At 71.5% G+C, this 111793-nt stretch carries 116 protein-coding genes, 4 tRNA genes and 2 pseudogenes (1 of these 122 cut by a window edge); 24 read left to right on the top strand and 98 right to left on the bottom strand.

The window, feature by feature from the left end:
- A protein-coding gene (locus ABD335_RS19655; RefSeq protein ID WP_344325046.1) for an LAETG motif-containing sortase-dependent surface protein crosses the window boundary here: on the top strand, positions 1–33 show its 3' portion. Its footprint begins 957 nt before the window's first position; only the last 33 of its 990 coding nucleotides appear in the window; its start codon lies off the left edge, out of view; it ends in the stop codon at positions 31–33.
- Positions 34–117: 84 nt separating this feature from the next.
- On the opposite strand, the gene ABD335_RS19650 is transcribed toward ABD335_RS19655, so the two are convergent.
- The 5 genes from ABD335_RS19650 to ABD335_RS19630 all read right to left on the bottom strand — a co-directional run bounded on the left by ABD335_RS19650 (position 118) and on the right by ABD335_RS19630 (position 10265).
- A complete protein-coding gene (locus tag ABD335_RS19650) occupies positions 118–1959 on the bottom strand; it encodes a GMC family oxidoreductase N-terminal domain-containing protein (protein WP_344325043.1) in 1842 nt (613 codons plus the stop codon).
- Between the two features lie 107 nt (positions 1960–2066).
- A complete protein-coding gene (locus tag ABD335_RS19645; RefSeq protein ID WP_344325040.1) occupies positions 2067–3704 on the bottom strand; it encodes a succinic semialdehyde dehydrogenase in 1638 nt (545 codons plus the stop codon).
- Between the two features lie 132 nt (positions 3705–3836).
- Complete coding sequence (locus ABD335_RS19640) at positions 3837–6134, bottom strand: serine/threonine protein kinase (protein WP_344325037.1); 2298 nt, start codon at positions 6132–6134, stop codon at positions 3837–3839.
- Between the two features lie 141 nt (positions 6135–6275).
- Positions 6276–8372: a serine/threonine-protein kinase gene (locus ABD335_RS19635; protein ID WP_344325034.1), complete on the bottom strand. Its 2097-nt coding sequence runs from the start codon at positions 8370–8372 to the stop codon at positions 6276–6278.
- Between the two features lie 186 nt (positions 8373–8558).
- Positions 8559–10265: a glycerol-3-phosphate dehydrogenase/oxidase gene (locus tag ABD335_RS19630; RefSeq protein ID WP_344325031.1), complete on the bottom strand. Its 1707-nt coding sequence runs from the start codon at positions 10263–10265 to the stop codon at positions 8559–8561.
- A 190-nt stretch (positions 10266–10455) separates the two neighbouring features.
- Between ABD335_RS19630 and ABD335_RS19625 the strand changes: the two genes are divergently transcribed.
- Positions 10456–11718 (top strand): nucleotide sugar dehydrogenase, encoded by a 1263-nt coding sequence (locus tag ABD335_RS19625; protein ID WP_344325028.1) that lies wholly within the window; start codon positions 10456–10458, stop codon positions 11716–11718.
- 93 nt (positions 11719–11811) lie between these two features.
- On the opposite strand, the gene ABD335_RS19620 is transcribed toward ABD335_RS19625, so the two are convergent.
- The 5 genes from ABD335_RS19620 to ABD335_RS19600 form a co-directional block, all read right to left on the bottom strand.
- Entirely contained in the window at positions 11812–12921 is a 1110-nt protein-coding gene (locus tag ABD335_RS19620) for a GuaB3 family IMP dehydrogenase-related protein (RefSeq protein ID WP_344325025.1), read from the bottom strand.
- Between the two features lie 68 nt (positions 12922–12989).
- On the bottom strand, positions 12990–13256 hold the full coding sequence (locus tag ABD335_RS19615) for a hypothetical protein (protein ID WP_344325022.1): 267 nt from the start codon (positions 13254–13256) through the stop codon (positions 12990–12992).
- A gap of 43 nt (positions 13257–13299) precedes the next feature.
- Complete coding sequence (gene guaB, locus ABD335_RS19610; RefSeq protein WP_344325019.1) at positions 13300–14802, bottom strand: IMP dehydrogenase; 1503 nt, start codon at positions 14800–14802, stop codon at positions 13300–13302.
- A gap of 113 nt (positions 14803–14915) precedes the next feature.
- Positions 14916–15512: a sigma-70 family RNA polymerase sigma factor gene (locus tag ABD335_RS19605; protein ID WP_344325016.1), complete on the bottom strand. Its 597-nt coding sequence runs from the start codon at positions 15510–15512 to the stop codon at positions 14916–14918.
- A 350-nt stretch (positions 15513–15862) separates the two neighbouring features.
- The gene (locus ABD335_RS19600) at positions 15863–16474 is read right to left on the bottom strand and encodes a response regulator transcription factor (protein WP_003948568.1); all 612 of its coding nucleotides are present in this window, start codon (positions 16472–16474) and stop codon (positions 15863–15865) included.
- Between the two features lie 388 nt (positions 16475–16862).
- Between ABD335_RS19600 and ABD335_RS19595 the strand changes: the two genes are divergently transcribed.
- A complete protein-coding gene (locus ABD335_RS19595; protein WP_324916624.1) occupies positions 16863–17168 on the top strand; it encodes a WhiB family transcriptional regulator in 306 nt (101 codons plus the stop codon).
- Between the two features lie 147 nt (positions 17169–17315).
- Here ABD335_RS19595 and ABD335_RS19590 read toward each other — a convergent pair.
- Positions 17316–17744 (bottom strand): annotated as a pseudogene (locus ABD335_RS19590) (LysR substrate-binding domain-containing protein); the annotation flags it as partial.
- Between the two features lie 163 nt (positions 17745–17907).
- Between ABD335_RS19590 and ABD335_RS19585 the strand changes: the two are divergent.
- Positions 17908–18603, top strand: a complete 696-nt coding sequence (locus ABD335_RS19585) for an MOSC domain-containing protein (RefSeq protein ID WP_344325010.1) — start codon at positions 17908–17910, stop codon at positions 18601–18603.
- A 38-nt stretch (positions 18604–18641) separates the two neighbouring features.
- Positions 18642–19412, top strand: coding sequence for an SDR family NAD(P)-dependent oxidoreductase (locus ABD335_RS19580; RefSeq protein ID WP_344325008.1), 771 nt, complete (start codon positions 18642–18644; stop codon positions 19410–19412).
- Between the two features lie 134 nt (positions 19413–19546).
- On the opposite strand, the gene groL is transcribed toward ABD335_RS19580, so the two are convergent.
- Positions 19547–21178: a chaperonin GroEL gene (gene groL / locus ABD335_RS19575; protein WP_344325005.1), complete on the bottom strand. Its 1632-nt coding sequence runs from the start codon at positions 21176–21178 to the stop codon at positions 19547–19549.
- A 105-nt stretch (positions 21179–21283) separates the two neighbouring features.
- Entirely contained in the window at positions 21284–21595 is a 312-nt protein-coding gene (groES, locus tag ABD335_RS19570; RefSeq protein WP_031510287.1) for a co-chaperone GroES, read from the bottom strand.
- Positions 21596–22045: 450 nt separating this feature from the next.
- Between groES and ABD335_RS19565 the strand changes: the two genes are divergently transcribed.
- Together ABD335_RS19565 and ABD335_RS19560 are read left to right on the top strand one after the other, a co-directional pair.
- Positions 22046–23239 carry a class I SAM-dependent methyltransferase gene (locus ABD335_RS19565; RefSeq protein ID WP_344325000.1) on the top strand — a complete coding sequence of 398 codons (1194 nt, stop codon included), beginning with the start codon at positions 22046–22048 and terminating at the stop codon, positions 23237–23239.
- 150 nt (positions 23240–23389) lie between these two features.
- Positions 23390–24145, top strand: coding sequence for a class I SAM-dependent methyltransferase (locus ABD335_RS19560; protein WP_344324997.1), 756 nt, complete (start codon positions 23390–23392; stop codon positions 24143–24145).
- 135 nt (positions 24146–24280) lie between these two features.
- Here ABD335_RS19560 and ABD335_RS19555 read toward each other — a convergent pair whose 3' ends face one another.
- Complete coding sequence (locus tag ABD335_RS19555) at positions 24281–24541, bottom strand: hypothetical protein (protein ID WP_344324994.1); 261 nt, start codon at positions 24539–24541, stop codon at positions 24281–24283.
- Positions 24542–24837: 296 nt separating this feature from the next.
- On the opposite strand from ABD335_RS19555, the gene ABD335_RS19550 reads away from it, so the two are divergent.
- The 3 genes from ABD335_RS19550 (at position 24838) to ABD335_RS19540 (ending at position 28148) form a co-directional block, all read left to right on the top strand.
- Positions 24838–26076 carry a GAF domain-containing protein gene (locus ABD335_RS19550; RefSeq protein WP_344324991.1) on the top strand — a complete coding sequence of 413 codons (1239 nt, stop codon included), beginning with the start codon at positions 24838–24840 and terminating at the stop codon, positions 26074–26076.
- A gap of 150 nt (positions 26077–26226) precedes the next feature.
- On the top strand, positions 26227–27744 hold the full coding sequence (gene adh / locus ABD335_RS19545; RefSeq protein ID WP_344324988.1) for an aldehyde dehydrogenase: 1518 nt from the start codon (positions 26227–26229) through the stop codon (positions 27742–27744).
- Entirely contained in the window at positions 27744–28148 is a 405-nt protein-coding gene (locus tag ABD335_RS19540) for a DUF779 domain-containing protein (RefSeq protein WP_344324985.1), read from the top strand. The genes adh and ABD335_RS19540 overlap by 1 nt, the downstream gene beginning before the upstream one ends.
- Positions 28149–28193: 45 nt before the next feature.
- On the opposite strand, the gene tsaD is transcribed toward ABD335_RS19540, so the two are convergent.
- From tsaD to tsaB, 3 genes are read right to left on the bottom strand one after another with little or no spacing between them, the layout of a single operon-like run.
- Entirely contained in the window at positions 28194–29306 is a 1113-nt protein-coding gene (gene tsaD, locus ABD335_RS19535; RefSeq protein ID WP_344324982.1) for a tRNA (adenosine(37)-N6)-threonylcarbamoyltransferase complex transferase subunit TsaD, read from the bottom strand.
- Positions 29299–29871, bottom strand: coding sequence for a ribosomal protein S18-alanine N-acetyltransferase (rimI, locus tag ABD335_RS19530; protein ID WP_425583689.1), 573 nt, complete (start codon positions 29869–29871; stop codon positions 29299–29301). Before rimI ends, tsaD begins: the two co-directional genes overlap by 8 nt.
- Positions 29872–29927: 56 nt before the next feature.
- Complete coding sequence (tsaB, locus tag ABD335_RS19525) at positions 29928–30602, bottom strand: tRNA (adenosine(37)-N6)-threonylcarbamoyltransferase complex dimerization subunit type 1 TsaB (protein ID WP_344324979.1); 675 nt, start codon at positions 30600–30602, stop codon at positions 29928–29930.
- A gap of 106 nt (positions 30603–30708) precedes the next feature.
- Here tsaB and ABD335_RS19520 point away from each other — a divergent pair, with 106 nt between their 5' ends.
- The 3 genes from ABD335_RS19520 (at position 30709) to ABD335_RS19510 (ending at position 32889) form a co-directional block, all read left to right on the top strand.
- Entirely contained in the window at positions 30709–31278 is a 570-nt protein-coding gene (locus ABD335_RS19520) for a hypothetical protein (RefSeq protein WP_344324976.1), read from the top strand.
- A gap of 168 nt (positions 31279–31446) precedes the next feature.
- Positions 31447–32241 carry an SDR family NAD(P)-dependent oxidoreductase gene (locus ABD335_RS19515; RefSeq protein ID WP_344324973.1) on the top strand — a complete coding sequence of 265 codons (795 nt, stop codon included), beginning with the start codon at positions 31447–31449 and terminating at the stop codon, positions 32239–32241.
- A gap of 123 nt (positions 32242–32364) precedes the next feature.
- Entirely contained in the window at positions 32365–32889 is a 525-nt protein-coding gene (locus ABD335_RS19510) for a DUF6328 family protein (protein ID WP_425583679.1), read from the top strand.
- A 76-nt stretch (positions 32890–32965) separates the two neighbouring features.
- Here the strand turns inward: ABD335_RS19510 and ABD335_RS19505 are convergent, their stop codons facing one another.
- The 8 genes from ABD335_RS19505 to ABD335_RS19470 form a co-directional block, all read right to left on the bottom strand.
- Entirely contained in the window at positions 32966–33160 is a 195-nt protein-coding gene (locus ABD335_RS19505; protein ID WP_344324971.1) for a hypothetical protein, read from the bottom strand.
- A gap of 139 nt (positions 33161–33299) precedes the next feature.
- Positions 33300–33872: a tRNA (adenosine(37)-N6)-threonylcarbamoyltransferase complex ATPase subunit type 1 TsaE gene (gene tsaE / locus ABD335_RS19500; RefSeq protein WP_344324968.1), complete on the bottom strand. Its 573-nt coding sequence runs from the start codon at positions 33870–33872 to the stop codon at positions 33300–33302.
- Positions 33787–34989 carry an alpha/beta fold hydrolase gene (locus ABD335_RS19495; protein ID WP_344324965.1) on the bottom strand — a complete coding sequence of 401 codons (1203 nt, stop codon included), beginning with the start codon at positions 34987–34989 and terminating at the stop codon, positions 33787–33789. Before ABD335_RS19495 ends, tsaE begins: the two co-directional genes overlap by 86 nt.
- Before the next feature lie 7 nt (positions 34990–34996).
- On the bottom strand, positions 34997–36169 hold the full coding sequence (alr, locus tag ABD335_RS19490) for an alanine racemase (protein ID WP_344324962.1): 1173 nt from the start codon (positions 36167–36169) through the stop codon (positions 34997–34999).
- A gap of 12 nt (positions 36170–36181) precedes the next feature.
- Positions 36182–37738, bottom strand: a complete 1557-nt coding sequence (locus ABD335_RS19485; RefSeq protein WP_344324959.1) for an NAD(P)H-hydrate dehydratase — start codon at positions 37736–37738, stop codon at positions 36182–36184.
- Between the two features lie 28 nt (positions 37739–37766).
- Positions 37767–38135, bottom strand: coding sequence for a holo-ACP synthase (locus ABD335_RS19480; protein ID WP_344324956.1), 369 nt, complete (start codon positions 38133–38135; stop codon positions 37767–37769).
- A gap of 30 nt (positions 38136–38165) precedes the next feature.
- Positions 38166–40013 carry a glutamine--fructose-6-phosphate transaminase (isomerizing) gene (gene glmS / locus ABD335_RS19475; protein WP_344324953.1) on the bottom strand — a complete coding sequence of 616 codons (1848 nt, stop codon included), beginning with the start codon at positions 40011–40013 and terminating at the stop codon, positions 38166–38168.
- A 35-nt stretch (positions 40014–40048) separates the two neighbouring features.
- Positions 40049–40288, bottom strand: a complete 240-nt coding sequence (locus ABD335_RS19470; protein ID WP_344324951.1) for a hypothetical protein — start codon at positions 40286–40288, stop codon at positions 40049–40051.
- Between the two features lie 158 nt (positions 40289–40446).
- On the opposite strand from ABD335_RS19470, the gene coaA reads away from it, so the two are divergent.
- Positions 40447–41466, top strand: a complete 1020-nt coding sequence (gene coaA / locus ABD335_RS19465; protein ID WP_344324948.1) for a type I pantothenate kinase — start codon at positions 40447–40449, stop codon at positions 41464–41466.
- 163 nt (positions 41467–41629) lie between these two features.
- Here the strand turns inward: coaA and glmM are convergent, their stop codons facing one another.
- From glmM to ABD335_RS19445, 4 genes are all read right to left on the bottom strand, one after another.
- A complete protein-coding gene (glmM, locus tag ABD335_RS19460; RefSeq protein WP_344324945.1) occupies positions 41630–42988 on the bottom strand; it encodes a phosphoglucosamine mutase in 1359 nt (452 codons plus the stop codon).
- Positions 42989–43237: 249 nt separating this feature from the next.
- Entirely contained in the window at positions 43238–43750 is a 513-nt protein-coding gene (gene rpsI, locus ABD335_RS19455) for a 30S ribosomal protein S9 (RefSeq protein ID WP_344324942.1), read from the bottom strand.
- 37 nt (positions 43751–43787) lie between these two features.
- Positions 43788–44231 carry a 50S ribosomal protein L13 gene (gene rplM, locus ABD335_RS19450; protein WP_344324939.1) on the bottom strand — a complete coding sequence of 148 codons (444 nt, stop codon included), beginning with the start codon at positions 44229–44231 and terminating at the stop codon, positions 43788–43790.
- A gap of 279 nt (positions 44232–44510) precedes the next feature.
- Positions 44511–46130 carry an ABC-F family ATP-binding cassette domain-containing protein gene (locus ABD335_RS19445; RefSeq protein WP_344324936.1) on the bottom strand — a complete coding sequence of 540 codons (1620 nt, stop codon included), beginning with the start codon at positions 46128–46130 and terminating at the stop codon, positions 44511–44513.
- Positions 46131–46184: 54 nt separating this feature from the next.
- Here ABD335_RS19445 and ABD335_RS19440 point away from each other — a divergent pair, with 54 nt between their 5' ends.
- Entirely contained in the window at positions 46185–47051 is an 867-nt protein-coding gene (locus ABD335_RS19440; protein WP_344324933.1) for a hypothetical protein, read from the top strand.
- A 353-nt stretch (positions 47052–47404) separates the two neighbouring features.
- Here the strand turns inward: ABD335_RS19440 and ABD335_RS19435 are convergent, their stop codons facing one another.
- From ABD335_RS19435 to rpsJ, 33 genes are all read right to left on the bottom strand, one after another.
- Complete coding sequence (locus ABD335_RS19435; RefSeq protein WP_425583678.1) at positions 47405–48346, bottom strand: D-alanyl-D-alanine carboxypeptidase family protein; 942 nt, start codon at positions 48344–48346, stop codon at positions 47405–47407.
- Positions 48347–48428: 82 nt separating this feature from the next.
- Positions 48429–49286: a tRNA pseudouridine(38-40) synthase TruA gene (gene truA / locus ABD335_RS19430; RefSeq protein ID WP_344324927.1), complete on the bottom strand. Its 858-nt coding sequence runs from the start codon at positions 49284–49286 to the stop codon at positions 48429–48431.
- 90 nt (positions 49287–49376) lie between these two features.
- Positions 49377–49952 carry a 50S ribosomal protein L17 gene (rplQ, locus tag ABD335_RS19425; RefSeq protein ID WP_344324924.1) on the bottom strand — a complete coding sequence of 192 codons (576 nt, stop codon included), beginning with the start codon at positions 49950–49952 and terminating at the stop codon, positions 49377–49379.
- Between the two features lie 185 nt (positions 49953–50137).
- The gene (locus tag ABD335_RS19420) at positions 50138–51160 is read right to left on the bottom strand and encodes a DNA-directed RNA polymerase subunit alpha (RefSeq protein WP_344324921.1); all 1023 of its coding nucleotides are present in this window, start codon (positions 51158–51160) and stop codon (positions 50138–50140) included.
- 126 nt (positions 51161–51286) lie between these two features.
- Positions 51287–51913: a 30S ribosomal protein S4 gene (rpsD, locus tag ABD335_RS19415; protein ID WP_324916516.1), complete on the bottom strand. Its 627-nt coding sequence runs from the start codon at positions 51911–51913 to the stop codon at positions 51287–51289.
- Positions 51914–51941: 28 nt separating this feature from the next.
- Positions 51942–52346, bottom strand: a complete 405-nt coding sequence (gene rpsK / locus ABD335_RS19410) for a 30S ribosomal protein S11 (RefSeq protein ID WP_004571845.1) — start codon at positions 52344–52346, stop codon at positions 51942–51944.
- Positions 52347–52413: 67 nt separating this feature from the next.
- Entirely contained in the window at positions 52414–52794 is a 381-nt protein-coding gene (gene rpsM / locus ABD335_RS19405; protein ID WP_344324918.1) for a 30S ribosomal protein S13, read from the bottom strand.
- Positions 52795–52996: 202 nt separating this feature from the next.
- Positions 52997–53110: a 50S ribosomal protein L36 gene (gene rpmJ / locus ABD335_RS19400; protein ID WP_009740505.1), complete on the bottom strand. Its 114-nt coding sequence runs from the start codon at positions 53108–53110 to the stop codon at positions 52997–52999.
- A gap of 59 nt (positions 53111–53169) precedes the next feature.
- Complete coding sequence (infA, locus tag ABD335_RS19395; protein ID WP_003948620.1) at positions 53170–53391, bottom strand: translation initiation factor IF-1; 222 nt, start codon at positions 53389–53391, stop codon at positions 53170–53172.
- 223 nt (positions 53392–53614) lie between these two features.
- Entirely contained in the window at positions 53615–54451 is an 837-nt protein-coding gene (gene map / locus ABD335_RS19390; protein WP_344324915.1) for a type I methionyl aminopeptidase, read from the bottom strand.
- A gap of 129 nt (positions 54452–54580) precedes the next feature.
- The gene (locus ABD335_RS19385) at positions 54581–55234 is read right to left on the bottom strand and encodes an adenylate kinase (protein WP_344324912.1); all 654 of its coding nucleotides are present in this window, start codon (positions 55232–55234) and stop codon (positions 54581–54583) included.
- Positions 55234–56556, bottom strand: coding sequence for a preprotein translocase subunit SecY (gene secY / locus ABD335_RS19380; RefSeq protein WP_344324909.1), 1323 nt, complete (start codon positions 56554–56556; stop codon positions 55234–55236). Before secY ends, ABD335_RS19385 begins: the two co-directional genes overlap by 1 nt.
- A gap of 197 nt (positions 56557–56753) precedes the next feature.
- Positions 56754–57209 carry a 50S ribosomal protein L15 gene (gene rplO, locus ABD335_RS19375; protein ID WP_344324906.1) on the bottom strand — a complete coding sequence of 152 codons (456 nt, stop codon included), beginning with the start codon at positions 57207–57209 and terminating at the stop codon, positions 56754–56756.
- Between the two features lies 1 nt (position 57210).
- Positions 57211–57393, bottom strand: a complete 183-nt coding sequence (rpmD, locus tag ABD335_RS19370; RefSeq protein ID WP_344324903.1) for a 50S ribosomal protein L30 — start codon at positions 57391–57393, stop codon at positions 57211–57213.
- Entirely contained in the window at positions 57393–57998 is a 606-nt protein-coding gene (gene rpsE / locus ABD335_RS19365; protein WP_093660621.1) for a 30S ribosomal protein S5, read from the bottom strand. Before rpsE ends, rpmD begins: the two co-directional genes overlap by 1 nt.
- Positions 57999–58042: 44 nt before the next feature.
- Positions 58043–58426 carry a 50S ribosomal protein L18 gene (gene rplR / locus ABD335_RS19360; RefSeq protein WP_324916492.1) on the bottom strand — a complete coding sequence of 128 codons (384 nt, stop codon included), beginning with the start codon at positions 58424–58426 and terminating at the stop codon, positions 58043–58045.
- A 3-nt stretch (positions 58427–58429) separates the two neighbouring features.
- Positions 58430–58969, bottom strand: a complete 540-nt coding sequence (gene rplF / locus ABD335_RS19355; RefSeq protein WP_324916488.1) for a 50S ribosomal protein L6 — start codon at positions 58967–58969, stop codon at positions 58430–58432.
- A gap of 24 nt (positions 58970–58993) precedes the next feature.
- Complete coding sequence (rpsH, locus tag ABD335_RS19350; protein ID WP_324916486.1) at positions 58994–59392, bottom strand: 30S ribosomal protein S8; 399 nt, start codon at positions 59390–59392, stop codon at positions 58994–58996.
- A gap of 264 nt (positions 59393–59656) precedes the next feature.
- Positions 59657–59842 (bottom strand): type Z 30S ribosomal protein S14, encoded by a 186-nt coding sequence (locus ABD335_RS19345; RefSeq protein ID WP_014144326.1) that lies wholly within the window; start codon positions 59840–59842, stop codon positions 59657–59659.
- A 3-nt stretch (positions 59843–59845) separates the two neighbouring features.
- Positions 59846–60409: a 50S ribosomal protein L5 gene (gene rplE / locus ABD335_RS19340; RefSeq protein WP_344324890.1), complete on the bottom strand. Its 564-nt coding sequence runs from the start codon at positions 60407–60409 to the stop codon at positions 59846–59848.
- A complete protein-coding gene (gene rplX, locus ABD335_RS19335) occupies positions 60409–60732 on the bottom strand; it encodes a 50S ribosomal protein L24 (protein ID WP_344324887.1) in 324 nt (107 codons plus the stop codon). Before rplX ends, rplE begins: the two co-directional genes overlap by 1 nt.
- 3 nt (positions 60733–60735) lie before the next feature.
- Positions 60736–61104 carry a 50S ribosomal protein L14 gene (rplN, locus tag ABD335_RS19330; protein WP_055718836.1) on the bottom strand — a complete coding sequence of 123 codons (369 nt, stop codon included), beginning with the start codon at positions 61102–61104 and terminating at the stop codon, positions 60736–60738.
- A 100-nt stretch (positions 61105–61204) separates the two neighbouring features.
- On the bottom strand, positions 61205–61495 hold the full coding sequence (gene rpsQ, locus ABD335_RS19325; protein WP_324916471.1) for a 30S ribosomal protein S17: 291 nt from the start codon (positions 61493–61495) through the stop codon (positions 61205–61207).
- On the bottom strand, positions 61495–61719 hold the full coding sequence (gene rpmC / locus ABD335_RS19320) for a 50S ribosomal protein L29 (RefSeq protein WP_031510591.1): 225 nt from the start codon (positions 61717–61719) through the stop codon (positions 61495–61497). The genes rpsQ and rpmC overlap by 1 nt, the downstream gene beginning before the upstream one ends.
- The gene (rplP, locus tag ABD335_RS19315) at positions 61719–62138 is read right to left on the bottom strand and encodes a 50S ribosomal protein L16 (protein WP_031510592.1); all 420 of its coding nucleotides are present in this window, start codon (positions 62136–62138) and stop codon (positions 61719–61721) included. The genes rpmC and rplP overlap by 1 nt, the downstream gene beginning before the upstream one ends.
- Positions 62139–62143: 5 nt before the next feature.
- Positions 62144–62974 (bottom strand): 30S ribosomal protein S3, encoded by an 831-nt coding sequence (gene rpsC, locus ABD335_RS19310; protein ID WP_344324874.1) that lies wholly within the window; start codon positions 62972–62974, stop codon positions 62144–62146.
- On the bottom strand, positions 62974–63321 hold the full coding sequence (rplV, locus tag ABD335_RS19305; protein WP_037733110.1) for a 50S ribosomal protein L22: 348 nt from the start codon (positions 63319–63321) through the stop codon (positions 62974–62976). The genes rpsC and rplV overlap by 1 nt, the downstream gene beginning before the upstream one ends.
- Before the next feature lie 46 nt (positions 63322–63367).
- Positions 63368–63649, bottom strand: a complete 282-nt coding sequence (rpsS, locus tag ABD335_RS19300; RefSeq protein ID WP_344324871.1) for a 30S ribosomal protein S19 — start codon at positions 63647–63649, stop codon at positions 63368–63370.
- 14 nt (positions 63650–63663) lie between these two features.
- Positions 63664–64500 (bottom strand): 50S ribosomal protein L2, encoded by an 837-nt coding sequence (gene rplB / locus ABD335_RS19295; RefSeq protein WP_344324869.1) that lies wholly within the window; start codon positions 64498–64500, stop codon positions 63664–63666.
- A gap of 40 nt (positions 64501–64540) precedes the next feature.
- Positions 64541–64864: a 50S ribosomal protein L23 gene (rplW, locus tag ABD335_RS19290; RefSeq protein WP_344324866.1), complete on the bottom strand. Its 324-nt coding sequence runs from the start codon at positions 64862–64864 to the stop codon at positions 64541–64543.
- Positions 64864–65529, bottom strand: coding sequence for a 50S ribosomal protein L4 (gene rplD, locus ABD335_RS19285; protein ID WP_344324863.1), 666 nt, complete (start codon positions 65527–65529; stop codon positions 64864–64866). The genes rplW and rplD overlap by 1 nt, the downstream gene beginning before the upstream one ends.
- Before the next feature lie 8 nt (positions 65530–65537).
- The gene (gene rplC / locus ABD335_RS19280; protein ID WP_344324860.1) at positions 65538–66185 is read right to left on the bottom strand and encodes a 50S ribosomal protein L3; all 648 of its coding nucleotides are present in this window, start codon (positions 66183–66185) and stop codon (positions 65538–65540) included.
- Between the two features lie 14 nt (positions 66186–66199).
- Entirely contained in the window at positions 66200–66508 is a 309-nt protein-coding gene (gene rpsJ, locus ABD335_RS19275) for a 30S ribosomal protein S10 (RefSeq protein WP_344324857.1), read from the bottom strand.
- A gap of 1180 nt (positions 66509–67688) precedes the next feature.
- Between rpsJ and ABD335_RS19270 the strand changes: the two genes are divergently transcribed.
- Entirely contained in the window at positions 67689–68495 is an 807-nt protein-coding gene (locus ABD335_RS19270; RefSeq protein WP_344324855.1) for a hypothetical protein, read from the top strand.
- A 76-nt stretch (positions 68496–68571) separates the two neighbouring features.
- Here the strand turns inward: ABD335_RS19270 and ABD335_RS19265 are convergent, their stop codons facing one another.
- Positions 68572–68778: a DUF397 domain-containing protein gene (locus tag ABD335_RS19265; protein ID WP_344324853.1), complete on the bottom strand. Its 207-nt coding sequence runs from the start codon at positions 68776–68778 to the stop codon at positions 68572–68574.
- Positions 68775–69662: a helix-turn-helix domain-containing protein gene (locus ABD335_RS19260; protein WP_344324850.1), complete on the bottom strand. Its 888-nt coding sequence runs from the start codon at positions 69660–69662 to the stop codon at positions 68775–68777. Before ABD335_RS19260 ends, ABD335_RS19265 begins: the two co-directional genes overlap by 4 nt.
- A 685-nt stretch (positions 69663–70347) precedes the next feature.
- Here ABD335_RS19260 and ABD335_RS19255 point away from each other — a divergent pair.
- Complete coding sequence (locus ABD335_RS19255; protein WP_344324847.1) at positions 70348–70779, top strand: ATP-binding protein; 432 nt, start codon at positions 70348–70350, stop codon at positions 70777–70779.
- A gap of 140 nt (positions 70780–70919) precedes the next feature.
- Here ABD335_RS19255 and ABD335_RS19250 read toward each other — a convergent pair whose 3' ends face one another.
- The 16 genes from ABD335_RS19250 to ABD335_RS19175 form a co-directional block, all read right to left on the bottom strand.
- Positions 70920–71444, bottom strand: a complete 525-nt coding sequence (locus ABD335_RS19250; protein ID WP_344324844.1) for a hypothetical protein — start codon at positions 71442–71444, stop codon at positions 70920–70922.
- Between the two features lie 325 nt (positions 71445–71769).
- The gene (tuf, locus tag ABD335_RS19245; protein WP_344324841.1) at positions 71770–72963 is read right to left on the bottom strand and encodes an elongation factor Tu; all 1194 of its coding nucleotides are present in this window, start codon (positions 72961–72963) and stop codon (positions 71770–71772) included.
- A 225-nt stretch (positions 72964–73188) separates the two neighbouring features.
- On the bottom strand, positions 73189–75309 hold the full coding sequence (gene fusA, locus ABD335_RS19240; RefSeq protein ID WP_344324838.1) for an elongation factor G: 2121 nt from the start codon (positions 75307–75309) through the stop codon (positions 73189–73191).
- Between the two features lie 38 nt (positions 75310–75347).
- The gene (gene rpsG / locus ABD335_RS19235) at positions 75348–75818 is read right to left on the bottom strand and encodes a 30S ribosomal protein S7 (protein WP_344324835.1); all 471 of its coding nucleotides are present in this window, start codon (positions 75816–75818) and stop codon (positions 75348–75350) included.
- A gap of 2 nt (positions 75819–75820) precedes the next feature.
- A complete protein-coding gene (rpsL, locus tag ABD335_RS19230) occupies positions 75821–76192 on the bottom strand; it encodes a 30S ribosomal protein S12 (protein ID WP_003948652.1) in 372 nt (123 codons plus the stop codon).
- A gap of 395 nt (positions 76193–76587) precedes the next feature.
- A complete protein-coding gene (locus ABD335_RS19225) occupies positions 76588–77067 on the bottom strand; it encodes a DUF1707 and DUF4190 domain-containing protein (protein ID WP_344325676.1) in 480 nt (159 codons plus the stop codon).
- Between the two features lie 250 nt (positions 77068–77317).
- Positions 77318–81217, bottom strand: a complete 3900-nt coding sequence (locus ABD335_RS19220) for a DNA-directed RNA polymerase subunit beta' (RefSeq protein ID WP_344324832.1) — start codon at positions 81215–81217, stop codon at positions 77318–77320.
- Positions 81218–81356: 139 nt separating this feature from the next.
- The gene (gene rpoB / locus ABD335_RS19215; protein WP_344324829.1) at positions 81357–84842 is read right to left on the bottom strand and encodes a DNA-directed RNA polymerase subunit beta; all 3486 of its coding nucleotides are present in this window, start codon (positions 84840–84842) and stop codon (positions 81357–81359) included.
- Between the two features lie 488 nt (positions 84843–85330).
- Positions 85331–85723 (bottom strand): 50S ribosomal protein L7/L12, encoded by a 393-nt coding sequence (gene rplL, locus ABD335_RS19210; protein WP_344324823.1) that lies wholly within the window; start codon positions 85721–85723, stop codon positions 85331–85333.
- 91 nt (positions 85724–85814) lie between these two features.
- Positions 85815–86366 (bottom strand): 50S ribosomal protein L10, encoded by a 552-nt coding sequence (gene rplJ / locus ABD335_RS19205; protein ID WP_344324820.1) that lies wholly within the window; start codon positions 86364–86366, stop codon positions 85815–85817.
- Between the two features lie 327 nt (positions 86367–86693).
- Positions 86694–87605, bottom strand: a complete 912-nt coding sequence (locus tag ABD335_RS19200; RefSeq protein WP_344324817.1) for an SCO4651 family lipoprotein — start codon at positions 87603–87605, stop codon at positions 86694–86696.
- Between the two features lie 137 nt (positions 87606–87742).
- Positions 87743–88462: a 50S ribosomal protein L1 gene (gene rplA, locus ABD335_RS19195; RefSeq protein ID WP_344324814.1), complete on the bottom strand. Its 720-nt coding sequence runs from the start codon at positions 88460–88462 to the stop codon at positions 87743–87745.
- A 283-nt stretch (positions 88463–88745) separates the two neighbouring features.
- Entirely contained in the window at positions 88746–89177 is a 432-nt protein-coding gene (rplK, locus tag ABD335_RS19190) for a 50S ribosomal protein L11 (protein WP_344324811.1), read from the bottom strand.
- 175 nt (positions 89178–89352) lie between these two features.
- A complete protein-coding gene (gene nusG / locus ABD335_RS19185) occupies positions 89353–90189 on the bottom strand; it encodes a transcription termination/antitermination protein NusG (RefSeq protein ID WP_344324808.1) in 837 nt (278 codons plus the stop codon).
- A 74-nt stretch (positions 90190–90263) separates the two neighbouring features.
- The gene (secE, locus tag ABD335_RS19180; RefSeq protein WP_344324805.1) at positions 90264–90545 is read right to left on the bottom strand and encodes a preprotein translocase subunit SecE; all 282 of its coding nucleotides are present in this window, start codon (positions 90543–90545) and stop codon (positions 90264–90266) included.
- 112 nt (positions 90546–90657) lie between these two features.
- Positions 90658–90730, bottom strand: a tRNA-Trp gene (locus tag ABD335_RS19175).
- 223 nt (positions 90731–90953) lie between these two features.
- Here ABD335_RS19175 and ABD335_RS19170 point away from each other — a divergent pair.
- Positions 90954–92192, top strand: a complete 1239-nt coding sequence (locus ABD335_RS19170) for a pyridoxal phosphate-dependent aminotransferase (protein ID WP_344324803.1) — start codon at positions 90954–90956, stop codon at positions 92190–92192.
- A 127-nt stretch (positions 92193–92319) separates the two neighbouring features.
- Positions 92320–93366 carry an adenosine deaminase gene (locus ABD335_RS19165; protein WP_344324801.1) on the top strand — a complete coding sequence of 349 codons (1047 nt, stop codon included), beginning with the start codon at positions 92320–92322 and terminating at the stop codon, positions 93364–93366.
- 28 nt (positions 93367–93394) lie between these two features.
- On the opposite strand, the gene ABD335_RS19160 is transcribed toward ABD335_RS19165, so the two are convergent.
- The 6 genes from ABD335_RS19160 to ABD335_RS19135 form a co-directional block, all read right to left on the bottom strand.
- On the bottom strand, positions 93395–94450 hold the full coding sequence (locus tag ABD335_RS19160; RefSeq protein ID WP_344324799.1) for a UDP-N-acetylmuramate dehydrogenase: 1056 nt from the start codon (positions 94448–94450) through the stop codon (positions 93395–93397).
- Positions 94451–94534: 84 nt separating this feature from the next.
- Complete coding sequence (locus tag ABD335_RS19155) at positions 94535–94969, bottom strand: MaoC family dehydratase (protein ID WP_344324797.1); 435 nt, start codon at positions 94967–94969, stop codon at positions 94535–94537.
- A gap of 5 nt (positions 94970–94974) precedes the next feature.
- Entirely contained in the window at positions 94975–95433 is a 459-nt protein-coding gene (locus tag ABD335_RS19150) for an FAS1-like dehydratase domain-containing protein (RefSeq protein ID WP_344324794.1), read from the bottom strand.
- Positions 95434–95585: 152 nt separating this feature from the next.
- The gene (gene rpmG, locus ABD335_RS19145; protein WP_125496543.1) at positions 95586–95750 is read right to left on the bottom strand and encodes a 50S ribosomal protein L33; all 165 of its coding nucleotides are present in this window, start codon (positions 95748–95750) and stop codon (positions 95586–95588) included.
- An 87-nt stretch (positions 95751–95837) separates the two neighbouring features.
- Positions 95838–95910 (bottom strand) — tRNA-Met (locus tag ABD335_RS19140).
- Between the two features lie 45 nt (positions 95911–95955).
- Positions 95956–96028, bottom strand: a tRNA-Thr gene (locus ABD335_RS19135).
- Between the two features lie 212 nt (positions 96029–96240).
- On the opposite strand from ABD335_RS19135, the gene ABD335_RS19130 reads away from it, so the two are divergent.
- On the top strand, positions 96241–97539 hold the full coding sequence (locus ABD335_RS19130) for an amidohydrolase family protein (RefSeq protein ID WP_344324789.1): 1299 nt from the start codon (positions 96241–96243) through the stop codon (positions 97537–97539).
- 29 nt (positions 97540–97568) lie between these two features.
- Positions 97569–98249 carry an SDR family oxidoreductase gene (locus ABD335_RS19125; RefSeq protein WP_344324786.1) on the top strand — a complete coding sequence of 227 codons (681 nt, stop codon included), beginning with the start codon at positions 97569–97571 and terminating at the stop codon, positions 98247–98249.
- 102 nt (positions 98250–98351) lie between these two features.
- Here ABD335_RS19125 and ABD335_RS19120 read toward each other — a convergent pair.
- A tRNA-Tyr gene (locus tag ABD335_RS19120) sits at positions 98352–98433 on the bottom strand.
- Between the two features lie 178 nt (positions 98434–98611).
- Here ABD335_RS19120 and ABD335_RS19115 point away from each other — a divergent pair.
- Complete coding sequence (locus ABD335_RS19115) at positions 98612–99100, top strand: YajQ family cyclic di-GMP-binding protein (RefSeq protein ID WP_344324783.1); 489 nt, start codon at positions 98612–98614, stop codon at positions 99098–99100.
- A 64-nt stretch (positions 99101–99164) separates the two neighbouring features.
- Here ABD335_RS19115 and ABD335_RS19110 read toward each other — a convergent pair whose 3' ends face one another.
- On the bottom strand, positions 99165–100382 hold the full coding sequence (locus ABD335_RS19110; protein WP_344325673.1) for a cation:proton antiporter: 1218 nt from the start codon (positions 100380–100382) through the stop codon (positions 99165–99167).
- A gap of 365 nt (positions 100383–100747) precedes the next feature.
- Between ABD335_RS19110 and ABD335_RS19105 the strand changes: the two genes are divergently transcribed.
- Together ABD335_RS19105 and ABD335_RS19100 are read left to right on the top strand one after the other, a co-directional pair.
- Complete coding sequence (locus ABD335_RS19105) at positions 100748–101146, top strand: hypothetical protein (protein WP_344324780.1); 399 nt, start codon at positions 100748–100750, stop codon at positions 101144–101146.
- A gap of 126 nt (positions 101147–101272) precedes the next feature.
- The gene (locus ABD335_RS19100) at positions 101273–102067 is read left to right on the top strand and encodes a restriction endonuclease (RefSeq protein ID WP_344324777.1); all 795 of its coding nucleotides are present in this window, start codon (positions 101273–101275) and stop codon (positions 102065–102067) included.
- Here the strand turns inward: ABD335_RS19100 and ABD335_RS19095 are convergent.
- The 10 genes and pseudogenes from ABD335_RS19095 to ABD335_RS19050 all read right to left on the bottom strand — a co-directional run.
- Positions 102064–102480 carry a YccF domain-containing protein gene (locus tag ABD335_RS19095; protein WP_344324775.1) on the bottom strand — a complete coding sequence of 139 codons (417 nt, stop codon included), beginning with the start codon at positions 102478–102480 and terminating at the stop codon, positions 102064–102066. The two genes, ABD335_RS19100 and ABD335_RS19095, sit on opposite strands and share 4 nt — an antisense overlap.
- Positions 102477–103340 (bottom strand): zinc metalloprotease HtpX, encoded by an 864-nt coding sequence (gene htpX / locus ABD335_RS19090; protein WP_344324772.1) that lies wholly within the window; start codon positions 103338–103340, stop codon positions 102477–102479. The genes ABD335_RS19095 and htpX overlap by 4 nt, the downstream gene beginning before the upstream one ends.
- 154 nt (positions 103341–103494) lie before the next feature.
- Entirely contained in the window at positions 103495–105030 is a 1536-nt protein-coding gene (locus ABD335_RS19085) for an NADH-quinone oxidoreductase subunit N (RefSeq protein ID WP_344324769.1), read from the bottom strand.
- Positions 105027–106631, bottom strand: a complete 1605-nt coding sequence (locus ABD335_RS19080) for a complex I subunit 4 family protein (protein ID WP_344324767.1) — start codon at positions 106629–106631, stop codon at positions 105027–105029. Before ABD335_RS19080 ends, ABD335_RS19085 begins: the two co-directional genes overlap by 4 nt.
- A gap of 3 nt (positions 106632–106634) precedes the next feature.
- On the bottom strand, positions 106635–108713 hold the full coding sequence (locus tag ABD335_RS19075; RefSeq protein WP_344324765.1) for an NADH-quinone oxidoreductase subunit 5 family protein: 2079 nt from the start codon (positions 108711–108713) through the stop codon (positions 106635–106637).
- On the bottom strand, positions 108710–109111 hold the full coding sequence (gene nuoK, locus ABD335_RS19070; RefSeq protein ID WP_344324763.1) for an NADH-quinone oxidoreductase subunit NuoK: 402 nt from the start codon (positions 109109–109111) through the stop codon (positions 108710–108712). Before nuoK ends, ABD335_RS19075 begins: the two co-directional genes overlap by 4 nt.
- The gene (locus tag ABD335_RS19065; protein WP_344324761.1) at positions 109111–109710 is read right to left on the bottom strand and encodes an NADH-quinone oxidoreductase subunit J family protein; all 600 of its coding nucleotides are present in this window, start codon (positions 109708–109710) and stop codon (positions 109111–109113) included. The genes nuoK and ABD335_RS19065 overlap by 1 nt, the downstream gene beginning before the upstream one ends.
- On the bottom strand, positions 109707–110252 hold the full coding sequence (locus tag ABD335_RS19060) for a NuoI/complex I 23 kDa subunit family protein (RefSeq protein WP_344324758.1): 546 nt from the start codon (positions 110250–110252) through the stop codon (positions 109707–109709). Before ABD335_RS19060 ends, ABD335_RS19065 begins: the two co-directional genes overlap by 4 nt.
- Positions 110252–111211 (bottom strand): complex I subunit 1/NuoH family protein, encoded by a 960-nt coding sequence (locus tag ABD335_RS19055; protein WP_344324755.1) that lies wholly within the window; start codon positions 111209–111211, stop codon positions 110252–110254. Before ABD335_RS19055 ends, ABD335_RS19060 begins: the two co-directional genes overlap by 1 nt.
- Positions 111211–111793, bottom strand: a pseudogene (locus tag ABD335_RS19050) (NADH-quinone oxidoreductase subunit C); the annotation flags it as partial. The gene ABD335_RS19055 and the pseudogene ABD335_RS19050, both read right to left, overlap by 1 nt.

Here is a 111793-nt window from a genome sequence, read left to right as displayed (position 1 = left end):
AAGGGCGGGGTGGACACCTCCGCCACCGCGTGACGGTGTGACCGCCCGGACGGACGGGCGGGAGAAGCAGTCGAGGGGTGGAGCGGCCGGGCCGCTCCACCCCTCGCGCGTGTCGGATCAGGCCCCCGCCGCCTCCGCCTCCGGCTCCGCCTTCCTCGGCGGTACGGACGGGATCGGCAGCAGCGGCAGCCTCAGCGCGGCGAACGCGTCCTCGGGCACCACGGGGTCGCGGGGCGGTACGACGGGCACCCGGACGTACGGTGTGCCCTGTGCGGGGCGGGGGTCCTCCTCGCCCTTGTTGGGCCACAGGGACATCGCCCGCTCGGCCTGGGCGGTGATGGTCAGGGACGGGTTGACGCCCAGGTTGGCGGAGACGGCCGAGCCGTCGACCACCGAGATCCCGGGGTGGCCGTAGAGCCGGTGGTAGGGGTCGATGACACCCTCCTCGGCGGAGGCCCCGATCGGGCAGCCGCCCAGGAAGTGCGCGGTCAGCGGGGTGCCCATCAGCTCGCCGACGTTCGTCCCCGGGAACCCGTTGATCTCCTCGGCGACGAGCCGTGCGGCCTCCGCGCCCTCGGGGATGTGGTCGGGGTTGGGGGCGCCGTGGCCCTGCCGGGCCGTCAGCAGCCCCTTCCCCAGCCCCTTGGGCTTGCGGTAGGTGGTCAGGGAGTTGTCCAGCGACTGCATCACCAGACCGATGATCGTCCGCTCCGACCACCGGTAGTTGGAGAGCGTCCGCGCGGCCAGCACCGGGTGGCGCAGGCAGTGCGCGACGAAGGCGAGCGGCTTCGGAAGGCGTCCGCCGTGCGGCACCTGGAGGACGGAGAGCGTGCCCATCGCGTTGGAGCCCTTGCCGTAGCGCACCGGCTCGATGTGGGTGTTCTCGTTCGGGTGGACGGAGGAGGTGATGGCCACGCCCTTGGTGAAGTCCAGCTCGGCGTCGGGCCCGTACTTCTTCCGATAGCGCCGCTTGGTGGTCATCGATCCGACCAGCGCCTCGGAGTTGGTGCGGGTCAGCTCGCCCAGCCTCGGGGAGATCCGCGGCAGCAGGCCGGTGTCGCGCATCCGGTGGAGCAGGGTCTGGGTGCCGTAGGTGCCGGCGGCGAGGACGACCTTCGCGCAGCGCAGCACCGTCCGTCCGCCCCGGCGCCTGCCGGTGCGGACGGTCGTCACCCGGAAGCCGCCCTCGGGGTCCTCGGTGACCTCGGTGACGGTGGTCATCGGGTGGATGACCGCGCCCGCCTTCTCGGCCAGGTACAGGTAGTTCTCGGTGAGGGTGTTCTTGGCGCCGTGGCGGCAGCCGGTCATGCACTCGCCGCACTCGGTGCAGGCGCGGCGGGAGGGGCCCGCGCCGCCGAAGTAGGGGTCGGGGACCTCCGCGCCGGGCGCGGCCTTCACCGTGCCGTCGGCGTCCTCGCCGTCGCCGAAGAAGACGCCGACCGGGGCGAGGTGGAAGGTGTCGCCCACGCCCATCCGCTCGGCGGCGGCCTTCAGATGGACGTCGGAGGGGGTCGTGGTGGGGTTGAGCCGGACTCCGAGCATGCGCCGGGCCTGGTCGTAGTAGGGCTTCAACTCCTCCTGCCAGTCGGTGATGTGGCCCCACTGGCGGTCCCGGAAGAAGGCCGGCGGCGGCACGTAGAGGGTGTTGGCGTAGTTGAGCGAACCGCCGCCGACCCCCGCGCCCGCCAGGATCATGACCTTGTCCATCAGGTGGATGCGCTGGATGCCGTACAGGCCCAGCGCCGGGGCCCACAGGTAGTTCCTCAGGTCCCAGGAGTTCTTCGGCAGCGTCTCGCGGGTGAAGCGGCGGCCCGCCTCCAGGACGCCGACGCGGTAGCCCTTCTCGGTGAGCCGCAGGGCGGACACCGAGCCGCCGAAGCCGGAGCCGACGACGATCACGTCGTAGTCGTACGGCGGTTTCGACGGGGTGTGCACTGTTTCGTCCTGCGTTTCGGGCATGGCGGGACCTCCGGGTGGTGCGGCTCTGTCGTTCGGGGGGAGGCGGAACGGGGACGGGGGAACGGCGGAAAGGGGGGTGGGGACGGAAGGGGAGGGGGCGGCGGACGTCAGCGGAAGCGGAACGCCTTCAGCGCGCGCAGCGAGAGGGACATGAACGCCGCGTACTTCTCGTCGTCCATGCCCAGCGACGGCGCCATGGGCAGGACCCGCTGGTGGGCGATGGTCTGGGCCTCGGTGTACTTGAGGATGCCCTCCGCGCCGTGGCGGCGGCCCAGCCCGGAGTCGCCCATGCCGCCCATCGGGGACTGGACGCTGCCGTACGCCGAGGCGTAGCCCTCGTTGATGTTCACCGTGCCGGTGCGCAGCCGGCCGGCGAGGGCGCGGGCGCGGCGGGCGCTGCCGGACCAGACGCTGGCGTTGAGCCCGTACGGGGTGGCGTTGGCGAGCGAGACCGCCTCGTCGTCGTCGGTGAAGCGGTAGATCGAGACGACGGGGCCGAAGGTCTCCTCCTCGCAGACGGCCATGGGGGCGGTGACGCCCTCCAGGACGGTCGGCTCGTAGAACAGCGGGCCGATGTCCGGGCGCGGCCTGCCGCCCGTCAGCACGGTGGCGCCCTTGGCGACGGCGTCCTCCACGTGGCGGGTGACGGTCTCCAACTGCCGCTCGGAGACGAGCGATCCCATGTCGGCGCCGTAGCCGAGGGCGGAGCCCAGGCGCAGGGCCCTGGTGCGGGCGGTGAAGCGCTCGACGAAGTCGTCGGCGACGGAGGCGTGGACGTAGAGCCGCTCGATGGAGATGCACAGCTGACCGGCCGAGGAGAACGCCCCGCGCACCGCGCCGGCCGCCGCCTTCTCCAGGTCGGCGTCGTCCAGGACGATCATGGCGTTCTTGCCGCCCAGCTCCAGCGAGCAGCCCACCAGGCGGAACGCGGCGCGCTGGGCGACCTCGCGGCCGGTGCGGGTGGAACCGGTGAAGGAGACGTAGTCGGCGTGGTCGACGACCGCCGGGCCGACGACCGGGCCCTCTCCGATGACGACCTGCCAGACGTCGGCGGGCAGCCCGGCCTCGATCAGCGTCCGACGCGCCCACAGGGCGGTCAGCGCGGTCTCGGTGTCGGGCTTCATCACCACGGCGTTGCCCGCGACGAAGGCGGGCAGGGCGTCGCCGACGGAGAGTTCCAGGGGGTAGTTCCAGGGGGCGATCTGCCCGACGACGCCCTTGGGGTGGCGCAGCTCCCGTACCCGGGTCAGGACGGGGATGGCACCGGTGTGGCGCCTGGGGCGGAGGTAGGAGGCGGCCTTGCGGCCGTAGTGCCGGGCGGCGACGGCGACCGCCTGCACCTCCTCGTGCGCGTGGAGCCGCGCCTTGCCGGTCTCCAACTGGATCAGGTCCAGCACCTCCGACTGGCGGTTCAGCAGCAGGTCGTGGAAGCGCAGCAGGACGGCCGCGCGCTCCCGCACGGGCCGGGCGGCCCAGGCCCGCTGGGCCTCGCGGGCGCGGGCGAACGCCTCGGCGACGTCCCGGGGCGTGGACTCGGGCAGGGTGGCCAGCTTCTCCCCGGTGAACGGGGTGTGGCAGGCGGTGCCACCGCTGCCGATGACGTCCTCGGTCAGGCGGGCGACCAGCTCGTCGGTCACCACGTCCGCGGCGGTACGGGCGGCGGCGGGGAGGGGAGCGACCGGGTTGCCGTCCGTCGCGTGTGCCGCGCGCGTCGTCCCGGTGGCGGTGCCAGGAGTTTCCGTCATAGTGCGGAGAGTAAGGCGGATCTCACCCGCTGGGTACCCGGTGGTAACCACTTTTCACGGAATCCGCCAGTGATCGCTGGCACAGAGACGGCGCGTGGGGCGCGTGGTGCACCCGCCGCCACCGCGCGGCCGTCAGCCGGTGAAGCGGTAGGTGTCCGCCACCGCCTCGAAGTGGCGGTCGACGGTGTCCTTCCGGTTCTCCGGTCCCCTGACCAGCACCGTGTGGTACCTGCCGTCGATGACGATCGCCCGGTCGCGGACGTACGTGTCGCCCCCGCCGTCGGTCCAGCTGAACCGGCCCTCGGCCATCACCGTCCGGCCCACCTCTATGCGCCGCATCCCGGAGCTGGTCGCCCACTCGGCGGCGCGGTAGGCGTCCAACTCCGGCTGTTCTCCGGTGAGGTACGCCATTGGATCGTCGCCGTACTCCTCGGTGGTGTCCCGGCCGGGCACGACGACCAGCTCGACGCCCTGCCCCCGGAAGACGATCTGACCGCTGCCGTTGGGCCCGCTGCGCCGCCACCCCTCGGGGACGGCGATCTGGAAGCCCCGGTCGTCCTCGTGCCGCAGGTAGCCGTCGAGTCCCTGCGCGGGCTCGGTGGTCTGCGGCTTGCGCGTGCCGGGCGAGGCGGTGGCGGACCCCTGCGGTTCGGAGGGCTCCGGGGAGGGCGGCGGGGTCGTCCGGTCGGGCTGTTCGGGCCCGGTGCCCACCCGGCCGGCGCGCTGGTCGCCCGGGGCCACCGAGGAACCGGTGTCCGCTCCGGGCATGAACAGCGCGGCGTACACCAGCGTCCCGGTCAGGAGCAGCAGGACCAGTCCGACCAGCGCACACCCCAGACGGCGCGGGCTGCGCTCCTTCCGGGCGCGCCGGTGCCGGGCACGGGCGGGCACCGGGGCCCGCTCGGCACGCTTCCTGCGGACCAGTTCGCCTCGGCGCCGCACGATCGGCAGCCGCTTCGGGTCGGCGGCCCCGCCCGCCTCCAACGAGAGCGGCGCGGTGACCGTGTGCCGCCCGACCTCCGGCTCGGGCGCGGAGCGGATCAGGGACCGCAGCCAGCCGCCCAGCTCCTCGAAGTCCGGCCGCTCGGTGGGGTCCTGACGCAGCAGCGACTCCACGACGGGCCGCAGCGCCCCGCACTCCTCGGCGAACGCCGGCGGCTCGGCGCAGACCATCTGCGTCAGTTCGGCCGCGGACTCCTCCGGGTAGGGAGGGTGCCCCTGCACGGCGCGGAACAGCAGCGCGCCCAGCGCCCACAGGTCGGCCGCCGGGCCGACCGGCGGGGCCAGCCGCCAGTTCTCGTACACCGGCCCGGCCTGTTCGGGCGCCCAGCGCTCGGTGACGGCGCCGACGATCGCGATGCGGGCCTGGCGGGCGCGTTCGGCGGCGAGGGCGGTGGTGGGGCCGCGGTAGCGGTCGCCGTCCTCCGCGTCCCAGCGCGGCGCGGGCGGTTCCGCCTCCGCGGCGCCTCCGTCGTCCCCGCGGGCCCCGGGGACGACCGGGCTGAGGTTGTCGGCCCCCCACCGGTCGTCCGGGGCGTACTCCTCGGCCCTGCGGGCCTCGACCTCCGCGCGCGCGGCGGCGGCCCGCGTCCCGGCGCGGTACGCGGCTATGGCGCCGCTGCGGGCCGCCCGGTCGCCGCCCTCCCTCCGGTACCCCTCGGGCAGGGCGGGCAGGTCGCCCGTGTCCGCGCCGGGACCGCCGGGACCGGAGCCGGACGTCTGCCGCGGCACGCCGGCGTGGAACCGCTCCGGGCCCTCACCGGGAGGACCCGGCGGGTCGGACGGGCCGGGGGGCTCCTCCGGCAGCCGGCCGCGCGGCAGGACGCTCGGCGGCGCCGGGAGGGGGTCGTACCCGCACAGGGCCTCCTCCGCCGCTCCGGCGGCCAGCCCGGTGAGGACGGCGCGGCCGTCGTCGCAGACGAGGACCGTGCGGGGGGTGATGTTGCGGTGGACCCAGCCGTGCGCGTGCACCGCGCGGAGGGCGGTGAGCAGGTCGGCGGCCAACTCGGCGGCGCGGTGGGGGCTCAGCGGCTTCTCCGCGAGCACGGCGGCCAGCGGCCGGGCGGCGACGAGCTCGCTGACGATCCACAGCCCGTCGCCCTCGACGAAGACGTCGAAGACCTGGTCCAGCCGCGGGTGGTCGGGTATCCGGGAGGCGGCCAGCGCCGCCTCCACCGCGCGCCGCACGGTGGGATCGGCCGGACGCCGGGTGGCCCGCCCGGTGTACGCACGGCCGTACCCGCCCGTACGGCCGGTGCCTCCGCCGACGAACTCCGCCTCGACGACCTCGGGCAGCGGCACCTGGCGGACCATCACCTCCTGGCCGCTGGCGGTGTCGTACGCACGGGACTCGACGAGTTCGTACTCGTCGGACGGCGGACGCGGCAAGCGGTACCGATCGGCCAGCAACCGACCCGAGTAGTCGTCCACGGCGCGCCTCCCCTCTGCTCCCCAGCGCACGGTCCCTCCACGACCCGTTCCCACCGCCGGCTCGCGGATGCACAGGGTCTGCGACCTATCACGATACGTGCCGGGAGGGCCTCTCGTCGCGGGTCGGCGAGGTTGCTTTCCCTAGCGCGGCCGGAACGTCCGGAAAGCGGTCTCGCGCACGGTGCGGCACTCCTCGCCGTCCCACTTGTCCGCCTTGCAGGTGATCATGATGGCGTAGCCGCGCCCGGAGTCCACGCGGAAGCCGCGGTTGAGGACGCGGACGCGCACGCCCTTCTCCACCCGCTCGAACGTCCAGTCCGCGACGGTCGGGTAGTCCCGCCACTTCACGGGCTTGATGCCGATGAGGGAGTAGCCGTCGCTGCTGCCGCGCACGGCGGGCTCCAGGGACTTCCACGCGTCCACCGCGCTCTCGCCGGGGCTGCCGTTGAAGTCGACCTGGATCTTGGGGTATCCGCCGCCGGACGGGGTGTAGATGCCGCCGGAGTTCCGTCCCGCTATGGCGGTGCGCTCGTGGCCCTCGGGCATGGCCATCGAGAAGTTGAAGCGGTCGTCGACGATCTTCTCGAAGCCGTCGGGCAGCGCTCCGTCGCCGCCCTGGCCGCCCTTGTCGCCCTCGGAGCCGCCGGTGCCGTTCCCGTCCTCGCCGGTGCCGGAGTCCTGGTCGCCCCCGCCGTCGGTGTCCTTCCCGTCGCCCTGGCCGGACGCTTCGGTGCCGGGTTCGGCGGTCGCGCCGTCCCCGTCCTCGCCGTCCTTGCCCCCCTCGCCGTCCCGGGCGTTCCGCTCGCCGTCGCGCCCGTCGGCGCCGCCGGTGACGGACTGCTGCTGCCGGGCGCCGCCGTTCCCCTCGTCGCCGCCGCTGAACGCGACGGCCAGGACGGTGCCGAGCACGGCCAGCACCACCACGGCGACCACCGCGATGCCGGTGGGCTGCCGCACCCCGCGCGCCAGGTCGGCCAGGCGCACGGGCAGCGCGGACGTGGCCGTGGTGCCGGTGCCCTTGGGGTCCCCGCCTCCCGCGGCCGGCGCCTGTCCGTCGGCCGGCGCCTGCTCGGTGGCGCGCTTGGCCGCCGCGGCGGCCGCGGCGTTGCGCACGGCCCGCAGGGCCTCGCGCAGCCGCTCCGCGGCCGGGCCGACCGGACCGCCCGAGGAGGCGGCGCCGGTCGAGGCGGTCGAGGCGTCCGGCGCCGCGGGAGCGGCCGAACCGCCCGCTTCCGCGGGCGTCTTCGCGTCCTTCGCCTCCCTCGGCTCCCTCGACTCCTTCGCCCACTTCGCGCCGAGCGCGGCCCGGCCGGCGGACGCGCTCCCGCCGGCCAGCGGGAGCACGGCCGTACGGGCGCTCTCCGACGTCCCGGGCTCGGCCCCGGTGACGGTGTCGGCGTCCCGGGCCGCCATCTCCAGCAGCGCCCGCGCGCCCGGCTCGTCCAGCCGCTTGGCCGGATCCTTCTCCAGCAGGCCGTAGATGACCTCCTCCAGGCTCCCGGCCCGCGCCGGGGGCTCCAGCGGTTCGGTCATCACCGCGGTCAGGGTCGCGATCGCCGACCCCTTGTCGTACGGCGGGTGGCCCTCCACGGCTGCGTACAGCAGCCCGCCCAGCGACCACAGGTCGGAGGGCGGGCCGGGGCGCTGGCCGCGTGCCCGTTCGGGCGCTATGTAGGAGGGCGCTCCGACCAACATGCCGGTGGAGGTCAGGGAGGGGTCGCCCTCGATCTGGGCGATGCCGAAGTCGGTGAGGACGACCCGCCCGTCCTCGTCCGCGATGAGGACGTTGGACGGCTTCACGTCGCGGTGGAGGATGCCCTCGCGGTGGGCGGCCCGCAGCACGTCCAGGATGGCCAGGCCCACCTCGGCCGCCCGGCGCGGCTCCAACGGCCCGTCCTCGCGCAGGACGTCGGCCAGGGAGCGGCCCTCGACCAGCTCCATCACGATCCAGGGCCGGTCGTCCTCGTCGACCACGTCGTAGACGGTGACGGCGCTGCTGCTGCGGATGCGGGCGATGGCCTTGGCCTCGCGCAGGGTGCGCGTGATCAGACGCCGCTTCTCCTCCTCGTCCACGCTGGAGGGGAAGCGCAGCTCCTTGACCGCGACGGTGCGGCCCAGGACCTCGTCCTCGGCGCGCCACACGGTGCCCATGCCGCCGCGCCCGAGGACGTCGCCCAGCCGGTAACGCCCGCCCAGCAGCCGCCCTGCCTTCTTGCCGCGGCCGTCCACGTCGCTCATGTGTCCCCTCACACTCAGCCCGCCCCAGCAGTCGACCCATTCTCTCCCACGGTGTCGAGCGAGACGTACGCGGCCATGGCCATGCCACCGGAACGGCGGTGTACGGGGCCGGTGGTGACGCCCCGACACGCCCGGTGCCCGGCGCGTCGAGCGCGCCGGGCACCGGAATGCGCGGAGGACGCGGGGCTACAGCGGCACGATGTCCGGGGCGCCCAGCCGCGCGGCGTCGGCGGTCTGGTCGTCGGGCTGACGCTGCGACTCCCGTTCGGCCTCGACCCGCTTCTCGTAGTGCGCGACCTCGCGCTCGATCTGGGCGCTGTCCCAGCCGAGCACGGGCGCCATCAACTCGGCGCACTCGCGGGCGCTGCGCGTGCCGCGGTCGAAGGTCTCGATGGAGATGCGGGTCCGGCGGGTGAGGACGTCGTCCAGGTGGCGCGCGCCCTCGTGCGAACAGGCGTACACCACCTCGGCCTTGAGGTAGTCGTCCGCGTACGGCAGCGGTTCGCCGAGCCGCGGGTCGTCGGCGATGAGGGCCAACACCTCGTCGGTCAGCGAGCCGTACCGGTTGAGCAGGTGCTCCACGCGCGCGACGTGCAGACCGGTGCGGGCGGCGATCCGGGCGCGGGCGTTCCACATCGCGGGGTACCCCTCGGCGCCCAGCAGCGGCACGTCCTCGGTGCAGCACGGGGCGACCCGGTGGTCGAGCCCGTGCACGGCCGCGTCGACGGCGTCCTTGGCCATCACCCGGTACGTGGTGTACTTGCCGCCCGCGACCACCACCAGGCCCGGCACCGTGTGGGCGACGGTGTGCTCGCGCGACAGCTTGCTGGTGGCCTCCGACTCCCCGGCCAGCAGCGGGCGCAGCCCGGCGTACACGCCCTCCACGTCGTCGCGGGTGAGCGGCACGGCCAGCACGGAGTTGACGTGGTCGAGCAGGTAGTCGATGTCGGCGCTGGAGGCCGCCGGGTGGGCCTTGTCCAGGTCCCAGTCGGTGTCCGTGGTGCCGATGATCCAGTGCCGTCCCCAGGGGATGACGAACAGCACGCTCTTCTCGGTGCGCAGGATCAGCCCGGTGGTGGAGTGGATGCGGTCCCTGGGCACCACCAGGTGGATGCCCTTGGAGGCGCGGACGTGGAACTGCCCGCGCTCGGCGGTCAACCGCTGGGTGTCGTCGGTCCACACCCCGGTGGCGTTCACCACCTGCTTGGCGCGGACCTCGAACTCGCCGCCCTGCTCCAGGTCCCTCACCCGGGCGCCGACCACCCGCTCGCCCTCGCGCAGGAAGCCGACGACCCGCGCCCGGTTCGCGGCGTGGGCGCCGTAGGCCGCGGCGGTGCGGACCAGGGTGGCCACGTAGCGCGCGTCGTCCATCTGCGCGTCGTAGTACTGGAGGGCGCCCACCAGCGCGTCCCTGCGGAGGGCCGGCGCCACGCGCAGGGCGTGGCCGCGCGAGAGGTGCCGGTGGTAGGGCAGTCCGCGGCCGTGCCCGGACGCCGCGGCGAGGGCGTCGTACAGCGCCACGCCGGTGCCCGCGTACAGCCGCTCCCAGCCCCGGTGCTGGAGGGGGTAGAGGAAGGGCACGGGTTTGACCAGGTGGGGGGCGATCCGCTGGAGGAGCAGACCGCGTTCCTTGAGCGCCTCGCGCACCAGGGCGAAGTCCAGCATCTCCAGGTAGCGCAGTCCGCCGTGGATGAGTTTGCTGGACCGGCTGGAGGTGCCCGAGGCCCAGTCGCGGGCCTCGACGATCCCGGTCGACAGCCCGCGGGTCACCGCGTCCAGGGCGGTGCCCGCACCGACCACGCCACCGCCGACGACCAGTACGTCCAGCTCACGTTCCGCCATGTGGGCGAGTGCCTCGGCCCGCTCGGCCGGTCCCAGTGCCGTTGTCCTCACCGCTGCCTCCCGTGAAGGTCGACCGTCCGTCCCTGCTGTGGCCTGTACCCGATCGTCCGCCATTCCCACGACTTTGGACCCGAGCGGACACCTCCCCGCGCGCAATCCACCATATCTGTCATATATGCGCTTAACCTGACATCGCCCTCATGAGCCGTGATCCAGTCGACAGGGGAAGGGACGCCGCCTCATGCCCGCAGATCTCGCCGTCCTCGGCCTGGGTCACCTCGGTCTTCCCGCGGCTCAGGCCGCCACCGCCGCCGGTATCGGCACCATCGGCTACGACCCGGACGAGCACGCCGTCGCGGAGCTGAACGCCGGACGGCCCCCGGCGAGCGGCGGGCTGTCGGCGGCCGAGGTCCGCCGGATGATCTCCGCCGGTTTCCGCGCCACCTCGGACCCGTCCGTCCTCGGCAAGGTCCGCACCGCCCTCATCTGCGTCCCCACCCCGGCGGCCGGGGACCGCTCGCTGGACCTGGGCGCGGTGCGCCGGGCGGCGCTGACCCTGGGCGAGCGGCTGCGGCCGCGCACCACCGTCGTGGTGGAGTCGACCGTCCGTCCGGGCGGCACCGAGGAGTGCGTCGCCCCGCTGCTGGAGCAGGCCTCGGGGCTGCGCGCCGGACGCGACTTCCACCTCGCCTGCGCCCCCGCCCGCCTCGACCCCGGCAACCGCACCCACGGCTACTCCAACACCCCACGGGTCATCGGCGGACTCACCCCGGCCTGCACGGAGGCGGCCGCCGCCTTCTACGGACGGCTGACCGAGAAGGTGGTGCGGGCGCGCGGGCTCCGCGAGGCCGAGATGACGGCGGTGCTGGAGACCAACTACCGGCACGTCAACATCGCCCTGGTCAACGAGATGGCCGTGCTCTGCCACGACCTCGGCGTGGACCTGTGGGACGTGATCCGCTGCGCGGAGACCAAGCCGTTCGGCTTCCACGCCTTCCGGCCCGGGCCGGGCGTGGGCGGCCACGGCATCCCCGTCGACCCCGCCTGCCTGGACCGCGGGAACCGCACCCCGGGCTATCCGCTGCGCCTGGTCGAGGTCGCCCAGGAGGTCAACGCCCGGATGCCCCGCTACGTCGCCCAGCGCGCGGCGACGCTGCTGAACGAGCACGGCAAGTCGGCCCGCGGCGCCCGCGTCCTGCTGCTGGGCGTGACCTACAAGGCCGACCTCGCCGACCAGCAGGGCTCCCCCGCCCCCGAGATCGCCTTCCGGCTGCTGGAGATGGGCGCGGAGATCAGCTACCACGACCCGCACGTGCCGCAGTGGCGGGTGGCGGGCCGGCCGGTGCCGCGCGCGGACTCCCTCTACGAGTCCGCCGCCGCGGCCGACCTGACCCTCCTCCTCCAGCACCACCGCGTCTACGACCTGCAGAGCCTGTCGGCCAAGGCCCAGCTCCTCCTCGACACCCGCGGCGCCAGCCCGACGGGGGCGGCGCACCGGCTGTGACGGACGGCCCCGCGGCCTTCCGGGGTCCACGCGACGGGGCCGGGCCGGTGGAGGGAGTCCACCGGCCCGGCCCCGTCGCGCGTGGATCCGCCGTCAGCGGGAGACCGTGACCTCCACCCGCTGGAACTCCTTGAGCTCCGAGTAGCCCGTGGTGGCCATGGCCCGGCGCAGGGCGCCGAAGAAGTTCATGGAACCGTCCGGGGTGTGCGAGGGGCCCAGCAGGATCTCCTGGGTGGTGCCGACCGTGCCGAGGTTGACGCGCTTGCCGCGCGGGACGTCCTCGTGGACGGCCTCCATGCCCCAGTGGTGGCCGCGGCCGGGCGAGTCGGTGGCGCGGGCCAGCGGGGAGCCCATCATCACCGCGTCCGCGCCGCAGGCGATGGCCTTGGGCAGGTCGCCGGACCAGCCCACGCCGCCGTCGGCGATGACGTGGACGTACCGGCCGCCGGACTCGTCCAGGTAGTCGCGGCGGGCCGCCGCCACGTCGGCGACGGCGGTGGCCATCGGCACCTGGATGCCCAGCACGTTGCGGGTGGTGTGCGCGGCGCCGCCGCCGAAGCCGACCAGCACGCCCGCGGCACCGGTGCGCATCAGGTGCAGCGCGGCGGTGTAGGTGGCGCAGCCGCCGACGATGACGGGGACGTCCAGCTCGTAGATGAACTGCTTGAGGTTGAGCGGCTCGGCGGCCGAGGAGACGTGCTCGGCGGAGACCGTCGTGCCGCGGATGACGAAGATGTCGACGCCCGCGTCGACGACCGCCTTGGAGAACTGCGCGGTGCGCTGCGGCGACAGCGCCGCGGCCGTCACCACGCCCGAGTCGCGGACCTCCTTGATCCGCTGCCCGATCAGCTCCTCCTTGATCGGCTCGGCGTAGATCTCCTGGAGCCGACGGGTCGCCGCGGACTCGTCCAGCTCCGTGATCTCCTCCAGCAGCGGCTCGGGGTCCTCGTAGCGCGTCCACAGCCCTTCGAGGTTGAGCACCCCCAGACCGCCCATCTCGCCGATGCGGATCGCGGTGCGCGGCGAGACGACCGAATCCATCGGTGCCGCCAGGAACGGCAGCTCGAAGCGGTAGGCGTCGATCTGCCAGGCGATCGAGACCTCCTTCGGATCCCGGGTGCGCCGGCTGGGCACCACGGCGATGTCGTCGAAGGCGTACGCGCGCCGTCCGCGCTTGCCACGGCCGATCTCGATCTCAGTCACGTGCTGTGCCCTTCCTACGGTCCACGCCCCCAGTATCCCCGAGCGGGCCCGGGGGCCGGACCTCGATGTCACTCCTCCAGGAGCACCTGGGTGAAGTCCACCACGTGGACCACCAGGACGAGCAGGAGGCCGTCGCTCACCAGGTACTCGATGCCGATGTTCGGCGTCAGCGCCAGTGAGCGGGTGGCCTCGTCCTCGGAGATCGGGATCGACATCTTCGGCCGCGGGTCCTGGGCGAGGACCAGCAGCCCCCGCTCCAGCAGCTCCCTGCGGTCGGCGGGGAGCCCGTCGCGGATGCGGGCGGCCTCCTCGGTGTACTTGACCGCGTAGAGCATCGGATCGGACCCCCTCACACAGGCGCGCGACCAGGGTAACGGTTCAGCGACCCGAGTAGTTCGGCGCTTCCGTCGTCATCTGGATGTCGTGGGGGTGGCTCTCCTTGAGGCCGGCGGCCGTGATCCGCACGAAGCGTCCCCTGGCCTTCAGCTCCGGGACGGTCTTGCCGCCGACGTAGAACATCGACTGCCGCAGGCCGCCGACAAGCTGGTGCACCACCGCGCCGAGCGGGCCGCGGTAGGGGACCTGGCCCTCCACGCCCTCGGGGATGAGCTTGTCGTCGGCCGCGACCGCCTCCTGGAAGTAGCGGTCCTTGGAGTACGACCTGGCCTGTCCGCGCGACTGCATCGCGCCCAGCGAACCCATGCCGCGGTAGGACTTGAACTGCTTGCCGTTGATGAACAGCAGCTCGCCCGGCGACTCCTCGCAGCCCGCCAGCAGGCTGCCGAGCATCACCGTGTCGGCGCCCGCGACCAGGGCCTTGGCGATGTCGCCGCTGTACTGGAGGCCGCCGTCGCCGATGACCGGGATGCCGGCCTCCCGGGCGGCGAGCGACGCCTCGTAGATCGCGGTGACCTGCGGGACGCCGATGCCGGCGACCACGCGGGTGGTGCAGATCGAGCCCGGTCCGACGCCGACCTTGACGCCGTCCGCGCCCGAGTCGATCAGCGCCTGGGCGCCCTCGCGGGTGGCGACGTTGCCGCCGATCACGTCGACCGAGGCGTTCGACTTGATCTTGGCGACCATCTCGCCGACCAGCCGGGAGTGGCCGTGCGCGGTGTCCACGACGATGAAGTCGGCGCCCGCCTCGACCAGCGCCTGGGCCCGCTCGTAGGCGTCCCCGGCCACGCCGACCGCGGCGCCGACGATCAGCCGGCCCTCGGCGTCCTTGGCGGCGTTGGGGTACTTCTCGGCCTTGACGAAGTCCTTGACGGTGATCAGGCCCTTGAGCACGCCGTCGTCGTCGACCAGCGGGAGCTTCTCGATCTTGTGGCGGCGCAGCAGCTCCATCGCGTCCGCGCGGGAGATGCCCACCCTGCCGGTGACCAGCGGCATCGGCGTCATGACCTCGCGGACCTGGCGGTTGCGGTCCGTCTCGAAGGCCATGTCGCGGTTGGTGACGATGCCCAGCAGCTTGCCCGCCGCGTCGGTGACCGGCACACCGCTGATGCGGAACCTGCCGCACAGCTCGTCCGCCTCGCGGAGCGTGGCGTCCGGGCGGATGGTGATCGGGTCGGTCACCATGCCGGACTCGGACCGCTTGACCTGGTCGACCTGGTCGGCCTGGTCCTCGATCGAGAGGTTGCGGTGGAGTACGCCCACGCCGCCCTGCCGGGCCATGGCGATGGCCATCCGGGCCTCGGTGACCTTGTCCATCGCCGCGGAGATCAGCGGGATGTTCACGCGGACGTTGCGCGAGACGTACGAGGAGGTGTCGATGTCCTGCGGGGCCATGTCCGACTCGCCCGGCAACAGCAGCACGTCGTCGAACGTCAGGCCCAGCGCGGCGAACTTCGCGGGTACCTCGTCCGTGCTGCCTGTCATGACGCCTTCCATGGCACCTTCCCCAATACTCTTGCCCGGCGCGGATGTCCATGCTAACGGGCTCGGCGAGCGCCCCGTGTCACAGGCCGGACCGGCCCCCGGGGGGGGTTCGGTCACTGCTCGGCGAGCGCGCGCAGCCTCGACAGGGCACGGTGTTGTGCAACGCGCACGGCCCCCGGGGACATTCCGAGCATCTGCCCGGTCTCCTCGGCGGTCAGCCCGACGGCGACGCGCAGCAGCACCAACTCGCGCTGGTGCTCGGGGAGGTTGGCCAGCAGTTTCCTGGCCCACTCCGCGTCGCTGCTCAGCAGGGCCCGCTCCTCCGGGCCGAGCGAGTCGTCGGGCCGCTCGGGCATCTCGTCCGAGGGCACCGCCGTGCTGCCGGGCCCCCGCATGGCGGCCCGCTGGAGGTCGGCGACCTTGTGCTGGGCGATGGCCACCACGAAGGCCTCGAAGGGCTTCCCGGTGTCCCGGTAGCGCGGCAGGGCGCACAGCACCGCCAGGCAGACCTCCTGCGCGAGGTCGTCCACGAAGTGGCGGGCGTCTCCCGGGAGCCGCGTCAGCCGCGTCCTGCAGTAGCGCAGGGCGAGCGGGTGGACGCGGGCGAGGAGATCGTGAGTGGCCTGTTCGTCCCCCTCGACCGCGCGCTGGACGAGGGCACCGATCTCTCCCTGGCCGTCGGCCGCGGGAGGCGTCTCGTCGTCGCGCATCGGTCCATGGTGCACCCGTCGCGGGCGATTCGTCGCACCGCGTCCGTGGTTGTGCGCTGAAGCGTTATGGACAGGAGCACTCACTGTCACGTCCCGCGCCCTCCCCTCACGCCTGGCCGTCCGGTCCCCGAGGAACTCCATACACCCAGGATGCGGCACGCGGAAAATTACGGCACCGGGCCGTTTCCCGGAGGTCCCACCGCCCGGGGCCCCGAGGCCGGTGGGAACCTCCTCCGGGCATGCGGACGACAGGGGCGGGGAGCACACGGGCTCCACCGCTCCGACGTCCTTCGCGTGTCCGCCGGGCGTCCGCTGGGGTCCGCGGTCCGGGGGAGGAGAGGAGGAGCGGACTAGCGGACGAGACCCCAGCGGAAGCCGAGCGCCACGGCGTGCGCCCGGTCGGAGGCTCCGAGTTTCTTGAACAGCCGCCGCGCGTGGGTCTTGACCGTGTCCTCGGACAGGAACAGCTCGCGTCCGATCTCGGCGTTGGAGCGACCGTGGCTCATGCCCTCCAGCACCTGGATCTCACGGGCGGTGAGCGTCGGCGCCGCGCCCATCTCGGCCGAGCGCAGCCGCCGCGGCGCCAGCCGCCAGGTGGGGTCGGCCAGCGCCTGGGTGACCGTGGCCCGCAGCTCGGCGCGCGAGGCGTCCTTGTGCAGGTAGCCACGGGCGCCCGCCGCGACGGCCAGGGCGACCCCGTCGAGGTCCTCGGCCACGGTCAGCATGATGATGCGGGCGCCGGGGTCGGCCGAGAGCAGACGGCGCACGGTCTCGACGCCGCCCAGGCCGGGCATCCGGACGTCCATCAGGATGAGATCGGAGCGGTCGGCGCCCCAGCGGCGGAGGACTTCCTCGCCGTTGGCCGCCGTGGTCACACGTTCCACGCCGGGCACGGTCGCGACCGCGCGGCGCAGCGCCTCTCGGGCAAGCGGGGAGTCGTCGCAGACGAGGACGGAAGTCATGATCGCCCTCCGCAGCTCATGCGCATCACCTTAGGCCTCCAGGGCTGGTACGAATCGTCACCTGCGCGGTTGACCGTCCCGGACATCCGTCCGGCACTTGTCCGTGTCAACCGCCTCCGCACACTCAACGACGGTCACCCGAAAGAGTTACGGTCTTCGGCGCCCGCTTTCAACACCCTACGTGATGGGACGGACACGGAGGGGCTATCCCGCGCAGATCAGCAGCCGTGTCGTCATTTGCCCTGTTTGGCGGGTTTTCTTTTCATTGGCCGCGTGCGTCCCAAGAATTCCGAAGAGACATATTTACATCTACTCATACCGTGGATGTACGGTCGTGACTGTTCTCGACTGGTTCACCAGCATCAGTTCGCTTCCGAGAGGACAAGCCATGGCAGATTTCTCCCGCCTTCCGGGCCCCAACGCCGATCTGTGGGACTGGCAGCTGCTGGCCGCCTGTCGAGGAGTCGACAGTTCGCTGTTCTTCCACCCGGAAGGGGAGCGCGGAGCGGCGCGCAGCGCGCGCGAGGCGTCCGCCAAGGAGGTGTGCATGCGCTGCCCGGTCCGAGCCGAGTGCGCGGCCCATGCCCTCACCGTGCGTGAGCCGTACGGAGTATGGGGCGGGCTGACCGAGGACGAGCGCGAGGAACTGATGGGGCGGGCCCGGAACCGGCTCGTCGGCGCCACCGGCGCCTGAGCGGCCGGAAGACCGTCCCGAACCCCCAGGAAGCCCCAGGAAACCCCGAAAAGCCCCGAAGAAGCCACGAGGAAGCCGCGAGGAAACGTCTCTGCGCGTCCGCGTCCCCGGACGCCGGTGTCCGGGCGCGGACGCGCCTCGTCCGCGGGCGGCGACCGACAGACGGTCCACCAGGGCGGCGACCGCCGGGACCCGGGCGAGGTCCGGCAGGGTCGGCGCGACCACCTCGCGCCGCGCCTCGGGAGTGATCCGCACGATCCGCACGCCCCTCGGGCGCACCGACTCGATCAACGACTCGGCCGGCACGGCCACCCCGACCGGCCCCACCACCGTCGGATGGCCGTCGGTGGCGACGTCGATCCGCGGCGTGAAGCCCGCCCTCTCGCAGATCCGCGCCGGCGGGCCGCGACAGCGCGGACACCCCGCGATCCAGGACTCCTCCGCCGGTTCCCCGAGGTCCACGCTCTCCGCCCGTGCCAGGCCACGGCCCTCCGGGAGGAGCCCGACGAGCCGCTCGGCGAGCAGCGGCCGCACCACCAGGTCGTCCCCCAGCCCTCGGCCGGACCGCCCCCGCCGGCGCGGGTTCCGGGTGGCGGCGGCCGAGAACGGCCCCGTACGGGCCACGGCGCGCAGGACGCGGAGGTGGCGGGCCTCGAACACGGCCCCACCACAAGCGGGGCCGGCCCGGAGCCCCGATATTCGCTCGGGCCTTCGAACGGTGTCGCTCTAGGCTGCCCCCATGCGGCTTCTCTCCGTGAACCTGGCCCGTCCCCACTCGGCCGGCTACACCGACTCCCCCACCGGGGTCACCGGCATCGACAAGCGTCCGGCCGACGGCCCGGTCGCCGTGGCCGCCCCCGGCCCCAAGGGGGTGGGCGGCAGCGCCCTCGCCGGCGACGTCATCGGCGACAAGCGCCACCACGGCGGCGACCACCAGGCCGTGTACGCCTACGCCCGGGAGGACCTGGACGACTGGGAGGAGGCCCTCGGCCGCGAACTCCCCAACGGCGTCTTCGGCGAGAACCTCACCACCGCGGGCGTCGACGTCAACGGCGCCCTGGTCGGCGAGCGCTGGCGCGTCGGGCCGGACGTGGTGCTGGAGGTCTCCTGCGCGCGCATCCCCTGCCGCACGTTCGCCGGCTGGCTCGGGGAGACGGGGGCCCCTCCGGCGCAGCGAGGGGGAGGGTGGATCAGGCAATTCACGCGGGCCGCGGTGCCCGGCGCCTACCTGCGGGTGGTCTCGCCCGGCGAGATCCGCGCCGGGGACCGGATCGAGATCGTCCACCGGCCGGACCACGAGGTGACCGTCTCGTTCCTCTTCCGCGCCCTGACCACCGAGCGGGAACTGCTCCCCCGCACCCTGGCCGCCGGGGAGGCCCTGCCGCCCGAGGAACGCGCGCAGGCGCTGAAGTACACGGAGAAGTACGCCTCCTGACCTCGGACGCGTCCCACCCGGCCGGATAGCGTTCCCATATGACGACTGCACTGATCACAGGAGCCACCTCGGGCATCGGCGCCGCCTTCGCCCACCGGCTGGCACGCGACGGCCACGACGTGGTGCTGGTGGCCCGGGACACCGAGCGACTGCGCGGGCAGGCCACGGAACTCCACGACCGGCACGGCATCGAGGCGTCCACGATCACCGCCGACCTCGCCACGGACGAGGGCATCGCGTCGGTCGAGGAGCGCCTGGGCGACCGCAAGCACCCGGTGGACCTGCTGGTCAACAACGCCGGCTTCGGCAACAAGGGCCGCTATCTGGAGGTCCCCGTCGAGGACGAGCTACGGATGCTCAAGGTGCACTGCGAGGCCGTGCTGCGGCTGACCTCGGCCGCCGCGGAGGGCATGCGCCGGCGGGGCCGCGGCGGCATCGTCAACGTGGCCTCGGTGGCGGCCTTCCTCCCGCGCGGCACCTACGGCGCCTCCAAGGCGTGGGTCGTGCAGTTCACCCAGGGCGCGGCGCGCGACCTGGGGAAGTCGGGGGTACGGCTGATGGCGCTGTGCCCGGGGTTCGTGCGGACCGAGTTCCACCGGCGCGCGGGCATGGCGGCCGAGAACGTGCCCGGCTGGATGTGGCTGGACGCGGACCGGGTGGTGGACGCGGCCATGGCCGACCTGGCGAAGGGCCGCACCCTGTCCATCCCCGACCCGCGCTACAAGACCCTGATGGGCCTCGCCCGGCTGGCGCCGCGCGGCCTGGTCGCACGCGCGTCCTCCACCACCGGGCGCTTCAGCCCCAGGTGACCGACGCGCGGTCGCCCCGCGGGGGCTTCCCGCGCACGGCGACGCGAAAGCCCGGCTCCCCCTCCGGCCCCGGAACGTCCGGGGAACCCGGAACAGGGGAAGCCGGGCCTCGTCGTACGGCGGGCGCCCGTGTGTCAGTGGGCGTGACCGTGGCCGTGACCGTGGCCGGCGGCCTCCGGCTCCTCCTCGGCCGGCTTCTCCACGACCAGGGTCTCGGTCGTGAGCAGCAGCGAGGCGATGGAGGCGGCGTTCTCCAGCGCGGAGCGGGTGACCTTCACCGGGTCGATGACGCCGGCCTTGACCAGGTCGACGTACTCGCCGGTCGCGGCGTTGAAGCCGTGGCCCTTCTCCAGCTCGGCGACCTTGGCGGCGATGACGTAGCCCTCCAGGCCGGCGTTCTCGGCGATCCAGCGCATCGGCTCCACCACGGCGCGGCGGACGACCGCGACACCGGTGGCCTCGTCGCCCTCCTTGCCGAGGTTGTCCTCCAGCACCTTGGCGGAGTGCACCAGCGCCGAACCGCCACCGGAGACGATGCCCTCCTCGACCGCGGCGCGGGTCGCGGAGATGGCGTCCTCCAGGCGGTGCTTCTTCTCCTTGAGCTCGACCTCGGTGGCCGCGCCCACGCGGATCACGCACACGCCGCCGGCCAGCTTCGCCAGACGCTCCTGGAGCTTCTCGCGGTCCCAGTCGGAGTCGGTGGTCTCGATCTCGGCCTTGATCTGCGCGACGCGGGCCTCGACGTCCTCGCTCTTGCCGCCGCCGTCGACGATGGTGGTCTCGTCCTTGGTGACGGTCACGCGGCGGGCGGTGCCCAGCACGTCCAGGCCGACCTGGTCGAGCTTGAGGCCGACCTCCTCGGCGACCACGGTGGCGCCGGTCAGCGTCGCCATGTCGCCCAGCATGGCCTTGCGGCGGTCGCCGAAGCCCGGGGCCTTGACGGCCACCGCGTTGAAGGTGCCGCGGATCTTGTTGACCACCAGGGTCGACAGGGCCTCGCCCTCGACGTCCTCGGCGATGATCAGCAGCGGCTTGGAGCTGTTGCTCTGGATGATCTTCTCCAGCAGCGGCAGCAGGTCCGCGATGGCGGAGATCTTGCCCTGGTGGATCAGGATGTACGGGTCCTCCAGGACCGCTTCCATCCGCTCCTGGTCGGTGACCATGTAGGGCGACAGGTAGCCCTTGTCGAAGGCCATGCCCTCGGTGAAGTCCAGCTCCAGACCGAAGGTGTTGGACTCCTCGACGGAGATCACACCGTCCTTGCCGACCTTGTCCATCGCCTCGGCGATCAGCTCGCCGACCTGCTTGTCCTGGGCGGACAGCGCGGCGACGGCGGCGATGTCCTCCTTGGAGTCGATCGGGCGCGCGGCGGCGTGCAGGTCGTCGGAGACGGCCTTGACCGCGGCGTCGATGCCCTTCTTCAGGGCGGCCGGGGAGGCGCCGGCGGCGACGTTGCGCAGACCCTCGCGGACCAGGGCCTGGGCCAGCACGGTGGCGGTGGTGGTGCCGTCACCCGCGATGTCGTTGGTCTTGGTCGCCACCTCCTTGACGAGCTGGGCGCCCAGGTTCTCGTAGGGGTCCTCGACCTCGACCTCGCGGGCGATGGTGACACCGTCGTTGGTGATGGTCGGAGCGCCGAACTTCTTGTCGATGACGACGTTGCGGCCCTTGGGGCCGATCGTCACCTTCACGGTGTCGGCGAGCTTGTTGACACCGCGCTCGAGGGCGCGACGGGCGTCCTCGTCGAACTTCAGGATCTTCGCCATGGTTGCTCGGTTCCTCTCGGGTCCTCGTCAAAAGATCCGCGCCCCGGCCCCGGACGTCTCGGACGCGGGTACCAGGGCGCGGACCACAGGCAGTCTTCGCGGTGCTTACTTCTCGATGATCGCGAGCACGTCGCGAGCCGAGAGGACGAGGTACTCCTCGCCGTTGTACTTCACCTCGGTGCCGCCGTACTTGCTGTACAGCACGATGTCGCCGACCTTGACGTCGAGCGGCAGACGGTTGCCGTCCTCGAAGCGGCCCGGACCCACGGCCAGGACGGTGCCCTCCTGGGGCTTCTCCTTGGCGGTGTCCGGGATGACCAGGCCGGAGGCGGTGGTCTGCTCGGCGTCGAGCGGCTGGACCACGATGCGGTCCTCGAGCGGCTTGATGGCAACCTTGGAGCTAGTGGCGGTCGTCACGATCCGACCTCCCCCTTCGGAGATCTCACGGGGTTTGGATGTCTGGGGTGGCGACCTGGTAGATCCGTCGTCGCGGGTGCCGGATCTGCCCGTCGCTGGGATTGGCACTCACCTGGGGAGAGTGCCAACGTCGAGACTATGCGGGCGTTAGCACTCAGTCAACCGGAGTGCCAACGCACGGCGCGTTGCGCGCCCCCGCGCCCATACGCCGACCCGCACACCGTGTCGCAGGCGCGTCGCGGGTGCCCGTCCGCGAGGAGCGCCGCCGACGACCCGGGCCGGCCGCCGACGGACGCCCCGCGCTTCGAGCCGGACGGCACCACCGGCGCGTGCGTGGCCACCGGCGTCCACCGCGACGAGCTCCCCGTCCCCTTCCCCGTGGACATCGACCGGACACCGACCCGACCACGCTGTTCAACCGCCGAGGGCGGCCGCTGCGATGATGGGCCGGTGCACGCGCCGACCGGTTCCGAGCCCGACCCCGTCTCCGTCTTCCGCGCCCTGCTGACCGACGAGGGGCGGCACCTGCTGGAGGAGTTGCGGTCGTACGACCCCGGGCGGGAGTTGGCCGTCGCGACCCGGCTGCGCCGCGACCACCCCGCCGAGCTGGTCTCGGCGGCCCTCGGGCAGGCGCGGCTGCGGCAGCGGGCGGCGGCGAAGTTCGGGCCCGAGGACGCGGGCCGGATGTACTTCACGCCCGACGGCGTGGAGCAGGCCACCCGCGCGAGCGTGGCCGCCCACCGCGCCGGGCGCTTCGCCGCGCTCGGAGTGCGGCGGCTGGCCGACCTGTGCTGCGGCGTCGGCGGCGACGCCATCGCGCTGGCCCGCGCCGGCATCCACGTCCTGGCCGTCGACCGTTCCCCGCTGACCTGCGAGGTCGCCCGCGCCAACGCCGAGGCGCTGGGGCTGGCCGACCGCGTCGAGGTGCGGTGTGCGGACGTGACGGAGGTGGACACCGACGGCTTCGACGCCGTCTTCGCCGACCCGGCCCGCCGCGGGGGACGCGGCCGGATCTTCGACCCCGAGGCGTACTCGCCCCCGCTGTCCTGGGCCGTCGCCGCCGCCCGCCGCGCCCCGTACGCCGCCCTGAAGGTCGCCCCGGGCATCCCCCACGAGGCGGTGCCGGAGGACGCGGCGGCCGAGTGGATCTCCGACGGTGGGGACGTGAAGGAGGCCGTGCTCTGGTTCGGCGTCCCCCCGGGCGTACGCGCCACCCTCCTGCCCGGCCCCCACACCCTGGCCTCCGCCGGCCTGCCGGACCCGCCGGTCGGCCCGGTCGGCCGCTACCTGTACGAGCCGGACGGCGCGGTCATCCGCGCCCATCTGGTCGCCGAGGTCGCCGAGCGGGTCGGCGGGCGCCTGATCGACCCGACGATCGCCTACGTCACGAGCGACGACCTGCGCCCGGTGCCGTACGCGAGCGCGTACGAGATCACCGACGTGCTCCCCTTCAACGTCAAGAGGCTGAGGGCGCTGCTGCGGGAGCGCGAGGTGGGGACGGTCACGGTCAAGAAGCGCGGCTCGGCCGTCGAACCGGAGGACCTGCGCCGCAAGTTGAAGCCCTCCGGCCCGAACGCGGTCACGGTCTTCCTCACCCGCGTCGCGGGCGCCCCCACCACGCTCCTGGGCCGGCCCGTCCCCTGACACCCCCTGACACCGCGCCCCTGCGCCGGGCGGACTCGTCCCCGACCGCACCCGTGGGGAGGGGCGGCGGTGAGCGTCGCCCCCCGTCCCCCACTCCCCGGCGGGGTAATCGGTCGCGGCCGTCCGGGGTGGGCTGGTAGACAGGCGCCCATGGCCGACCGCCTGTTCACCGATCCGTCCCTCGCCGCGCTGTACGACGTGATCTGCGCGGAGCGGAGCGACTTCGACGACTTCTACCTGCCGTTGGTGATGTCCGCGCGGTCCGTCCTCGACGTCGGCTGCGGAACCGGCCAGTTGCTGCGCCGCGCCCGGGAGGCCGGACACCCCGGCCGGCTGTGCGGACTCGACCCGGCCGAGGCGATGCTCGCCCGGGCCCGGCGGCGGACGGACGTCGCATGGGTCCTCGGCGACCTCTCCACCACGGCCTGGGAGCGGGAGTTCGACCTGATCGTGATGACCGGCCACGCCTTCCAGGTGCTCCTCGGGGACGACGAGCTGCGGACCGCGCTCGCCGCCGTCCGCACCGCCCTCGCCGACGACGGCCGGTTCGTCTTCGAGACCCGCAACCCGGCGGCCCGCGCCTGGGAGACGTGGACCCCGGAGAACGGATTCGAGGTCGTCGCCGAGGACGGCTCCCCGGTGCGGTACTGGGTGGAGACCGACACCCCGGTCGAGGGGGACACCGTCCGCTTCGCCCAGTTCTACGCCCACCCCCGGTGGGAGGAACCGAAGGTCAGTCGGAGCACCCTGCGCTTCCTCGACGTGGACCCGCTCGACGCCTTCCTGACCGAGGCCGGCCTGACCGTCGAGGAACGGTTCGGCGACTGGGACCGGAGTCCGCTCACCGCCCACAGCCCGGAGATCGTCACCGTCGCCGCGCGCTCCGACCGGCACGGGGACGGGTGAGGGGACCGCCCGTGGTGTCGCGCACCGGTTCCGTCCTCCGCGCCGGTCCGGTGGCGCGGCTCCCGGCCCCGGCGAGCGGGGCGGTGCCGCCCGGTCAGGCCGGCGGGCGGACGACCGGCGGGGGCGGGGGCGCGGTCACGACACCTCCAGGCTCTCGAAGCGCCAGAAGTGGACCGGGCGACGGATCAACTCGGGCGGCGGAGAAGGCAGTTCGGGCAGGTCGTGGGAGTCGTGGGGAGCGTCCCACCAGGTGATGACCAGTACCCGGTCGGTGGAGGCGGTGAAGGTCTCGCGGCGCAGCGGGGCCGGGTCGAGGGTCTGGGCGCGAGTCCACTCCAGCAGTTCCGCGCCGCGCCCGTCGGCCGCGCGGGCCTCCCACATCAGAGCAACGGTCATGGCACGATTCTGCCCGCTCACCCGGGCACCGCGCGCGGCGCGCCGGGCCCGCGCCGGTGAGCCCGTCGAGCGCGGCGGCCCGGCGCGACCGTCCGTCCGCCCAGGCGGGGTGATCACGGGCGGGGCGGCCTCGGGCAGGGTGGCGCGCACCCGAAGGGGCGTGAAGCGCGGGCGCGCGCGACCTTGTTTTTGCCTCTCCGCCGGCCGATAACACTGTCGTCGGACCGAGGACCCGACCGGGCGCGCGGTCCTCGCCGGCACCGGCCGACCGTCCCCGCACGACGAAGGGGAAGCCCATGTCCCAGGGCAGTGACCTCCGGCTCCGCAGGGCCGCACTGGAGAACGAGTGGTCCCGCTGGGTGCCCCGGCTGAAGGCCGCCGGCCTGGTGCCCGGCGGCGGCGAGGCGCCGCGCCGGGAGGTGACCGAGTCCTGGATGCGCTCGCTGACCAGCGTGGACCCCCACCGGGACAGCGCTCCGGTCTCCGACGGGGACGCCGTGCGCCACCGCTGGGCGGACTCGCCGCTGCGCCGGCCGGTCGCCGACCTCGCCGACGAGCTGCGCGGCATCGCCGACGACGCCGGGTTCATCACCGCCGTCACCGACGAGTCCGGGACCATCCTGTGGACGTGCGGCGGCCCGGCCATGCTCCGCCGTGCCGAGCGGGTCAACTTCGCGCCCGGCGGCCGGTGGGACGAGCAGGCCATGGGCACCAACGCCCTGTCCCTCGCCCTGCGCACCGGCCGTCCCAGCACCGTGTTCTCGGCCGAGCACCTGGTCACGGCGTTGCACGGCTGGGTCTGCTACTGCGCGCCGATCCACGGTCCGGACGGACGCGTCCTGGGCGTGCTGGACCTCTCCACCACCTGGGACCGCTCGCACCCGCTGGCCATGTCCACCGTGCGCACCCTGGTGTCCGCCATCGAGACCCGGCTCCGCGTCGAGCCGCCGGCCCGTCCGCTCGGCGATCCGCCCGGGGTGCGGTTGAGCTGCCTGGGCGCCGAGGAGGCCGTGCGGGGCGGCAGGCCCCTGCGGCTGCGCCCGCGGCAGGTGGAGATCCTGACGCTGCTCGCGCTGGAGCCGGACGGCTTCCCGCCGGCCAGGCTCCGCGAGGCCCTGTACGGCGACCGCGCGGTCACCGCCTCCACCTTCAAGGCGGAGATCTCCCACCTGCGCCGGGCCCTCGGCGGCGGCGTCGCCACCCGCCGGTACGCGCTGACCGTGCCCGTCTCCTGCGACGCCGTCGACGTGCTGCGGGCGCTGGAGCGCGGCGACACGGCGACCGCCCTGCGCCACTACCGCGGCCCGCTGCTCCCCCGCTCCGAGGCGCCGGGGATCGAGGAGTGGCGGACGCGTCTGGAGGTCGCCGTGCGGGAGGCCGTCCTGGCGAGCCCCGACGCCGAGCACGCCCTGCGCTACGGCGAGCGGGCGCCGTACGACGTGGAGGTGCACGAGCACGCGCTGCGCCTGCTGGGGCCGGGCGACGCCCGCCGCGCGATCGCGGCCGGCCGGCTGACCACCGCCCTGCGCGACTGACGCCCCGTCGGCCGGAGGTCGAAGCGCCCGCCCCCGCGCGCCAACCTCGCGCCAACCTCGTGGGTCCACAGTGATGCGCGTCACGGCGGCGCCCGCCGCCGCGACGGTCCATCCGTCATCCACCGACGCCATCCACCGAGGAGAGCCGCCATGGTGTACGCGCAGCCCGGAACAGACGGCAGCGTCGTCGGCTTCGCCCGGCGATACGACAACTTCATCGGGGGCGACTGGGTCGCTCCCGTGGAGGGCCGGTACTTCGAGAACGTCTCGCCGGTGACCGGGAAGGTCTTCTGCGAGGCGGCCCGCTCGTCCGCCGCGGACGTCGAACTCGCCCTGGACGCCGCCCACGCCGCCGCCGAGCGGTGGGGCCGCACCTCCGCCACGGAACGGGCCAACATCCTGAACAGGATCGCGGACCGCATCGAGGAGAACCTCGAGAAGATCGCCGTGGCCGAGACCTGGGAGAACGGCAAGCCGGTGCGCGAGACGCTGGCCGCCGACATCCCGCTGGCCGTGGACCACTTCCGCTACTTCGCCGGGGCCGTCCGCGCCCAGGAGGGGAGCATCTCCGAGGTCGACGCCGACACCGTCGCGTACCACTTCCACGAGCCGCTCGGCGTGGTCGGCCAGATCATCCCGTGGAACTTCCCGATCCTGATGGCCGCGTGGAAGCTGGCGCCCGCGCTGGCCGCCGGCAACTGCGTGGTCATCAAGCCGGCCGAGCAGACCCCGGTCAGCCTGCTGCTGGTGATCGAGCTGATCGCCGACCTGCTCCCGCCGGGCGTGGTCAACGTCGTCAACGGCTTCGGCGTCGAGGCGGGCAAGCCGCTGGCGTCCAGCCCGCGCGTGGCCAAGGTGGCGTTCACCGGCGAGACCACCACCGGGCGGCTGATCATGCAGTACGCGAGCGAGAACATCATCCCCGTCACGCTGGAGCTCGGCGGCAAGAGCCCGAACATCTTCCTGCCGGACGTGATGGCGGCCGACGACGACTTCCTGGACAAGGCCGTCGAGGGCTTCGTGATGTTCGCGCTCAACCAGGGCGAGGTGTGCACCTGTCCGTCCCGCGCCCTGATCCACTCCTCCATCCACGACGAGTTCATGGCCCGCTGCGTCGAGCGCACCGAGGCCATCGTCAAGGGCGACCCGCTGGACCCGGCCACCATGATCGGCGCCCAGGCCAGCAACGACCAGTACGAGAAGATCCTCTCCTACATCGACATCGGCCGGAAGGAGGGCGCCGAGGTCCTCACCGGCGGCGGCCCTCGCACCGTGGAGGGGCTGGAGGGCGGCTACTACGTCGAGCCGACGATCTTCCGCGGCACCAACGACATGCGGATCTTCCAGGAGGAGATCTTCGGTCCCGTCGTCTCCGTCACCACGTACGACTCGCTCGACGAGGCCGTGAAGATCGCCAACGACACCCTCTACGGGCTCGGGGCCGGCGTGTGGTCCCGGGACGGCAACACCGCCTACCGCCTCGGCAGGGCGATCAAGGCGGGACGGGTGTGGACCAACTGCTACCACGCCTACCCGGCCCACGCGGCCTTCGGCGGCTACAAGAAGTCCGGGATCGGCCGCGAGAACCACAAGATGATGCTGGACCACTACCAGCAGACCAAGAACCTGCTGGTCAGCTACTCGCCGAAGAAGCTCGGGTTCTTCTGATGGCGGAGCGCACCAGGCGCGTGGAGCTCACGCCGGCCGCCGAGGACCTGGTGCGGCGGCTGACCGCCCGGCACGGGCCGCTGATGTTCCACCAGTCCGGGGGATGCTGCGACGGCAGCTCTCCCATGTGCTACCCGCGCGGCGAGTTCCGGGTCGGGGCCTCGGACGTCCTGCTCGGCCACGTGGCCGGCGACACCCCGTTCTGGATGAGCGCCGACCAGTACGCGTACTGGCGGCACACCCACCTCACCGTCGACGTGGTGCCCGGCCGGGGTGGCGGCTTCTCCCTGGAGGCCCCGGAGGGCGTGCGGTTCCTGCTCCGCTCGCGGCTGCTCACCGAGGAGGAGTCGGCGCGCGTCGCCGCGGAGCCGCCGCTGCCGACGGGGGCCGAGGCGGCCGACTGACGGCGCGGGGCCGGACGCCGACGGGCGTCCGGCCCCGCGTCCGCGTCACGCGCCGTAGAGGTTCCCCGCGCCGACCTCGTGCACGTGGTCGTGGGGGTGGTCGTGCGCGTGGGACGTGCCCGGGACGTGCGGCTCGGTGACCGGCAGGGAGGAGTCCGCCGACAGGTCCCAGTCGGAGGGGGCGCGGTTCCGGGCGACCATCTCGGCGCCCAGGGCCGCGACCATCGCGCCGTTGTCGGTGCACAGCTTGGGGCGCGGCACCCGCAGGGTGATCCCGGCCGCCGCGCAGCGCTCCTCGGCCAGGGCGCGCAGCCGCGAGTTGGCCGCGACGCCGCCGCCGATCATCAGGTGGTCCACGCCCTCGTCCTTGCAGGCGCGGATCGCCTTGCGGGTCAGCACGTCGACGACCGCCTCCTGGAAGGACGCCGAGACGTCCGCGACCGGCACCTCCTCGCCCGCGTTCCGCTTCGCCTCGATCCAGCGGGCCACGGCCGTCTTCAGGCCGGAGAAGGAGAAGTCGTACGGCGCGTCGCGCGGGCCGGTGAGGCCGCGCGGGAAGGCGATGGCGTCCGGGTCGCCCTCGCGGGCGTACCGGTCGATGACGGGACCGCCGGGGAAGCCGAGGTTCAGCACGCGGGCGACCTTGTCGAACGCCTCGCCCGCCGCGTCGTCGATGGTGGCGCCCAGCGGCCGGACGTCGGAGGTGATGTCGGTCGACAGCAGCAGCGAGGAGTGGCCGCCGGAGACCAGCAGGGCCATCGTCGGCTCGGGCAGCGCGCCGTGTTCGAGCTGGTCGACGCAGATGTGGGAGGCGAGGTGGTTGACGCCGTACAGCGGCTTGCCGAGCGCGTAGGCGTACGCCTTGGCCGCCGAGACGCCCACCAGCAGCGCGCCCGCCAGGCCGGGCCCGGCGGTGACGGCGACGCCGTCGAGGTCGCTCGCGGAGACGCCGGCCTCCTTCAGGGCGCGCCGGATGGTGGGGATCATCGCCTCCAGGTGGGCGCGGCTGGCGACCTCGGGCACCACGCCGCCGTACCGGGCGTGCTCGTCGACGCTGGAGGCCACCGCGTCGGCGAGGAGGGTGTGTCCGCGCACGATGCCCACGCCGGTCTCGTCGCAGGAGGTCTCGATGCCGAGGACCAGGGGTTCGTCAGCCATGGGGCAGCGTTCCTTCGGATGTTCCTGGGTGGTCGTTGGTGTCGGCGCCTGGTTGGTCGGTGTGGTCGGTGGTGTCGGCGTCGGGCGCGGTGTCCGCGGGGCGGCGCATCACGAGGGCGTCCACGTTGCCCGGCTGGTAGTAGCCGCGGCGCAGGCCGATCGCCTCGAAGCCGAAGCGCTCGTACAGGCGCTGGGCGCGGACGTTGTCCACCCGGACCTCCAGCAGGACCTCCCGGCACTCGAAGTCGGTGGCGGCGGTCAGCAGGGCGGTGAGCAGGCGGGCGCCGAGGCCGGTGCCCCAGTGGTCGCGGGCGGCGGCGATGGTCTGGATGTCGCCGGCGCCGCCCAGGGCGGCGAGTCCGCCGTACCCGACGATACGCCCGGCGCCGCCCGCGGCGGTCCCTCCGTCGGCCTCCGCAACCGTCTCGGCCACGAGGTAGCGGCGGGTGGCGCCGGGGCCGCGGGCGTGGGCGAGCTCGGACCAGAACATGGCGGGCGACCAGGCGTCGTGCGGGAAGAGGTCCCTCTCCAGTTCCAGCACCGGTTCGATGTCCCACCAGCGCATCTCGCGCAGGGCGACCCGTCCGCCGCTGTGCCGGTCGGTGTGCCGGTCGGTGCCGGTCACCGGGGCGTGACCACCTTGTAGTTGGCGGGCACCTTGGCGTCCGGCCGCCGCAGGTAGAGCGGCAGCGGCGGGAGGAAGCCCTCCTCGTCGCCGGCGTCCAGCCTCTCGGCCGCCAGCGCCGCCAGGGCGGCGGCCGAGACGTGTTCGGGCATGTCCCGCCGTACGCCGGTGAAGGTGTCCGCGTACAGCCGCGCCCCCGCGCCCACGGCGGGGAGGTCCGCGACCTCGTCGGCGATGTCGGCCGGACGGTCCACGGCGGGGTCGGTGAGGCGGGTGCGGGCGTCGGCGTAGCGCGCCCAGTACACCTCCTTGCGGCGGGCGTCGGTGGCGACGGCGAAGGGGCCTTCCAGCCCGGCGGTCCCGGCGGCGTACGCGATGCCGTCCAGGGTGCACAGGCCGTGGACGGGGACGTCCCGGGCGGCCCCGATGGTCGTCGCCGTCATCAGGCCGACCCGCAGCCCGGTGTACGGGCCCGGTCCCACGCCGACGACGATGCCGGTCACGTCGCCGAGCGACGCGCCCGCCTCGGCCAGGACGCGGTCGACGGCCGGAAGCAACAGTTCGCCGTGGCGGCGGGCGTCCACCTCGTCCGCGGCGGCGAGAGTCCTCGTCCCGTCGTGCAGGGCGACGGTGACGGCAGGAGTGGCTGTGTCAAGAGCGAGCAGGAGCACGCATTCAGCCTACGGCGCGCTGCGGGTCGTCCATCCCGCGGCGGCTGCTACGGTCAGGCGTACGATCAGACCGGTCGGAGGCCGGAACGCGGGAGGCGGGCGAGAGGTGGCAGGCAGCAGCGCGGGGGCGGTCGTGACCGGGCTGACCGCAGCGGCACTGGCCGTCGTCGGTTTCCTGGCCTACCAGGCGGACGCCGCGCAGGACCGGCGCGGGCCGGACACCGACCGCAAGCCCGCCGCGTCGGCCTCCCCCACCGCCGGCGCGGAGAAGGAGGAGCGCGAGAAGCGCGAGAAGACCGCGCTGCCGGCCGATTCGGGCACCGGCGAGCGCGTCGTCTACTCCCTGAGCGGCCGGCGGGTGTGGCTGGTGGGCGCGAACGAGACGGTCACCCGCACCTACCGGGTCGTCCCCGGCGCGGTGGACCCGCTGCCGGGCGAGTACACCGTGAGCTCCCGCACCGAGCGCGTCACCGGCAGCGACGGGGTGCCGATCGCCCACGTGGTGCTGTTCACACAGGTCGACGGGGTCGTGGTCGGTTTCAGCGCGGCGGTGGACGGCTCGCTGCCCGAGGGTCCCCCGAAGGAGGGCACGGGCGGCATCCGCGAGAGGCCCGAGGACGGCGCGGCGATGTGGCGGTTCGCCACGATCGGCACGAAGGTCGTCGTCGTTCCCTGAACGGTCGTTCCCTGAGCGTTTCCCCGAGTGGTCCCCACGCGTCCCGAGCGGGCGCTCCCGGCCGGCTCCGCGTCACTCCCCCGGCCCTGTCGTTCCACCGTCCGGAGGGGGGACGGGCGGAGGATGGGGGCGGAAGGACGCCGCCGGGACGCGAGGAGGGCACAGCGGATGCGCATCGATCTGTCGGGCAGGACGGCACTGGTCACCGGCTCCACCGGGGGGATCGGGGCGGCGATCGCCACCGGTCTGGCCCGGGCCGGTGCCCGGGTGGCGGTCAACGGCCGCCGGCCGGAGAGCGTCGCGGAGGCCGCCGAGCGGCTCCGGGCGGAGGTCGCGGGCGCGGAGGTGGTGGAGATCGCCGCCGACGTCGCCACGGACGACGGCGCGGCACGGGTGACGCGGACGCTGCCCGACGTCGACATCCTGATCAACAACCTCGGCATCTTCGGCCCGAAGCCCGCCCTGACCATCACCGACGACGAGTGGCGGCGCTACTTCGAGGTCAACGTGCTGTCGGCCGTCCGTCTGACGCGCGCGTACGTGCCGGGGATGGTGAGCCGGTCGTGGGGCCGCGTGCAGTACATCGCCAGCGACTCGGCCGTCGTCACCCCGGTGGAGATGATCCACTACGGCATGTCCAAGACCGCGCTGCTCGCGGTGGCCCGGGGCTGGGCGAAGGAGGTGGCGGGGAGCGGGGTCACCGTGAACTCCGTCATCGCCGGTCCGACCCACACCGGCGGGGTGGAGGACTTCGTCCGCGAACTGGTGGGCCCGGACCTGCCCTGGGACGAGGCGCAGCGCGTCTTCATGCGCGAGCACCGGCCGCAGTCGCTGCTCCAGCGGCTGATCGAGCCGGAGGAGATCGCGAACATGGTCGTCTACCTCGCCTCGCCCCTGGCGTCGGCGACGACGGGCGGCGCCGTCCGTGTCGACGGGGGCTACGTCGACGCGATCCTCCCCTGATCCGCCCCGGGGCCCGCGGGCCCTCACGGACCCTCACGTTTAGGGACACAGGCCGCCGAACAAACGCTATTCACACCAACGGGTGAGTACAGAGCGTAAGCACATGGGTCGGGAGGCGGATCAGTGACAGTGGATTCCGGCAGGGCTGCCGACAGAGCCGAGGGGGAGCGGTCCGAGGAGGGGAGCTACGAGGACGAGAAGAGGCGCGCCGACCGGCGGTGGACGGAGCTCCTTCAAGAGGTCCGGGTGGCCCAGATGGGCATCCAGATCCTCCTCGGCTTCCTGCTGAGCGTCGCCTTCACCGAGCGCTTCGAGGACCTGGGCTCGGCGGACCGCACCATCTACGTCGTCACGGTCGTCCTCGGCTCGGCGGCCACCGGAACGCTGATCGCCCCGGTCGCCCTGCACCGCTTCGTCACCGGGCACCGGATGAAACCGCAGACGGTGGAGTGGGCCTCGCGCCTGACCATCGCCGGGCTGGTCCTGTTGCTGTGCACCGTCACCTGCGCGCTGCTGCTGATCCTGCGCGTGGTGCTCCACAACGACACGGCGTGGTGGATCGTCGGCGGGCTCTTCCTGTGGTTCGTGACCGTCTGGTTCCTGCTGCCGGCCTGGGCCCGCGCCACTCGGGGGGCGCTCCGCCGGTAGGACCGGCGGTCGCCCCCGGCGACATCGGACCGCGACGCCCCCCGGCGACATCGGACCACGGCGCCCGCCGGCGGCGTCAGGCCGCCTCGGACTCCGCGCCCCGGTCCGCCGGGCGCCGCTCGGGGGCCGGCGGCGTCGAGACCGCGTCGGCCGCCGCGCACGACGCCAGCAGCTCGCTCATCGGCACCGGGGCGCACTCCGGTCGGAGGACGGACGCCCCCGTGGGCTCGGTCTCCGTGGTCGTCTCGGGCTCCCGCTCGTGGGCCTCCATGGATCCCTCCTGGCTCCTGGGGCGGATGCGGCCGGGCGAGCCCGACCGTCCCCTGGTCTCCCATGTGACCACGGCGGCGACGCCGCGCGCAACATCTTGCCGACAGGCTGTCGGAATACGGTCGGGAACCCGCCGGGCCCTACGCGGGCCGTCCGAGGACGGACAGGTCCTGCCCGGCCCAGCGCGCTCCGACGCCGGTGATCGTCACCGTCCGCACGTCGTGGTCGCCCACGCCGTCCGCCGTGCCGTCCGCCGCGTCCGTCCCCACGGCGCGCTCGATGACCACGTGCAGCCGGTCCTCCGACAGCTCCTCGACCCTGCCCTCGCCCCACTCCACGGCCACCACCGACTCCGGCAGCGAGACGTCCAGGTCGAGGTCCTCCATCTCCTCCAGACCGCCGCCGAGCCGGTAGGCGTCCACGTGCACCAGCGGGGGGCCGCCGGCGAGCGAGGGGTGCACCCGGGCGATGACGAAGGTCGGCGAGGTCACGGCGCCGCGCACGCCCAGCCCCTCGCCCAGTCCGCGGGTCAGGGTGGTCTTGCCCGCGCCCAGCTCCCCCGTGAGCAGGACGAGGTCGCCGGGCCGCAGCAGCCGGGCGAGCGCGCGCCCCACCTCCCGCATCCGGTCAGGAGTGGGGACGACGATCCGTACGGTGCTCTCCGGAACGGCCCCGGGGGCGGCCCCCGCGGCCGGGTGGTGCGGTGTGTCCATGGTTGTGGATGGTACGCGTCAGCAGGGCGGCCAGATGGGCGTTGACCAGGTCGGGCCGCTCCAGCATGATCAGGTGCCCCGCGTCCGCCACGATCACCAGGTCGGCGTGGGGCACGGCCTCGGCCATCGCCTCGCTGTGCTCGCGCGGGGTGAGCAGGTCCCGGTCGCCGGTGAGGATCAGGGCGGGCCGTCCGCTGTCGAAGGCGGCCAGCGCGGCGGTCTTCTCGTGCTCGGCGAAGGCGGGGTAGAAGTCCGCGACGACGTCCACCGGCACCGACTCGATCAGCCGCTCCGCGAAGCGCGCCACCCCGGGGTCCACGTCGCGCGTCCCGAACGAGTACCGCTTGACCAGGCCCGCGAAGAGGTCGGCGGTGGCGCGGCGTCCCCGCTCCACCAGGTCGGCCCGCGCCGCCAGGGTCTTCAGCACGCCCGGCGCCATCCGCCGCAGCGCCCGCGCCCCGGCGGCGGGCAGTCCGTACGTCACCTCGGCCAGTCCGCCCGCGGAGGTGCCGACGAGGGCCACCGCGACGACGCGCTCGGCGACGTACTCGGGGTACAGGGCGGCGAGCGCCATCACCGTCATGCCGCCCATCGAGTGACCGACGAGGACGACCGGTCCCTCGGGCACGGCGGCGTCGAGCACGGCCTTCAGGTCGTGTCCGAGCCGGTCGATGGTCACCGTCTCGCCGGCCCGTCCGCGTCCGGAGCGTCCGTGGCCGCGCTGGTCCCAGTAGACGGCGCGCAGGGCGGGCATGGGGGGCGCGGTGGGTTCGACGCCGCGCAGGGCGGCGCGCTGGAAGTGCCAGACGTCCTGCGCCAGGCAGTAGCCGTGGCTGAAGACGACCGTGGGCGCCCCGTCGACGGCGCCGTCCGGGGTGTCGGTCTCGAAGTGCAGTTCCGTGCCGTCGTCGGCCACGGCCCGGCCGGGTGTGCCGCGCAGCGTGCCGTAGGGGCCGGCGGCGTCCAGGGCCAGGCGCGCCCGGCGGGCGAGCGTGCGGTGCACGGTGAGCCGTTCCACGGCCATGCCGGCGGCGGCTCCGGCCGCGGCCAGCCCCAGCACCGCGCCGGCGGCCACCCCCGCGCGGCGCGCCCACCCCCCGCCGGACGTACTGGTCATGCCCAGGTCACGTGTCCGCGTTCAGGTGGACGCGCGGCACCCGGGCGCCGATCCGGGTCACGATCTCGTACGAGATGGTGCCCACCGCCCGCGCCCAGTCCTCGGCCGTCGGCTCGCCGCGGTCCCCCGGGCCGAAGAGGATCGCCTCGTCCCCCGCCTCGGCCGTGTCCCCGCCCAGGTCCACCACGAACTGGTCCATGGCCACCCGCCCGGCGACCGTCCGCCACTTCCCCGCCACCAGGACCGGCCCGACGCCGGAGGCGTGCCGGGGGATGCCGTCGGCGTAGCCGGCCGGGACCAGGGCGAGGGTCGTCTCGCCGGCGGTGGTGTAGTGGTGCCCGTAGCTCACCCCGTGCCCGGCCGGGACCCGCTTGACGCTCGCGAGGGCGGCGCGCAGGGTCATCACGGGCCGCAGCCCGAAGTCCTGGGGCAGGCCGACCTCGGGCGAGGGCGAGAGCCCGTAGACCGAGATGCCGGTGCGCACCAGGTCGTAGTGCGCCTCGGGGAGCGTGAGCGTGGCCGGCGAGTTGGCGATGTGCCGCACCTCCGGGTCGAGCCCGGCGCGGGCCACGACGGCCAGGGCCTCCTCGAAGACGGCGAGCTGCGCGGCGTTGGAGGGATGGCCGGGCTCGTCGGCGCAGGCGAGGTGCGACCACACCCCGACGACCCGGACCGTGCCCTCCTTCTCGGCGGCGCGGGCGGCGGCCACCAGATCGGGCCAGTCGGCGGGCTGGCAGCCGTTGCGGCCCAGCCCGGTGTCGATCTTCAGGTGGACGCGCGCGGTGCGGTCGCAGGCGCGGGCGGCGGCCGTGATCTCCTCCAGCGCCCAGAGGGCGCTCGCCGAGACGTCGACGTCCGCCTCGATCACCTCGCGCCACGGCCCGCCGGGCGTCCACAGCCAGCACATCAGCCGGCCGCGGTCCCCGGCGGCGCGCAGCGCCAGCGCCTCCTCGGGGGTGGCCGTCCCCAGCCAGGTCGCCCCCGCCCGCCGTGCGGCACGGGCGCAGGGGACCGCACCGTGACCGTAGGCGTCGGACTTCACCACGGCCATCAGTTCGGCACCGTTCGCGCGCTCCCTCAGCGCGCGGACGTTGCCGCGCAGCGCGTCGAGGTCGATCTCCGCGCTGACCCGGTGGGTCGCTGCCGCGCGGGGGGCGGGAGGCTCGCTTGCGACGTTCACCACCACAGTGTCTCAGGTCGTCCCGGGTCCTCTTTCGGCCACGTCCCGTCCCGTCGCGCGCCGGGTCGGCGGGACGGGGCGGGGCGCTCGGCGCGTGCCGTCCGTGACGTCCTCCCAGACCCGTCGCAGGGCCTCCGCCACGTCCAGCGCACTGGCCAGGGGAGCCGCCAGCCGTCCCGCGAGGCCGTGGAGGTAGGCGCCCGCCATCGCCGCGTCGGGGGCCGCGAGCCCGGCGGCGAGCAGCGAGCCGATCAGCCCGGAGAGCACGTCGCCGCTGCCGGCCGTCGCCAGCCAGCCGGTGCCGGTGGGGTTGACCCGCACGGGACGGTCCTCGTCCGGCTCGGCGACCAGCGTGGTCGAGCCCTTGAGCAGCACCGTCGCCCGGTACCGCCGGGCCAGCTCCCGCACCGACGCCAGTCGGGCCGCCTCGACCTCCCCGCGCGCCGTGCCGAGCAGCGCCGCCGCCTCCCCGGCGTGCGGGGTGAGGACGGTCGGCGCCGTCCGCTCCCGGACCCGCTCGGCGTCCATCAGCCGCAGCCCGTCGGCGTCCACCAGCACCGGCACGTCCAACGCCAGCACCTCGCGCACGGTCTCCGCCGCCCGGGGCCCGTCGCCCAGTCCGGGCCCGACGACCCACGCCTGCGCCCGGCCCGCCTCGGTGGGCGAGCCGGCGGAGACCAGCGTCTCGGGGAAGCGGGCGATCACCACGTCGGTGGCGGGCCCGGCGTACCGCACGGCCCCCGCGCCGCCGCGCAGCGCGCCCGCCACGGCGAGCACGGCCGCGCCCGGGTAGCGGGCGGAGCCGGCCGCGATCCCGGTGACGCCGCGCCGGTACTTGTCGCTCTCGGCCGCCGGACGGGGCAGCAGCGCGGCCACGTCCGCGTGCCGCGGCGCGCGGACCGGCGGCTCGGCCGCCTCCAGGTACGGCCCCAGGCCGATGTCGATCAGCCGCACCGCTCCGGCGTGCTCGCGGGCCGGGTCGATCAGCAGCCCCGGCTTGTACGCGCCGAAGGTGACCGTCGCCGCGGCCCGCACCGCCACCCCGTGCACCTCGCCGGTGTCGGCGTCGACACCGCTGGGCAGGTCCACGGCGACGACGGGCACCCCGGCCTCCTGGACGACCCGCAGGACCTCCACCGCGTCGGGACGCAGACCGCCCCGGCCGCCGATGCCGACGATGCCGTCCACCACGAGGTCGGCCCGCCGGATCAGGGCGGGGAGGTCGGCGGGCACGCCCTCGACCACGGACGAGGGCGCCGCCACCGCCCGGCCCCCGGCCGCCCGCAGGGCGGCGAGCCCGGCCTCGTGCGCCTTCTCGGGGTTGAGCAGCACGGCGGTCACCCCGGCTCCGCGCCGCGCCAGGTGCGCCCCGGCGAACAGCGCGTCCCCGCCGTTGTCGCCGCTGCCGACGAGCAGGACGACGCGGGTGCCGTACGTCCGCCCCAGCAGTCCGGCGCAGGCGGCGGCCAGCCCGGCGGCGGCGCGTCTCATCAGCGCGCCCCGAGGCAGCCGCGCCATCAACTCCCGCTCGGCGGCCCGTACGGTCCGCACGCTGTAGGCATCTCTCATGCCCACAGTCTGACCGCTCCCCGCCGGCTCACCCCTCCGCGATCACCACCGCGGAGGCCACCCCGGCGTCGTGGCTGAGGGACACGTGCCAGTGCCGTACGCCCAGTTCGTCCGCGCGGGCCGCCACTGTGCCGCGCACCCGCAGTGACGGCCGACCGTTGTCGGCCGCCACCACCTCGGCGTCCCTCCACAGCAGCCCGCCGGGTGCGCCCAGGGCCTTGGCGAGGGCCTCCTTGGCGGCGAACCGCGCGGCCAGGGAGGCGACCCCGCGCCGTTCCCCGCCGGGCAGCAGCAGCTCCGCCGGGACGAACAGGCGCTCGGCCAGGGCGGGGGTGCGTTCCAGCGCGGCGGCGAAGCGGTCGATCTCGGCCACGTCGATGCCCACGCCGACGATCACCGGAGTCCCCCGTTCCGTGTCACTCCGTCCTCACTCCACCGTCACGGACTTGGCCAGGTTCCGCGGCTGGTCCACCTCGTTGCCGCGGGCCGTGGCCAGCTCGCACGCGAAGACCTGGAGCGGCACGGTGGCCACCAGCGGCTGGAGCAGGGTGGGCGTGGCGGGGATGCGCACCAGGTGGTCGGCGTACGGCACGACCGTGTCGTCGCCCTCCTCGGCGATGACGATGGTCCGCGCGCCCCGGGCCCGGATCTCCTGGATGTTGGAGACGATCTTGTCGTGCAGGACGGACCGGCCGCGCGGCGACGGCACGACCACGACCACCGGCAGGTCCTCCTCGATCAGGGCGATCGGACCGTGCTTGAGCTCTCCGGCGGCGAAGCCCTCGGCGTGCATGTACGCCAGTTCCTTGAGCTTGAGCGCGCCCTCCAGGGCCACGGGGTAGCCGACGTGGCGGCCGAGGAAGAGCACGGTGTTCTTGTCGGCCAGGTTTCTGGCCAGCTCCCGCACCGGCTCCATCGTGCCGAGGACCTTCTCGACCTCGGTGGAGATCCGGGACAGCTCGCGGATCACCGACCGGATCTCGTCGCCCCACTGGGTGCCGCGCACCTGGCCCAGGTAGAGGGCGACCAGGTAGCAGGCGACGAGCTGGGTCAGGAACGCCTTGGTGGAGGCGACCGCGACCTCGGGGCCGGCGTGGGTGTAGAGCACCGCGTCGGACTCGCGCGGGATCGTCGATCCGTTGGTGTTGCAGATGGCCAGCACCTTGGCGCCCTGCTCGCGGGCGTGGCGCAGCGCCATCAGGGTGTCCATGGTCTCGCCGGACTGGCTGATGGCGATGACCAGCGTGCGCGGGTTCAGGATCGGGTCGCGGTAGCGGAACTCGCTGGCCAACTCGGTCTCGCAGGGGATGCGCGTCCAGTGCTCGATGGCGTACTTGGCGATCATCCCGGCGTGGAAGGCCGTGCCGCAGGCCACGATGACGACCTTGTCGACCTCGCGGAGCACGTGGTCGGGGATGTGGACCTCGTCCAGGGTCAGCCGACCGGACTCGTCGATGCGGCCCAGGAGGGTGTCGGCGACCGCCTTGGGCTGCTCGGCGATCTCCTTGAGCATGAAGTAGTCGTAGCCGCCCTTCTCGGCGGCCGAGGCGTCCCAGTCCACGTGGTAGGTGCGGACGTCGGCGGGGGCGCCGTCGAAGTCGGTGACCGTCACCTGGTCGCGCTTGAGCTCCACGACCTGGTCCTGGCCCAGCTCGATCGCCTCGCGGGTGTGGGCGATGAACGCGGCGACGTCGGAGGCGAGGAAGTTCTCGCCGTCGCCGACGCCCACCACCAGCGGGGAGTTCCGCCGGGCGCCGACGACGGTGTCCGGCTCGTCCGCGTGCACCGCGACGAGGGTGAAGGCGCCCTCCAGGCGGCGGCACACCTGCCGCATCGCCTCGGCGAGGTCGCCGCAGGAGGAGAAGTTCTCGGCGAGCAGGTGGGCGACGACCTCGGTGTCGGTCTCGGAGTTCAGGTGGTGGCCGCGTTCGGCCAGCTCCGCGCGGAGCGCGGCGAAGTTCTCGATGATGCCGTTGTGGACGACCGCGACCCGCCCGGAGTTGTCCAGGTGCGGATGCGCGTTGGCGTCGGTCGGCCCGCCGTGGGTGGCCCACCGGGTGTGGCCGATGCCGGTGGTTCCGGCGGGCAGCGGGCGCTCGTCCAGGAGTTTGCCGAGGTTGGCCAGCTTCCCGGCCTTCTTCGCAGCCGCCAGGCCCCCGTCGGCCAGAACGGCCACACCCGCCGAGTCGTAGCCGCGGTACTCCAACCGCTTCAGTCCCGCGATGACGACGTCGAGGGCGGACTGCCCTCCTACATAACCAACGATTCCGCACATGTGGGCAGCCTAAGGGGCGGCGGGTGCGATCGTGGTCAGCGCCCTCGCGCTATTCGGTCCGCGGCGTCCTCGACGATCTCCAGGTACTCCGACTCCTCGCAGCGCGGCTTGCTGCCGGGGCGGTACAACTCCAGCGCGTCCCGCAGGTCTTCGCCCAGATCCTCGTCGGGCAGCTCGTCGACGGAATCCTCCCACGCGCGGGCGGCGCGGGCCGCGGGCACGGTGGCGGCGGGGCGGTGACGCGGTGCACGGAAACGCGGGAACGACAGCGACATGGGATCCTCCGACCCGAGACGCAACGGAACAACCGTGCGATTACGGTCAACGTAGCCGCGTCGGACCGTTCCGTACACCCCCGCGACCCCGTCTTCTGTGCCACTGATCACACCTCCTCGCCCGGTGGGCCGGGCCGTGCGCGCACCACAATGGGCCCGTGTCCACCCTCGCCACCCCGCCGGCTCCGCCGACCTCGCCGGCTCCGGCGCCGCAGCGCCGCGGCCGTTCCGACGCGAGCCCGTTCGTCGACCTCTCGCGCGCCGAGTGGAGCGCGCTGCGCGACAAGACGCCCCTGCCGCTGACCGCCGCGGAGGTGGAGGAGCTGCGCGGGCTCGGCGACGTCATCGACCTGGACGAGGTGCGGGACGTCTACCTGCCGCTGTCCCGGCTGCTCAACCTGTACGTGGGCGCCACCCACGGCCTGCGCGGCGCGCTCAACACCTTCCTCGGCGACGCGGGCGGCCACGGCGCCCAGAGCGGCACGCCGTTCGTCATCGGGGTCGCGGGCAGCGTCGCGGTGGGCAAGTCCACCGTCGCGCGCCTGCTGCGGGCGCTGCTGGCCCGCTGGCCGGAGCACCCGCGCGTGGAGCTGGTGACCACGGACGGGTTCCTGTTCCCCAACGCGGAGCTGCGGCGGCGCGGGCTGATGGCGCGGAAGGGGTTCCCCGAGTCCTACGACCGCCGCGCGCTCACCCGTTTCGTCGCGGACGTCAAGGCGGGCCGGGAGGAGGTCACCGCCCCCGTCTACTCGCACCTGATCTACGACATCGTCCCCGACCGGACGCTGACCGTGCGCCGCCCCGACATCCTGATCGTGGAGGGCCTCAACGTCCTCCAGCCCGCCCTCCCCGGCAAGGACGGCCGGACCCGGCTCGCGGTCGCCGACTACTTCGACTTCTCCGTCTACGTGGACGCGCGCACCGAGGACATCGAACGGTGGTACCTGGGCCGCTTCCGCAAGCTGCGCGAGACGGCCTTCCAGGACCCGTCCTCGTACTTCCGCCGGTACACGCAGGTGTCGGAGGAGGAGGCGCTGGACTACGCGCGCGGCATCTGGCGGACGATCAACCGGCCGAACCTGGAGCAGAACATCGCCCCCACCCGCGGCCGGGCCAGTCTCGTCCTGCGCAAGGGCCCGGACCACAAGGTCCAGCGCCTGTCGCTGCGGAAGCTCTGAGGGCCGGGGACGGCCGCCGCGCGGGGTCGGTCCGCCGACGGCGCGCACGCGGACGCACGCGCCGGCGTCCCGGCCGGTTCGGCGCCGGACACGCGGACGCGGGGCGACACCCACCGGCCGCCCCACCCGCACCCCGCCCGCGCGGCGGCGCGGAGCGCCGGCCTCAGCCCAGGGCGGACTTGACCTCGTCGGCCAGCCGACCGGCCACCGTGCGGGCCTGTTCCAGGTCGGCGGCCTCGACCATCACCCGCACCAGCGGCTCGGTGCCGGAGGAGCGCAGCAGCACCCGGCCGGTCTCGCCCAGCTCCCGTTCGGCCTCGGTCACGGCCGCGGCCAGCCGGGCCGAGGAGCCGACCCGGCTCTTGTCCACGTCCCGCACGTTGATCAGCACCTGCGGCAGACGCTCCATGACGGCCGCCAGCTCCGCCAGGGGCCGGCCGGTGGCGGCCACGCGCGCGGCCAGCAGCAGACCGGTCAGGGTGCCGTCGCCGGTGGTGGCGTGGTCCAGGACGATGACGTGCCCGGACTGCTCGCCGCCCAGCGAGTAGCCGCCGCGCTTCATCTCCTCCAGCACGTAGCGGTCGCCGACCGCCGTCTGGAGCAGTTCGACGCCCTCGCGCTCCATGGCGAGCTTGAAGCCGAGGTTGGACATCACCGTGGCCACCACGGTGTTCTTCCGCAGCGTCCCGGCCTCCTTCATCCCCAGGGCCAGGACGCTGAGGATCTGGTCGCCGTCGACCTCGTCGCCGTTCGCGTCCACGGCCAGGCAGCGGTCGGCGTCGCCGTCGTGCGCCACGCCCAGGTCGGCGCCGTGCTCGACCACGGCCGCGCGCAGTCCGTCCAGGTGCGTGGAGCCGCAGCCGTCGTTGATGTTGAGCCCGTCGGGCTCGGTGGCGATGGTGACCACCTCGGCGCCCGCCCGCGCGAACGCCTCCGGGGAGACCCGGGCCGCCGCGCCGTGCGCGCCGTCGATGACGACCTTGAGTCCGTCGAGCCGGTTGGGCAGGACGCCGACCAGGTGCGCGACGTACTTGTCGAAGCCCTCGTCGTACTCCCTGACGCGGCCCACGCCGGCGCCCGTCGGCCGGTCCCAGGGCTCGCCGGAGACGTGCTCGCGGTAGACCTGCTCGATGCGGTCCTCCAGCTCGTCGGCGAGCTTGTGGCCGCCGCGGGCGAAGAACTTGATGCCGTTGTCGGGCATGGGGTTGTGGCTGGCGGAGAGCATCACGCCCAGGTCGGCGCCGAGCGCGCCGGTCAGGTACGCCACGGCCGGGGTCGGCAGCACGCCCACCCGCAGCACGTCCACGCCCGCGCTGGCCAGTCCGGCCACCACGGCGGCCTCCAGGAACTCCCCGGACGCGCGCGGATCACGTCCGACCACCGCCACCGGGCGGTGGCCCGCGAACGTACCCGCCTCGGCGAGCACGTGCGCCGCCGCGACCGACAGACCGAGCGCCATTTCGGCGGTCAGGTCGGCGTTGGCGACACCGCGCACACCGTCCGTACCGAAGAGTCGTCCCACCGTGGTTCCTCCGAGTTCAAGCCGAGGTCGGGCCTGTGGCAGGCCCGGCTCATCCAGATATACGCCCCTCGACCGCGGATGCGGCACGACCGCACGCCCGGGACGCCCCCGGCCACCCCACCGGGCGCAGGGGGGCGTGCCTCGGCCGGGGGGCGGGCGTTTGCGAAGACGAACGCCCCGACGCACCGTGAGGGTGCTGTCGGGGCGCTCATCAGCGGATGCCAGGGATTCCAGCCGGCTCGGCGCGGATCAGCGCTTGCTGTACTGGGTGCCCTTGCGGGCCTTCTTCAGACCGGCCTTCTTGCGCTCGACGGCGCGGGCGTCGCGGGTCAGGAAGCCGGCCTTCTTCAGCGGGCCGCGGTTGTTGTCCACGTCCGCCTCGTTCAGCGCACGGGCCACGCCCAGACGCAGCGCACCGGCCTGGCCGGAGACGCCGCCGCCGTTGATGCGGGCGATGACGTCGTAGCGGTTCTCCAGCTCGAGGACCTTGAAGGGCTCGTTGACTTCCTGCTGGTGCACCTTGTTCGGGAAGTAGGACTCCAGGGTGCGACCGTTGATCTTCCACTGGCCGGTGCCCGGCACGATGCGGACACGGGCGACCGCGTTCTTGCGGCGACCGGTACCGGCGGCCGGCTGCGGCTCGCCGAAGCGGGACGCCAGCGACTCGGTGGTGTACTCCTCGACGCTCTCGGGCGTCTCGGTGGTGTAGGACTCGATGTCCTCGACCTCTTCGATCGGGGTCTCGGGGGTGGTCTCGGCCACGGTTCTCCTCAGCTTCTCTTCGTCTTGGGTGGCCGGACTACTGCGCGACCTGGGTGATCTCGAACGGGACCGGCTGCTGGGCAGCGTGCGGGTGGTTCTCGCCCGCGTAGACCTTCAGCTTCGAGAGCATCTGGCGGCCCAGGGAGTTCTTCGGGAGCATGCCGCGGACGGCCTTCTCCACGGCCTTCTCGGGGTTCTTCCGCAGGAGGTCGTCGTAGCGGACGGACCGCAGACCACCCGGGTAGCCCGAGTGGCGGTAGGCCAGCTTCTGAGTCCGCTTGTTGCCGGAGAGGTGCACCTTGTCGGCGTTGATGATGATGACGAAGTCACCAGCGTCAACGTGCGGCGCGTACACCGGCTTGTGCTTGCCCCTCAGAAGGGTGGCGGCCTGGGAGGCCAGGCGGCCCAGGACGACATCGGTGGCGTCGATGACGTGCCACTGGCGCTGGATGTCGCCGGGCTTGGGGCTGTACGTACGCACGGTCGTAGCCTTCGCTTCTTCAGTGAGTGTTTCCTGACAAGGTCACCGGAGATCACGACAGCCTTGACCACGCGTCGGTGACGCAAGCCGAAGCGGGTCGCTGGTCATCGTCCTGGTGGACCAGGCGTAACGGCCTCTCACGTGAGAACGAGCAAGCCAATACGCACAACGAACCAGCAGGATACCGGCCCTCCTCCGCACGGGTCAAAACGCCCCTCCATCGGACGCGTGCGATCCCGGCCCGCTCACGCTCGGTGAGCGGGTCGGGCGCCGTCCGCGTCAGCGCGCCCGCGCCACCCGCCCCTCGTCCCAGACGGGTTCCGGGACCTCCCGCACCCGCCCGTCCGCACCGAAGACCAGGAAGCGGTCGAAGGACCGGGCGAACCAGCGGTCGTGCGTCACCGCCAGCACCGTCCCCTCGTACGCCTCCAGCCCCTGCTGGAGCGCCTCGGCGCTCTCCAGGTCCAGGTTGTCGGTCGGCTCGTCCAGGAGCAGCGCCGTGGAGCCGGCCAGCTCCAGCAGGAGGATCTGGAAGCGGGCCTGCTGGCCGCCGGAGAGCTTCTCGAAGGGCTGTTCGGCCTGTCGGTCCAGCTCGTAGCGGCGCAGCGCGGACATCGCCGCGCCCCGGTCCCTGGCGTGTTCGGTCCACAGGATGTCGAGCAGGGTGCGACCCTCCAGCTCGGGATGCGCGTGCGTCTGGGCGAAGTGCCCCGGTACGACCCGAGCGCCCAGCTTCCACTCCCCCGTGTGGGCCACGTCGCCGCCGGCCAGCAACCGCAGGAAGTGCGACTTGCCCGAGCCGTTCGAACCGAGGACGGCGACCCGCTCCCCGTGGAAGACCTCCAGGTCGAACGGCTTCATCAGCCCGGTCGGCTCCAGTCCGGAGCACGTGATCGCCCGCACCCCGGTGCGTCCGCCGCGCAGTCGCATCCGGATGTCCTGCTCGCGCGGGGGCTCCTGCGGCGGGCCCGCCTCCTCGAACTTCCGCAGCCGGGTGCGCGCCGCCTGGTAGCGGGAGGCGAGCCCGTCGTTGTAGGCGGCCTTCTGCTTGAGGGTGTTCACCAACTGTTTGAGCCGGGCGTGCTGCTCGTCCCAGCGGCGCCGCAGCTCCTCGAAGCGCTCGAAGCGTTCCTTCCGGGCCCGGTGGTATGTGGCGAAGCCGCCGCCGTGCACCCACACGTCCGATCCCGAAGGCCCCGGCTCCACGCTGACGATCTTCTGCGCCGCCCGCGCCAGCAGCTCCCGGTCGTGGGAGACGAACAGGACCGTCTTGCGGGTCTCGTTCAGCCGCTCCTCCAGCCACCGCTTGCCGGGGACGTCGAGGTAGTTGTCCGGCTCGTCCAGCAGCAGCACCTCGTCCGGGCCGCGCAGCAGCGCCTCCAGGACCAGCCGCTTCTGCTCGCCGCCGGACAGGGTGCGCACCTTGCGCCACTGCGCCTTGTCGTACGGCACGCCCAGCGCGGCCGTGGTGCACATGTCCCAGACGGTCTCGGCCTCGTAGCCGCCGGCCTCGGCCCAGTCGGCGAGGGCCTGCGCGTACGCCATCTGCGCGGCCTCGTCGTCGACCTCCATGATCGCCAGTTCGGCGGCGTCGACGGCCTCCGCCGCCTGCCGGACGCGCGGCCGGGCCACCGAGACCAGCAGGTCGCGGACCGTCCGCTCGTCCCGCACCGACCCCACGAACTGCGGCATCACCCCGAGCCCGCCACTGGCCGTCACCGTGCCGCCGTGCGGCTCCAGCTCGCCCGCGATCAGCCTCAGCAGCGTGGTCTTCCCCGCGCCGTTGGCGCCCACCAGGGCCACCGAGGCGCCCTCGCCCACCCGGAACGAGACATCGTTCAGCAGCACCCTCCCGTCGGGCAGGTGGTACTCCAGGTGTGCCGCCTCCACGTGTCCCATGCCCACGACTCTGGCCGGGGGTCGGATGCCACGGCAAGCGAATAAGATGCGCCCATGAGCTTTGGGCAGGGGGGGCCGGGCTGGGGCCCGGGAGGACCGTCCACACCGTCCACACCGGACTGGGCCGCACTCGCCGAGGAGACCGAGCGCGCCCGCGCCCGGCGTCGCCGCCTGCTGATGATCGGCGGCGGCGCGGTGGCCACGGCGGTCGTGGCCGCGATCGTGGCGACCGCCGTGGTCAGCGAGGACGGGTCCGGCGCCCGGGCGTCCGACGGTCCCTCCGCGACGCTCCCGCCGTCCGAGACCCTGCCGGCCGATCCGGAGCAGCCGGAGCCGACCTTCTCCTCCGAGCCCCCGCCCCCTCCCCCGCCGGACCCGCGCGACTTCCTCTCCGACCCCGAGAAGGACACCGCCCCGCTCACCGCCGACACCCTCTTCCCCGGCGCCTCGATGACGGCCAACGGCCGGAAGTACGCCAAGGGCGCCACCGCCTCCACGAAAAGCTGCGCCTCCGGCACCCAGGGCGCCCTCGGGCCGGTGCTGACCAGGAACGGCTGCCGCGAGCTGATCCGCGTGACGTACCGGCGCGACGGCATCGCGGTCACCGTCGGCGTCGCCGTCTTCGACAGCGACGAGGCCGCGGCGAAGGCCAAGGAGCAGGCCCGTCCCAACGTCGCCTCCCTGCCGGGCGCGGGCGTCCCCACCTTCTGCCGGGGCGTGACCTGCCACACCTCGGCCAACGCGCTGGGCCGCTACGCGTACTTCACCATCGCCGGCTACACCGACGGCAGGAACGTCACCACCTCCGACACCGTCGCCCCCCGGGCCGGTCGCGACGCCGCGGACTTCGCCTTCGCCCGCATCCTCGACCGCGGCCGGGAACAGGCGGAGGCATCCGTCGCGGAGGACGCGCGGGGCTGACGGCGGAACGACCGTCGGGAACCGTCGTCGAGAGCCGCGGGGAGGGTCGCCGGGAGAGCGTGGGGTTCCCGCCGTCCCGGCCGCCGTCCGAGCTCGGCGTCCCCCTGTTCCCGGTGGGGCAGGAGCGGCGCCGCGCGCGCCGGCGCGTCGGGGGCGTCCAGGACCACGGGCCTCGTCGGGCGGCGGGTCGGCCCCCACGTGGGGGAGGTGACGCAGGAGGCGGGGGAAGGACGGCAGGAAGGACACACGACCCCACGGGCGCGGTCCCGGCCGGCCGTTTTCGGTGACGATCCCGCATCGGCCCCCGTACCGGCACCGCCGCCCCGGGCCGGGCCCGGGGCGGCGGCGGGACGTCAGTCCTGCTGGGCGCCCGGCGGAAGTTGACGCAGGGTCACCTTGGTGGCGGTCTTCTGCTTGAAGGCCCAGTCGAGCATCTTCGTCGCGTCCGCGTAGCGGTCGGAGCTGTTGAGGATGGCACCGACGACCGTGCGCTTGTCGCGCGTCGCCGCGAACACCAGGCAGGGACCGGCCTTGGTGCCCGTGCCCGTCTTGATGCCGATCACGCCCTTGTACGAACCGAGCAGCTTGTTGGTGTTGTACCAGGTGTACGTGCGGCCGTTGGTCGCCTTCTGGACGGTCTTGGTCGACTTGACCACCGTCTTGAAGGTGGCGTTCCCCAGCGCGTGCCGCGCCAGTTTGGCCAGGTCGCGCGGGGTCGAGTAGTTGTTGCCCGTCTTGGATATGCCGTCGAAGGAGTCGAACTTCGTGTTCTTCATCCCCAGGTCGGCGGCCTTCTTGTTCATCTTGGAGATGAACGACTTGGTGCGGGCCGCCGTGGTGCTGCCGCTGCCGAAGGTGTCCGCCAGCGCGTACGCCGCGTCACAGCCGGAGGGCAGCATCAGCCCGTACAGCAGTTGCCGCACGGTGAGCTTGTCGCCCGTCTTCAGGTCGGCGGTGCTGGCTCCGTACTGGGCGACGTAGTCGCGGTACGCCTTCTTGACCGTGACCTTGCGGTCGAGGTCGACACCCTTGGTGGTGACGACGACCGCAGCCGTCATGATCTTGGTGGTGCTGGCCATCTCGCGCTTGGTGTCCGCGGCCTTGCTCCACAGGGTCTTGTTGGGGCCGCTGTCCAGGAGGAAGGCGCCCTTGGCCTTGATGCCGGACGGTCCTCCGGCCGCCTGCGCCGGTGCCACCAGCGGCCCCGCGATCAGGACGGCTCCCGCCGTCACCGCCACCGCGCCCGCCCGGCGGGTCCCCCTCGTTAGAGATCTCAATGGACGCTCCGTCGTCATGGTCGTGGGCCCGCGTGCCACGGGCCCTGACCATCTGACCGACGGAGGGGCGCAAGGGTTGCCGTCGGATCGCGCCAATCCCTCAGCAGCAGCCGGCCGTCGCGCTCGGGAGCGTGCGCCGATTGCGCGCCTCGGCGTTGCGCGCGGCCAGCAGCTCGTCGGCCGGGTAGCCGACCTCCTCCAGGGTGAGCCCGTGCGGTCGCACCACGTGGACGGCCGAGTCCCGCACGCCCGCGGCCAGCACCTCGGCGGGCCACGACGGCGGCCGGTGGCCGTCGCCGACGAAGAGCAGCGCGCCGACCAGCGAGCGGACCATGTTGTGGCAGAAGGCGTCGGCGACGACTCTCGCCTCCACGATCCCGTCCGGCCGCCGCTCCCAGCTCAGCTCCTTGAGCGTGCGTATGGTCGTCGCGCCCTCGCGCCGCTTGCAGTAGGCCGCGAAGTCGTGCTCGCCCAGCAGGCCCTTCGCCGCGGCGTTCATGGCGTCCACGTCCAGCGGCCAGTCGTGCCAGAGCACGTGGCCCCGCTGGAGGGGGTCCACCCCGCCCGGGTGGTCGCAGACCCGGTAGGCGTAGCGGCGCCAGACGGCCGAGAACCGCGCGTTGAAGTGGGGCGGTGCCTGGGCGATCCGGTGGACCCGCACGTCGTGCGGCAGCCGTCCGGCCAGCCGGCGCAGCAGCTTCTCCCGGTGCGCCTCCCACACGTCCTCGGGCAGGTCGACGTGCGCCACCTGGCCGCGGGCGTGCACGCCCGCGTCGGTGCGGCCGGCCACCGTCAGCTCGAAGGTCTCCTCCGAGCGGGTCACGGTCCGCAGCGCGTCCTCCAGCTCGCCCTGCACGGTGCGCCGCCCGTGCTGCCGGGCCCAGCCCGAGAAGTCCCTGCCGTCGTACGACAGGTCCAACCGGACCCGTACGCGTCCGGGCTCCACTTCGTCGCTCACGCGGGTGATCCTCTCAAACGGCGGCGGACCCGCTCCCGGTCGGGAGGCGGGTCCGCCGTGTTCAGCTCGTCACGAGGGTCGAGGGGCGCCTCAGGCGTCCTTCTTCTCCTCGGCCGGAGCCTCGGCCTCGGCCTTCTCCTCGGCCGGAGCCTCGGTCTCGGTCTTCTCCTCGGCCGGGGCCTCGGCGGCCTCGTCCTTCTCGAGGCTCTTCAGGGCCTCGTCGCCCGCGGCGTCCTTGGCCTGCTCCTGCTCCTTGACCGAGCGCTTCGTGGCGGCCTCGGCCTCGCCGACGGCCTCCTGCTGCACGGTCAGGGCCTCCACCAGCTCGATGACGGCCATGGGAGCGTTGTCGCCACGGCGGTTACCGATCTTGGTGATCCGGGTGTAGCCACCCGGACGGTTCTCGTAGCGGGGGGCGATCTCGGTGAAGAGCGTGTGCACGACGCTCTTGTCGAGGATCGTCCGCATCACCTGACGGCGGTTGTGAAGGTCGCCCTTCTTCGCCTTGGTGATCAGACGCTCCGCCACCGGGCGCAGCCTGCGGGCCTTGGCCTCGGTGGTGGTGATGCGGCCGTGCTCGAAGAGGCTGGTGGCGAGGTTCGCCAGCATGGCCTTCTCGTGCGCGGGGCCGCCGCCGAGGCGGGCACCCTTGGTGGGCTTGGGCATGATCCGTTGTCCTCTCTCCTGCACCGGCCGTATCAGGTACCGGTGTCAGTGTCCGCACGGGCTTGTGCCCGCGGGATTCCGGAGCGCGCGGCGCGGCCCCGGATGCGTGGGCCGACCGGGCACGGCTGGTGCCGCGCCCGGTCGGGGTGCCGGTGTGAACCGGCGTCGGTACCGTCCGACGCCGGTCAGTACTGCTCGGTCTCGACGAAACCGGAGTCCGCGTCGTCGTCGGCGCCGAAGGCGTCCGCGGCGGCGGTCGGGTCGAATCCGGGCGGGCTGTCCTTGAGGGTCAGGCCCATGCCGGCCAGCTTCGCCTTGACCTCGTCGATCGACTTCGCGCCGAAGTTGCGGATGTCGAGCAGGTCCGCCTCGGAGCGGGCGACCAGCTCGCCCACGGAGTGGATGCCCTCGCGCTTGAGGCAGTTGTAGGAGCGGACGGTCAGCTCCAGCTCCTCGATCGGCAGGGCCAGGTCGGCGGCGAGCGCGGCGTCCGTCGGAGACGGACCCATGTCGATGCCCTCGGCGTCGACGTTCAGCTCGCGGGCCAGGCCGAACAGCTCGACCAGGGTCTTGCCGGCGGACGCCATGGCGTCACGGGGACGCATGGCCTCCTTGGTCTCGACGTCGACGATCAGCTTGTCGAAGTCGGTGCGCTGCTCGACACGGGTCGCCTCGACCTTGTAGGTGACCTTGAGCACCGGCGAGTAGATGGAGTCGACCGGGATGCGGCCGATCTCCTGGCCGGCCTGCTTGTTCTGCGCGGCGGAGACGTAGCCGCGACCGCGCTCGACGGTCAGCTCCATCTCCAGCTTCCCCTTGCTGTTCAGCGTGGCGAGAACCAGATCGGGGTTGTGGACCTCGACACCGGCCGGCGGGGCGATGTCGGCGGCGGTGACCAGACCCGGGCCCTGCTTGCGCAGGTACATCACGACCGGCTCGTCGTGCTCGGAGGAGACGACGAGGCTCTTGATGTTGAGGATCAGGTCGGTGACGTCCTCCTTGACGCCCGGCACGGTGGTGAACTCGTGCAGGACGCCGTCGATCCGGATGCTGGTCACGGCAGCACCGGGGATCGAGGAGAGGAGCGTACGACGCAGGGAGTTGCCGAGGGTGTAGCCGAAGCCGGGCTCCAGCGGTTCGATCACGAACCGGGAACGGAATTCGTCCACGACCTCTTCGGTCAGTGAGGGGCGCTGAGCGATCAGCATGGGGATGTGCCTCCAGTCTTCGGCAACCGCTATTTGATGCCGAGCATCGGGCAGGAGGCCCGATATCTACTGCAAGGGTACGGGCGGCGCGACACGTACGTACCGCACCGCCCGTACCGCGAGCCGTTACTTCGAGTACAGCTCGACGATGAGCTGCTCCTGCACCTGGGTGTCGATCACCTGGCGCTCGGGCAGCGAGTGGACGAGGATCCGCAGCTTGGAGGGGATGGCCTCCAGCCACGCCGGCACGGTCTTCTCGCCGGCCTCCGCCTGAGCCACCTGGAAGGGGGTCAGGTTACGGGAGGAGGGACGGACCTCGACGATGTCGTTCGGGGAGACCCGGAACGACGGGATGTCGGTCTTGCGACCGTTCACCATGATGTGCCCGTGACGGACGAGCTGACGGGCGTGGTCGCGGGACTTGGCGAAGCCGGCCCGGTAGATCACGTTGTCCAGACGGGACTCGAGGATCTGCAGCAGGTTCTCACCCGTCTTGCCCTGCTTGCGGTTCGCCTCGTTGAAGTACCCGCGGAACTGCTTCTCCAGGACTCCGTAGATGCGAGCGGCCTTCTGCTTCTCACGCTTCTGCAGCAGGTACTCGCTGTCCTTGGTGCGCCCGCGCCCGTGCTCACCCGGGGGGTAAGGACGGATCTCGATCGGGCACTTAGCGCTCTCGCACTTGGCTCCCTTGAGGAAGAGCTTCTGCTTCTCCCGACGGCAACGCTTGCAGTCGGCCCCGGTGTAACGCGCCATGTTCGTGTATCTCCTACTTCAGCCTGGATCAGACGCGGCGACGCTTCGGCGGGCGGCAGCCGTTGTGCGGGGTCGGGGTGACGTCCTGGATCGAGCCGACCTCGAGGCCGGTGGCCTGGAGGGAGCGGATCGCGGTCTCACGGCCGGAGCCGGGACCCTTGACGAACACGTCGACCTTGCGCATCCCGTGCTCCTGCGCGCGGCGGGCGGCCGACTCGGCGGCCATCTGCGCGGCGAACGGGGTCGACTTGCGCGAACCCTTGAAGCCCACGTGACCGGCCGAGGCCCAGGAAATCACGTTGCCGGTGGGGTCGGTGATGGAAACGATGGTGTTGTTGAACGTGCTCTTGATGTGAGCGTGCCCGTGGGCGACGTTCTTCTTCTCCTTGCGGCGCACCTTCTTGGCGCCGGCCGTACGGCCCTTCGGAGGCATGGAAACTCTCTCCCGTGGAGGTGGTCGGTCCTACAGTCCGGACCACTGCTTCGGTGTCCGGTGCGGACTACTTCTTGCCCGGCTTCTTCTTACCGGCGATCGCGCGACGCGGACCCTTGCGGGTGCGGGCGTTGGTGCTGGTGCGCTGGCCCCGGACGGGCAGACCGCGGCGGTGACGCAGACCCTGGTAGCTGCCAATCTCCACCTTGCGGCGGATGTCGGCCTGGATCTCACGGCGGAGGTCACCCTCCGTCTTGATGTTGGCGTCCACGTACTCGCGGATCCGGACCAGCTCGTCCTCGGTCAGATCACGAACGCGCGTGTCCGGGTTCACACCGGTGTTCGCAAGCGTCTGCTTGGACAGCGTGCGGCCGATGCCGAAGACATAGGTGAGGGCGACCTCCACCCGCTTGTCGCGCGGGAGGTCAACGCCTTCGAGGCGTGCCATGAACGTGGCTCCTGGTTTCTTGTCGGAGGTCTTCCGCAGCACCGTTCCCGTAGCGAGTACGAGCCGGGTCCCCGGCCTCCGTCCGGGGGTGTCGTCCCCACCGACAGTGAAGGGTCACGGCGGGGGGTCGGGTGACTGCGTATCTACTTGTCGCTTGCGTCGCGCGAAGAACCGCGAGGTGCGAGGCGAAGGTCGTCGTGCGTCAGCCCTGGCGCTGCTTGTGGCGCAGGTTCTCGCAGATGACCATGACCCGGCCGTGGCGGCGGATCACCTTGCACTTGTCGCAGATCTTCTTGACGCTCGGCTTGACCTTCATGGATGTGAGGTTCTCCGGGTCAGGCCACCACCCCACGGGGAGTGGGGTGAAGGCAAGATCTACTTGTAGCGGTAGACGATCCGCCCACGCGTCAGGTCGTAGGGAGACAACTCCACCACGACACGGTCGTCGGGAAGGATACGGATGTAGTGCATCCGCATCTTGCCGCTGATGTGCGCGAGGACCTGGTGCCCGTTCTGGAGCTCCACCTTGAACATCGCGTTCGGGAGAGACTCGACGACGGTGCCCTCGATCTCGATGGCCCCTTGTTTTTTGGCCATGCTAGAGCGCTTCACCTTCCGGGATCGGCTACCTGGATCAGCCCGTGGGTGCGCGCAGGCACACATGGACCGACGAACCAGTCTACGGCACGCCGCCACGAAAGACGAATCGGGGATGTATGCCCATCCCGGGAGATCCTTATGCGGATCCGGGAGAACGTGTCGGCACCGCGCCGAGAACGCGCCCCGGGGAGGCCCCGGGGCGCGGAAGGGGCGTGCGGGCTCAGGCCAGGGGGTCGGGGGCGGCCGTGACGCCGTACTCGGCCAGCTTCGCCTTCCCGCCGTCCGGCGCGGTCAGCACCAGCGGTCCCTGCTCGGTCAGCGCGACGGAGTGCTCCCAGTGGCAGGCCCAGGAGCCGTCGTCCGTCTTGACCGTCCACTCGTCGTCCAGCACGTGGGTCTTCGCGGTGCCCAGGCTGACCATCGGCTCGATCGCCAGGCACATCCCGGGCACCAGGCGCGGGCCGCGACCGCGCCGGCGGTCCACGTAGTTCAGCAGGTGCGGGTCCATGTGCATCTGGCTGCCGATGCCGTGCCCGCCGTAGTCCTCGATGATCCCGTAGCGGCCGGAGGCCGGGCGGGGCTGGCGGCGGATGTAGCCCTCGATCGCCTTGGAGACGTCCACCAGCCGGTTGCCCTTGCGCATGGCCGCGATGCCGGCCCACATCGACTCCTCGGTGACCCGGCTCAGCTCGTGCAGCTCCGGGGCGTGCCCCTCGCCGACGAAGACGGTGATCGCCGCGTCCCCGTGCCAGCCGTCGACGATGGCGCCCGCGTCGATGGAGATGATGTCGCCCGACTTCAGGACCGTCTCCCGGTTCGGGATGCCGTGGACGACGACGTCGTTCACGGAGGTGCAGATGTTGCCGGGGAACCCGCCGTAGCCGAGGAAGTTCGGCTTGGCCCCGTGGTCGGCGAGCACCTTGGCGGCGACCTCGTCGAGGTCCTTGGTCGTCGCGCCCGGCACAGCCGCCTCGCGGCACGCCGCGTGCATCGCGGCGACGACCAGCCCGGCCGCGCGCATCTTCGCGATCTGCTCGGGGGTCTTGATCTCCACCATGCGGCTGACGCCTTCCAGCTTTCGGTTCCTGCAACGTCCGCCCGGCGCGACGGCGCCGGGCCCATCCCTACACGATACGGCCGCGGCGCCCGAATGGGGCACCGCGGCCGACCGTCGTCCTCGTCGCGACTAGGCGGCGCGCCCGAGCGCCTCCATGGCGCGCTGGGTCACCTCGGGGACCTTGCCGAGCGCCGAGATGGTCACCACCAGTTCCTGAGCCTTGTAGTAGTCGATGATCGGCTCGGTCTCGGTGTGGTAGACCTCCAGGCGCTTGCGGACGGTCTCCTCCTTGTCGTCCTCGCGCTGGTACAGCTCCCCGCCGCAGACGTCGCAGACGCCCTCGGCCTTCGGCGGGTTGTACTCCACGTGGAAGATGTGGCTGCTGTCGTTGCGGCACATCCGCCGTCCGGCGATCCGCCGGACGACCTCGTCCTCGGGAACCTCCAGGTCGAGCACCGCGTCCAGCTTCGTCCCCGTCTCGTGCAGGATGCCGTCCAGCGCCTCGGCCTGGACCAGGTTCCGCGGGAAACCGTCCAGCAGGAAGCCGCTCTGGGCGTCCGGCTGCTGCATACGCTCTTTGGCCATGCCGATGGTGATCTCGTCCGGTACGAGCTGCCCGGCTCGCATGTACTCCTGCGCCTTCTGCCCGAGCGGGGTGCCCTGGCTGATGTTGGCGCGGAAGAGGTCGCCTGTGGAGATGTGCGGGATGGACAGGTTCTTGGCCAGGAACGCGGCCTGCGTGCCCTTGCCCGCGCCAGGCGGTCCGACGAGGACGATTCGCATCAGCGTAGGAACCCTTCGTAATGGCGCTGCTGAAGCTGGCTCTCGATCTGCTTCACGGTCTCCAGACCCACACCCACGATGATCAGGATGCTGGTTCCGCCGAACGGGAAGTTCTGATTCGCGTTGAACAACACCAGCGCGACGGTGGGCACCAGAGCGATCAGACCCAGGTAGAGCGAGCCGGGCCACGTGATGCGGTTCAGCACGTAGCTCAGGTACTCCGCCGTGGGGCGGCCTGCCCGGATACCCGGGATGAAACCACCATACTTCTTCATGTTGTCGGCAACTTCTTCGGGGTTGAAGGAGATGGCGACGTAGAAGAAGGCGAAGAACACGATCAGCACGAAGTACGTGATGATGTAGTAGGGGTGGTCACCCCGCACGAAGTGCTGGTTGATCCAGTCGGCCCAGCCGGCCTGCGACCCGCTGAACTGGACGATCAACGCCGGGATGTAGAGCAGCGACGACGCGAAGATGACGGGAATCACACCCGCCTGGTTCACCTTGAGCGGGATGTAGGTGGAGGTTCCGCCGTACGAGCGGCGCCCGATCATCCGCTTGGCGTACTGCACCGGGATGCGACGCTGCGCCTGCTCGACGAAGACCACCAGCGCGACCATCGCCAGACCGCAGACGATCACCACACCGAACTCGATCCAGCCGTCCGCCAGGTGGCCCTGCTGCTTGATGGCCCACAGGGCGCCGGGGAAGCCGGCGGCGATCGAGACGAACATCAGGATCGACATGCCGTTGCCGATGCCGCGGTCGGTGATCAGCTCACCCAGCCACATGATCAGCGTGGTGCCGGCGGTCATGACGATCACCATGGTGATCGTGGTGAAGATCGAGTCGTCCGGGATGATCTCGTCACGGACACTGCACTGCGCGAAGAGGCTGCCGCTGCGAGCCGTCGCCACCAGACCGGTGGCCTGGAGCACACCGAGCGCCACCGTCAGGTACCGGGTGTACTGCGTGATCTTCGCCTGGCCGGACTGCCCCTCCTTCTTGAGGGCCTCCAGCCTCGGGATCACCACCACCAGCAGCTGCAGGATGATGCTCGCCGTGATGTAGGGCATGATCCCGAGCGCGAAGATGGTCAACTGCAGCAGCGCTCCACCGCTGAACATGTTGACCAGGCCGAAGAGGCCGGCGCCGGCGCCGGCGGCCTCGGCCTCCTTCACGCACAGGTTGACGTTCTCGAAGCTGACACCCGGGACGGGTACATGCGCCCCGAGGCGGAAGAGCACCATGATGCCAAGGGTGAACAGCAGCTTCTTGCGCAGGTCGGGCGTCTTGAACGCCCGGGCGAACGCGGTGAGCACGGTGCCTCCTGCGCCCCCCGCGTCATCCGCGAGAGGTTACGGTCGTGAGGATCAACGAATAAAACGGTTCAGATTCCACAGGGTGATCCTGCGGAGGTCAACAGTGGACGCCACCTTACCGGCGACCATGCCCCCCTTGGAACGACCAACCGGGGACGCCCGTTCCTGGGCGCCCCCGGTTGGTCACGTCATCGGGCTCAGGCGAGCTCGTTGACCGTGCCGCCGGCAGCGGTGATCTTCTCCTTGGCGGAGCCGGAGACCTTGTCCACGGTCACCTGCAGAGCCACGGAGATGTCGCCGTTGCCCAGCACCTTGACGGGCTGGTTCTTGCGCACCGCGCCCTTGGCGACCAGGTCCGAAACGGTGACCTCGCCGCCCTCGGGGTACAGGGCCGCCAGCTTGTCGAGGTTGACGACCTGGTACTCGACGCGGAACGGGTTCTTGAAGCCCTTCAGCTTGGGCAGCCGCATGTGCAGCGGCATCTGCCCACCCTCGAACGCCTCGGGAACCTGGTAGCGGGCCTTGGTGCCCTTGGTACCACGACCGGCGGTCTTGCCCTTGGACGCCTCACCGCGGCCGACGCGGGTCTTGGCGGTCTTGGCGCCCGGGGCAGGCCGGAGGTTGTGGAGCTTCAGCGGGTTGTTCTCCGCCATCTCAGTCGACCTCCTCGACCGTCACGAGGTGGCGGACGGTGTGCACCATGCCGCGGATCTCGGGACGGTCCTCCTTGACGACCGTGTCGTTCACTCGCCTGAGGCCGAGGGAACGCAGGGTGTCGCGGTGGTTCTGCTTGCTGCCGATGTAGGACTTGACCTGGGTGACCTTCAGGCGAGCCATCAGGCACTCACCCCAGCCCGCGCCCGCAGCAGAGCGGCCGGCGCAACGTCCTCGAGCGGCAGACCACGGCGGGCGGCGATCTCCTCGGGGCGCTGCAGGCCCCGCAGAGCGGCCACCGTGGCGTGCACGATGTTGATCGGGTTGGAGGAACCGAGCGACTTGCTGAGCACGTCGTGGATGCCCGCGCACTCCAGCACGGCACGCACCGGGCCACCGGCGATCACACCGGTACCGGGCGAGGCCGGCTTGAGCAGCACGACACCCGCGGCCTCCTCACCCTGGATCGGGTGGGGGATGGTGCCCTGGATGCGGGGGACCTTGAAGAAGTGCTTCTTGGCCTCCTCCACACCCTTGGCGATGGCGGCCGGCACCTCCTTGGCCTTGCCGTATCCGACACCCACGGTGCCGTCACCGTCGCCCACCACGACCAGCGCGGTGAAGCTGAAGCGACGACCACCCTTCACAACCTTGGCGACGCGGTTGATCGCGACGACCCGCTCGACGTACGCGGTCTTCTCGGCGGCCGCGCCGCCGTCCCGCCGGTCCCGCCGGTCCCGCCGCTCGCCGCCACCGGCGCCGCCACCGCGGCGCTGGGGTCCAGCCATTGGAATTACCTCTCTCTATGCGTCCGCTTTGCGTAGGGACCGGCTCAGAACTTGAGCCCGGCCTCTCGGGCGGCGTCGGCCAGGGCGGCGATCCGCCCGGCGTACTTGTTGCCGCCGCGGTCGAACACGACGGCCTCGATGCCCGCGGCCTTGGCCCGCTCGGCGACCAGGGCGCCGACCTTCTTGGCCAGGGCGCTCTTGTCGCCCTCGGTGCCGCGGATGGAGCTGTCCAGCGTCGAGGCCGAGGCGAGCGTGTGGCCCGCGATGTCGTCGATCACCTGAGCCACCATGTGGCGGTTCGAACGCGTCACCACCAGGCGGGGACGCTCGGGGGTGCCCGACACCTTCTTCCGGACGCGGATGTGGCGACGCTTGACGGCGGCGGCCTTGCGCGCGCTGCCCTTGGCGACCTTCACACCGTATGCCATGGCTTACTTACCCGCCTTTCCGACCTTGCGGCGGATGACCTCGCCCGCGTACTTGACACCCTTGGCCTTGTACGGGTCGGGCTTGCGCAGCTTGCGGATCCGCGCGGCGACCTCGCCGACCTTCTGCTTGTCGATGCCCTCGACGCTGAACTTGGTGGGGCTCTCGACCTTGAAGGTGATGCCCTCGGGGGCCTCGACGAGGATCGGGTGGCTGTAGCCCAGGGAGAACTCCAGGTTGGAGCCCTTGGCCTGGACGCGGTAACCGACACCGCTGATCTCGAGCTGCTTGCTGTAACCCTGGGTCACGCCAGTGATCATGTTCGCCACCAGCGTGCGGGACAGGCCGTGGAGGGCCTTGTTCCGGTTCTCGTCGTTCGGACGGGTGACACGGATCGTGCCGTCCTCGTCCTTGGCGACCTCGATGGGCGCGGCGACGGTGTGCGTCAGGGTTCCCTTGGGGCCCTTCACGGCGACCGTACGGCCATCGATGGTGACGTCCACACCGGCGGGAACCTGGATGGGGAGCTTGCCGATACGCGACATGAGCTTTACCTCCGTTCCCTTCCGTTACCAGACGTAGGCGAGGACTTCCCCACCCACGCCCTTCTTCTGAGCCTGCTTGTCGGTGAGGAGACCGTGGGAGGTGGAGATGATCGCCACGCCCAGGCCGCCGAGCACCTTCGGCAGGTTGGTGGACTTTGCGTAGACCCGCAGACCCGGCTTGCTGATGCGCTTGATACCGGCGATCGAACGCTCGCGGTTCGGGCCGAACTTCAGCTCCAGGACGAGGTTCTTGCCCACCTGGGCGTCCTCGACCTTCCAGCCGGTGATGTAGCCCTCCTGCTGGAGGATCTCCGCGATGTGCGCCTTGATCTTGCTGTGCGGCATCACGACGGTGTCGTGGTAGGCCGAGTTCGCGTTTCGCAGACGCGTCAGCATGTCTGCGATCGGATCGGTCATGGTCATGTGATGGCCTTGGGCCTCTCTCGCCGGGGTTTCCTCCGCTCCTCGTCCGCCCGAACGGGGTCGGACGGGTGGTGCGGGGACCTACGGCGTAGTCGTTTTCGATAGCGGGCATGGCGCCCGCGCGGGCGGCCGTGGTCGGCGAGAGCCTGTCCCACCGCCTGCACGGCGTGTGGAGCGGGCCCTCGCCGACCCGGTTTACCTAAGGGCCCCGGCGGGCCCGCCGGCCCGTCCGTGCCCCGTGGGGCTCCGGTCGGGCCGGGCGGGTCACCAGGAGCTCTTGGTGACGCCCGGCAGCTCGCCGCGGTGGGCCATCTCACGAAGGCACACGCGGCACAGGCCGAACTTGCGGTAGACGGAGTGGGGACGGCCGCAGCGCTGGCACCGCGTGTAGGCGCGCACCGAGAACTTCGGCTTGCGGGCCGCCTTGGCGATCAGAGCCTTCTTAGCCACGGCTCATGCCTCCTTGAACGGGAATCCGAGGTGACGCAGCAGGGCGCGGCCCTCCTCGTCGGTGTTCGCCGTGGTGACCACGGTGATGTCCATGCCCCGGACCCGGTCGATCCTGTCCTGGTCGATCTCGTGGAACATGACCTGCTCCGTGAGACCGAAGGTGTAGTTGCCGCGGCCGTCGAACTGCTTCGGCGACAGTCCGCGGAAGTCGCGGATACGCGGCAGCGCCAGCGACAGCAGGCGGTCCAGGAACTCCCACATCCGGTCGCCCCGCAGGGTGACGTGGGCGCCGATCGGCTGGCCCTCGCGCAGCTTGAACTGCGCGATGGACTTCCGGGCCTTGGTCACGGCCGGCTTCTGGCCGGTGATCGTGGCGAGGTCGCGGACGGCGCCCTCGATCAGCTTGGAGTCGCGAGCGGCCTCGCCCACGCCCATGTTGACCACGATCTTGGTGAGGCCGGGCACCTGCATGACGTTCTGGTACTTGAACTCTTCACGCAGCTTGCCCGCGATCTCCTCGCGGTAGCGCGTCTTCAGACGCGGCTGCACGTTCGTCGCGGTAGTCATCAGATGTCCTCACCGGTCCGCTTGGCAACGCGGATCTTGTTGCCCTCATCGTCGAAGCGGTAACCGACGCGGGTGACGACCTTCTTCCCGTCCTTCTCCACGACGAGCATCACGTTGCTCACGTGAATCGGGGCCTCGGTCGTCACGATGCCGCCGGTCTTCGAACCCCTGGCGGTCTGTCCGGCCTTGGTGTGCTTCTTGACCCGGTTCACACCCTCGACCAGGACACGGTCCTCGCGGGGGAAGGCCGCGATGACCTTGCCCTGCTTGCCCTTGTCCTTGCCGGTGATGACCTGGACCAGGTCGCCCTTCTTGATCTTCATCGGTTACAGCACCTCCGGCGCGAGGGAGATGATCTTCATGAACTTCTTCTCGCGCAGTTCACGGCCCACCGGGCCGAAGATACGGGTGCCGCGGGGGTCGCCATCGTTCTTGAGGATGACGGCCGCGTTCTCGTCGAAGCGGATGTACGAGCCGTCCGGGCGGCGGCGCTCCTTGACGGTGCGCACGACGACGGCCTTGACGACGTCGCCCTTCTTCACGTTGCCACCGGGGATCGCGTCCTTGACGGTGGCGACGATGACGTCACCGATACCCGCGTAGCGGCGGCCGGAGCCACCGAGAACACGGATGCAAAGGATCTCCTTCGCTCCCGTGTTGTCGGCGACGCGCAGTCGCGACTCCTGCTGGATCACGTCTATCTCCTGATCGTCTGCCGGTTCCCGGCGGGTGCGTGTGCGACACACGCACCTCGCCGAGCCTGGCGGAACTCGTCCCGAGGAGGGATCTCGGGAATTACTTGGCCTTCTCGAGGATCTCGACGACGCGCCAGCGCTTGGTCGCGGACAGCGGCCGGGTCTCCATCAGGAGGACACGGTCGCCGACACCCGCGGCGTTCTGCTCGTCGTGCGCCTTGAGCTTGTTCGTACGGCGGATGACCTTGCCGTACAGGGCGTGCTTGACGCGGTCCTCGACGGCGACGACGACGGTCTTGTCCATCTTGTCGCTGACGACCAGACCCTCGCGGGTCTTGCGGAAGCCGCGCTGCTTGTTCTTCGCAGTCTCAGTCACATTCGTCTCGCTCATCAGGCGCTCTCCACCGTCTCGATGCCGAGCTCGCGCTCCCGCATCAGGGTGTAGATCCGGGCGATGTCCTTGCGGACGGCCTTCAGCCGACCGTTGTTCTCCAGCTGTCCGGTCGCCGCCTGGAAACGGAGCTTGAACAGCTCCTCCTTGGCCTCGCGCAGCTTCACGACGAGCTCCTCGTCGCTCAGCTCACGCAGCTCGCTCGCCTTGGTACCGGCCGCCATCACGACTCACCTGCCTCGCGCCGAACGATCCGGCACTTCATCGGAAGCTTGTGAGCAGCGCGGGTGAGCGCCTCACGAGCAATCTTCTCGTTCGGGTAGGACAGCTCGAACATCACCCGACCGGGCTTGACGTTCGCGACCCACCACTCCGGCGAACCCTTACCGGAACCCATGCGGGTCTCGGCGGGCTTCTTGGTCAGCGGGCGGTCCGGGTAGATGTTGATCCACACCTTGCCGCCACGCTTGATGTGACGCGTCATGGAGATACGAGCGGCCTCGATCTGCCGGTTCGTCACGTAGGCGCCGGTCACGGCCTGGATGCCGTACTCGCCGAAAGCAACCTCGGTGCCACCCTTGGCCATGCCCTTGCGCTTCGGGTGATGCTGCTTGCGGTGCTTGACCCTGCGGGGAATCAGCATGACGGTCAGGCCTCCTTTCCGGCAGAGCCGGTGCTCTCGGCAGCCGGAGCGGAGGTGTTCGCCTCGGCGGCCTTGGGAGCCTCGGTCCGGTCCTGCTGCGGCTTGCGGCCGCGGCCACCGCGCTCGCCACCGCGGCGCGGACGGTCGCTGCCACCGCGCGACGGGCGGTTGCCGGCGCGGGCGGCGGCGTTCTCGGCGCGGACCTCGGCGATGTTCTTGACGTCGCCCTTGTAGATCCAGACCTTCACACCGATCCGGCCGAAGGTCGTCTTGGCCTCGAAGAAGCCGTAGTCGATGTTGGCCCGGAGGGTGTGCAGGGGGACGCGACCCTCGCGGTAGAACTCGGTGCGGGACATCTCGGCGCCGCCGAGACGACCGCTGCACTGGATCTTGATGCCCTTGGCGCCGGCCTTCATCGTGCTCTGCATCGACTTGCGCATCGCACGGCGGAAGGAGACGCGGGAGGACAGCTGCTCGGCGACGGCCTGGGCCACCAGCTGAGCGTCCGTCTCCGGGTTCTTGACCTCGAGGATGTTGAACTGGATCTGCTTGCCGGTCAGCTTCTCCAGCCGACCGCGGATGCGCTCCGCCTCGGCGCCGCGGCGGCCGATCACGATGCCCGGACGGGCGGTGTGAACGTCGACGCGAACGCGGTCACGGGTGCGCTCGATCTCCACCTTGGAGATGCCGGCCCGCTCCATGCCCTGCGTGAGCAGGCGGCGGATCTCGACGTCCTCCTTGATGTAGTCCTTGTACAGCTTGTCGGCGTACCAGCGGGACTTGAAGTCCGTGGTGATGCCGAGCCGGAACCCGTGCGGGTTGATCTTCTGGCCCATTACCGGGTTCCTTCCTTGCTGCTGACGACCACCGTGATGTGGCTGGTCCGCTTACGGATCCGGTAGGCGCGGCCCTGGGCGCGCGGACGGAACCGCTTCAGGGTCGGACCCTCGTCGACGTACGCCTCGGAGACGTACAGGCTGTCGACGTCCGTGTGGTCGTAGTTGTGCGCGGCGTTGGCAATGGCGCTGTCGAGCACCTTGCCGACGGGCACGCTCGCGGCCTGCGGGGCGAAACGCAGGACCGCCTGAGCCTCCGTGGCGTCAAGGCCACGGATGAGGTCCACCACTCGGCGGGCCTTCATGGGCGTGACGCGGATGTACCGCGCCTGGGCCCTGGCTTCCATGGTTGTCCCTTCGGTGTCGGTCATTGGTCTTCGCTTGTTCCGCAGATCAGCGACGACGCGACTTGCGGTCGTCCTTCTCGTGGCCGCGGAAGGTGCGGGTCGGCGCGAACTCGCCGAGCTTGTGGCCGACCATCGACTCGGTGACGAACACCGGGACGTGCTTGCGGCCGTCGTGCACCGCGATCGTGTGGCCCAGCATGGCCGGGACGATCATCGAGCGGCGGGACCAGGTCTTGATGACGTTCTTGGTGCCGGCTTCGTTCTGGGCTTCCACCTTCTTGATCAGGTGGTCGTCGACGAAGGGCCCCTTCTTGAGACTGCGCGGCATCGAAAACCCGCCTCCTAGCGCTTCTTGTTCGTCTTGCGGCGGCGGACGATGTACTTGTTGCTGGCCTTCTTCGGCGAGCGAGTACGTCCTTCCTTCTTGCCCCACGGCGAGACCGGGTGGCGACCACCGGAGGTCTTGCCCTCACCACCACCGTGCGGGTGGTCGACGGGGTTCATGACCACACCGCGGACGGTCGGGCGGACGCCCTTCCAGCGCATACGGCCGGCCTTGCCCCAGTTGATGTTCGACTGCTCGGCGTTGCCGACCTCGCCGACGGTGGCGCGGCAGCGGACGTCGACCAGGCGGATCTCACCGGACGGCATGCGCAGGTGGGCCATGCGGCCCTCCTTCGCCAGCAGCTGCACGGAGGCACCGGCGGAGCGGGCGAACTTCGCACCGCCCCCGGGACGCAGCTCGATGGCGTGGATGACCGTACCCACCGGGATGTGGCGCAGCGGGAGGTTGTTGCCGGGCTTGATGTCGGCACCCGGACCGTTCTCGACCCGGTCGCCCTGCTTCAGGCCGGCCGGCGCCAGGATGTAGCGCTTCTCGCCGTCCAGGTAGTGGAGCAGGGCGATGCGGGCGGTGCGGTTCGGGTCGTACTCGATGTGCGCGACCTTGGCCGGCACGCCGTCCTTGTCGTGACGACGGAAGTCGATCACGCGGTAGGCGCGCTTGTGGCCGCCGCCCTGGTGGCGGACGGTCACACGACCGGCGTTGTTACGGCCGCCCTTGCTGTGCAGGGGGCGGACCAGCGACTTCTCCGGCGTGGACCGCGTGATCTCGACGAAGTCGGCGACACTGGCGCCACGACGGCCCGGAGTCGTCGGCTTGTACTTGCGGATACCCATTTCTCAGTCCTCGTCCGATATCGGACGGCTCGACCTCCGATTAGGAGATCGGACCGCCGAAGATGTCGATACGGTCGCCCTCGGCGAGGGTCACGATGGCGCGCTTGGTGTCGGCGCGCTTGCCGTAGCCGGTCCGAGTGCGCTTGCGCTTGCCCTGCCGATTGATCGTGTTGACCTCGGTGACCTTGACCGAGAAGACCGCCTCGACGGCCTGCTTGATCTGGGTCTTGTTGGCACGCGGGTCGACGACGAACGTGTACTTGTTCTCGTCCAGCAGCGCGTAGCTCTTCTCCGAGACCACCGGCTTGATCAGGATGTCGCGGGGCTCGGTGAAGGTCTTGCTGGTAACGGTCGCCTCGGTCATCAGGCGTTGCTCCCTTCGCGCTCGGCGGTCCGCCGGGAAACAGGGGCACCAGCCACGAAGCTCTCGAAGGCGGCCTTGGTGAAGACCACGTCGTCGGAGACGAGCACGTCGTAGGTGTTGAGCTGGCCCGGCTCCAGGATGTGGACCTGGGGCAGGTTGCGGGCGGACAGCCACGCGGCCTCGTCGCTCCGCTCGGCGACCAGCAGCACGTTCTTACGGTCGCTGATCTTGCCGAGCAGGGCCTTGGCGGCCTTGGTGGAGGGGGTCTCGCCCTCGATCACGCCGGTGACGACGTGGATGCGGTTGTGGCGCGCCCGGTCGGAGAGGGCACCGCGCAGGGCGGCGGCCTTCATCTTCTTCGGGGTCCGCTGCGAGTAGTCGCGCGGCACGGGACCGTGCACGACGCCACCACCGGTGAACTGCGGAGCGCGGATCGAACCCTGACGGGCGCGGCCGGTGCCCTTCTGGCGGTACGGCTTCTTGCCGCCGCCGCGGACCTCGCCACGGGTCTTGGTCTTGTGCGTGCCCTGACGGGCAGCGGCCAGCTGCGCGACGACGACCTGGTGGATCAGCGGGATGCTGACCTTGGCGTCGAAGATCTCCGCGGGGAGCTCGACGGTCCCGGCCTTGTCGCCTGCCGGCGAAAGGATGTCAATGGTGCTCATCGGTTACCTCAGGCCCCCTTGGCCGCGGTACGGACCAGGACGAGGCCGCCGTTCGGACCGGGAACCGCGCCCTTGATGAGCAGCAGACCCTTCTCCGCGTCAACGGCGTGGACGGTCAGGTTCTGGGTGGTGACCCGCTCGTTGCCCATGCGGCCGGCCATGCGCAGGCCCTTGAACACACGACCCGGGGTGGCGCAGCCGCCGATGGAACCGGGCGAGCGGTGCTTGCGCTGCGTGCCGTGGCCGGCGCCGAGGCCGCCGAAGCCGTGGCGCTTCATGACACCGGCGGTGCCCTTGCCCTTGCTCTTGCCGGTCACGTCGACCTTGACACCGGCCTCGAACACCTCGGCGGTGATCTCCTGGCCGAGCGTGTACTCGCCGGCGTCGGCGGTACGCAGCTCCACCAGGTGGCGGCGCGGGGTCACGTTGGCCTTGGCGAAGTGGCCCTTGAGGGGCTTGTTGACCTTGCGCGGGTCGATCTCGCCGAAGGCGATCTGGACGGCCTCGTAGCCGTCCCTGTCTGCGGTGCGCACCTGGGTGACGACGCAGGGGCCGGCCTTGACGACGGTGACCGGGACGACACGGTTGTTCTCGTCCCAGACCTGGGTCATGCCGAGCTTCTCGCCCAGGACACCCTTGATCTGCTTGGTGGTCATCTCTACCGGGCCTCTCAGAGCTTGATCTCGATGTCGACGCCGGCCGGCAGGTCCAGGCGCATCAGCGAGTCAACGGTCTTCGGCGTCGGGTCGAGGATGTCGATCAGGCGCTTGTGGGTACGCATCTCGAAGTGCTCGCGCGAGTCCTTGTACTTGTGCGGCGACCTGATGACGACGTACACGTTCTTCTCAGTGGGCAGCGGCACCGGGCCCGCGACCGACGCACCGGTACGGGTCACCGTCTCGACGATCTTCCTCGCCGAGGTGTCGATGACCTCGTGGTCGTAGGCCTTGAGCCGGATGCGGATCTTCTGTCCCGCCATGGCTACTTCGTGGTCCTGTCTCTCGTCACGCTCTGGGACCCGGCAGGTCCTGCTTCTCCGACCCACGCGGTCGGGCGTGTCGCACCCCTGTCGACATGGATATCCCTTGAGGATTTCCCTGTGCGGGGGATGCGGTACGGAGACCGCCGGCCGGGGAAGACACCCACCGGGCGCCTGGCTGGCACCCCGCTGACGCTTCCCGGAAGATTCCCGTACTTCCGCCCCTGATGAGGGGCGACGAATACATTGGGACTCGCTTCCGGTCCTCCCGGCGGGAGGCGCGCAGCATCGGCACTCAACCGAGCAACTTGGACAGTGTGCCATATGGCCCATGCGGGCCGCCAATCGAGACCCGTGAAGATACCCCGCGAGGAGCCCGCTCAACCGCGCCGCCCCGGGCGATCGTCCGGAGCCGCACGGGGCCTCCGCGCGTGTCCCTGTCCATACCCCTGTATAACCCGTACAAGAGGTATCACGATCCTACGATCCGACAGCGCCATGACGGTGTGTCACGGATCGACACCGTGTGTGTCCGCCGCGGACTTTCGGCTTCCTCCCGTCGGCGTTCTCCGACTCGTTCCGGTCTCCGCCGCCTCGCCGGCGCTCCGTCCGCGCGCATGTCGATCGGCCGACGATCCCACGATTTCCCCTTCCCCGGCAAGCTCCACGACCCTGGGCGATGGACCGACCACGGAGAGGCGATGGGCGGGCGGCCCTGGGGCGGCGCGCTTCCGCGCGCACTCCTTCGAGAGATCGTGTCGCGTGTGCCGCCCCCCTTGGACGATCGGTGTCCTCGAATTCCGCGATGTTCCCCCGCGCCCGTGATCCTCCCGACCGGGACGAAGCACGGGAGCCATCCGATGACGCACACCAGTGAGCCCCTGGCAGCGGAGTTCGAGCGTCTTCGACGCCGTCCGGGCGCCGGTTCGGCCCCGCTCGTCCTCCGCGAGTTCGCGGTGGACGTCTCCGGCGACCCGGCTCCGTACGCCGGGCGGCTGCGCTCGGTGCGCTCGGCCGCGGTGGGCCCGGGGTCGCCGCGGACTTCGAGAAGGACGGACTCCCCACCGACAGCGTGCCGGACTGGTTCGTCGCGGCCTGCTCGCCGAACGGGGACGGGGGCTCCCGGCTTCGCGAGGAACGGCCGCGCCGCGTACGAGGCCCGCACGGGGAGCCACGGACCATGCCGCTGTGCGAGGAGCACCACCAGCGGAGCCACGGCGAGCGCGTGGCGGACGTCCGGCCCCGTCGGCGCATCCTGGCCGGTCCCGCCTCCGTCTCGCCCCAGGCACGGCGCAAGGGAATGATGTCGGCCATGGCGCGCAACAGCGAGGCGTACCGCACCCTGCGGACCGTGACCCATCCGGAACTCGTGGCCTTCTGCGCGGCATGCGCCGAACGCGGCAGCGGCATCCACAGACTCCTGGGAGAGCCGGAAGAGGCCGCACTGTTCGAGGAGGCGCTGTCTCTCGGGTGGAACGCCGCCCGCGGCGAGGTGGACGACGAGGCGGTGGTCGACCTCGTCGAGGAGGCGGAGGAACTCCTGGGCTGCGAGGACGACGAAGACGACGAGGACGACACCGAGAGCCGGGGTTTCCACGCCACCCAGTCGCTGATGCTCGCCGTCAACACCCTTTCCGTCTACCTGAACCCCGCCCCCGAGAGGGCCGAGATGTCGGGGCAGACCATGGAAACCCTCCTGTCCGGCTTCGACTTCACGCTCGGCGGAGAACGCGCGGTGATCACCAGGGCCGGGGAGTCCTCCCCGGTCGGAGACCTCCAGCGGCTGGAGCAGGAGGCCCAGACGCGATTCCTGGCGTCCTACATCGACGGAACGGGCAGCCTCCTTCGCGGCACGACGCCCGAGGAGATGCGCCACTCCTGCCTCGCCGCCCGTGAACGGATCGCGCACGCGGTCGAGACGCTGGCCGAACTCCGTGGGTGGGAAATCCGTGGGACCGGAGCAGCGCCCGGTCGTCCACGACCCTGATGGGCCCTTCCGACCGGCCACACCGCAGGGCGTCCCGTGCCCGGACCCACCAGGCGCGGGACGCGGGCGGTCGAGGTCAGCGACCCGCCGTGTGGGACACGAAGCTGTCCCACGCCTCCGGTGCGAACACGAGTCGCGGCCCCTGCACGTTCTTGGAGTCGCGGACGTGGATGGTGCCAGGGGTGGTGGCGACCTCGACACAGTCGTTGTCGTTGGCCCCGCTGTAGCTGCTCTTGAACCACTCCAGCACGGAACCGTCTCCGGCAGAGGGCTTGAGGGTCATGTCATCTCTCCCAGCAGTTTCTCGATGAAGGCCAGCGACTCCCGTGGGCTGAGAGCCTGGGCCCGGATGATCCCGTACCGCAACTCAAGGAGCTGAACCTCCCTGGGATCGGAGACCAGGCGGGTGTTGAGTTGTGCCTCGGAGTAGCCCACCGCTGTGCCGTCCCTGAGCTTCAGCACGTGGAGCTGGCCTCCCATCCCGGCATGGTCCTCACGGTCCGTCGGCATCACCTGGATCTCGACATGCCGCAACTGGCCGATTTCCAGCAGGTGTTCGAGCTGACGTCGCAGGATCATTCTGCCTCCGAGCGGGCGCCGGAGCGTCACCTCTTCCTGGACAAAGGTCAGCGTGGGAGTGGGCTTCCGTGTGAAGATCTCCTGCCGTGCCAGACGTGCTGACACGTACCGTTCGAGGTCGTCCTCGGAGTGAGCCGGGCGGCGCATGCTGAACAGCGCCCGTGCGTACTCCTCCGTCTGGAGCAGACCAGTGATGTTGTGGTTGTTGTAGGAGCCCATCTCGGTGGCCTCGGCCTCCAGCCTCGCCAAGTCCCGGACCTTCTTCGGGTACCGGGCCTCCGCCACGTCCTCCTTCATCGCCACGAGCTTGCCGCCCGCGCCCAGGACCTCGTCCGCCTTCGCCAGGAACTCCGGGTGCGGCAGCCGCCTGGCCCGCTCCACCGCCGAGACCATGCCCAGGCTGTAGCCGATGGCCTGGCCCAACTCCTCCTGCGTCAGCCCGGCCGCCTCCCGCCACAGCTTGATCTGACGGCCGGCGGCCCTCACCACCGGGGCGTACTCGTCGTCCCACTCGGCTCCCCAGGAGGCGCCGTCCGCGCCGTCCGTCGTGTGGTCCTTGCGTGCCGTGCCTTCGTTGTCCACGCTCATCTGCACCAACCCCTCCATCCGTGCCCGTGTCCAACGGCGTCCGCCCCGGCCCGTCACCTCGCACAGGCCGCACAAAAAGGGCCCGCATTCGCACAACCGCCCCGCACGCGAACACCATCACCCGTAACGCTAAGCGATCAATGGGGACTCTGGGTGATGAGAAGCAGAAAATCACCCGAACCGGAAATTCCACTCTTCTGTTTCCAGACGCCCCGAACTCCCGGTCCTGTTCGTCCCGTCCCACAGGGCGCCGGCGCGTCCGGCTTCTCCTTCGAGGACACGGCCCGGCCCGGACCGAATCCCGGCGGGACACCATCACGACCGGCACCGCGTTCGGAGCGGGATTCCGGCCTGCCGAGGGCCATCGGCCCGTTCCGCGTCGCGCGGCTGGTCTTCACCCCTTCGCGTTCCGACCGGATCGTGGACCCGCCGCCGAGTTCCCGGGCGAGCGCCTCGACCGGCTCGGCCGGCGTCCTGCTGCCGGCGGTCGCCTTCCCGCTCGTGATCGGGGCGTTCATCGCGGTGGCGCGTCCGCCGTCGTGACGCCCAAGACGGCCCGTGGCACGTCGCACCCGGCACGCCGCACCGCACAGAGCCGCACGGGCGGGGACGCGATTCGACAACCGTCCGCTGACCGCATGTCGGCACTGGCCGGCTCCGCCACGGAACGGACACGCTGCGTGACGTGAGTCCAGACATCACCCGAGCCGAAGATTCCGCCCTCGTCCGCGAGTTCGCCGTGCTGCTCTCCCCCACCCGCCGGGGCGCCCGTCTCGCCAGGCTCCTCACCACGGCGCACCTGGCCGCCTGGGGACTGCCCACCGAGCCGGCCGCGCAGATCGTCGCCGAGCTGGCCAACAACGCCGTCCTCCACGGGCGCGTGCTCGGACGGGACTTCCGGCTCGGGCTGCGCGTCACCGACGACCGCACCCTCCGCGTCGAGGTGGCCGACGCGCGCGGCGACCGCCTCCCCGCCGTCCCCCGTCCGCCGGCGCCTGACGACGCGGAGGGCGGACGCGGGCTGCTGCTGGTCGAGGCGCTGGCCGACCGCTGGGGTGTGGAGATCGGGCCGACGCCCCGCAAGACGGTCTGGGCCGAGCTCGCCCTCCCCTTCTGAAAGCCCCGCCGCCCGTGCCCGCCGACGGCAGGTGCACGTCGTCACCGTCGACCGTCCCCGACGGTCGCCCCGCACCCTCCCCGCGGTTCCCCAGGGCGCCGAAGTGGGGGGAACCGGGCGCCCTGCGCCGGGAACGTCCGCTACTTCACCTTGTACGTGCAGCCGGAGACGTCCTTGCCGTTCCCGTTGTCGTCGACCTTCTCGCCGTCGACCTTGATGACGCACGACGCGGCCGTGAACTGCCCGTTCTCGCCCATCACCGAGCCCGGCACGATCGTCACCAGGACGCCGACCTTCTGCTCGGCGGGCGTCAGGGAGAGCTCGACCGTCTTGCTCCACGGGAGCGTGACCTGCTCGGTCTTGTCGGTGCCCGCCGTGTAGTGGACCTGCGTCTTCCCGTCCCCGTCGACTTCGAGGGTCACCTCGCGCGTGACCTCGCCGCCCTTGGACCCGTCGGCGCCGCCCCCGGAGGAGCCCTCCGAGGCTCCGCCCGACGACTCCCGCGACTCCTCGTCCTGCCGCCCTTCGCCGGCCGAGGGCCCGGCGGACGCCGCGGCGCCGTCCTTCTTCCCCGCCTCGGCTCCCTTGTCCCCGCCGTCGCCGCCGCAGCCCGTCAGCAGGGCGGTCGCCGCGACGAGGGCCAACCCGGTGACCGTCTTGCGCATGTCTCCCCCTCGTGGATCGTGATCGGTCCGGCGATCCTAGCCGGCCACTTCCGCCGGGGTACGGCGGGATGGACGGCCGTCGCCGGTGGCGGCGCGTCAGGAATGGTGGGAGACGGGGACTCGCCGCCGGACCGGGCGGACCGCGCCGACCGTGCGGAGGAGCCGGCGCCGGCGCCCGCCGCGGCCCGACGGCCGGGGAAACGACCGCCCCGGCGCCGGGGACGGAAGCCCGGAAACGCGGAAGGGGCCCGCACGACACGATGTCGTGCGGGCCCCTTCACCGGCCGAGGCCGGCGAGCCGCCTGTCAGACGGCGGCGAACCGGGTCACTTGATGATCTTGGTGACCTGGCCGGCGCCGACGGTCCGGCCACCCTCGCGGATGGCGAACTTCAGGCCCTCCTCCATGGCGACCGGCTGGATCAGCTGGACGGTCATGGCGGTGTTGTCGCCCGGCATGACCATCTCGGTGCCCTCGGGGAGGGACACGACACCGGTCACGTCGGTGGTCCGGAAGTAGAACTGCGGACGGTAGTTGTTGAAGAACGGGGTGTGGCGACCACCCTCGTCCTTCGACAGGATGTAGGCCGTGGCCTCGAACTCGGTGTGCGGGGTGACCGAACCCGGCTTGATGATGACCTGGCCGCGCTCGACGTCCTCGCGCTTGATGCCGCGGAGCAGCAGACCGACGTTCTCACCGGCCTGGCCCTCGTCGAGCAGCTTGCGGAACATCTCGATGCCGGTGACCGTGGTCTTGGTCTTCTCTTCCTTGATGCCGATGATCTCGACTTCCTCGTTCACCTTGAGGACACCGCGCTCGATACGGCCGGTGACGACCGTACCGCGACCGGTGATGGTGAAGACGTCCTCGATCGGCATCAGGAACGGCTTGTCGACGTCGCGCTCGGGCTCCGGGATGGACTCGTCGACGGCCTTCATCAGGTCGAGGACGGACTGCGCCCACTTCTCGTCGCCCTCGAGCGCCTTCAGCGCCGAGACGCGGACGACCGGAACGTCGTCACCCGGGAACTCGTACTCGCTGAGCAGCTCGCGGACCTCGAGCTCGACGAGCTCCATGATCTCCTCGTCGTCCACCATGTCGGCCTTGTTCAGGGCGACGACGATGTAGGGGACGCCGACCTGGCGGGCCAGGAGCACGTGCTCCTTGGTCTGCGGCATCGGGCCGTCGGTGGCGGCGACCACGAGGATGGCGCCGTCCATCTGGGCAGCACCGGTGATCATGTTCTTGATGTAGTCCGCGTGACCCGGGCAGTCGACGTGGGCGTAGTGGCGGCTCTCCGTCTGGTACTCGACGTGCGAGATGGAGATGGTGATACCGCGCTGGCGCTCCTCAGGAGCCTTGTCGATGTTCTCGAACGCCGAGACCTCGTTCAGGTCGGGGTAGGCGTCGTGCAGCACCTTGGTGATCGCCGCGGTAAGGGTGGTCTTACCGTGGTCGATGTGACCGATGGTGCCGATGTTGACGTGCGGCTTAGTCCGCTCGAACTTCGCCTTCGCCACTGGGGTCCTCCTGTGGACTGGTGCTGTACTCCCCCGCGCTCTGCGGAAGGGTTCAGGTGGTCGTGCCGAACCGGTCAGGACCCCGAGGGGGACGCCCTTGACCGTTTCGCTTCTGGGGCGGGGCGCCGGGGCCCCCGCCGCCGGACCTGTGCGGCCCGACGGCGGGCACCCCGAATGCCTTGTTGTGCTCCAGCCTAATGGGTGGATAGCGCCACGAAACGTGCGCTACTCGCCCTTGGCCTTCGCCACGATCTCCTCGGCGACGTTCTTGGGAACCTCGGCGTAGGAGTCGAACTGCATCGAGTAGCTCGCGCGACCGGAGGTCTTGCTGCGCAGGTCACCGACGTAGCCGAACATCTCCGACAGCGGAACCAGGCCCTTGACGACCTTGGCCCCGGCGCGGTCCTCCATGGCCTGGATCTGGCCACGGCGGGAGTTGATGTCACCGATCACGTCGCCCATGTACTCCTCGGGCGTGGTGACCTCGACGGCCATCATCGGCTCCAGCAGGGCCGGGCTGGCCTTGCGGGCGGCCTCCTTGAAGGCCATGGAACCGGCGATCTTGAACGCCATCTCGGAGGAGTCGACGTCGTGGTAGGCGCCGTCGAGCAGCGTCACCCGCACGCCGGTGAGCGGGTAGCCCGCCAGCACGCCGAACTCCATGGCCTCCTGGCAGCCCGCGTCCACGGAGGGGATGTACTCCTTCGGGATGCGGCCACCGGTGACCTTGTTGACGAACTCGTAGCCGTCGCCCTCGAGAGGCTCGACCGCGATCTGCACCTTCGCGAACTGGCCGGAACCACCAGTCTGCTTCTTGTGCGTGTAGTCGACCTTCTCGACGGCCTTGCGCAGGGTCTCGCGGTAGGCCACCTGCGGCTTGCCGACGTTGGCCTCGACCTTGAACTCGCGCTTCATCCGGTCGACCAGCACCTCGAGGTGCAGCTCGCCCATGCCGGCGATGATGGTCTGCCCGGTCTCCTCGTTGGTCTTGACCTGGAAGGACGGGTCCTCCTCGGCCAGACGCTGGATGGCGACACCCAGCTTCTCCTGGTCGCCCTTGGACTTCGGCTCGATGGCGACCTCGATCACCGGGGCCGGGAAGTCCATGGACTCCAGGATCACCGGAGACGCCGCGTCGCAGAGGGTCTCGCCCGTGGTGGTCTGCTTCAGACCCATGACGGCGATGATGTCGCCGGCGCCCACGCTGTCGATCTCCTCACGCTTGTTCGCGTGCATCCGGTAGATCTTGCCGATGCGCTCCTTCTTGCCCTTGACGGAGTTCAGCACCTGGGTGCCGGACTCCAGGCGGCCCGAGTAGACCCGGACGAAGGTGAGCTTGCCGAGGTGCGGGTCGCTCATGATCTTGAACGCCAGAGCGGCGAGCGGCTCCTCGTCGGAGGGCTTCCGCCTGACCACCTCGTCGGCGTCGGCCGGGGACTGGCCCTCGATCGCCTCGATGTCCAGCGGGGACGGCAGGTACCGCACGACCGCGTCGAGCAGGGGCTGGACGCCCTTGTTCTTGAACGCGGTGCCGCAGAACACCGGGGTGACGGTGGTGCCGCCGCCCTTGCCGGAGTTGATGGTGATGCGGCGGATCGCCGCGTACAGCTGCTCCTCGGAGAGCTCCTCGCCCTCCAGGTACAGCTCCATCAGCTCCTCGTCGTTCTCGGCCACGGCCTCCAGCAGCTTGCCGCGCCACTCCTCGGCCTGCTCCGCCATCTCGGCCGGGATGTCGACGATGTCGTACATCTCGCCCTTGGCGGCCTCGGCCGACCACACCAGGGCCTTCATGCGGACCAGGTCCACGACGCCCTTGAAGTCGGCCTCGGCACCGATCGGGAGCTGCATGACCAGCGGCTGCGCACCGAGGCGGTCCACGATCATGTCGACGCAGCGGAAGAAGTCCGCGCCGGTGCGGTCGAGCTTGTTGACGAAGCAGATGCGCGGAACGCCGTAGCGGTCCGCCTGACGCCACACCGTCTCGGACTGCGGCTCGACACCGGCCACACCGTCGAACACCGTCACCGCACCATCGAGCACGCGCAGCGAACGCTCCACCTCGACGGTGAAGTCGACGTGGCCCGGGGTGTCGATGATGTTGATGGTGTGATCGACGTCGTCGAGCGACCAGTGACAGGTCGTGGCCGCCGACGTGATGGTGATGCCGCGCTCCTGCTCCTGCTCCATCCAGTCCATGGTGGCAGCGCCGTCGTGGACCTCACCGATCTTGTAGCTCACACCGGTGTAGAACAGGATCCGCTCGGTGGTGGTCGTCTTGCCCGCGTCGATGTGGGCCATGATCCCGATGTTCCGGACCCTGGCCAGGTCAAGTGAAGTGGTAGCCATAAGGCTCAGTCTTCTCTCGGTTCTCGATGGGGAAGCGACTACCAGCGGTAGTGCGCGAAGGCCTTGTTGGACTCGGCCATCTTGTGAGTGTCCTCGCGCTTCTTCACGGCGGCGCCGAGGCCGTTGGAGGCGTCGAGCAGCTCGTTCATCAGACGCTCGGTCATGGTCTTCTCACGACGCGCGCGGGCGTAGCCCACGATCCAACGCAGCGCGAGAGTGGAGGAACGGCCGGGGCGGACCTCGACCGGAACCTGGTAGGTGGCGCCACCGACGCGGCGGGAGCGGACCTCGAGGGTCGGCTTCACGTTCTCGAGCGCGCGCTTGAGCGTGATGACCGGGTCGTTGCCGGTCTTCTCACGCAGGCCCTCCATGGCGCCGTACACGATGCGCTCGGCGGTGGAGCGCTTGCCGTTCAGGAGCACCTTGTTGATGAGGGAGGTCACCAGAGGAGAGCCGTACACCGGGTCGACGATGACCGGTCGCTTCGGGGCGGGGCCCTTACGAGGCATGCTTACTTCTCCTTCTTGGCGCCGTAGCGGCTGCGAGCCTGCTTGCGGTTCTTGACGCCCTGGGTGTCGAGGGAGCCGCGGATGATCTTGTAGCGAACACCCGGCAGGTCCTTCACACGGCCACCACGCACGAGCACGATGGAGTGCTCCTGCAGGTTGTGGCCCTCACCCGGAATGTAAGCGGTGACCTCGATACCGCTGGTCAGACGCACACGCGCGACCTTGCGCAGGGCCGAGTTCGGCTTCTTGGGGGTGGTGGTGAAGACGCGCGTGCAGACACCGCGGCGCTGGGGCGAACCCTCGAGTGCGGGCGTCTTGTTCTTCTCGACCTTGTCCTGCCGGCCCTTGCGGACCAACTGCTGGATCGTAGGCACCGTTTCTCCGGTTTCTGTGTGCCAGTCTCGGTACAACTAACCCGGGCCACTCGCCGACCCACGCGGTCGGGCGTGTCGAAGGCTGCACACTCCCGTCAGCACGGGGCCCTCTGGGTGAGAAGCATGCAGATTTCGGTGTCCCCGTCTTCACTTCCCGCGGCGTCTTGGCGCACACGAGAGCGCAGGGGATACCCCAGGCACAAGGTCAGAGCGTACCTACCGCATCGGCTCCGGTCAAAACAAATGCCCATGCCACCGTAGTGGGCACGACGCGGAAGGGGAAGAGCGCCCAGGGCGCTTCCACGGCCCCTCCACGACCCTCTCCGCGGGCCCTTCGTCTCGGGGCCGCGCGGGGGCCCGAAGACCCGTCGAGAGCCGTTCTCCGGCCTCTCCGACTACCCCTGGGCGGCCAGTATCACCACCAGCGCGATCAGCACGCCGAATCCGATCGCCAACCAGCCCAGGACCAGCCCGGCCATGGCCAGTCCGTCCCCCTTCTCCCCGGTGCGCCGGATCTCCGCGCGCGCCTTGTGCCCCAGGATCACGGCGGGGATGGCGGTGATCCCGTAGAAGGGCGTGAGCACCCCGCAGATCATGGCCGCGGTGGCGGAGGTGTTGGTCTGCGGAGGAGGCGGCAGGAAGGTGCGCGGCACCGCCGGCTGGTACGGCTGCGGGTACTGCTGCGGCGCGGGAGCGGGCACCGCCATCGGCCCCTGCGGCAGATCGGCGATGAGCGCGTGCAACTCCCCGTACGTCTGTGCCTGCTGGGCACGGGTCAGCCGCTGCTCGTACTCGGCCTTGCCCAACCGCCCCTCGACGAAGCCGGCCTTGAGCACGTCGATCGTGCGCTCGCGGTCCGCGTGGGACGCCCGCATCATCGGCATCTGCGACATCTGGTGCGACACCTGCGGAACCTGCGGCGGATGCGACCCCGGACCCGCCTGCCCCGGCAGCCCGTGCCTGCCCCACGGCTGGTACGACACCGGCCTCACCTCCCCGCTCCGGACTTCCCCCATCATCCATGACGTTCGCGCGCCTTGGGGAGTTCCGGACGGTAACGACACCGCGGGGCGGCCCCCGGAAAGGGGACCGCCCCGCGGGCGTCACAGGACCGTGTCGCCGGCCTCAGCCGTTGTACGGACCGTAGTCGTAGTCCTCCAGCGGAACCGCCTGGCCGGAGCCCGTGCCGAAGGGCGAGTAGTCGATGTCGTCGTAACCGACGGCCGAGTACATCGCCGCCTTGGCCTCCTCGGTCGGCTCGACCCGGATGTTGCGGTAGCGGGACAGACCCGTACCGGCCGGGATGAGCTTACCGATGATGACGTTCTCCTTGAGGCCGATCAGGGAGTCCGACTTGGCGTTGATCGCCGCGTCGGTCAGGACCCTGGTCGTCTCCTGGAAGGACGCCGCCGACAGCCACGACTCGGTGGCCAGCGAGGCCTTGGTGATACCCATCAGCTGCGGACGTCCGGAAGCCGGCTGGCCGCCCTCCGCCACGACGCGGCGGTTCTCGGCCTCGAACTTCGAACGCTCCACCAGCTCACCGGGCAGCAGCTCGGCGTCGCCGGACTCGATGATCGTCACGCGGCGCAGCATCTGCCGGATGATGATCTCGATGTGCTTGTCGTGGATCGACACACCCTGCGAGTTGTAGACCTTCTGGACCTCGCCCACCAGGTGCACCTGGACCGCGCGCTGGCCGAGGATGCGCAGCACGTCGTGCGGGTTGGTGGCACCGACGGTCAGCGGCTGGCCGACCTCGACGTGGTCGCCCTCGGAGACCAGCAGACGGGCGCGCTTGGAGACGCCGTAGGAGGTCTCGTCGGAACCGTCGTCGGGGGTGACGACGATCTTCTTGGTCTTCTCGGTCTCCTCGATCCGGACGCGGCCCGCCGCCTCCGAGATCGGGGCGACACCCTTGGGCGTACGGGCCTCGAACAGCTCGACGACACGCGGCAGACCCTGCGTGATGTCGTCACCGGCCACACCACCGGTGTGGAAGGTGCGCATCGTCAGCTGGGTGCCGGGCTCACCGATGGACTGGGCGGCGATGATGCCGACGGCCTCGCCGATGTCCACCAGCTTGCCGGTCGCCAGCGAGCGGCCGTAGCACATGGCGCAGGTGCCGACGGCGGACTCGCAGGTGAGCACCGAGCGGGTCTTGACCGTCTCCACGCCGTGCTGGATCAGCTCCTCGATCAGCACGTCGCCCAGGTCGGTACCGGCCGGGGCCAGCACCTTGCCGTCGACGACGACGTCCTCGGCGAGGCAGCGGGCGTAGACGCTGGTCTCGACGTTGTCCGCCTTGCGCAGCACACCCTCGGAGTCCTTGGAGGCGATCACCAGACGCAGGCCGCGGTCGGTGCCGCAGTCCTCCTCGCGGATGATCACGTCCTGGGAGACGTCCACCAGACGACGGGTCAGGTAACCCGAGTCGGCGGTGCGCAGCGCGGTGTCCGCCAGACCCTTACGGGCACCGTGCGTGGAGATGAAGTACTCCAGCACGGACAGACCCTCGCGGAACGACGCCTTGATCGGCCGCGGGATGGTCTCGTTCTTGGCGTTGGACACCAGACCACGCATACCGGCGATCTGGCGCATCTGCATCATGTTTCCGCGCGCGCCCGAGTCGACCATCATGAAGATCGGGTTGGTCTTCGGGAAGTTCTCCGCCATGGCCTCGGCGACCTCGTTGGTCGCCTTCGTCCAGATGGCGATGAGCTCCTGGGACCGCTCGTCCTTCGTGATCAGACCGCGCTCGTACTGCTTCTGGACCTTCTCGTCCTGGGCCTCGTACCGCGCGATGATCTCCTTCTTGGCCTCGGGGACCACGACGTCGGAGATCGCGATGGTGACGCCGGAACGGGTCGCCCAGTGGAAACCGGCCGACTTGAGGTTGTCCAGCGCCGCCGCGACGACGACCTTCGGGTAGCGCTCGGCGAGATCGTTGACGATCCCGGAGAGCTGCTTCTTGCCCACGGTGTTGTCGACGAACGGGTAGTCCTCGGGCAGCAGCTCGTTGAAGAGCGCACGGCCCAGGGTGGTCCGCAGCCGGAAGGGGTCTCCGGGCTGCCACTCGGCCTCGCCCTCCTCGGGCGCCGGCGGGGTCCAGCCGCGGGGCGGGACCGAGCCGACCGGGAAGCGGATGTCGACCTTCGCCTGGAGCGACAGCTCCTTGGCGTCGAACGCCATGATCGCCTCGGCGACCGAGTTGAAGGACCGACCCTCGCCCTTGACCTCGCCCTCCACCTCGTCGGTGGTGAGGAAGAACAGGCCCAGCACCATGTCCTGGGTCGGCATGGTGACCGGACGGCCGTCGGCCGGCTTGAGGATGTTGTTCGAGGACAGCATCAGGATGCGGGCCTCGGCCTGGGCCTCCGCGGACAGCGGCAGGTGCACGGCCATCTGGTCACCGTCGAAGTCCGCGTTGAACGCGGTGCACACGAGCGGGTGGATCTGGATGGCCTTGCCCTCGACCAGCTGCGGCTCGAAGGCCTGGATGCCCAGACGGTGCAGGGTCGGCGCACGGTTGAGCAGCACCGGGTGCTCGGCGATGACCTCTTCGAGCACGTCGTACACGACCGTGCGGCCGCGCTCGACCATGCGCTTGGCCGACTTGATGTTCTGCGCGTGGTTGAGGTCCACCAGGCGCTTCATCACGAACGGCTTGAAGAGCTCCAGCGCCATGGCCTTGGGCAGACCGCACTGGTGCAGCTTCAGCTGCGGGCCGACGACGATGACGGAACGCGCCGAGTAGTCGACTCGCTTGCCGAGCAGGTTCTGACGGAAACGACCCTGCTTGCCCTTCAGCATGTCGCTGAGGGACTTCAGCGGGCGGTTGCCCGGACCGGTCACCGGCCGACCGCGACGGCCGTTGTCGAACAGCGCGTCGACGGCCTCCTGGAGCATGCGCTTCTCGTTGTTCACGATGATCTCGGGCGCGCCGAGGTCGAGAAGCCGCTTCAGGCGGTTGTTGCGGTTGATGACGCGGCGGTACAGGTCGTTCAGGTCACTGGTCGCGAAGCGGCCACCGTCGAGCTGCACCATCGGGCGCAGGTCCGGCGGGATCACCGGGACGCAGTCCAGCACCATGCCCTTGGGGCTGTTGCGGGTGTTCAGGAAGGCGGAGACGACCTTGAGGCGCTTGAGCGCGCGGGTCTTCTTCTGGCCCTTCCCGGTCCGGATGATCTCCCGGAGCTTCTCGGCCTCCTCCTCCAGGTCGAAGGTCTCCAGGCGCTTCTGCAGCGCCGCGGCACCCATCGAGCCGTCGAAGTAGGTCCCGAAGCGGTCGCGCAGCTCGCGGTAGAGCAGCTCGTCGCCCTCCAGGTCCTGGACCTTGAGGTTCTTGAAGCGGTTCCACACCTCGTCCAGGCGGTCGATCTCGCGCTGGGCGCGGTCGCGGATCTGCTTCATCTCCCGCTCGGCGCTCTCGCGCACCTTGCGGCGGGCGTCGGCCTTGGCGCCCTCGGTCTCCAGCTCGGCCAGGTCCGACTCGAGCTTCTTGGCGCGGGCCTCCAGGTCGGCGTCGCGGCGCTGCTCGATCTGCTGGCGCTCCACGGAGATGTGGGCCTCCAGCGACGGCAGGTCGCGGGCACGGCGCTCCTCGTCCACCCACGTGATCATGTAGGCGGCGAAGTAGATGACCTTCTCCAGGTCCTTCGGGGCGAGGTCGAGGAGGTAGCCCAGACGGGAGGGCACGCCCTTGAAGTACCAGATGTGGGTGACGGGGGCGGCCAGTTCGATGTGGCCCATCCGCTCACGGCGCACCTTGGCGCGGGTCACCTCGACGCCGCAGCGCTCACAGATGATGCCCTTGAAGCGGACGCGCTTGTACTTGCCGCAGTAGCACTCCCAGTCCCGGGTGGGGCCGAAGATCTTCTCGCAGAAGAGTCCGTCCTTTTCCGGCTTGAGGGTGCGGTAGTTGATGGTCTCCGGCTTCTTGACCTCGCCATGCGACCACTGACGGATGTCGTCGGCGGTGGCCAGGCCAATTCGCAGCTCGTCGAAGAAGTTGACGTCGAGCACTCTCGTCAATCCCTCTCAGGGTTGTGCCCCTCGCATCAGCGAGACAAGGGGCTCTGTCGTGGTCTGAACGGGGGTCCCGGGGAAAGCCGGGGGACCGCCCTTCCTCCCTGGGGAGGGGTGCGGCGCCCCGGCCGGCCCGTCAGACCTCTTCGACGCTGCTCGGCTCTCGCCGGGACAGGTCGATACCGAGTTCTTCCGCGGCGCGGAAGACGTCCTCGTCGGTGTCACGCATCTCGATGGACATACCGTCGCTGGACAGCACCTCCACGTTGAGGCACAGGGACTGCATCTCCTTGATGAGCACCTTGAAGGACTCCGGGATGCCCGGCTCGGGGATGTTCTCGCCCTTGACGATGGCCTCGTAGACCTTCACGCGGCCGGTGACGTCGTCGGACTTGATGGTCAGCAGCTCCTGGAGGGCGTACGCGGCGCCGTACGCCTCCAGCGCCCACACCTCCATCTCACCGAAGCGCTGGCCACCGAACTGGGCCTTACCACCCAGCGGCTGCTGGGTGATCATCGAGTACGGACCGGTCGAGCGGGCGTGCAGCTTGTCGTCGACCAGGTGGTGCAGCTTGAGGATGTACATGTAGCCGACCGAGATCGGCTCCGGGAACGGCTCGCCGGAGCGGCCGTCGAAGAGCCGGGCCTTGCCGGAGGGCAGGACCAGTCGGTCCCCGTCGCGGTTCGGCAGGGTGGCCTCGAACAGACCGGCGATCTCGTCCTCGCGGGCACCGTCGAACACCGGGGTGGCGACGTTGGTGCGCGGGGCGACCTCGTCGGCGCCGATCGCGGCCAGGCGCTTCTTCCACTCCTCGTCGATCCCCTCGACCTTCCAGCCCTGGGAGGCGAGCCAGCCCAGGTGGATCTCCAGGACCTGTCCCGGGTTCATGCGGGACGGGACGCCGAGCGGGTTGAGGATGACGTCGACCGGGGTGCCGTCCTCCATGAACGGCATGTCCTCGATCGGCAGGATCTTGGAGATGACGCCCTTGTTGCCGTGGCGGCCCGCGAGCTTGTCACCGTCGGTGATCTTGCGCTTCTGGGCCACGTAGACGCGGACGAGCTGGTTGACGCCCGGAGGCAGTTCGTCGCCCTCCTCGCGGTCGAAGACGCGGACGCCGATGACCTTGCCGGTCTCGCCGTGCGGCACCTTCAGCGAGGTGTCGCGGACCTCGCGGGCCTTCTCGCCGAAGATCGCGCGGAGCAGGCGCTCCTCCGGGGTCAGCTCGGTCTCGCCCTTCGGCGTGACCTTGCCGACCAGGATGTCACCGGCCTCGACCTCGGCACCGATGCGGATGATGCCGCGCTCGTCGAGGTCCGCCAGAACCTCCTCGGAGACGTTCGGGATGTCCCGGGTGATCTCCTCGGGGCCGAGCTTGGTGTCACGGGCGTCGACCTCGTGCTCCTCGATGTGGATCGAGGAGAGGACGTCGTCCTGGACGAGGCGCTGCGACAGGATGATCGCGTCCTCGTAGTTGTGGCCCTCCCACGGCATGAACGCCACGAGCAGGTTCTTGCCGAGCGCCATCTCGCCCTGGTCCGTCGAGGGGCCGTCGGCGAGGACCTGGCCCTCGACCACGCGGTCGCCCTCGTCCACGATCACCTTCTGGTTGAAGGAGGTGCCCTGGTTGGAGCGGAAGAACTTGGCGACCCGGTACGTGGTGTACGTGCCGTCGTCGTTGGCCACCGTGACGTAGTCGGCGGAGACCTCCTGGACCACGCCGTCCTTCTCGGCCTTGATGACGTCACCGGCGTCGACCGCGGAGCGGTACTCCATGCCGGTGCCGACCAGCGGGGCCTCGGCCCGGATCAGCGGGACGGCCTGGCGCATCATGTTCGAGCCCATGAGCGCGCGGTTGGCGTCGTCGTGCTCCAGGAACGGGATCATGGCGGTCGCGACCGACACCATCTGGCGCGGCGAGACGTCCATGTAGTCGACCTCGTCGCCGGGGACGTAGTCGACCTCGCCGCCGCGGCGGCGGACCAGCACACGGCCCTCGGCGAACCGCAGATCGTCCGTCAGCGGCGCGTTGGCCTGCGCGATGACGTAGCGGTCCTCCTCGTCGGCGGTCAGGTAGTGCACCTCGTCGGTGACCTGGCCGTCGACGACCTTGCGGTACGGGGTCTCCACGAAGCCGAACGCGTTGACGCGGCCGTAGGAGGCGAGCGAGCCGATCAGACCGATGTTCGGGCCTTCGGGGGTCTCGATCGGGCACATGCGGCCGTAGTGCGACGGGTGCACGTCACGGACCTCGAAGCCCGCCCGCTCACGGGACAGACCGCCCGGACCCAGCGCCGACAGGCGGCGCTTGTGGGTCAGACCCGACAGCGGGTTGGTCTGGTCCATGAACTGGGAGAGCTGGCTGGTGCCGAAGAACTCCTTGATGGAGGCGACGACCGGCCGGATGTTGATCAGGGTCTGCGGCGTGATCGCCTCGACGTCCTGGGTGGTCATCCGCTCGCGGACGACGCGCTCCATACGGGCCAGACCCGTGCGGACCTGGTTCTGGATGAGCTCGCCGACGTTGCGCAGGCGACGGTTGCCGAAGTGGTCGATGTCGTCGGTCTCGACGACGACCGTCTGACCGTTGTCGCCGGTCATCTCGGTCTCGCCGGCGTGCAGCTTCACCAGGTACTTGATCGTCGCGATGATGTCCTCGACGGTCAGCACACCGGCGTCCAGCGGCTGGTCGATGCCCAGCTTCCGGTTGACCTTGTAACGGCCCACCTTGGCCAGGTCGTACCGCTTGGGGTTGAAGTACAGGTTCTCCAGCAGCGTCTGAGCGGCCTCGCGCGTCGGCGGCTCGCCCGGACGCAGCTTGCGGTAGATGTCGAGCAGCGCGTCGTCCTGGCCCTGGGTGTGGTCCTTCTCCAGGGTGGCGCGCATGGACTCGTACTGGCCGAACTCCTCCAGGATCTGGTCGTTGGTCCAGCCCAGGGCCTTGAGGAGGACGGTGACGGACTGCTTGCGCTTGCGGTCGATGCGGACACCGACCATGTCGCGCTTGTCGATCTCCATCTCCAGCCAGGCGCCCCGGGAGGGGATGACCTTGGCGGAGAAGATGTCCTTGTCGGAGGTCTTGTCGATGGTGCTGTCGAAGTACACGCCGGGCGAGCGCACCAGCTGCGAGACGACGACACGCTCGGTGCCGTTGATGACGAAGGTGCCCTTGTTGGTCATGAGCGGGAAGTCGCCCATGAAGACCGTCTGGGACTTGATCTCGCCGGTCTCGTTGTTGGTGAACTCGGCGGTGACGAACAGCGGCGCGGCGTAGGTGAAGTCGCGCTCCTTGCACTCGTCGATCGAGTTCTTCGGCGGCTCGAAGCGGTGGTCGCGGAAGGTGAGCGACATCGACCCGGAGAAGTCCTCGATCGGGGAGATCTCCTCGAAGATCTCCTCCAGACCGGACTTGGTGGGGACGTCCTCACCGCGGGCCAGCGCGGCCTCGACGCGAGCCTTCCAGGCGTCGTTGCCGAGCAGCCAGTCAAAACTCTCGGTCTGCAGCGCAAGGAGGTTCGGAACCTCGAGGGGCTCCTTGATCTTCGCAAAGGAGATACGCAGCGGGGCGGTGCTGGCGCCGTTGTTCGAATGGGCAGTCGAGGCGTTGCGCGAGGCGGCCAAGAGGGGGTCCTTCCGAGGGCTCGGACTCACTACGCGCATGCCGTGCCCCTGGTGACGGGCAGGGGGCAGTTAATAGGCAGCGCAAAGGGTCAGTGTAGCCACAAGGCCCACTGATGTCCAGTGCGGATTCCGGAGACCGGCACGGGGTACCAATCTCTCCCTCCGGGAGGGGGCGAGCCCCTCGTTGTTCAACACCTGCCGCAAGGTTTCCCGCTTCGTCGGCGATCCATGCCTCGGATCGTGGATCGGTGTGACGACGCGTCCTGAGAATTGCGCGCTACGTGCCGTTCGTCAAGGCCCCCACCCCCCGAGGTCGTCGGGAGACGTGCGGCCGGACAGCGATGATCACCTTACCCGCCACGCTTCGCCAGACAAGACGACCGTCGCGGAAACGACCGAAGGCGACCACCCTCATGGGTGATCGCCTTCGGTGGGAGTGGAGTCAGCGGACTCCGAGAGTGACCGAAGTCACGCGGTGATGCCCGAGGTCACTTGACCTCGACCGAGGCGCCGGCGCCCTCCAGGGCCTCCTTGGCCTTGTCCGCGGCCTCCTTGTTGACCTTCTCCAGGACGGGCTTCGGAGCACCGTCGACCAGGTCCTTGGCCTCCTTCAGACCCAGGGAGGTCAGCTCGCGCACGACCTTGATGACCTGGATCTTCTTGTCGCCGGCGGCGGCGAGGATGACGTCGAACTCGTCCTTCTCCGGCTCGGCCTCGGCGGCACCGCCGGCGGCGGCGCCACCCGGGGCGGCGGCGACGGCGACCGGGGCGGCGGCCTCGACGTCGAACTTCTCCTCGAAGGCCTTCACGAACTCGGAGAGCTCGATGAGGGTCATCTCCTCGAACTGCGCGAGCAGCTCTTCCTGGCTGAGCTTCGCCATGATGGCGGTCCTTCCACTAAGTCGGCTGGTGCCGGATTGTCCATGTCGGCGGGCGTACAGTGGCCCGCTGCGACCGAGTGCGCCGTTGTGGTTACTCGGCCTCGGCGGGAGCCGGCGTACCGGCACCGCCCTGCTCGACCTTGCTGCGAAGGGCGTCCGCGGTGCGGACGAACTTCGAGAGCGGGGCCTGGAAGGTCGCCGCGGCCTTCGCCATGGACGCCTTCATGCCACCGGCCAGCTTGGCGAGCAGCACCTCGCGGGACTCGAGGTCCGCGAGCTTCCTGATGTCGTCCGCGGACAGCGCCTTGCCCTCAAGGACACCGCCCTTGATGACGAGCTGCGGGTTGTCCTTGGCGAAGTCACGGAGACTCTTCGCCGCCTCGACCGGGTCACCGGTCACGAACGCGACAGCGGTCGAGCCGACGAAGAACTCGTCGAGCTCGGTGACCCCGGCCTCGTTGGCCGCGATCTTGGTCAGCGTGTTCTTCGCCACACGGTACTGAGCGTTCTCACCGAGCGAACGGCGCAGGTTCTTGAGCTGCGCGACGCTGAGACCGGTGTACGCGGTCACAACAGCGGCGGTGGAGTTCTGGAACTCCTCCTTGATCTCCGCGACAGTCGCGACCTTGTCGGGACTCGCCATGAGCCTCGGCCCTCCTTTCCGGGTGATGCGATCCTCGACCGGACCTTTCGGCCGGCCATGACGCCGGACCGCCCACGTCGGGCGCACGAGGAAGGGGGCTTGCGCAAAACGAAACGCCCCGGCGCAGGGCACGGGGCGTGACTCGACCGGACACACACGTCCGGAAGTCCTCCACGGTCACCTGCGCAGGTCGCCCGCTCCAAGCGGATCCTTCGGCCACCGCGCTCCGGGATCCGATGGAGATCCACGAGAGACACGGCAACGACCAGCGGTCTTTGGCTTCCGTGGAAGAGTACGTGAACGCCGTCGCGTCGGGCAAATCCGGACTCAGACGCCGCCGATCCCCTCGTCGTCCCGTCCGCTCAGCCGCTCGAACACCTCCACGAGGTCGGTCGTCTCGTCCGCCGGCGGCGCCTCCACCGAGACCGGGACGCCGTAGTCGTCGTAGGTCTGCGAGACGGCGATCGTCCCCTCGGGGCCGTCCATCTCCATGTCGATCCTCACCGGGCGGTCGCGCTCGTCGACCCAGACCTCGATGTCGAAGCCCTCCACCCCGGCCTTCTCCATGGCGTCCAGCATCTCCTCGCGCTCCTCGGAAGCGAGCCGCCCCGAGGAGGAGTCGGCCTCCAGGGCCTCCTCCATGGTGAGCGTGCCGCCGTAGTGCTCGGTGACGACGCCGTCGACCGTCTCCTCGCCGATCCGCTCGATGTCGGGCGAGTCCAGGAGCAGGGCCATCTGGTGGGCCGGGCTCCGGCCCATGCCCAGCAGGCCGTTCACCGACGACTCGGCCGGCCACTCGGCGCCGGTCTTCTCCGCCATCGCCCGGAAGTCCGTCTTCACCCACGGCCCGACGCCGAAGGTCTCGCCGGCCTCCTCGCCGAGGTGCACGTACATCACCTCGTCGACCAGGAGCATCCGCGTCCGGTCCGGGCCCTTCCCCGGCCCGAGGGCGCCGCCGGTCACGGTCACGTCCATGACGGCCGGTTCCCAGCCCAGCACGCCGGACATCCTCGTCTCGCCGCCGGTCACGCCGGGCATCGACACGGTCAGCTCGACCTCGGCGGTCCTGGCCTCCCCCGTCTTCTCCACGGCCGTCCGGATGGCCTGGAAGACGGCGCTCGGCCGCCCGCGGTCCCCCGCCGCCCCGTCGTTTCCTCCCCCGTCGCCGGAGCACCCCGAGAGCGCCACGGCCGTCACCAGGGTGGTGACCCCGAGCACGGCCCTGTGTGTGAGACGCATGGTCCCCCCTGTCGGTGTGGTGTCGGACACGCCTCACAGTACCGACCACGAGGTGCCGCACACAGGCACCGAAAAAGCCGGGCCCCGCTCCAACTCGGAAGCGGGGCCCGGCCGTTGCCCTCGGGGACGCGCCTGGATCAGGCGGCGGCCTCCTCCTCGGCCAGGAGGTTGCGGGTGCGGTTGGGGTCGACCGGAATGCCGGGGCCCATCGTGGTGGTGACGACGGCCTTCTTGATGTACCGGCCCTTGGCGGCGGACGGCTTCAGACGCAGGATCTCGTCCAGCGCCGCCGCGTAGTTCTCCACCAGCTGCTTCTCGTCGAACGAGACCTTGCCGATGATGAAGTGGAGGTTCGCGTGCTTGTCCACGCGGAACTCGATCTTGCCGCCCTTGATCTCGGTGACGGCCTTGGCGACGTCCGGGGTGACGGTGCCGGTCTTCGGGTTCGGCATCAGACCACGGGGACCGAGCACACGGCCCAGGCGGCCGACCTTGCCCATCAGGTCCGGGGTGGCGACGACGGCGTCGAAGTCCAGGCGTCCGCCCGCGACCTCCTCGATCAGTTCGTCGGAGCCGACGATGTCGGCGCCCGCGGCTTCCGCGGCCGCGGCACGGTCGCCGGTCGCGAAGACCAGGACCCGGGCGGTCTTACCGGTGCCGTGCGGGAGGTTCACGGTGCCGCGCACCATCTGGTCGGCCTTGCGCGGGTCGACGCCCAGGCGCATGGCGACCTCGACGGTCGCGTCGAACTTGGTCGGGGAGGTCTCCTTGGCGAGACGGATGGCCTCCAGCGGGGCGTACAGCCGCGTCCGGTCGACCTTGGCGTCCGCACTGCGGAAAGCCTTGCTGCGCTTCACTTCTGCTCCAGATTTCTTCGGTGTGAGGAGTCGTGGTCCAGGGGGCCAGCGCCTGACCCTGCCACTCTCTCGAACTGTGCCCGGGCCGCCTCCGCGCGCTGTGACCCGGTGTCGACGCGTCTCCGGCTTCGCCGGCGGGGTGTCCCACCCGCCGTGCCGCCGTGCGTCTTCGACACCGGCGCGCCCTTCGGCTCGCCCGCTTCACGGGACGCCGTGGAGCGAGGCCCGGCGTGCACTTCGCGGAGTACCGCGCCGGAGGGCGGAGTACCGCGAAGAGAGCGGATCAGCCCTCGACGGTGACGCCCATGGAACGGGCGGTGCCGGCGATGATCTTCTCGGCGGCGTCGAGGTCGTTGGCGTTGAGGTCGGGCATCTTGGTGGTGGCGATCTCACGCACCTGCTCGCGCGTGATCTTCGCGACCTTCTTGGTGTGCGGCTCGCCGGAGCCCTTCTCGATGCCCGCGGCCTTGAGGATCATCTTCGCGGCCGGCGGGGTCTTGGTGACGAAGGTGAAGGAACGGTCCTCGTAGACCGTGATCTCCACCGGGATGACCCAGCCGCGCTGCGACTCGGTCGCGGCGTTGTAGGCCTTGCAGAACTCCATGATGTTGACGCCGTGCTGACCCAGCGCGGGGCCGACCGGCGGGGCCGGGTTCGCGGCACCGGCCTGGATCTGGAGCTTGATCAGCCCCGTGACCTTCTTCTTGGGAGGCATGTTCTCTCCGGGTCCTAGTGAGAGGTGGTGATTCCCCCGGCGGGTCGAATCCACCCGCACGGAGGCATACCGCACCACGATAGCCGGTACCGCGGCGCGGCCGGAAACCGGCCAGGTCAGGCCCACCCGAGAGTGGACCTGACCTGGCCGGAAGCGATCGACCGGAAGAACCGGGTCAGTTCTTCTGGATCTGGTCGAAGCTGAGCTCGACCGGGGTCTCGCGACCGAAGATCTCGACGAGGCCCTTGACCTTCTTCGAGTCGGGGTTGATCTCGTTGATCGTCGCCTGGAGGGTCGCGAACGGACCGTCCGTGACCGTGACCGAGTCGCCGACCTCGAAGTCCAGGACCTGGACCTCGACCTTGCGGCTGGGCGCGGCGGCACCCTCGCCGCCCTCGGCGGCGGCCTTCTCCTCGGCCTCGGGGGCGAGCATCTTGACGACCTCGTCCAGGGTCAGCGGGTACGGGTCGTAGGCGTTGCCCACGAAGCCGGTGACGCCCGGGGTGTTGCGGACGACGCCCCACGACTCGTTCGTCAGGTCCATGCGCACCAGGACGTAGCCCGGGAGCTTGTTCTGACGGACGTTCTTGCGCTCGCCGTTCTTGATCTGGACGATCTCTTCCTCGGGCACCTCGGCCTGGTAGATGTAGTCCTCGACGTTCAGCGAGACGGCGCGCTGCTCCAGGTTGGCCTTCACGCGCTTCTCGTAGCCCGCGTAGGTGTGGATGACGTACCACTCGCCGGGGAGGTGGCTCAGCTCCTCGCGGAGGGCCGCGACCGGGTCGACCGGCTCCTCCTCCGCCTCCTCCGCCTCGTCGACGGACTCGGCGCCATCGGCCTCGTCGTCGGACTCGTCGGAATCGGCGTCCTCCCCGACCCGCTCGGTCAGGGTGCCCTCGGCGGTGTCGGCAGCTTCGGCCCCGTCGACGCCGCCCGTCGCCTCGACGACGTCGGGCGCGGTGCCATCGCCCTCGGCGGAGTCGACGGCGTCGTTCAGGTTCGGGTCAGACACGGTGGCTGCTTCTTCCTGGCTTCAAGGGGTCGAACATGCGGAAAGGTGCCCGGGAAGCTCCCTCCGCGGGCGGATCAGCCGAAGACGTACGTGACGGCCTTCGTGAATCCCCAGTCAATCACGGTCACCAGGCCGATGACGATGACGACGAAGACGATCACGACGGTGGTGTACGTCGACAGCTGACGCTTCGTGGGCCAGACGACCTTGCGCAGCTCCGCGACGATCTGCCGGTAGAACAGCGCGAGACGGCCCAGAGGGCCCTTCTTCGCGCGCTTGCCACCGCGCCGGGGCTTCTTGTCGTCCTGCGACCGCCCGGGCTCGGGGACCTCGATGGAGTCCGTGATCTCCGCCACTCGTCCTCACCTGCATCCGGGTCCTGGCCGCGTGCCGTGCCGCGTCCGGCCCGGCCGTACGGCGGTGCGTCCAGTACGTACACGTGCACGCACCTGCTCCAGATGCGTGTAGCAGGGCCGGAGGGACTTGAACCCCCAACCGCCGGTTTTGGAGACCGGTGCTCTACCAATTGAGCTACGACCCTTTGTCGCCCCCCAACCTACAGCATCCGAACGGACCCGCGGAGTACGCGGTTCGCCGGATGATCGGTCGGGACCAACGACGGTGAGTGTACGTGCTTCGCGCGCCGCCGTCGAACACGTAACCCCGGACCGGTCCGAACCTCCCCCGTCCCCCCGGCGCCTTTCCACCCAAACCCGTGTGCAACCCGCGTGCCGGGGCCTCCCCCGGTCTGCGACGATGCCCCTATGACCGCTGCAACCCCTCCCCACCAGTCACCCACCGAGCGCCGGGTCTCGGCCCGGATCGGCTCGATCTCCGAGTCCGCCACGCTCGCCGTCGACGCCAAGGCCAAGGCCCTCAAGGCCGCCGGGCGGCCGGTGATCGGCTTCGGCGCGGGCGAGCCGGACTTCCCGACGCCCGACTACATCGTCGAAGCCGCGGTGGAAGCCTGCCGGAACCCGCGCTTCCACCGCTACACCCCGGCCGGCGGGCTCCCCGAGCTGAAGGAGGCCGTCGCCGCGAAGACGCTGCGCGACTCCGGCTACGCGGTCGACGCCTCCCAGGTGCTGATCACCAACGGCGGCAAGCAGGCCATCTACGAGGCCTTCGCCGCGATCCTGGACCCGGGCGACGAGGTCGTCGTCCCCGCGCCGTACTGGACCACCTACCCCGAGTCGATCAAGCTCGCGGGCGGCGTCCCGGTGCCCGTGGTCGCCGACGAGACCAGCGGCTACCGCGTCTCCGTGGAGCAGCTGGAGGCGGCCCGCACCGAGCGCACCAAGGTGGTGCTGTTCGTCTCCCCGTCCAACCCGACCGGCGCGGTCTACTCCCGCGCGCAGGCCGAGGAGATCGGCCGGTGGGCCGCCGAGCACGGGCTGTGGGTGCTCACCGACGAGATCTACGAGCACCTGGTCTACGGCGACGCGGAGTTCTCCTCGCTGCCGGTGCTCGTCCCGGAGCTGGCCGACAAGTGCATCGTGGTCAACGGCGTGGCCAAGACGTACGCCATGACCGGCTGGCGCGTGGGCTGGGTCGTCGGCCCCAAGGACGTGGTGAAGGCCGCCGCCAACCTCCAGTCGCACGCCACCTCCAACGTCTCCAACGTGGCGCAGGCCGCCGCGCTGGCGGCCGTCTCCGGCGGTCTGGAGGCCGTGGCGGAGATGCGCGAGGCGTTCGACCGCCGCCGGAAGACCATCGTGCGGATGCTGAACGAGATCGAGGGCGTCACCTGCCCCGAGCCGGAGGGCGCCTTCTACGCGTACCCGTCGGTCAAGGGCGTGCTCGGCAAGGAGATCCGCGGCAGGCGGCCGACCACCAGCGTGGAGCTGGCCGAGGTGATCCTGGAGGAGGCCGAGGTCGCGGTCGTCCCCGGTGAGGCGTTCGGCACCCAGGGCTACCTGCGGCTGTCGTACGCGCTGGGCGACGAGGACCTGGTCGAGGGCGTCTCCCGGATCCAGAAGCTGCTGGCCGAGGCGCGGGACTGACACGGCGGACGCACGCCGCGCGGGCCTCCCGGAGCACGCTCCGGGAGGCCCGTCCGCGTGTTCGGGCCGGTCCCCGATCGTGGCCCGCGACTTTCGGGCGTGTCGCCGCGTACGGCAAAATCCCTGGATGGAGAGTGTTCGCGACGTCCGCAAGCTGCCGAAGGCCCACCTGCACCTGCACTTCACCGGATCGATGCGGCCCAGCACCCTGCTGGAGCTCGCCGACAAGTACGGCGTCCACCTGCCGGACGCCCTGAGCAGCGGCCGTCCGCCGAGACTGAGGGCCACGGACGAGCGGGGCTGGTTCCGCTTCCAGCGGCTGTACGACATCGCGCGCTCCTGCCTGCGCTCGCCGGAGGACATCAGGCGGCTGGTCCGCGAGGCGGCCGAGGAGGACGTGCGGGACGGGTCGCGGTGGCTGGAGATCCAGGTCGACCCCACCTCGTACGCGCCGCGGCTGGGCGGGCTGATCCCGGCGTTGGAGATCATCCTGGACGCGGTGGAGACGGCGAGCCGGGAGACCGGGCTCGGGATGCGGGTGCTGGTCGCCGCGAACCGCGTCAAACACCCGCTGGACGCCCGCACCCTGGCCCGACTGGCCGTGCGCTACGCCGACCGCGGGGTCGTCGGCTTCGGGCTCTCCAACGACGAACGGCGGGGTTTCGCCCGCGACTTCGACCGGGCCTTCGCCATCGCGCGCAGAGGCGGCCTGCTGTCGGCCCCCCACGGCGGCGAGTTGTCGGGGCCGTCCAGCGTCGCCGACTGCCTGGACGACCTCCACGCGAGCCGCGTCGGGCACGGGGTGCGGGCCGCCGAGGACCCGCGGCTGCTGAGGCGGCTGGCCGACCAGCAGGTGACCTGCGAGGTGTGCCCGGCGTCCAACGTGGCGCTGGGCGTCTACGACAAGCCCGAGGACGTGCCGCTGCGGACGCTGTTCGAGGCGGGTGTGCCGATGGCGCTGGGCGCCGACGACCCGCTGCTGTTCGGCTCCCGGCTGGCCGCCCAGTACGAGATCGCGCGCAGACACCACGGCTTCACGGACGCGGAACTGGCGGAGCTGGCACGGCAGTCGGTGCGCGGTTCGAGCGCGCCGGAGGACGTCCGCAAGGAGATCCTGGCGGACGTCGACGCCTGGCTGGCCTCCCCCGCGGAGGCGGAGGAGGCGGCGGCCTGACGGAGGGCCGGGCCCGGACGGGCCCGGCTCAGAGGGAGCAGCCGACGGTCACCGGCTCGTTGACCAGCGTCACCCCGAAGGCCGCGCGCACGCCGTCGCGGACCTCGCGGGCCAGGGCGAGCAGGTCGGCGGTGGTGGCCGAGCCCCGGTTGGTCAGGGCGAGGGTGTGCTTGGTGGAGATCCGGGCCGGCCCGTCGCCGTACCCCTTGGCGAAGCCGGCCCGATCGATCAGCCAGGCGGCGGAGGTCTTCACCAGGCCGTCTCCCGCCGGGTAGGCGGGCGGGACGACGTCCGGGCCCAGCCGCTCGGCGACGCGGGCGAGGAAGGCCGCGTGTTCGGCCTCGGTGAGGACGGGGTTGGTGAAGAAGGAGCCGGCGGACCAGGTGTCGTGGTCCTCCGGGTCGAGCACCATGCCCTTGCCGGCGCGGAGTTTGAGGACGGTCTCGCGGGCCCTGGCCACGGGGACCCGCTCGCCCACCTCCACGCCCAGCGCGCGGGCGGTCTCGGCGTAGCGGATGGGCGCCGAGAGCCCGTCCGCGTCCTCCAGCTCGAAGCGGACGCGCAGCACGACGAAGCGGGTGGGGTCGGCCTTGAAGCGGCTGTGCCGGTAGGAGAAGCCGCACTCGGAGCCGGGGATGGCGACGGTCTCGCCGACGCGGCGGTCGTAGGCGACGACCTCGGTGATCGTGGAGGAGACCTCCTGGCCGTAGGCGCCGACGTTCTGGATGGGGGTGGCGCCGGCGGAACCGGGGATTCCGGCCATGCACTCGATGCCCGCCAGCCCCGCCTCGACCGTGCGGGCCACGGCGTCGGACCAGTTCTCGCCCGCGGCCAGTTCCAGCCGGGTGCCCTCCAGGCGGAAGCCGGTGGTGGCGATGCGCAAGGCGGTGCCGTCGAAGCCCTCGTCGGCGATGACGAGGTTGCTGCCGCCGCCGATGACCAGCAGTGGCGTGCCGTCGGCGTCGGCGGCCCGGACCGCCTCGGTCACCTCCTCGTCGGTGGTGGCCGTGATCAGGCGTCTCGCCGGGCCGCCCAGCCGGAAGGTGGTCAGCGGGGCGAGGGGGGCGTCGTGGAGTTCCTGCACGGGCCCAAGACTACGAGAGCGGCCGTGCGCCCACCGGCACGGCCGCTTCCCGCGGTGCGGGGTCCCGTGGTGCCGGGGCCCCGGTCAGGCGAGTCGGACCACCGCGCGGGACATGCCCAGCACCTTCTGGCCGGCGCTCGTCGCGACGAGGTCCACCCGGACGGTGCGCTCCTCGTCGTCCAGCTTGGCGGCGACCTTCCCGGAGACCTCGATGGTGGCGCCCTTGTCGTCGTCGGGGACGACGACGGGCTTGGTGAAGCGCACGCCGTACTCCACGAGCGCGCCCGGGTCGCCGGCCCAGTCGGTGACCACGCGGGCGGCCTCGGCCATGGTGAACATGCCGTGCGCGATGACGTCGGGGAGGCCGACCTCGCGCGCGAACCGCTCGTTCCAGTGGATCGGGTTGAAGTCGCCGGAGGCGCCCGCGTACCGCACGAGTGTGGCGCGTGTCACGGGGAAGCTCCGCGCGGGGAGTTCGGTGCCGACCTCGACGTCCGCGTACGCGATCTTCGCTGTCATCCGCGTCACTCCCCCTGCTTCTCCGCCGCGCGGGCCACCAGCTTGGTCCAGGCGGTCACCACGTGCTCGCCCGCCTCGTCGTGCACCTCGCCGCGGATGTCCAGGACGTCGTTCCCGGCGAGTGACTTGATCGACTCGATCGTGGAGGTCACCGTGAGCCGGTCGCCGGCGCGCACCGGCCGCGTGTAGGCGAACTTCTGGTCGCCGTGCACCACCCGGCTGTAGTCCAGCCCGAGCAGCGGGTCCTCGACGACCGCTCCGGCCGCCTTGAAGGTGATGGCGAAGACGAAGGTGGGCGGGGCGATCACGTCGGGGTGGCCGAGTTCCGCGGCCGCCCGCGGGTCCGTGTACGCGGGGTGGGTGTCCCCGATGGCCTCGGCGAACTCGCGGATCTTCTCCCTGCCGACCTCGTACGGTGCGGTGGGTGGATAGCTCCGCCCCACGAAGGACTGGTCGAGCGCCATGGCCCGGTACCTCCATACGGCTTGCTGGTGGACAGCTTCTTGCTGGGTGCGCCCTGCCCGCCGCGCGTCCGACAACGCCACGAGGCCGCCCCCGCAACGGGGGCGGCCTCGTGATGACGTCGATGTGAGCGCGGCGGCCCTGCCGTCGCGGCTTATCGCGTCTCGCGGTGCGTGGTGTGCGCGTTGCAGCGCGGACAGTGCTTCTTCATCTCAAGACGGTCCGGGTTGTTGCGCCGGTTCTTCTTGGTGATGTAGTTCCGCTCCTTGCACTCCACGCAGGCCAGCGTGATCTTCGGGCGGACGTCGGTGGCAGCCACGTGAGTGCTCCTTGACGAACGAGACGGTTTAACGCAGGAAGAGTAGCCGATCGGAGGACCGACCCCGCAATCGGCTACTGGATGAGGTAGCGGTGACCGGACTCGAACCGGTGACACAACGATTATGAGCCGTTTGCTCTACCGACTGAGCTACACCGCCGCGATGCGGGTGCCCCCCGCCGGAACGGGGGACCTCTCACATCAGAGCCCCAATACGGAATCGAACCGTAGACCTTCTCCTTACCATGGAGACGCTCTGCCGACTGAGCTATTGGGGCGAGCGATGAAGACATTACACGGTCGGAGCGCCGAACGTGAAATCCGTATCGGTCACACCTCCGTCCGGCCCTGTCCCCGCCCTCCCACCGGGCTACTCCTCCGGCCATTGGTACGACTTATCGGGCTTCCGTGCGCTGCCGGCGCCCCGCCGCGCCGGCCTGGTCCTAGGCTCGGTCCACACCAGCGATCATGAGCGAACCGCGGGAGCCCCATGCCCGAGAGCCAGCCGCAGGAACCGCCGGAGCCCGATCGCGACACCGCCCCCGGACCGACCGCCCTCCTCCTGAGCGGCGCCCGGCTCACCGACGGGCGCACCGTGGACGTGCGGATCGGCGGCGGCCGGATCGAGGCGGTCGGCGCCGCGGGCAGCCTGTCGTCCCCGGGCCCGGTGCCCCCGTGGACCACCCGTGTCGACCTCACCGGCTACCTCCTGCTGCCGGCGCCCGCCGAGCCGCACGCCCACTACGACACCGCGCTGACCGCCGACCCGGACCACGCCCCGTCCCCGCACGCCTCCCGCGGCCCCGACGACCCCCGGCGCGTCCAGCGGCGCACCGCCGAGGCGGCCCTGCTCCAGCTCGGCCACGGCGCCACCGCCCTGCGCACCCACGTACGGGTCGGCGGGGCCGCCGGGCTGGACGTCCTCCGGGCCGTGCTCCGGGCCCGGCGCGCCCTGCGGGGGCTGGCCGACCTCACCGTCGTCGCGGTGCCCGGAGCGCTGACCGGCGCGGCGGGGGCGGACGGCCGGGCGGTGCTGCGCGACGCGGTGGAGCTGGGCGTGGAGGCGGTCGGCGGCCGGCCGGACCTCGACCCCGACCCGGCGGGCCACCTGGAGACCGTGCTGGCGGTGGCGGCCGAGTACGGCCGGGCGGTGGACCTCCACGTCCGCGGCGCGGACCCGGCCCGGCTGTCCCGGTTCGCCGCGCTGGCGGGCGGGCTGCGGACGGGGGTGGTCGTCGGCCCCTGCGACGGCCTGGCGCGGCTGCCGTACGAGATCGCGGCGCGTACGGCCGAGGCACTGGCGGCGGCCGGGATCACGGTGGTCTGTCTGCCGCAGGGCGGCTGCGGACTGCTGGGGCGCGTCCGCCCCACGACGCCCGTGCGGCTGCTGGAGGCGGCGGGCGTGCGGGTCGCCGCGGGCGGCGGCGCGCTGCGCGACACGGCCAACCCGGTGGGGCGCGGCGACCCGCTGGAGGCGGCCCACCTGCTGGTCTCGCGCGACGAGGTCCGCCCCGAGGCGGCGTACGAGGCGGTGAGCACGCGGGCGCGGGAGGCCCTGGGGCTGCCCCGGGTGCGGATCGAGCCCGGCTTCCCGGCGGAACTGCTGGCGGTGCGCGGCGGCACTCTCGCCGGGGCGCTGTCCCTGGCGTACAGCCGTCTGGTCGTCCACCGCGGCCGGGTGGTGGCCCGGACCAGCGCGGTGCGGGAGTACTGCGACGCCGTCGGCGCCGCCGACGCGGTGGACGGTCACGCCGCCGAACTGGGGCTTCCCCGCCAGTCACAGCGCTGAGCGGGCCCTCGGAGGCGTACGGTCGGATCATGCGCACAGTCATCGCTGGTGGACACGGTCAGATCGCGCTGCGGCTGGAGCGGTTGCTCGCCGAGCGCGGGGACGAGGTCGCGGGGCTCATCCGGCGACCCGAGCAGGCGGACGACCTGCGTTCGGTGGGGGCCGAGCCGATCGTCTGCGACCTGGAGTCGGCGTCCGTGGAGGAGGTCGCCCGGCATCTGGAGGGCGCCGACGCCGCGGTCTTCGCGGCGGGCGCCGGCCCGGGCAGCGGCGCGGCCCGCAAGGACACCGTGGACCGCGCGGCCACCGTCCTCTTCGCGGACGCCGCCGAGCGCGCCGGGGTGCGCCACTTCCTCGTCGTCTCCTCCATGGGCGCGGACCGGGAGCCCCCGGCCGACACCGAGCCCGTCTTCGCCGCCTACCTGCGCGCCAAGAAGGCCGCGGAGGAGGACGTGCGGCGCCGCGTCGACCTGGACTGGACGATCCTGCGCCCCGGCCGCCTCACGAACGAACCGGGCACCGGCCGCGTGAGGTTGGGCCCCCAGGTGGAGCGCGGCGACGTCACGCGCGACGACGTGGCCGCCGTTCTCCTCGCCCTCCTGGACGACCCCCGCGCCGCACGGGTGACGCTGGAACTGACCGGCGGCGACACCCCGATCGACCAGGCGGTCGCGACGCTGGGCGTGCAGGCGACGGAGGTTCCGGACTGAGGGACGGACCGTGTCGTTCCCGGGGCGGTGTCCCCGGGAACGACACCCCGGGAACGGCGACGGCCCCCGACCGTTGGAAGGTCGAGGGCCGTTTCCGGAGAGTGGCGGCGCTAGGATTCGAACCTAGGAAGGCTGAGCCGGCAGATTTACAGTCTGCTCCCTTTGGCCACTCGGGCACACCGCCTGGTTTGCCGCCCCGGAGTCGTTCCCCGCGGCAACGCGCACAACAATACCCGATGGTGGGGGGTGCTTCGCCACCTGGTTGTCCGGCGGTGAACGGCCGTGTCACGTGGTTAGGCTGACGGGCGCGTGCCGCGCGCGGCCGCACCCCGACGGATCTACGCACGAGGAGCCAATCCACGATGGCCGACTCCAGTTTCGACATCGTCTCGAAGGTCGAGCGGCAGGAGGTCGACAACGCCCTCAACCAGACCGCCAAGGAGATCTCCCAGCGCTACGACTTCAAGGGCGTGGGCGCCTCCATCGCCTGGTCCGGCGAGAAGATCGAGATGCGCGCCAACTCCGAGGAGCGGGTCAAGGCGGTCCTCGACGTCTTCCAGTCCAAGCTGATCAAGCGCGGCATCTCGCTGAAGTCGCTGGACGCCGGGGAGCCCCAGGCGTCCGGCAAGGAGTACAAGCTCTTCGCGTCGATCCAGGAGGGCATCTCCCAGGAGAACGCCAAGAAGATCGCGAAGATCATCCGCGACGAGGGGCCCAAGGGCGTCAAGGCGCAGGTGCAGGGCGAGGAGCTGCGGGTCAGCTCCAAGAGCCGGGACGCGCTGCAGGAGGTCATCGCCCTGCTCAAGGGCAAGGACTTCGACTTCGCGATCCAGTTCACCAACTACCGCTGAGCGGTGGGGGCCGGCCTCCACCGGTCGGACACCCGCCGGGCCGGCGGGTGTCCGTGGCGGACCGTCAGCGGTCGGCGCCCACCGGCTCCGCGGGCGCCTCCTCCCGTGCCCGCGCCTTCCGGCCCTTCTCGGGCCGGCCGCCGGGCAGGACGCGGTCCAGCACCCCGGCCAACCAGTGGGAGCGGCCCGCGGCCAGGGGAGCGAGCACGGCGAGGACCAGCACGTAGCCCGCGATGAACGGGGAGAGCCGCTCGTCCAGGCCGGCGGTCGCGGCCATGGTCGCCAGGATGAGCGCGAACTCGCCGCGGGCGGTCAGGGTGATGGCCACGTTGGCCGTCGGCTGCGGTCCGAACCCGTACATCCGGGCGGTGAAGAGGGCGGAGAGCAGGTTCATCACCAGCGTGATCGCCACCGCGACGAGGACGGGCACCAGCACGCTCGGCAGGTCACCGGGGTCGATGGACAGGCCGAAGGCGAAGAAGAAGATCGCGGCGAAGGCGTCCCGCAGCGGGTTGACCAGCTCCCGGATGCGGTCCCCGGAGGACGTGCTGCCGAGCATCAGGCCGACCATGAAGGCGCCGATGACGTCGGCCACCCCGAACTCCTCGGCGACGCCCGCCATCAGCACCGCGGCTCCGAGGAACGAGACCACCAGCAGTTCGTTGTCCTTGGTCGCGATGAGCCGCCCGATCAGGCCGGTGCCCCAGCGGGCCAGGGTGGCGAGCACCAGCAGGAAACCGAACGCCTTGCCCGCCTGGCCGACCGCGGAGGCCATGCTGTCGGCGCCGGATATCACCGGCTGGAGAGCGGCCAGGTAGAGGGCCAGGAAGATGTCGTCGATGACGATGATGCCGAGGATGGCCTTGGTCTCGGGATTGCCGATGCGCCCGAGGTCGACCAGGACCTTGGTGATGATCGCCGATGACGAGATGCCGAGCACGCCGGCGAGGACGAGGGCCTCGGAGGTGCCCCAGCCGAGGCCGAAGCCGAAGGCCAGACCGGCGCCCACGTTCAGCACCAGGTACACGACTCCGGCCAGGACCAGTTTCCTGCCGCCGTTCTTGAGGTCGTCGAGGTGGAACTCCAGGCCCAGGTAGAACAGCAGCAGCACCAGGCCGAGGGCCGAGAGCATCTCCAGATCGTGCGGGTCCTCCACCAGGACCAGACCGGGAGTGTGCGGGCCGAGGAGCGCCCCGGCCAGGATGAACAAGGGGATCGTGGGGAGCCCGATCCGACTTCCGAGCCGGGCGAGCACGGCGGCGGCGACGAAGGCGCCGCCCATGGCGAGCAGGGTGTCCGCGTGCCCCATGGGGCGGTCACCTCCTGGGCGTGACGGCGGAAAGCGGGCGGGGACCGGATCGGGCGGGCGTCAGCGAGCGAATGGCTTCCTCCTGGGCGTCCGGACGGGTCGGTCAATCGAGCGTCAAGAAAGGTTCAAAGTTTAGTTTACCAAACTACCTTCTGCGCTTTTCCGCCAAAAGGGGACATATCTACATGTCTTGATTGTGCTGGATCCCCCTCCGACGCTCCTCCGGGGCCCGCGGGCGAACCGCCCGATCCCGAGGAAGGCGGCCGGGAAGGTTGGGGACGCCGCCGCTCCGGGCACCCGGGTGCGGACCGTCCCGCGCCCACGCGCCAGGAGGACGCATGAGGGAGAAGACCGTACGGACCGCCCTGCCGGCCGCGCTGCTGTGCGGCGCGTTCGCGCTCGTCGCCTGCGGGGAGGACGGCGGCGGGAGCAACGAACTCACCGGCGCGGCCGTCCGCGCCGCCGCCGCCCAGGCCGGGGAGGCCGCCTTCGAGCGGGCCGGGCACCCCATCGACGGCAACCTCGACTGCGCCGACGAGGGCAGCGGCGAGAACCTCCGCCTGACCTGCGACGGGAAGACCCGGGACGGCCAGGACGCCAGGCTGACCGCCGAGGCCGACAGGAACCCGGAGATCGACACGAGCGACGGGGTCAAGATCGAGGGCTTCGACGTCGTCGGCACGGTCGGGGGCGATCAGGTGATCAACCAGAAGGGGTGCCTCGGCGTCGGCTGCTGACGGCGTCCGGTCGTCGAAGGGCCGGCCGTCGAAGGGCCGGCCGTCGAAGGGCCCGGTTGTTGAAGACGGCGATGCGGGGCAGACGGCAGTAACGATCTGTCCGAACCGCCGGAAGGATCACCGCCGATGGCCACACCCGCCCGCCGTACGCGCCCCCGGAACCGCGGACCCGCCTTCGACCTGCGGCGGACGACCCTGGGCTTCGTCCTGGCCGCGATCCTCCTGGTCTGCGCGGGGTCCGTGGCGCGCGCGGTGGCCGGAGCGGTCGAGCGGCATCCGGCCGCGGTCGTCGCCGTCTGCCTGCTGTGCGCGCCGGTGGCCGTGGCGGTCCTGCGCGGCGGACGCCGCTTCCGGGCCGCCCGGGCCGCCCGCCGGGCCGTCGGGGCCCTGGCCGAGGGCGCCGAGACCGCGCTGGAGACGCTGGAGGCCACGGCGCCCTCCCCGGCCGGGCACGCCCCCGGACACGCCCCTGCACACACCGCCGAGGCCGCTCCCGAGCGGGCGGAACCCTGGCAGGCGGTGGACCACGACGCCATGGCCCCGGAGGAGTTCGAGCGGGCGATCGCCGCCCTGTGCGAACGGGACGGCTGCCGGGACGTGGAGGTCGTCGGAGGCGCCGGCGACCTGGGCGCCGACGTCCTCGCCACCGCCCCGGACGGACGGCGCGTCGTCGTCCAGTGCAAGCGCTACGGCGAGACCAACAAGGTCGGCTCGCAGGACGTGCAGCGCTTCGGCGGCACCTGCTGGACCGTCCACGGAGCCCAGGTCGCGGCCGTGGTGACCACCAGCGGCTTCACGGCGCCGGCCGTCGAGTACGCCGAGCGGTGCGGCATCGTGTGCGTCGACCGCGCCGCCCTCGCCGCCTGGAGCGACGGCACCGGGCCGCCGCCCTGGGCCGGCCCCGCGGCGCCGCGCGTCTAGGCGACCGGGTTCCGGCTCCAGCGGTAGGAGGGGTACGCGGCGTCGCTGCGGACGATCTCGCGGCCCAGCGGCGTCAGCGAGACGGGGACCAACATGAAGTGGGCGATCCCGAACGGGATGCCGATCAGGGTCAGGCAGAAGCCGATGCCCGCGACGATGTGCCCCAGCGCCAGCCAGATCCCGGCGAAGACCAGCCAGACGACGTTGCCCACCCCGGAGGCGATGCCCGCGTCGCGCCGCTGGACGACCCGGTGGCCGAAGGGCCACAGGGCGTAGGCGGCGATCCGGAAGCAGGCGATCCCCCACGGGATCGTGATCACCAGCACGCAGCAGACCAGGCCCGCGACCGCGTATCCGAGGGCCATCCACAGCCCGGAGAAGACCAGCCAGACGAGGTTGAGCAGCGTCCTCACGCGCGCCCTCCCGCCATCTTCTCCAGCCGGGCGATGCGGTCGCTCATCGGCGGATGGGTGGAGAACAGCCGGGACAGCCCGTCGCCCGGGCGGAACGGGTTGGCGATCATCATGTGGCTCGCCGTCTCCAGCCGCGGCTCGGGCGGCAGCGGGAGCTTCCGCGTGCCGGCGTCCAGCTTGTCCAGGGCGGAGGCGAGGGCGAGCGGGTCGCCGGTGAGCCGGGCGCCGGAGGCGTCCGCCTCGTACTCCCGGGAGCGGCTGACCGCGAGCCGGATCAGGGACGCGGCGACCGGGCCGAGCAGCACGATCAGCAGCATGCCCAGCAGACCGGGACCCTCGTCGTCGTCCGACCGGCCCACCGGGATCAGCCAGGCGAAGTTGACCAGGAACATCACCACCGAGGCCAGCGCGCCCGCGACGGACGAGACGAGGATGTCGCGGTTGTGGACGTGGCTCAGCTCGTGCCCGAGGACGCCGCGCAGCTCGCGCTCGTCGAGGAGGCGCAGGATGCCCTCGGTGCAGCAGACGGCGGCGTTGCGGGGGTTGCGGCCGGTGGCGAAGGCGTTGGGCGCCTGGGTCGGCGAGATGTACAGGCGCGGCATGGGCTGGCGGGCCGCCGTGGACAGCTCGCGGACCATGCGGTAGAGGCCCGGGGCCTCGAACTCGCTGACCGGGCGGGCCCGCATCGCGCGCAGGGCCAGCTTGTCGCTGTTCCAGTAGGCGTAGGCGTTGGTGCCGATGGCGACGACGAGCGCGATGACCAGACCCGTACGGCCGAAGAAGCCGCCGATGACGATGATGAGCGCGGACAGCCCCCCGAGGAGCAGGGCCGTCTTCAGCCCGTTGTGCCGGCGGTGCACGGTACGCCCTCCAGGTGGTGCGGCAGAGGAACCCCTCGGTGTGACCCTTGTGTGCCCCTCTTGTGCTGGTGTCTCCGCCTTTCGACGGATTCGGCGGACCCTTCCTGAAAGGTCAACGCCATGCGAGGGTGCTGGGTTCCCGGGGCGTCGCCGTCTAAAGCAGCACGTCGGCGGCGAAGCGCATGACGAGCTGCGGAACACCCGAGAGGACGACGCCCAGTGCGGCGGCCACCCCGATGGCCGCGGTGAGCGGCCCGGCGACGCGCGGCCGGACGCCGGGCGCCGGCGCCGGCGCCGGCTCGGCGGGGGCGCGGAAGAGCACCGCCGTCCACGCCAGGTAGTAGTACAGGGCGATCACCACGTTCACCGCCATCACCACCGCCAACCAGCCCAGGCCCGCGTCCACGACCGCCGAGAAGACCACGACCTTGGCGAACAGGCCGACGATCCCCGGCGGCAGCCCGGCCAGGCACAGCAGGAAGAAGGCCAGGGCGAGGGCGGCCGCGGGGTGGGTGGCGTACAGGCCGCGGTAGTCGGTGATCCGGTTGGCGGCGGCGGTCCGGCCGACGTGGACGGCGACGCCGAAGGCGCCCAGGTTCACGGCGGCGTACATCAGGGCGTAGGCGACGGTCGCGCCCACCGCCGTCCCCGGCTCGTCCGCGTACGCCGCCGCGGCGATCGGCACCAGCAGGTAGCCGGCCTGGCCCACGGAGGACCACGCCAGCAGGCGCACCGCGCCGTGCGCGCGCTCGGGGCGCTGCCGCAGCGCGGCGACGTTGCCCGCGGTCATGGTGAGGGCCGCCAGGACGGCCAGGGCCGGGCCCCAGAGGTGGTCGTGGGACGGGAACGCCTCGACGGTCACCAGGATCAGCCCGGAGAAGCCCACCGCCTTGCCGATGACGGACAGGTAGGCGGCCACCGGCAGCGGCGCCCCGACGTAGGTGTCCGGCACCCAGGAGTGGAAGGGGACGGCGGCGGTCTTGAAGGCGAAGCCGACCAGGGTGAGGACGACGCCGGCGGCGGCCAGGGTCCCCAGCCGCGGGTCGACGTCGCGCAGCCCGTCCGCGACCCGGACCAGGTGCAGCGAGCCGGTGGCGGCGTAGACGAAGCTCACGCCCAGCAGGCTGACGGCGGTGGCGGTGACCGAGGAGAGGAAGAACTTCAGGGCCGCCTCGGAGGAGCGTCCGTCTCCGCGGCGGAGCCCGACCAGGGCGAACGACGGCAGGGAGGCGACCTCCAGGGCCACGATCAGGGTCGCCAGGTCGCGGGAGGCGGGCAGCAGCGCGGCGCCCGCGGCGGAGGACAGCAGCAGGAACCAGTACTCGCCGGCCGGCAGCCGCTCGTCCCGCACGGCCGCCGTCGACAGCAGGACGGTCAGGAGCGCGGCGCCGAGCACCAGGAACTGGACGGCCACGGCGAACGGGTCGGCGACGTAGGAGCACGCCCCCGGGTCGGTGGTGAGGCAGAAGGTCGCGCGGTCGCCGGCGAGCGACGGCGACAGGGAGAGCGCGGCGAGCGCCAGGAAGGCCCCGGCCGCCCACCCGAGCAGCGGCTTGCGGCGCTCGGGGAGGAAGAGGTCGGCGACCAGGACGACCAGGGCGCCCAGCGCGGCGAGGGTGGGCGGGGCGATCGCGAGCCAGTCGACCGACTGGACGACGTTCCCGGCCGGCACCCGGGCGAGCACGGTCATCGGCTGACTCCCGGCAGGAGGGTCTGCACGGCCGGTTCGGTGAGCCCGAGGAGGAGCGCGGGCCACAGTCCGGCCAGGACGGTGAGGACGACGAGCGGCGTCCAGGCGGCGAACTCGTGGGCGCGGACGTCGGCGAGGGCGAGGGTCGCCCCGGAGGTGGGCGGCCGGCCCATGCAGACCCGGCGGACGACCACGAGCAGGTAGGCGGCGGTCAGCAGGGTGCCCAGGGCGCCGACGGCCATGTAGACCAGGTACGCCGGACGGCCGAGGCCGTCGGCGGGGTGGTACGCGCCGAGCAGGGCGAGCATCTCGCCCCAGAACCCGGCGAGCCCGGGCAGCCCCAGGGAGGCCACCGCGCCGAAGGCGAGCAGTCCGCCGAGCCGGGGGGCGCGTCCGTACAGCGCGGCGCCTCCCCCGTTCTCGTCGCCGTCGAGCGCGAGCCGGTCCAGGTCGGTGGTGCCGGTGCGCTCCTTGATCGCGCCGACGAGGAAGAACAGCAGGCCGGTGATGAGGCCGTGGGCCACGTTGGCGAACAGCGCGCCGTTGACGCCGGCGCGGGTGAGGGTGGCGATGCCCAGCAGGACGAAGCCCATGTGGCCCACGGAGGAGTAGGCGATGAGCCGCTTGAGGTCGCCGCCGTTCCCGCGCCGCGCCAGGAAGAGGCAGGCCAGCGACCCGTAGACGATGCCCGTGACCGCGAAGGCCCCCAGGTACGGGGCGAGGGTGTGGATGCCGTCGGGCGCCATGGGCAGGACGATCCGGACGAGGCCGTAGGTGCCCATCTTCAGCAGCACGCCCGCCAGCAGGACCGAGCCGACGGTCGGGGCCGCGGTGTGGGCGTCGGGCAGCCAGCTGTGCAGCGGCCACATCGGCGTCTTGACGGCCAGGCCGATCCCGATGGCGAGGGCGGCCGAGAACTGGACGGTGTGGCTCACCCCCCGGCCGTGGTTCGCGGCGAGCGCCGTCATGTCGAAGGTGGGGCCGCCCGGCGCGTTCAGGCCGAGCAGCAGCAGCCCGAGCAGCATCACCACGGAGCCCAGCAGCGTGTAGAGGACGAACTTCCGCGCGGCGGCCTCCCGCCCCTCGCCGCCCCAGCGGGCGATGAGGAAGTACATCGGGATCAGGACCGTCTCGAAGGCGAGGAAGAACAGCATCAGGTCCAGCACGGCGAAGGTCGCCAGCGTGCCGAACTCCAGGACGAGGAGGAGCGCGACGAACGCCGCCGGACGCGGGCCCTCGGGCGCGCGGTGGTAGCTGTACAGGGCGCACAGGAAGGTCAGCAGCGCGGTCAGCACGACCAGCGGGAGCGAGACGCCGTCGACGCCGAGGTGGAGGCGGACGTCCAGCGCCGGGATCCAGGGGAGGTCGGTCTCGGCCTGCACCGTCCCCGGACGGTCGTGGTCGAAGCCGAGCGCCAGCAGGACGGCGGCGGCGAGGACGGCGCCGGTGACGGTGACGCCGTGGCGGAGCACGGCCTGCTCGGGGCTCCGGCCCCGCAGTCCGGGCGGGGCGGGCAGGAGGGCGGCGACCGCGCCGACCAGGGGCAGCACGACGACGGCCAGGAGGAGGAGTTGCGCCAGGGTGTCGTTGAGGGGGATCACTGGTCACGCTCCGGCGGCGACGAGGACGGCGGCCACGGCCAGGACGAGGGAGCCGGCGAGGAGGACGCCGAGGTAGGTCTGCACGTTGCCGGTCTGGGCGCGGCGCACGGCCGCGCCCAGCAGCCGGGCGGTGCCGCCCGCGCCGTCGACGTAGGTGTCGACGACCTCACGGTCGAGGAAGCGGACGAGCCGGGCCGCGGCCCGGATGGGCCGCACGGCGACGGCCGCGTACACCGCGTCGAGGTGGAAGCCGCGGGCGGCGTGGCGGTGCAGGGGGCCCAGCAGGACGCGGCCGGGGTCGGCGGGGTCGTCGGCCGCCGCGATGTCGCCGTAGGCGGGCCGGTGGGTGGCGATGGCCTCGGCCTCGGACGTCGAGAACTGCGGCACGGGGCCCGTCGACGAGAGGTGGTGGCCGGGCGACGGACGGGAGGGCTCGGCGTCCGGGTGGGCGGCCATGGCGCCGAGCGGGACGCGGGCGGCGACCTTCGCGGTGGTGTGCCGCCAGGCCGCGTAGACGACCAGGGCGCCGGCGGCGGCGAGGCCGGTGGCCAGGACGGAGGTGGTGAGGGTGGGGGCGAGGCTGCCGCCGTCGAACCAGTCGGGCAGGGCTCCGTAGAGGAGTCCGACGGCGATGGTCGGGCCGGCCAGCACCCACAGCACGGTGTTCATCACGGCCGGCGGACGTTCGTGGTCGGGGGCCTCCTCGCCGCGGCCGTGGAAGGCGAGCAGCCACAGGCGCGCGGCGTACGCGGCGGTGAGGAAGGCGGTCAGCAGCCCGGCGAGGAGGACGGTCCAGGCCACGGCGGTCGGGACGGCGTGGCTCGCCGGGGTGGCGGGGGCGAGGGCGGCGTGCTCGGCGGCGCCGAGGACGGCCTCCTTGGAGAAGAAGCCCGCGAAGGGCGGCACGGCGGCGAGCGCGAGCAGGGCGACGGTCATCGTCCAGTAGGCGTCCGGCACGCGCCGGGCGAGGCCGCCCGTGCGGGCCGTCGCGGCGAGCGAGTTGGTGCCGGCGGCGTGGATGACCACGCCCGCGGCGAGGAAGAGCAGCGCCTTGAACACACCGTGCGAGATCAGGTGGAAGACGGCGGCGCCGCGGTCGGCGACGGCCAGGGCGCCGATCATGTACCCGAGCTGGCCGACGGTGGAGTAGGCCAGGACGCGTTTGATGTCGTCCTGGGCGAGGGCGGCCAGCGCCGAGCCGACCATGGTGACGGCGGCCATCGCGGCGAGGACGGCGAGCGCGACGGCGGAGGCGGTGAAGACGGGCAGCAGCCGCGCGACGACGTAGACGCCGGCCGCGACCATGGTGGCGGCGTGGATCAGCGCGGAGACCGGCGTCGGGCCCGCCATCGCGTCCGGCAGCCAGGTGTGCAGCGGGAACTGCGCGGACTTGCCCGCGACCCCGGCCAGGAGCAGCAGCGCGACGACGGTGGGGTGGTCGAGCTCGAAGGAGGACAGCGGGGAGGTGAGGCGGGTGACGATCGTGCTGATGCGGAACGTGCCGGCCTCGGAGCCCAGCGCCAGGATGCCGACGATGAACGGCACGTCGCCCAGCTTGGTGACGAGGAACGCCTTGAGGGAGGCGGAGCGGGCGGCGGCGGTCTCCCAGTAGTGGCCGACCAGGAGGTACGAGCAGATGCCCATGACCTCCCAGCCGACCAGCAGCACGATCAGGTCGTCGCTGTAGACGACCAGCAGCATCGCGGCGGTGAAGAGGGAGACCAACGCGGCGTAGGAGGGGTAGCGCGGGTCGTCGCGCAGGTAGCCGGTGGAGTAGATCTGCACGCAGGTGGCGACGGCGCCGACGAGGACCGCGACGAGGACGGCGAAGCCGTCGAGGTGGAAGGCCAGCTCGATCGGCAGGGCGTCGTTGCCGGTGGGGGTGAGGAGGGTGGCGCCGGTCAGGGCGTCGCCGCCGCCCTGGCGCAGGGCGACGGCGACGGCGAGCACGGTCGAGACGAGGGTGGGCAGGACGGCCAGGGGGCGCGTGTAGGCGGGGAGGCGGCGGCCGAGGAGGAGCCCGGCGAGAGCGCCGAGGAAGGGCAGCAGCGGGACGAGGACGGCGAGGGTCGTGGTGGTCACGCGGTGGCCTCTCCCCTGGTCAGGCGCGTGTCGACGGGATTGTCGGTGCCGGCTGCCACACTGGTTTCGTCACTCTCCGTGGTGGGCTCGTCGGTCTCGGCGAGGGCGCGGAGCCGGTCGATGTCGGAGGTGCCCCGATTGCGGTACACCAGCAGCACGATGGCCAGGCCGATGCCGATCTCGGCGGCGGCGATGGCGATGGTGAAGAGGGTGAGGGCCTGGCCCGCGTGGAGGGTGTCGCGGAGCCAGACGTCGAAGGCGACGAGGTTGAGGTTGACGGCGTTGAGCATCAGCTCGACCGACATCAGGACGAGGATCGCGTTGCGCCGGGCGAGGACGCCGTACAGGCCGGTGCAGAACAGCAGCACGGCGAGGACGGCGGGATAGGCGAGGTGCATCAGCGTCCCCCTCCGTTCCTCGTGCCGTCGCCCCCGGTCCGGCCGTCCCTCCGGCGCGACAGGACGATCGCGCCGACGAGCGCGGCGAGCAGCAGGACGGAGAGGGCCTCGAAGGGCAGCACCCAGTGCCGGAAGAGGATCTCCCCGGTGACGCGGGTGGTGCCCTGCGGGCCGCCCGCGTCCAGGTCGATCCAGGTGGCGCGGAAGGCGTCCACGACCACGGTGACCAGGGTGACGGCGGCGGTGACGGCGACGGCCAGGGCGACGGGGCGGTTGCCGGAGTCGGCGCCCGGTGAGCGCCCGATGGGCGCCTTGGTGAGCATCAGGCCGAAGAGGAGGAGGACGACGACGGACCCGACGTAGATCAGGACCTGCACCCAGGCGATGAACTCGGCGGACAGCAGCAGGTACTCCACGGCGATCCCGCCGAGCGCCACCACCAGCCACAGCGCGGCGTGGACGAGCTGCCTGCTGGTGACGGAGACGACGGCGGCGCCGAGGGTGAGGACGCCGACGAGGAGGAAGAGGACCTCCACGCCGGTGGGCGACAGGAAGCCGGGGGCGTCGGCCGCGAGCCGCGCCGCGGTGGCGGTGCTCACGCGTCGCCCTCCCGCTGCCCGGCCTCCCGCTGCCGCTTCTCGGCGGCCTTGCGGGCGGCGGCGATCTCCTTGGGCTCCTCGGCGGCCGGGTCGAGCGGCGGCGGGGCGGGCACGGTCCACATCCACTCGCGCAGCCGGTCGCGTTCGTGGGTGAGTTCGCGGATGTCGGTCTCGGCGTACTCGAACTCCGGTGACCAGAACAGCGCGTCGAAGGGGCAGACCTCGACGCAGATGCCGCAGTACATGCACAGGGCGAAGTCGATGGCGAAGCGGTCGAGGACGTTGCGGCTGCGCTCGCGTCCGCCCGGAGTGGCGGGCGGCACCGTCTCCTTGTGGGAGTCGATGTAGATGCACCAGTCGGGGCACTCGCGGGCGCACAGCATGCACACCGTGCAGTTCTCCTCGAACAGCCCGATCACCCCGCGGCTGCGCGGGGGCAGTTCGGGCTGGGCGTCCGGGTAGTGCGCGGTGACCGAGCGCCGGGTCATGGTGCGGAGGGTGACGGCCAGACCCTTGGCCAGGCCGCTGCCGGGGAGGGCCATTACTGGATCACCACCTTGACCACGCCGGTGAGCGCGATCTGGAGGAGGGCGAGGGGGACGAGCACGGTCCAGGCGAACCGCTGGATCTGGTCCTCGCGCAGCCGGGGGTAGCTGACCCGCAGCCAGATGACGACGAAGGCGAGGACGGCCGTCTTCAGCAGCGTCCACAGCCAGCCGAGGTCGTCGGCGAACGGCCCGTGCCAGCCGCCGAGGAACAGCACCGCGGTCAGCGCGGAGAGGACGACGATGCCCGCGTACTCGGCGAGCAGGAAGAAGGCGAAGCGCAGACCGGTGTACTCGGTGTACGCGCCGAAGATGATCTCGGAGTCGGCGACGGGGGCGTCGAAGGGCGGGCGCTGGAGTTCGGCGAGCCCGGCGGCGAAGAAGACGAAGGCGCCGATGATCTGCCACGGCACCCACCACCACTCGAACGCCTCCAGGATGCCGGTCAGCGAGACGGTGCCGGCGGCCATGGCGACGGAGGCGGCGGCGAGCAGCAGCGGCAGTTCGTACGCCATGAGCTGGGCTGCCGTCCGCAACCCGCCCAGCAGGGAGAACTTGTTGGCCGAGGCCCAGCCGCCCATGAGGGAGCCGAGCACGCCGACGCCCATCACGGCGAGCACGAAGAAGATCCCCGCGTCGACGGCCTGGCCGACCATGCCGTCCGGTCCGACCGGGATCGCGACCAGCACCAGCAGGTACGGGATGAGGGCGACGGCGGGCGCGAGCCGGAAGATCGCGCGGTCGGCGCCCTCGGGGACGATGTCCTCCTTCTGCGCGAACTTCACCCCGTCGGCGACGAGTTGGGCCCAGCCGTGGAAGCCGCCCGCGTACATCGGGCCGACCCGGCCCTGCATGTGGGCCATGACCTTGTGCTCGGTCTGTCCCACCAGCAGGGGCAGGACGAGGAAGGCGAGGAGGACGGCCAGCAGCCGCCAGGCGACGTCGAGCACGTCCATCAGGCGCCGCCTCCCGTCGTCCCGTCCGGACCGCTGTCCTCGCCGTCCGCGTTCTCGCCGTCCGCGTCGTCCGCGCGGTCCGTTCCCCTCGCCTCGTCGTCGCCCCTGCCGCCGCCGTCGGGCCTCCGGGCGGGCCGGGCGGCGCCGTCCTCCTCGGGGGCGTTGGCCACCGAGGCGCCGCCGCCCTCGGAGAGCGGCGTCTCGGCCCGCTCGTCGCGTTCGTGCACGCGGCGGGCGGCCTCGTCCGACGTCTCGCCCGCGGGCGCCGTGGGCCCGGTCGGCTCCGACGCCCTGAGCCAGGGGGCGTCCGTGCTGCGGCGGCCCGGTTCCGCCGCGGAGCGCTGACTGGCGGACCCCTCCGACGCGCTGCGCATCCGGCGGGCCGGGCGGTCCGGCCGGGCGGCCGGGGCGCCCTCCGCCCGCTGACCGGCCGAGCCCTCGCTCGCGCTGCGCGCGCGGCGCGGTCGCGGTGCGGAGGTCTCGGAGGACTCCGCGGGCACGGCCCCGGCGGCGCGTTGGCTCGCCGACCCGGCGCTCGCGCTGCGCATCCGGCGCGGTCGCTCGCCCGCGCCGCCCGCCGCG

This window comes from Streptomyces macrosporus, from assembly GCF_039533145.1.
Lineage (GTDB): Bacteria > Actinomycetota > Actinomycetes > Streptomycetales > Streptomycetaceae > Streptomyces > Streptomyces macrosporus.
This window is presented reverse-complemented; position numbering and strand designations above follow the sequence as displayed.

Coding starts and splice junctions, on each gene's coding strand:
- ABD335_RS19250 (WP_344324844.1), bottom strand. CDS start 71,444: ATGCGCAAGACGGTCACCGGGTTGGCCCTCGTCGCGGCGACCGCCCTG.
- ABD335_RS19265 (WP_344324853.1), bottom strand. CDS start 68,778: ATGACCCTCAAGCCCTCTGCCGGAGACGGTTCCGTGCTGGAGTGGTTC.
- rimI (WP_425583689.1), bottom strand. CDS start 29,871: ATGCGCTGGTGGGACATCGAACCGGTGCTGGAACTGGAGAGGGACCTC.
- adh (WP_344324988.1), top strand. CDS start 26,227: ATGGTGTACGCGCAGCCCGGAACAGACGGCAGCGTCGTCGGCTTCGCC.
- ABD335_RS19170 (WP_344324803.1), top strand. CDS start 90,954: ATGACCGCTGCAACCCCTCCCCACCAGTCACCCACCGAGCGCCGGGTC.
- glmS (WP_344324953.1), bottom strand. CDS start 40,013: ATGTGCGGAATCGTTGGTTATGTAGGAGGGCAGTCCGCCCTCGACGTC.
- rplK (WP_344324811.1), bottom strand. CDS start 89,177: ATGCCTCCCAAGAAGAAGGTCACGGGGCTGATCAAGCTCCAGATCCAG.
- guaB (WP_344325019.1), bottom strand. CDS start 14,802: ATGACAGGCAGCACGGACGAGGTACCCGCGAAGTTCGCCGCGCTGGGC.
- rplQ (WP_344324924.1), bottom strand. CDS start 49,952: ATGCCCAAGCCCACCAAGGGTGCCCGCCTCGGCGGCGGCCCCGCGCAC.
- rplL (WP_344324823.1), bottom strand. CDS start 85,723: ATGGCGAAGCTCAGCCAGGAAGAGCTGCTCGCGCAGTTCGAGGAGATG.
- rplP (WP_031510592.1), bottom strand. CDS start 62,138: ATGCTGATTCCCCGCAGGGTCAAGCACCGCAAGCAGCATCACCCGAAG.
- ABD335_RS19600 (WP_003948568.1), bottom strand. CDS start 16,474: ATGACTTCCGTCCTCGTCTGCGACGACTCCCCGCTTGCCCGAGAGGCG.
- ABD335_RS19635 (WP_344325034.1), bottom strand. CDS start 8,372: ATGAGCGACGTGGACGGCCGCGGCAAGAAGGCAGGGCGGCTGCTGGGC.
- tsaD (WP_344324982.1), bottom strand. CDS start 29,306: ATGGCTGACGAACCCCTGGTCCTCGGCATCGAGACCTCCTGCGACGAG.
- ABD335_RS19515 (WP_344324973.1), top strand. CDS start 31,447: ATGCGCATCGATCTGTCGGGCAGGACGGCACTGGTCACCGGCTCCACC.
- groL (WP_344325005.1), bottom strand. CDS start 21,178: ATGGCGAAGATCCTGAAGTTCGACGAGGACGCCCGTCGCGCCCTCGAG.
- ABD335_RS19440 (WP_344324933.1), top strand. CDS start 46,185: ATGAGCTTTGGGCAGGGGGGGCCGGGCTGGGGCCCGGGAGGACCGTCC.
- ABD335_RS19580 (WP_344325008.1), top strand. CDS start 18,642: ATGACGACTGCACTGATCACAGGAGCCACCTCGGGCATCGGCGCCGCC.
- rplF (WP_324916488.1), bottom strand. CDS start 58,969: ATGTCGCGTATCGGCAAGCTCCCCATCCAGGTTCCCGCCGGTGTGGAC.
- rplW (WP_344324866.1), bottom strand. CDS start 64,864: ATGACCGAGGCGACCGTTACCAGCAAGACCTTCACCGAGCCCCGCGAC.
- ABD335_RS19560 (WP_344324997.1), top strand. CDS start 23,390: ATGGCCGACCGCCTGTTCACCGATCCGTCCCTCGCCGCGCTGTACGAC.
- ABD335_RS19060 (WP_344324758.1), bottom strand. CDS start 110,252: ATGGCCCTCCCCGGCAGCGGCCTGGCCAAGGGTCTGGCCGTCACCCTC.
- nuoK (WP_344324763.1), bottom strand. CDS start 109,111: ATGCACCTCGCCTATCCCGCCGTCCTCGCCGTGCTGCTGTTCTGCACC.
- ABD335_RS19200 (WP_344324817.1), bottom strand. CDS start 87,605: ATGCGTCTCACACACAGGGCCGTGCTCGGGGTCACCACCCTGGTGACG.
- ABD335_RS19505 (WP_344324971.1), bottom strand. CDS start 33,160: ATGGAGGCCCACGAGCGGGAGCCCGAGACGACCACGGAGACCGAGCCC.
- ABD335_RS19645 (WP_344325040.1), bottom strand. CDS start 3,704: ATGACGGAAACTCCTGGCACCGCCACCGGGACGACGCGCGCGGCACAC.
- ABD335_RS19470 (WP_344324951.1), bottom strand. CDS start 40,288: ATGTCGCTGTCGTTCCCGCGTTTCCGTGCACCGCGTCACCGCCCCGCC.
- rplV (WP_037733110.1), bottom strand. CDS start 63,321: ATGGAAGCCAGGGCCCAGGCGCGGTACATCCGCGTCACGCCCATGAAG.
- rplE (WP_344324890.1), bottom strand. CDS start 60,409: ATGACTACCGCGACGAACGTGCAGCCGCGTCTGAAGACGCGCTACCGC.
- ABD335_RS19270 (WP_344324855.1), top strand. CDS start 67,689: ATGCCGCTGTGCGAGGAGCACCACCAGCGGAGCCACGGCGAGCGCGTG.
- ABD335_RS19615 (WP_344325022.1), bottom strand. CDS start 13,256: ATGCTCTACGCGGTCAAGTACACCGAGGAGGCCGCCCGCATCCGCGAC.
- ABD335_RS19125 (WP_344324786.1), top strand. CDS start 97,569: ATGCGCACAGTCATCGCTGGTGGACACGGTCAGATCGCGCTGCGGCTG.
- rpsJ (WP_344324857.1), bottom strand. CDS start 66,508: ATGGCGGGACAGAAGATCCGCATCCGGCTCAAGGCCTACGACCACGAG.
- rpsS (WP_344324871.1), bottom strand. CDS start 63,649: ATGCCGCGCAGTCTCAAGAAGGGGCCCTTCGTCGACGACCACCTGATC.
- ABD335_RS19485 (WP_344324959.1), bottom strand. CDS start 37,738: ATGAGAGATGCCTACAGCGTGCGGACCGTACGGGCCGCCGAGCGGGAG.
- ABD335_RS19225 (WP_344325676.1), bottom strand. CDS start 77,067: ATGCGGGCGTCCCACGCGGACCGCGAGCGCACGATCGACGTGCTCAAG.
- rpsH (WP_324916486.1), bottom strand. CDS start 59,392: ATGACCATGACCGATCCGATCGCAGACATGCTGACGCGTCTGCGAAAC.
- ABD335_RS19625 (WP_344325028.1), top strand. CDS start 10,456: ATGCCCGCAGATCTCGCCGTCCTCGGCCTGGGTCACCTCGGTCTTCCC.
- ABD335_RS19165 (WP_344324801.1), top strand. CDS start 92,320: ATGGAGAGTGTTCGCGACGTCCGCAAGCTGCCGAAGGCCCACCTGCAC.
- rpsC (WP_344324874.1), bottom strand. CDS start 62,974: ATGGGCCAGAAGATCAACCCGCACGGGTTCCGGCTCGGCATCACCACG.
- rpmJ (WP_009740505.1), bottom strand. CDS start 53,110: ATGAAGGTCAAGCCGAGCGTCAAGAAGATCTGCGACAAGTGCAAGGTG.
- tsaE (WP_344324968.1), bottom strand. CDS start 33,872: ATGGACACACCGCACCACCCGGCCGCGGGGGCCGCCCCCGGGGCCGTT.
- ABD335_RS19435 (WP_425583678.1), bottom strand. CDS start 48,346: ATGACGACGGAGCGTCCATTGAGATCTCTAACGAGGGGGACCCGCCGG.
- fusA (WP_344324838.1), bottom strand. CDS start 75,309: ATGGCTACCACTTCACTTGACCTGGCCAGGGTCCGGAACATCGGGATC.
- map (WP_344324915.1), bottom strand. CDS start 54,451: ATGGTGGAGATCAAGACCCCCGAGCAGATCGCGAAGATGCGCGCGGCC.
- ABD335_RS19150 (WP_344324794.1), bottom strand. CDS start 95,433: ATGGCGCTCGACCAGTCCTTCGTGGGGCGGAGCTATCCACCCACCGCA.
- ABD335_RS19605 (WP_344325016.1), bottom strand. CDS start 15,512: ATGCGCGACGACGAGACGCCTCCCGCGGCCGACGGCCAGGGAGAGATC.
- ABD335_RS19110 (WP_344325673.1), bottom strand. CDS start 100,382: ATGGGCGGCGCCTTCGTCGCCGCCGCCGTGCTCGCCCGGCTCGGAAGT.
- rpsM (WP_344324918.1), bottom strand. CDS start 52,794: ATGGCACGCCTCGAAGGCGTTGACCTCCCGCGCGACAAGCGGGTGGAG.
- rplO (WP_344324906.1), bottom strand. CDS start 57,209: ATGGCGGAGAACAACCCGCTGAAGCTCCACAACCTCCGGCCTGCCCCG.
- rpsG (WP_344324835.1), bottom strand. CDS start 75,818: ATGCCTCGTAAGGGCCCCGCCCCGAAGCGACCGGTCATCGTCGACCCG.
- infA (WP_003948620.1), bottom strand. CDS start 53,391: ATGGCCAAAAAACAAGGGGCCATCGAGATCGAGGGCACCGTCGTCGAG.
- rpsE (WP_093660621.1), bottom strand. CDS start 57,998: ATGGCTGGACCCCAGCGCCGCGGTGGCGGCGCCGGTGGCGGCGAGCGG.
- rpmD (WP_344324903.1), bottom strand. CDS start 57,393: ATGGCTCGCCTGAAGGTCACCCAGGTCAAGTCCTACATCGGCAGCAAG.
- rplD (WP_344324863.1), bottom strand. CDS start 65,529: ATGAGCACCATTGACATCCTTTCGCCGGCAGGCGACAAGGCCGGGACC.
- rplB (WP_344324869.1), bottom strand. CDS start 64,500: ATGGGTATCCGCAAGTACAAGCCGACGACTCCGGGCCGTCGTGGCGCC.
- rpsD (WP_324916516.1), bottom strand. CDS start 51,913: ATGGCGCGTTACACCGGGGCCGACTGCAAGCGTTGCCGTCGGGAGAAG.
- ABD335_RS19550 (WP_344324991.1), top strand. CDS start 24,838: ATGTCCCAGGGCAGTGACCTCCGGCTCCGCAGGGCCGCACTGGAGAAC.
- ABD335_RS19130 (WP_344324789.1), top strand. CDS start 96,241: ATGCCCGAGAGCCAGCCGCAGGAACCGCCGGAGCCCGATCGCGACACC.
- ABD335_RS19100 (WP_344324777.1), top strand. CDS start 101,273: ATGGCCACACCCGCCCGCCGTACGCGCCCCCGGAACCGCGGACCCGCC.
- ABD335_RS19540 (WP_344324985.1), top strand. CDS start 27,744: ATGGCGGAGCGCACCAGGCGCGTGGAGCTCACGCCGGCCGCCGAGGAC.
- rplC (WP_344324860.1), bottom strand. CDS start 66,185: ATGACCACCAAGCAGATCAAGGGTGTCCTGGGCGAGAAGCTCGGCATG.
- rplX (WP_344324887.1), bottom strand. CDS start 60,732: ATGAAGATCAAGAAGGGCGACCTGGTCCAGGTCATCACCGGCAAGGAC.
- ABD335_RS19385 (WP_344324912.1), bottom strand. CDS start 55,234: ATGCGAATCGTCCTCGTCGGACCGCCTGGCGCGGGCAAGGGCACGCAG.
- ABD335_RS19055 (WP_344324755.1), bottom strand. CDS start 111,211: ATGGACGTGCTCGACGTCGCCTGGCGGCTGCTGGCCGTCCTCCTCGCC.
- ABD335_RS19585 (WP_344325010.1), top strand. CDS start 17,908: ATGCGGCTTCTCTCCGTGAACCTGGCCCGTCCCCACTCGGCCGGCTAC.
- rplJ (WP_344324820.1), bottom strand. CDS start 86,366: ATGGCGAGTCCCGACAAGGTCGCGACTGTCGCGGAGATCAAGGAGGAG.
- ABD335_RS19155 (WP_344324797.1), bottom strand. CDS start 94,969: ATGACAGCGAAGATCGCGTACGCGGACGTCGAGGTCGGCACCGAACTC.
- ABD335_RS19260 (WP_344324850.1), bottom strand. CDS start 69,662: ATGAGCGTGGACAACGAAGGCACGGCACGCAAGGACCACACGACGGAC.
- ABD335_RS19115 (WP_344324783.1), top strand. CDS start 98,612: ATGGCCGACTCCAGTTTCGACATCGTCTCGAAGGTCGAGCGGCAGGAG.
- rpsK (WP_004571845.1), bottom strand. CDS start 52,346: ATGCCTCCGAAGGGCCGTACGGCCGGCGCCAAGAAGGTGCGCCGCAAG.
- ABD335_RS19595 (WP_324916624.1), top strand. CDS start 16,863: ATGGCAGATTTCTCCCGCCTTCCGGGCCCCAACGCCGATCTGTGGGAC.
- rplR (WP_324916492.1), bottom strand. CDS start 58,426: ATGGCATACGGTGTGAAGGTCGCCAAGGGCAGCGCGCGCAAGGCCGCC.
- ABD335_RS19445 (WP_344324936.1), bottom strand. CDS start 46,130: ATGGGACACGTGGAGGCGGCACACCTGGAGTACCACCTGCCCGACGGG.
- ABD335_RS19105 (WP_344324780.1), top strand. CDS start 100,748: ATGAGGGAGAAGACCGTACGGACCGCCCTGCCGGCCGCGCTGCTGTGC.
- ABD335_RS19650 (WP_344325043.1), bottom strand. CDS start 1,959: ATGCCCGAAACGCAGGACGAAACAGTGCACACCCCGTCGAAACCGCCG.
- rpmC (WP_031510591.1), bottom strand. CDS start 61,719: ATGGCGGCCGGTACCAAGGCGAGCGAGCTGCGTGAGCTGAGCGACGAG.
- ABD335_RS19555 (WP_344324994.1), bottom strand. CDS start 24,541: ATGACCGTTGCTCTGATGTGGGAGGCCCGCGCGGCCGACGGGCGCGGC.
- ABD335_RS19495 (WP_344324965.1), bottom strand. CDS start 34,989: ATGACCAGTACGTCCGGCGGGGGGTGGGCGCGCCGCGCGGGGGTGGCC.
- rpsQ (WP_324916471.1), bottom strand. CDS start 61,495: ATGAGCGAGACGAATGTGACTGAGACTGCGAAGAACAAGCAGCGCGGC.
- ABD335_RS19085 (WP_344324769.1), bottom strand. CDS start 105,030: ATGACCGTGCTCGCCCGGGTGCCGGCCGGGAACGTCGTCCAGTCGGTC.
- ABD335_RS19420 (WP_344324921.1), bottom strand. CDS start 51,160: ATGCTGATCGCTCAGCGCCCCTCACTGACCGAAGAGGTCGTGGACGAA.